Source organism: Streptomyces sp. NPDC048442 (assembly GCF_040651475.1).
In the GTDB taxonomy this organism is placed as follows: Bacteria; Actinomycetota; Actinomycetes; order Streptomycetales; family Streptomycetaceae; genus Streptomyces.
In genome coordinates, this window is sequence record NZ_JBEZKB010000010.1 from 1 (window position 1) to 113,208 (window position 113,208).

The following is a 113,208-nucleotide window of genomic DNA, read 5'->3' on the forward strand; positions in this document are numbered from 1 at the left end:
CCGCGCGACGCGTCGCGCGGGCCCCCACCTGTCCAGGGCGGACCTACTCCCCGACCGGCTCGACAAAGATCTCGTCGGCGCGAGCGGCGGTCCAGGCCCGGTCCAGCCAGCGGTCGAGCAGGGCAAGGTCGGAGCAGGCGGCAATACGCTCACGCGCTTCCAGCGAAAGCTCCAGGCCGCGGCGCTCCAGAATCGTGCACACCGTCCGCGCACGCTCCAGAGCCTGCCCTTCCTCGCGACCTTCCTCGCGGGTCCGACGAGCGGCCTCGGAGCGGAAGAAGATATTCAGGGTGTCCATCAGTTTCCTCCAAGTCTGCTGGGCCGAGGCGTCCGCCAAGCCCGCCTCGACGTACTCGGCGTAGATCACCGCTTCGTTCGGGTCCAGCTCGTCCAGGGCGTCAGCCAGCGATCTCAGTATGACAGCGACATCCGGGTCGTTACCATGCGTGATCGCCGAGAACACGGCGAGTGGGACATTGCTCCGCACCTGTTGCGGCTCAATGATCACCGGAACGTTGTCGGGGCCCAGCACCAGCGGCCTCACCAGCAGGGACGGCAGTCCCGGTAGTCCGAACTCGATTGGCTTCGCCGCCCAGCGGGCCGTGGCCCGGTCGTGGCAGAGGACCAGCAGAATCGGCTGGCAGTTGCAGTCGCTGTACTTGTCCAACAAGTACGCCAGGTAGTAGGCCCAGCTGCGCCGCTTTCGCTGGGCCGGACGGCCCTGCGACTCCAGAATGACGAAGTAGCTCGCCCTTTTCGTATCGATCCGCAGGATCGTGTCCGCCCGGCGTTCGATCGCCTCGATCTCGGTCAGGTCCACGCTGACCGGCGCGATCTTCTCGTATGCGGGGAAGGGGACGCCCAGTAGTTCCTGGAGGGCGTCGATCAGAAGGCCTGTGTCCCGTTGGAACACCTTGTGCAGGGATTCGTGGTGCGCTGAGACCATGGCGGGAAACTAACGAAGGTGCGGCATGTGCTGTGGGCACATGCCGCACCTTCGTCCGAACGGGTGACGGTGTTACGCGGCGACCTGGGCCGCCACCCGCGCCGGGGCCAGGGCGATCTCCAGCACCTGGCGGACGTCCGTCACCGGGTGGACCTCCAGCTTTTCGAGGATCTCGGCCGGGACGTCGTCCAGATCGGGCTCGTTCCGCTTGGGGATGATCACGGTGGTGGTACCGGCCCGGTGGGCGGCGAGGAGCTTCTGCTTCAGGCCGCCGATGGGCAGGACGCGTCCGGTGAGGGACACCTCGCCGGTCATGGCCACGTCCGTGCGGACCAGTCGGCCGGAGAGGAGGGAAGCGAGGGCGGTGGTGAGGGTGATGCCCGCGCTCGGACCGTCCTTGGGGACCGCACCCGCCGGGAAGTGGATGTGAATGCCCCGTTCCTTCAAGTCCCTTACGGGCAGCTCCAGTTCGGCTCCGTGGGAGCGGAGGAAGGAGAGTGCGATCTGTGCGGACTCCTTCATGACGTCGCCGAGCTGGCCGGTGAGGGTCAGCCCCGCACCGCCGGTCTCCGCATCGGCCAACGACGCCTCGACGAAGAGGACGTCGCCGCCCGCTCCGGTCACGGCGAGGCCGGTGGCGACGCCGGGTACCGCGGTGCGCCGCTCGGCCGGGTCCTGGGCGGACTCGGGCACGTGGTGCGGGCGCCCGATGAGGTCGCGCAGATCGCCGTCCTGAATGGCGAACGGCAGCTCCCGCTCGCCCAGTTCGTGCTGGGCGGCCACCTTGCGCAGCAGCCGGGAGACCGCGCGCTCCAGGTTCCGTACGCCTGCTTCCCGGGTGTACTCGCCCGCCAGCTTGCGCAGCGCCGACTCGTCGAGGCTGACCTCGCCGGGCTCCAGGCCCGCGCGGTCGAGCTGGCGCGGCAGGAGGTGGTCGCGGGCGATGACGACCTTCTCGTCCTCGGTGTAGCCGTCGAGACGGACCAGCTCCATGCGGTCGAGGAGGGCCTCGGGGATGGATTCCAGGACGTTGGCCGTGGCGAGGAAGACCACGTCGGAGAGGTCGAGCTCGACCTCCAGGTAGTGGTCTCGGAAGGTGTGGTTCTGGGCCGGGTCCAGCACCTCCAGGAGGGCGGCGGCCGGGTCGCCCCGGAAGTCGGAGCCCACCTTGTCGATCTCGTCGAGGAGGACGACGGGGTTCATCGAACCGGCCTCCTTGATGGCCCGCACGATACGGCCCGGGAGGGCGCCGACGTACGTACGCCGGTGGCCGCGGATCTCCGCCTCGTCCCGTACACCGCCGAGCGCGACCCGTACGAACTTCCGGCCCATCGCGTGCGCCACGGACTCCCCGAGGGAGGTCTTGCCGACGCCGGGCGGGCCGACGAGGGCGAGCACCGCGCCGCCGCGACGACCGCCGACCACACCGAGCCCCCGGTCGGCACGGCGCTTGCGCACCGCCAGGTACTCGGTGATGCGCTCCTTGACGTCGTCCAGGCCCGCGTGCTCGGCGTCCAGGATCTCGCGGGCGCCCTTGATGTCGTACTGGTCCTCGGTGTGCTCGTTCCAGGGCAGCTCAAGGACCGTGTCCAGCCAGGTCCTGATCCAGGACCCCTCGGGGGACTGGTCGCTGGACCGCTCCAGCTTCTCGACCTCCTTGAGGGCGGCCTCCCGTACCTTTTCGGGCAGGTCGGCGGCCTCGACGCGGGCCCGGTAGTCGTCGGACTCCTCGCCCTCCGCCTCGCCATTGAGGTCCCTCAACTCCTTGCGTACGGCGTCGAGTTGCTTGCGCAGCAGGAACTCGCGCTGCTGCTTGTCGACGCCCTCCTGGACGTCCTTGGCAATGGTCTCGGCGACGTCCTGCTCGGCGAGGTGCTCGCTCAGCGCGGCCAGCGCGAGGCGCAGCCGGGCGACCGGGTCGGTGGTCTCCAGGAGCTCGATCTTCTGGGCGGTGGTGAGGAAGGGCGAGTAGCCGGAGTTGTCGGCGAGCGCGGAAACGCCCTCGATCTGCTGGACGCGGTCCACGACCTGCCAGGCGCCGCGCTTCTTCAGCCAGGTGGTGGCGAGGGCCTTGTACTCCTTGACCAGCTCGGCGACGGCACCCGGCAGCTCCGCATGGGACTCGGACACGGTGGGGTCGGCCTCGTCGATCCGCACACCCTCGACCCAGAGCGCGGCACCGGGGCCGGTCGTGCCGGCGCCGATCCTGACGCGGTCGCGGGCCCGGATGAGGGCGCCGGGGTCGCCGTCGGACAGTCGCCCGACCTGCTCGACGGTGCCGAGCACGCCGATCCCGGCGTACGTCCCGTCGATGCGCGGAACAAGAAGCACCTGCGGCTTGCTGGTGTCGGTAGGACTGGCGCTGCGCACAGCAGCCTGCGCCGCCTCGACCGCCGCACGCACCTCGGTGTCGGACAGGTCGAGCGGCACCACCATCCCGGGCAGCACGACCTCGTCGTCGAGCGGCAGCACGGGCAGGGTGAGCGGTGTGGACGTCGATGCCATGATCTCCCCTTGGGCATTGAAGTTGAGCTATGCAGACTCAATGCATATGAGCGCCTCAGTGTTCCCCGATCGGTGCTCATTGGTGTTCGCTCTGAGCGATCAGCCGTCGACCTGCGCCGCCGCCCCGGAAACCCGCTCGGCAGCGCCCCGGAAACCCGCTCGGCAGCGCGCCGGAAACCCACTCGGCAGCGCGCCGGAAATCCGCTCGGCAGCGCCCCGCGGCGCAAGGCACAGTGCACCCATGGACGAACGAGGGCTGGACCGCGACGGAGCGATCGCACGCGAGGGCGCGCTGGACCGGGTACCGGCGGCATTCGCCCCGGTCGTGGACGCCGCACGCGCCCGCATCGGCGAGACGTTCGGCGGCGCGCGGCTGCACAGTGCCTACCTGTACGGCAGCATCCCGCGCGGCACAGCCGTCCCCGGAGTCTCCGACCTCGACCTCCAGCTCGCCCTCCTCGACGAGCCCACCGAGGCCGACCGGGCCGACGCCAGGGCGATCGAGGCCGCTCTCGACCGCGCGTTCCCCCAGATCGACGGCGTCGGCATCCTGCTGGCCGGTTCGCGCGCCCTGCTGAGCGAGCTCGAACGCCACGACGGCGGCTTCTTCGTCGCCTGCCTGTGCACCCCGCTGCTCGGCCCCGACCTCGCCGAACATCTCCCCCGCTACCGCCCCACGTCCCTGCTCGCCCGCGAGACCAACGGCGACCTCCACCTTGTGCTCCCGCGCTGGCGCGCACGAGCCGCCGAAGCCGTCACCGGCGCCGACCGCAAGGCCCTCAGCCGTATCGTCGCCCGCCGTCTCGTCCGTACGGGATTCACTCTGGTCATGCCCCGCTGGGGCGGCTGGACCAGCGACCTCGACGAGTCCGCCGAACTCTTCGGCCGCTACTACCCCGAGCGCGTGGAGCAGATGCGTATCGCCGCCGCCGTCGGCCGCACCCCCTCGGCCGATCCGGCGGCGCTCGGCGGGCTCATCGACGACCTGGGCCCGTGGCTCGCCGCCGAGTACACAGCCGTGCACGGCGAGAAGACGCCCCGCCCCTTAACGGCACCCACCTCTCCCACCCACCTCTCCCCTTCCCGTGGAATTCGAGGCGCCCAGATGATGTAATAGTCCCTATCGCACAATGACCATTACGAACTGCTGCAGGGGGAACCTCATGTCCTTCGCCACCACCACCGACGCCGTACGCGCCTGGGCCGAGGGGTGGGCCGTTTCGCGCGGGGCCGCCGACCCGGTGCCGCAGCCGTGGGGCGTCACGATCGACATCGGCCTGCCGAAGGCCGTGACCCGGCACGTCCTGTTCGACGAGTACGCCTGCGACGAGACGACGGTCCGCAAGCTGCTGCACAAGGACGCGGCGCCCGGCACCTGGATCAAGTTCGTGGAGCCGCCGCAGGCGGTGGCTCCGTGGCTGGCCGAGGGCTGGGAGTACGACACCCCCGGCCATCTGATGTCGCTGGAGCTCACCGCGGCCATGGCCGCCCCCGACGTGCCGACCGGCTACACCCGGCGCAGCTGGACCCGGGCCGGGCTCACCCGCGTACTGGTGCTGGCCGCCGACGGCTCCCTCGGCGTACGCGGCCAGGTCGCGGTCACCGGGCGTACGGCGGTCGTCGACCAGGTGGAGACCAACCCGGTGCACCAGCGCAAGGGCCTCGGCACACTGATGATGCGCACCCTCCAGGCATACGCGGCGCAGCAGGGCGCCGAGGACTGCGTGCTCGGCGCGACGGACGACGGCCACGCGCTGTACTCGACCCTGGGCTGGCACCGGCACTCGCCGCTGACGGGAGTGTTCCGGGCATAACGGCACGGCTTGCGCCCGAGTGGAACGCGATGGTGCGGTCCGTACGTCAGAGCGGCAACAGGCAGCAGACGACACGGCACACGACGGGAGCACCATGCGATCCGCACGAGCTGGATCAGGTACGGGAGCGAAGGCGGCGGCAGCGACGGCGGCAGCCCTGTGCGGGCTGCTGCTGGCGGGCTGCGCCAACGGGACGGTCACCGACCCCGGGTCCGGGAAGTCCCCCGGCCCCCGGACGTCCTGGTCACCCGAGAGCAGCGCGAGCCCGTCGGACGGTACCGGTACGCCGCCGAGCACCGCCCCGCCCACCGGGCCCCCGCCGTCCTCACCCGCGGCGCCCGCCACCTCCGTACCCGGGAAGTCGAAGCGGCTCGTCGCCGCCACCGTCAGCGGCGGCATCGACGGCCGGCACCGCAGCGTGCTGGTGAACGCCGACGGGTCGTACACCGCCCTGGACCGGAAGAAGCCCCCGAAGACCGGGCAGATGAAGCCGGACCGGCTGGCCGAGCTCCGCACCGCCCTCGCCGAGTCGGACTTCGCGAAGCTGCCCCGGACGTCGCTCTCCAGCCCGCCGATCGCGGACGGGATCACCACCGCCGTGATCTACCAGGGGCGCGAGGTCGTCACGGACGGGATGAAGAAGATCCCCGGGCTGGACCGGATCATCGCAGCACTCCCCGGCCTCAACCAGCCCTAGCGCCGCCGAGAGCGATCTGAGTCTGAGGGGTCAGAGGTACGAGGGCGCCGCCCGCTGCGCCTTCCAGCGTCGTACCAACGGCCAGGCCGCCAGCCCCAGACACAGGGCCAGCGGGTGGCCGAGCGCGGTCAGCGGGTCGGTGTACGCGATCAGGTCCTGCAGCAGTACGAGCGAAACGGTGCCCACCAGCCCCCACCGCAGCCACTTCAGCCGCAGCACCCCGGCCAGCGCGCCCACGCACGCCATCAGCCCGAAGCTGATGCCGAAGTCGAGCCGGTGGAGGGAGGTTTCGGGCAGGTGCCCGGTCCAGACGGCGATGCCGACGGGGATCTCGGTGGCCAGCGAGGCGACGACGTGCCCGACGACGAAGACCCCTGCGGTACGGAGCCCACCGATGCGGCGCTCCAGCGCGGTGAGGACCACCAGGAACCCGAGGGCGTACGGAGAGGCCAGCCCGCCGGCCACCCACAGCGCGCTGCCGACCAGGGCGACCACCGGGGTGCTCGTGAGGTGGGCGACATCGGTACTGGAGCCGCGCAGCATCGCGGAGACGGTGGCCGGGTCGCCGAGCTGCGCGTAGAGCGAGGTCGCGATCAGGACCAGGGCGTAGCAGAAGGTGAAGGGGGTGCCGGTGGGGGTGGGAAGCAGATGCCAGAGGTGCCAGCGACGGTCGGGCGCGGCGGGGCCTTCGATGACGGCAGGCGCACCGCGGTCACTGACGCCGGGTGCACCTCCGTCGGTGACGACAGGCGCACCGCGGTCACTGAAGCCGGGTGCGTCTCCGTCGGTGACGGCAGACACGTCTCCGCCGCCGACGGCAGGTACGCCGGTCAGCACTCCCGCCCCGCCGGTCACACCCTCGGACCCACCGGTCACGCCCTCGGCCGCCCCAAGGCACTTCTTCTGCTTCATTGCTGCACGGTGCACTGCGTGAGGCCTCTTTCCCCCGGGCACCGCGCCTGGGGCGGGCGGCCGGAATCGTCAAGCCACGCCCGTGTCCCTCGGCCGCGTCTATCGCGTTCACTTGCTGCTTCTGAAGCAGACAACGCTCACCCTCCGCCGAATTCTCCCACCACGTCTATGACTCACGTCACATCGAACGCGACTGAGCAACCTTCGCCTCGACAAACGCGTCACTCGACCGCTCCGTGAACCGTCGGAGCGACGCCGAGCGATAGAGAGACGTGAGACTGATTCGCTCCTCCGACGACGATGCCGCGCTCCTTCGGGCCGTGGCCCGCTGCGACGCTGCCGCGCTCGCCGCGTGGGCCGCCGCGGGCCTCCAGGATCGACCACACCGCCCGCGCCCCGGTCGTCTTCCTTGGCGCTCTGCGCGCTGACCGCCTACGGGAGCGCCGCCCATCTCGCCGCGCCCCGGGCCCCCGGTGGATTCGCCGCCGTGGCGGCGTGGCCGGTGCAGCCGGGGCGTGGGTGGCGGCCGGGCTGGCGTTCGCCGTCGGGGGCGGACTGTAGGTGTGGCGCGGGGCGCGGCCGGAGCCCCGATGAGCAAGCGCGGGGCTGCTCCACTCACAGCTTCCCGAAGGAGACCCCTCGCCAGGTCCAGCCCGCTTTGAGGACCGTGTCCCGCAGGGGGTCCTTCATGTCCGAGGTGTTGAAGCGGAATTCTTCGGTCATGCCCCAGCTCCCGTCGTCCTTGCGACCGACCGTCCAGCTGCGGGAGACCGTGTTCACCTGGCCGCGGCCGACTTCGACCAGGGTGGGCCTGCCGTTGACCCAGGTGACTTCCCGCTGCTGGTCGACGGCGCGGACCTCGTGGGTGTCGCGGGCCAGGCGCATCCGGATCTGGAGGGTGCGGGTGAGTTGTCTGTTGCCGAAGAGCGTGGCCCAGGCAGGTTCGGTGATCCGCCACTCCGCCAGCAGGTCGCAGCCCTCCGCGCCGCCGTACCGGACGGCGAACGGGACTTCCTGGCCGTTGAGGGCGAGCAGTGCGGCTCTGACCTCCTCGGCGGAGGCCCGTACGGTTTCCGGGGCGGGGCGCCGGGTGCCGTTCAGTCTGTCGAGGAAACCCATCACTCGGTCCCGGGGGCGGGGCCGGTTCCGGCGGCTGTGTCCGGGCGTACCGTGCGCAGGAATTCCTGGAAGTCGCCCAGTACGGCGCCGAATTGGTTCTGGGTGACCGTCAGTGCCAGCCGTACCACCGCACGCTGCTTCGGGTCCCGTACGTCCAGCATCGACAAGTACACCTGGAACTGGACGAGTTCACGGGGTGCGCCGCCCGAGACGGCGGAGAAGGTGAGCTTCTGGGTCAGGCCGGGGGCCTCCGGCGAGCCGACCTCGTGGCGGTCGCTCGCGACCACCGACTCCGCGACCTCGCGCATGCGCTCCAGCGAACCGTCGGCGATCTCCTCCAGCGTCGCCTCGTCCGGCCGGTACGCGCCGTCGATGGTGATGTTGGCGGTGAACCCGTCGTCCGGCTGCGGGTGCAGTGCGACGAAGGCGACGTCCGGAGCGCCCGCGTCGTCCGGGGGGACCGCCCGCCAGCCCTCCGGCAGGCGGAATTCGATCGGCACCGGCAGTGTCGTGGGCATTTCGGGCTCCTTTCGTGGGCCGTGGGAATGCTGCGGCGGTAACAACAAGGTGCGGCGGTAACAGCAAGGTGCAGCAGTAATCGCAAGGTGCAGCAGGCGCACCCGGCGCACCGTATGCGGCAGGTGCATCAGAACCAGCTTGTCACGGTGTCCTTCACCGACCCCGCCGCGTCCCCTGCCGCGTCTCCGACCGCTCCGGCCGCGTCGCCCACCGCTCCGGCCGCGTCGCCCACCACGTCGGCGGCGTCACTCGCCGCGTCCGAGACCTTCTTGGGGTCGACGGTGAATTCGAGGCCGACGGAACCGCCGAGCCCCAGCGCGGCACCCACCTTGGTGCCGACGTGGTATTTGCCGTCCTCTCCCTTGCCGAGGGTCACCTCGGCCTCGGCCCCCACCCCGTACCGCCCCTCGGCCGTGCCGCCTGCGCCGATGCCGGCGACCTCGCCGCCTCCGGCGACGCTGACCTTTCCTCCGGCGAAGGCTTTCGCACCGGCGTTGAGCCCCGAGGGGCCGACCCCGGCGCTGACGCCGGCCTCGGCTCCGGCGAATCCCTCGACGCGCCCGTAGCCGCCGACGTGCCCGTACTCGACCCGCCCCTCGGCGAGACCCCGCAACCCCACGGACGTTTCGGCCTTGCCGACGAGGCCGTTGTCGGTGAAGCCGAAGTTGGCGGTGGCCCTGGCTCCCCCGTAGGCGTCGGCGACCCCGGAGAGCTTCCACAGCCCATTGGTCGACGATCCCTGCGCGTTCACGTGGAAGAGGTCGGCGTACGCCTTGACCGCGGCCTCCTTGCCGTACTTGGTGCCGGTGACGGTGACCCCCGCATCGGGCCCGGTCGCCTTCGCCGAGCCCTCGGGCACCCACCCGTCGAGTTCCGTACGGTCGGCCTTCTCCGGCGCCCCGGCCTTCTGGAGGTCGCCCACGTCGCGCGCGTTGAACCCGCCGAAGCCGCTGCCGTCCGGGGACACGTCCGTCGTCGCCCGCGCCAGGGCCCGCTTCACGCCCTGGTCCATGTCGTCCACGGCCTTCACCGCCGCGGCGATGTCGTCGGTCCACTCCTGGGCGTGCGCCCTTGACTGGGCGAGGAGCCGGCTGTGGTCGGGGTCGTGCTGGAAGGCGTAGAGCTCCTGCGGGGTGAGCTTGTCGTAGCCGACGTACGTGGCCCTGCCCTGGCCGTCGACCTTGTAGTCCTTCTTCTCGGCGTCGGCGACCAGGTCCTTCGCCGCCTTCTGCAGCCGGGTCAGTTCGGTGTGCGCCTGCTTCAACAGGGCGGCGACCGAGTGGGCTTCCTTCTTGGCCGCCGCGAATTCGAAGACGGTGTTCCTGGCGGAGATCCGGTGGGTGTCGAAGGCGACACCCTGCCAGTTGCCGTTGTCCAGGGCGCCCTGGACGTTCGTCTCGTAGTTGCGCTTCAGCTCGCCGAAGCGGTCGCCCATCTTCCGCCAGCCCTCGGCGGCGTCCGATATCGGCGACAGGTCGGCGGTCATCACGTCGTGATGGGTCAGCGGCACGGTCGGGTCCCCCGGGTCACATCTTGTGGAAGGAGCTGGGCGGTATCGGCGCAGGCACGTGCACCGAGTTCAGCTGCGACGTGACGCCGCTCTCCATGCCCTGGTAGATGCCCCTGGTGGCCTGCAGCGCCTGCCGCTCCCGGCCGAGCACGCCCATCAGCCGGTTCACCGACCCCTGCCAGGCGGTCAGCGCGTCCGAAAGCCCCGAGCCGGTACCCCAGGCGGAGAGCCCTTCGAGCCCGGTGTCCTGCTTCATGAGGTACGGGGAGGGCGCCGGCGGCCCCAGCAGGGGCGGCCGGACCTGCCCGCCGCCCACCGCCATGCGGCCTGCCGACTGGGCATCGGGCAGCAGATGCTCGTCCATGTACGTGGCAGCCCGCTTCTTGTCGGCATCGGTACTGGCCAACGTGGGCCCACCACCGCTCGGCCCGCCCAGGCCCGGCAGACCACCCGGCCCTCCCGGACCCGGCCCACCGGCGCCCGGCCCCCCTGCGCCCGGTCCCCCGGCACCCGGCCCGCCGTCGTCCGCGCGCGCCAGCCGCATCGCTGGTTCTTCAGCCCCGTCGGACCCCATGGGCCTCTCCCCGTGCTTGTGCTTCCCCGTTGCGGCGCGACCGACTCGGCGCCCGAATACTGGGCCGCACCATACCGGCCGACCCCTGCGCCGACACAGGGGTGCCGCATGAACGGAAGGTGCCGGAGGGGCCTGAGAGGTTGCCGAGCCGGGGGCCTCGGCGGCCCCCGGCGCACCACCCGAGACAACATTCACAGGTCCCTCACGTTTGCGCGTACAACCCTGTCCCCGGTGAACAACGGGTCACCGAGCCACCACAGTGCGACACCACGCCTACGCAACGTCTACTTCCTTGTGCACAGGGCTAGTTACGACAGCGGGACTTTCGAAGAGTCATTGCGGAATGTCGTATTCAGCAAGGTTCGGGCGATGAGGAAGGAGTTGCCCGACGCGTCGCTTTCGGGGCCCTCCGGCGCCGTCGCACCGCGTAGCCGCGACCTGGTCAGTGCCCTTACGCTGCTCACCTGACCGCGGGATCTTACGAACGCACTCCAGGGGCGGGGCGATGGAGCAGACACACACCAGCCACAACGGCCTCGCGGCCACTCCCGGCGCACAGCGCCGGGTACTGGTCGTCGAGGACGATTCCACGATCGTGGACAACATCGCGGCCCGGCTTCGGGCCGAGGGCTTCCAGGTGCAGACGGCCGGTGACGGCCCTGCGGCCGTGGACACGGCCGAGGCCTGGCAGCCGGACCTGATGGTCCTCGACATCATGCTGCCGGGGTTCGACGGGCTCGAAGTCTGCCGCCGGGTCCAGGCCCAGCGACCGGTGCCGGTGCTCATGCTCACCGCACGCGACGACGAAACGGACATGCTCGTCGGTCTTGGCGTCGGCGCCGACGACTACATGACGAAACCGTTCTCCATGCGTGAGCTGGCGGCACGGGTGCACGTACTGCTGCGCCGGGTGGAGCGGGCGACGATCGCCGCCGCCACTCCGCGCAGCGGCATCCTGCGTCTCGGCGAGCTGGAGATCGACCACGCTCAGCGGCGGGTGCGGGTGCACGGCGAGGACGTACACCTCACGCCCACCGAGTTCGACCTGCTGGTCTGCCTGGCGAACACGCCGCGTGCGGTCCTCTCCCGGGAGCAGCTGCTCGCCGAGGTGTGGGACTGGGCGGACGCGTCGGGCACCCGGACCGTCGACAGCCACATCAAGGCGCTGCGGCGAAAGATCGGCGCGGAGCGCATCCGTACCGTGCACGGCGTGGGTTACGCGCTGGAGACGCCGGCGCCGTGAGCACCGCGGCCGGGACGATGAACACGAAGGGGACGAAGAGGAGACAGCGCCGGGCGGCCCGGCAGTGGGTGCCGGGGCAGCGACAGAGGTCGCGGCGCCCTGCGGTCAAGTGCCCCGACTGCGGTCAGCGCGTCCGTCGTCCGCTGCTCGAACGGCTCCGCTCCGGCAGGCTCCTGAAGCAGGGCTTCCGGGATCACGGCTTCCTGCTCGGCGTCCGGTCCCTGGCGTTCCGGCCCCTCACCCTGCGTCCCTTCACGATCAGGGCGAAGCTGATCTCGCTCGTCGTCGTGTCGGTGGCCCTCACCACGGGCCTGGTCATGGTGGCGCTCGCCACCAAGACCGAGCTGCGCTTCATCACCGTCTTCTCGATCATCGCGTCGATGCTGATCACCCAGTTCGTGGCGCACAACCTCACCAAACCGCTCGACGAGATGCGGGACGTCGCCGCCGCGATGGCGCAGGGCGACTACACGCAGCGGGTCGGCGGCGAGGGCAGGCGCGACGAGCTCGGCGGCCTGGCCACCACGCTCAACCGCATGGCGACCGAGCTGGGCGCCGTCGACCAGAACCGCAAGGAACTGGTCGCGAACGTCTCGCACGAGCTGCGCACCCCCATCGCTGCACTGCGTGCCGTACTGGAGAACGTCGTCGACGGCGTCGTGGCCGCCGATCCCGAGACCATGCGGACCGCCCTCAAGCAGACCGAGCGCCTCGGCGGGCTGGTGGAGACCCTGCTGGACCTGGCCCGGCTGGACAACGGCGTCGTACCGCTGAAGGCACACCGCTTCGAGGTGTGGCCGTATCTGTCGGGCGTGCTCAAGGAAGCCAATCTGGCCGCCGCACAGCGCGGCCTGGTCTCCGGGTCCGGGCACCACACCCGCAAGGACGTACATCTGCACCTGGACGTGTCGCCGCCCGAGCTGACCGCGCACGCGGACCAGGAGCGGCTGCACCAGGTCGTCGCCAACCTCATCGACAACGCCGTCAAGCACAGCCCCCCGCACGGGCGGGTCACCGTGCGCGCCCGGCCGGGGGAGCTGCCCGACAGCCTGGACCTGGAGGTCCTGGACGAGGGGCCCGGCATACCGAAGTCGGAGTGGCACCGCGTTTTCGAGCGGTTCAACCAGGGGAAGGCTCCCGCCAAGCCCGGTTCGGGCAGCGACGGCGGTACGGGCCTCGGCCTGGCGATCGCACGCTGGGCGGTGGAACTGCACGGCGGCCGGATCGGTGTGGCCGAATCCGAACGGGGCTGCCGTATCCAGGTCACCCTTCCGGGGACCGCTCGCACGCGTGATTGACGTAGGGTTCGAACCAGAAACGGACGTATCGCGTCCGTCCTGCCAGGATGCGGAACCAAGGGCCGCATCCCCGGTCGGATGCACCCGGCTCGCACCCGGTTGACGTGTGGTCCACAGCGGAACCACGCTTGTTTCCCGCCATTTCGTGCGCCGAAACACGCTTTCCGATGTGACTTACGCGACGGATGACCCGCCCGGTCTGCAACTCCCGGCCGGGGAGGCGTAGCCTTTATTTCCGCTGTCCACCACCTTGCGAAGCGGAAGAGGGCGGTTAACGCCGTGTCGTCTCAGTCCCCCAGTAGCTCAAGTCTCTCGTCGACCGACCAGGACGGGCAGGGGAAGAACCCTGCCGCGGCCTTCGGTCCCAATGAGTGGCTCGTCGACGAGATCTACCAGCAGTACCTCCAGGACCCCAGTTCCGTCGACCGAGCGTGGTGGGACTTCTTCGCCGACTACAAGCCGGGAGCCACTGCCTCCGGCGGTACGAGCGAGAAGTCGGCACCCGCCGCCGCGCAGGCGGCATCCGCGGCCGCCCCGGTCCAGGGCGCACCGGCGGCGTCCGCTGCGACCCAGGCCACAGCTGCCACGCAGGCCCCCGGCGCGGGCACCCCGGCCAGTGCCGCACAGCCCGCGGCCGCACCCGCCGCCCAGGCTGCGTCCGCTCCGGCTGCCGCCCGGGCCGGCGCGTCGGCTCAGGCCGCCGCTCCGGCGCAGGCCGCTCCAGCCGCCAAGCCCGCCGCCCAGGCATCCGCTCCCGCAAAGCCCGCCGCCCAGGCTCCCGCTCCCGCTCAGAAGGCCGCACCTGTGAAGCCCGCTCCTGCCGACGGGGCCACCGCCCCGGCCGGCCCCGAGTTCGTCACCCTCCGCGGCCCGGCTGCCGCCGTCGCCAAGAACATGAACGCCTCCGTCGAGGTGCCCACGGCCACGTCCGTGCGCGCCGTGCCGGTGAAGCTGCTCTTCGACAACCGCATCGTCATCAACAACCACCTGAAGCGGGCCCGGGGCGGGAAGATCTCCTTCACCCACCTCATCGGCTTCGCGATGGTGCAGGCCATCAAGGCCATGCCGTCGATGAACTACTCCTTCACCGTGAAGGACGGCAAGCCGACCCTGGTGAAGCCGGAGCACATCAACTTCGGTCTCGCGATCGACCTGGTGAAGCCGAACGGCGACCGCCAGCTCGTCGTCGCCGGCATCAAGAAGGCCGAGACGCTCGACTTCTTCGAGTTCTGGCAGGCCTACGAGGACATCGTCCGCCGGGCCCGCGACAACAAGCTGACGATGGACGACTTCACCGGTGTGACGGTCTCCCTCACCAACCCCGGCGGCCTCGGCACCGTCCACTCCGTGCCCCGCCTGATGCCCGGACAGTCGGTCATCATGGGCGTCGGCTCGATGGACTACCCGGCCGAGTTCCAGGGCACCTCGCAGGACACCCTGAACAAGCTGGGCATCTCGAAGGTCATGACCCTGACCTCGACGTACGACCACCGGGTCATCCAGGGCGCCGCCTCCGGCGAGTTCCTGCGCGTCGTCGCCAACCTGCTCCTCGGCGAGACCGGTTTCTACGACGAGATCTTCAAGGCGCTGCGGATCCCCTACGAGCCGGTCCGCTGGCTCAAGGACATCGACACCTCGCACGACAACGACGTGACGAAGGCCGCGCGCGTCTTCGAGCTGATCCACTCCTACCGGGTGCGCGGCCACGTCATGGCCGACACGGACCCGCTGGAGTACAAGCAGCGCAAGCACCCCGACCTCGACATCAACGAGCACGGGCTGACGCTGTGGGACCTGGAGCGCGAGTTCGCCGTAGGCGGCTTCGCCGCCAAGTCGATGATGAAGCTCCGCGACATCCTCGGTGTGCTGCGCGACTCGTACTGCCGCACCACCGGCATCGAGTTCATGCACATCCAGGACCCGAAGCAGCGCAAGTGGATCCAGGACCGCGTCGAGCGCCAGCACTCCAAGCCGGAGCGCGAGGAGCAGCTGCGCATCCTGCGCCGCCTGAACGCGGCGGAAGCCTTCGAGACCTTCCTCCAGACCAAGTACGTCGGCCAGAAGCGCTTCTCGCTCGAAGGCGGCGAGTCGGTCATCCCCCTCCTCGACGCCGTCATCGACAGCGCCGCGGAATCCCGCCTCGACGAGGTCGTCATCGGCATGGCCCACCGCGGCCGCCTCAACGTCCTGGCGAACATCGTCGGCAAGTCGTACGCGCAGATCTTCCGCGAGTTCGAGGGCAACCTCGACCCGACGTCGATGCACGGCTCGGGCGACGTGAAGTACCACCTGGGCGCCCAGGGCACCTTCACCGGTCTGGACGGTGAGCAGATCAAGGTCTCGCTCGCCGCGAACCCGTCCCACCTGGAGACGGTCGACCCGATCATCGAGGGCATCGCCCGCGCCAAGCAGGACGTCATCAACAAGGGCGGTACGGACTTCACGGTCCTGCCCCTCGCGCTGCACGGCGACGCGGCCTTCGCGGGCCAGGGTGTCGTGGCCGAGACCCTGAACATGTCGCAGCTGCGCGGCTACCGCACCGGCGGCACGATCCACGTCGTGATCAACAACCAGGTCGGCTTCACGGCATCCCCCGAATCGGCCCGCTCCTCCATGTACGCCACGGACGTGGCCCGCATGATCGAGGCGCCGATCTTCCACGTGAACGGCGACGACCCCGAGGCCGTCGTGCGCGTCGCGCGCCTGGCCTTCGAGTTCCGCCAGACGTTCAACAAGGACGTCGTCATCGACCTGATCTGCTACCGCCGCCGCGGGCACAACGAGACGGACAACCCGTCCTTCACCAACCCGCAGATGTACACCCTGATCGACAAGAAGCGCTCGGTGCGCAAGCTCTACACCGAGTCCCTCATCGGTCGCGGCGACATCACCCTCGAAGAGGCGGAGCAGGCGCTCCAGGACTTCCAGGGCCAGCTGGAGAAGGTCTTCGCGGAGGTCCGCGAGGCCACCCAGGCCCCGGCCGCCGCGCCGGTCCCGCAGCCGGAGGCCACCTTCCCGGTCGCCGTCGAAACCGCGATTTCCCAGGAAGTCGTCAAGCGGATCGCCTCCTCCCAGGTCAACATCCCCGACAACGTCACCGTGCACCCGCGGCTCATGCCGCAGATGCAGCGCCGGATGGCGATGATCGAGGACGGCACGATCGACTGGGGCATGGGCGAGACCCTCGCCATCGGCTCCCTCCTCATGGAGGGCACCCCGGTCCGCCTCTCCGGCCAGGACTCCCGCCGCGGCACGTTCGGCCAGCGCCACGCGGTCCTCGTCGACCAGCACACCGGCGAGGACTACACCCCGCTGAACTACCTCTCCGACGACCAAGCCCGCTACAACGTCTACGACTCCCTGCTCTCCGAGTACGCGGTCATGGGCTTCGAGTACGGCTACTCGCTGGCCCGCCCCGAGGCGCTCGTCCTCTGGGAGGCCCAGTTCGGTGACTTCGTCAACGGCGCCCAGTCCGTCGTCGACGAGTACATCTCGGCCGCCGAGCAGAAGTGGGGCCAGCACTCGGGCGTCACGCTGCTCCTCCCGCACGGCTACGAGGGCCAGGGCCCGGACCACTCGTCCGCCCGCATCGAGCGCTTCCTCCAGCTGTGCGCCCAGGACAACATGACCGTCGCCATGCCGACGCTCCCGTCCAACTACTTCCACCTCCTCCGGTGGCAGTCGCACAATCCGCACCACAAGCCGCTCATCGTCTTCACCCCGAAGTCGATGCTGCGTCTGAAGGCGGCGGCGTCGAAGGCCGAGGAGTTCACCACGGGCGGCTTCCGCCCCGTCATCGGCGACGACTCGGTGGAGGCGAGCGCGGTCCGCAAGGTCGTCTTCTGCTCCGGCAAGGTCTACTACGACCTGGACGCCGAGCGGCAGAAGCGCGGCACCACGGACACCGCGATCATCCGCCTTGAGCGCCTGTACCCCCTCCCGGGCGCGGAGCTCCAGGCCGAGATCGCCAAGTACCCGAACGCCGAGAAGTACCTCTGGACCCAGGAGGAGCCGGCGAACCAAGGTGCCTGGCCGTTCATCGCCCTCAACCTGATCGACCACCTGGACCTGGCCGTCGGCGCGGACATCCCGCACGGCGAGCGCCTGCGCCGCATCTCGCGCCCGCACAGCTCGTCCCCGGCAGTGGGCTCGGCCAAGCGCCACCAGGCGGAGCAGCAGGCACTGTGCAACGAGGTCTTCGACGCGTGAGCGTCTGAGACGGCGGTACGTGACTGAGGGCCCGGCCCCGCGAGAGGTTTCGCGGGGCCGGGCCCTTTGCGCTGCTCAGACGGGCTGCGGCTCGAAGTCCCAGTAAGGGCGGCGGTCTTCGCCCATGTACTGCACCTGGCTGTGCTCCTCCGCGAAGTTGGCGGTGAGTCGGGTGAGGGAGTCCTGCCGGAGGTGGGCGGCCTCCTCCGTGTGGCCGAGGGTGTGCAGGTCCTGGGCGAGGCCGGCTGCCAGGTTGAGGGTGAGGACGTGGGAGGCGCCGACGGCGGCGTGGGCGCGGGGCAGGGCGGTGCGGCCTAGTTCGGCGGCGCCCTCGGGGTCGCCCGCCGCCGCGCGGGCCGAGGCGGTGTTCATGGCGCAGCCGATCGCCCAGACGTGGCCGGTGCCGAGGGCGGCTTCCATGGTGGCGCGGGCGGCTTCGGCGCGGGTGAGCGCGGCGGCGTATTCGCCCTGGTCGCGCTGGATGAGGGCGCAGTTGTCCTGAACTCCCGCCGTGTAGGGGTGGGTGGGGCCGAGTTGGGCCTCGTAGCGATGGGCGGTGTCCTCGGCGATCTCGCGGGCGCCCGGCAGGTCGTCGGCGTCGCGCAGCAGCATCGCGTAGTCGGCGCTGACGAGGAGTGCTTCGGGGTGGTCGGGGCCGCGGCGGCGGATGATGTTCGTGCGAACCTTGCGCATCAGGGCGCACGCGTAGTTGAGGTTTCCCTCGCGGCGCATGCACAGGGCCAGGTTGTGTTCGGCGATCAGGGTTTCGCTGTGGTTCTTGTCGAGGACCTGGGCGTGCAGGCGGCAGTTCTGTTCCTGGATGTCGAGGGCCTCGCGGTAGCGGCCGAGCAGGCGCAGCATCCATGCGGTGTGCAGGCCCGCGTGGAGGGTGAGGCGGGCCTTGCCGCCGAAGAGCCGGATGGACTCCTCCAGGATCTCGCTGTGCAGGTCGTACGCCTCCTGGTACTGGCCCTGGAGGCCGATGGAGATCGCCAGGTTGGAGCGGATGGAGAGGATGCGGGGGATCTGGAACTCGCCGAGGAGGTGGGTGGCGTCGGCGGCCGCCTCGTCGAAGAGCGTGCGGGCCTCGTCGTACGAGCCCAGTGCCATCAGGGTGCCGCCGAGGCCGTTCTTGGCGCGGACGAGCTCGATGGGGCGGACCTCGGCGCAGGTGGACACCAGGGCGAGGGTGGCGCGGCCGATCTCCTCGGCCTGCCGGTAGGAGCCGAGACGGCGTTCCATGTTGGCGTGCTGGTGGCGGGCGACCAGGACGTCCGGGTCGGTGGGCCCTGAGAGTTTCGTCCAGGTGTCGGCGGCGGACGCGCTGAGCCTGCGGCCCTCCACGTACTCGCCTCGTACCCGTAGGTACTCGACGCAGTTGAGGACGACGGCGCGCACGTCGCGGTCGGTGGAGCCGAGGGCGCCCGCGAGTTCGAGGTGCGGGACGAGTTCGGCGTACCGGGGCCAGGTGCCGCTGTCGCCCGGGTCGCGGGGGTCGCCCGCGACGAGGACCCGGCAGGCGATGGCGGAGGCGCGGGCGAAGTCGGCGGCGGAGAGGTGGCCGCGGACGAAGCGGTGGAAGAGGCGGTGCATGCGCAGGGTGCCGACGGTGACGATGTCCATGCGCGGGCCCGGCTCGTACTCGACGCGCATCGACGTCGCCTCGGAGAGGCTGCGCAGCGCCGAGTTCCAGGTGCTGGGCTCGCTGACCAGGGCGGCCAGGTGGGCGGGGAGGTCGCCGCCGCGGGCGGTGCGCAGCAGGCGGGCGGGGACGACGTCGGGCGAGAAGAAGGCGAGCAGCACGAGGAGTTCGTAGACCTGCGGGTGCTGCTCCATCAGGCCGTTGACGGTGCGGCCCCAGGCGGCCTTGAAGCCGGCCGGGTAGTGGTCCGCCTGCCCGACCTCCGCCTCGTGCGGGTTGCCGTGCCGGATGTCCCGTACGTACTCGGGGACGGAGGCCGCCGGGTGTGTGTCGACCCAGGCGGCGGTCTGGGCGATGAGGAGCGGCAAGTCCTGGACGGCGGCGGCCAGTTGGTCGGCGTGGGCGGGGGTGAGGCGGTTGGCGCGCAGCTGGGCGAAGGCGACGGACTCCTCCCGGTCGAAGGGCGGCAGCTCGACCAGCTCGGCGCCGTACGCCGCCCAGTCGGTGCGCGGGGTGGTGATGAGGAGGTGCCCCGACCCGCACGGGAGGATCGACTCGACGGCCTCGGGGGCCTCCGCGCCGTCGAGGACGACGAGCCAGCGGCCGCGCCGGCCGAGCTCCTCGCAGGCGGCGTCGATGTGGTCGCTGAGCTGGTCGCGCTCGATGGGCGCGACCCCCAACTTCTCCGCCAGCGCGGCGTATTCGGAGCGGGCGCGCAGCCGGACGGAGGCGCCGACCCACCACACGATGTCGTACTCGCCCGCATGCCGGTGCACGTACTCGGTGGCGACCTGCGTCTTGCCGACCCCCGGCGGGCCGTGCAGGGCGATCCGGGCGCCGGGGCCGATCTCGGCGAAGGTGTCGTGCAGCTTTTCGAGGATTCTCTCGCGGCCGGTGAAGCGGTGGTTGTGCCGGGGCGCGTTGTCGATCTCGCGCATGTCGTCGGGGAAGCGGGGGCCGCGCCCCAGGTCGACGGGGGCGGCGACGCCCGGCCGCACCCCGGCGGTCGCGAGCAGCCTGCGCCGGGCCTCCGCCGGGCCGAGGCCGCGCAGCCGGGTCGGGCTCAGCGGGTCGGCGGCCGCGGGGAGGGTGGCGGCGGTGACGGTGACGGCGGTGATGCGCTCCCCGTACCGGGGGACGATCTCGCGCAGGACCTCGCCCCAGGCATCCTGGCGGTCCTGCGGGAGCCGCAGGAACCAATCGTCGACGACGATCAGGACGCGGCCCCGGGTGGGGGCGTCGAGGAGTTCGGTGAGCGCGGACGCGTCGGCGGGGCGGTGCAGCGGGTCCCAGCGGACCAGCTTGGGGCGGGCGTCGGAGCGGCTGAGCTGGTACCACATCCAGTCCGCCCACGACTGGGACTGGCCCGCGTAGACGACGGCCACATACTGCTTCGGCGTCGGCTTCGGGGCGGGCTGGGGTTGCGGCTTCGGCGCGGGCTGGGGTTGCGGCTTCGGCGCGATGGACATGGGGTGGCTCTCCTCGTCCGTCAACTCATTTGTGGCACACGCCCGTTGAGGAAACGCTACACGGAGGTAGCTGCTCCGCCACCCGCTGGGCGACATGCCGGATGAAGCGCTCCAGGTCGGCGCAGTAGACGCTGGGGTGCCGGAATGCGCTGCCGCCGGGTGCGGGGTGGTCGCTGCTGTCGGCGGGCGCGTTGCTCTCGGGTGCGTAATAGCGGTGGGCGTAGTTGCCACCGCCGCAGACCCGGACGACGGGGCAGCTCCGGCAGGTGCCGGAGAGCGCCCGCACGCCGAGGTGGCGGGCGGCGATCCCCGGGTGCCGCAGCGCCTCGTCGAAGGTGTTCCGTACGACGTCGAGGCCGGTGGCCGGGGCCCCCGCGTACGTCGACTTGAGCGAGTCGACCTGCTCGATGCTGCCGTCGGTGTCCACAACGACGGCAGCGAGCGGCGAAAGACCGACGGACTCGGCGACGCTGTCCCCGCCGAGCAGCAGCGCCACCACCTCGGTGAAGAGCCGGATCCGGGGCCGCCGCCCGTCCGCCGCCACCCACCACAGGTCGAAGGCACGGACCAGCCAGTCGCCGTACGGGGTGGGCGCGGGCCGGTACCGCCCCGGGGCCAGCTGCCCCCAATTCCGGTGCGGCAGCAGGAAGTCCAAGGCGGGCGGGCGCAGCGCACACAGACTCTCGTACACCTCGCGCGGGTCGCTCGCCACGTCGATGGTGCAGAGCAGTCCGGCGTACGAGGCCGGGTGACGGTCCGCGAGGAGCCGGGCGGCCCTCGAAGCGGCGGACCAGGAGGGGCGTCCGGCGTGGTCGGTGCGGCGGGAGTTGAGCGCGGCGGTGCCCCCGTCGAGGCTGAGTCCGACGCGGATGCGGGCGGCGGCGAGGGCGTCGAGAACGGAGGGGGTGAGGAGGGTGCCGTTGCTCTGGACGGTGGCGGTGACGGCGGTGTACGCGGGGACTGCGGCACGCACCGCGTCCGTGTAACCGATCACCGCTTCCGGTCCCTTCAACAGGGGCTCGCCGCCGTGGAGTTCGATACGCAGCCGGGGCAGGCGGTGGGTGGCGGCGTGCTCGGCGATACGGCGGGCGGCGGCACGCACGGTCTCGGGGGCGACGACTGCGGGACGGTCGCGCCAGGTGCGGTCGGGGCTCTCGTAGATGTAGCAGTACGTGCAGGCAAGGTTGCACCGGCTGTGCACCTTGAGCACGAACTGCCGGAAGGGGACGGAGAGTTCGGTGGGCCCGGAGGCCCGGCCGGGGCCGGACAGCACCGCGGGGCCGGAGAGGTGGCCCTCCGCATACACCTTTTCAGCCATGCGCGGCGCCTTGGGGGGACGAGGGGCGGCCGCGGGACGCGGGGGCTTCGGGGGCTTCGGGGGCTTCGGGGGCTTCGAGGGCTTCGAGGGCTTCGAGGGAGGGTGCGCCCTCGGGGGGCGTCTCGCCTTGGTGGGAGGGTGCGCCTTCGTAAGGTGCCAGGCCTTGGTGGGAGGGTGCGCCCACGTGAAGTGCCACGCCCTCGCAGGACGCCTCGCCATCGTGAAGTGCCACGCCCTCGCAGGACGCCTCGCCCTCACGGGTCGCCTCGCCTTCGCGGGTCGCCTCGCCCTCGTAAGAGGGCGCCCCCTCGCGGGAAGGTGCGCCCGCGTGGGGCGCCTCGCCTTCGTTGGAAGGTGCGCCCGCGTGGAACGCAGCGACCTCGCGGAACGCCTCGCCTTCGCGGAACGCGACGCCCTCGTAAGCGGGTGCGCCCTCGCGGAACGCCGGCCCCTCGCGGGAAGGTGCACGCTCGCTGGGCGCCTCACCTTCGTAGGACCCCTCCCCCTCGCGAGAAGGTGCACCCTCGCTGGGCGCCTCACCTTCGTAGGACGCCTCCCCCTCGCCGGGAACCACGCACCCACAGGGCGAGGGCACCACCCCCTCGCGGGCCACGCACTCGTAGCGCGGCGCATCTTCGCAGTACGGCGCATCCTCGTAGCGCGGCGCATCCTCGCAGTACGGCGCGTCCTCGTAGTACGCGACGGTTCGCTCGCCGTGTGCCTCCCGGGCGCACAGTTCGTCGAGTACGGCTGCGAGAGCGGGGTGCAGGACGGGGGCTCCGGGGGCCGGCCGGACGAGGACCGGCAGCGGCCCCGCCCCGCAGGCGGGCGTCTCTCCGGGCTGCAGGAGGGGCATTCTACCGGGCGGACCGGCGGGATACCGGCCGAACAGGCCTTCGGGCAGGCCCTCCGTCATCCCACCGGGCACCTGGCCGGACAAGCCTGGGGGCAGACCTTCGACCAGCCCGTCCGGCATCTCACCAGGCACCTGGCCGGACACGCCGACGAGCGCCCCGCCGAACACCCGGCCGGGCAGGCCGTCGGGGACCCGAGCGAACAGGCCACCTAACAGACCCTCGGACAGGCCACCGGACAGGCCACCGGACAGGCCGTCCGGTATCCCGTCGGCCCCGCCGCCTCTCGTCGGAGGCTCCTTCCGTCGCCCCGTCACCCCTGACCGCCCTGCGGGTCCAGCCGTCGTACGGCTGCCTGTGCCTCTGTCGCCCCGGGGGATTCCTGTTGCCCCAGCTCCGCGTACAGCTGTAGCGCCTTCTGGTACTCGGTGAGTGCGCGGGCGGGGCCCGCTATGCGTTCCAGGACCCTGGCGCGGTGGCGCGTGGCGTCGGCCTCGACCTCGGGGCGGCCTGCCTCGCCTGCGTTCTCGGCGGCTCGTCGGTAGTAGTCGGCGGCGTCGTTCCAGCGGGCTGCGGACCGGCTGCGCCTGGCCTGTTCCTCGGCCACCTTTGCCCTCAACTGCCAGCTTCCGGCCGCGATTTCGGTCCCCTCGCTACCGCGGGCCGCCGCCCCCAGCATCCAGTCGGCCTCGTGGAGGTCGGACTGCCCCTCGCGGGCCAGGTAACGGGTGAGGAGCGCGTGTCCGAGGGCCATCCGGCGGCCGGGCATCTCGGGGTCGTCCTCGGAGGTGTTGTCGACGGCCGCGCGCATCATCCGTACCGCGTCGTCCCACTCCTCGGCCTGAATGAGCGCGTCGCCGAGCGACTCCAGTGCGTACGGGGAGAACCCGCCGTCCCGGTCGAGACCGGCGAGCGAGGACCACCAGGCGTCGATCTCCTCGACGAGGTAGTCGCGGTTGCCGGTACGGGCGTAGGCGTCGGCGAGCGCCCACGCGAGCTGCTGGAGGGCGAGGGTCCGCAGGGCGCGGTCGTCGCCGGTGAGGGAGAGGGCGCGGCGGAGGACGGGGAGGCGTTCGGCCTCGGCGTCGGCGTCTGCGTCGGGCGTGCCCTCGGCATACAGGCGAAGGGCGAAGTCGAGACCCAGGCAGGCGTGGACGAGGCGGCGGTCCGTCCCGTCCGGACCGACCGGGGGTGCCGGGGCCGGGTCCGGGCCGCCGGAATCCAGCACGTGGCCGCCGGCCACCGACGAACCGGACACCACGGAGTCCTCGCCGTATCCGGCCCCTTCGGCCCCTTCGGCCCCTCCGGTGCGGTACGGCAGAATTTCCTGGCCGGGCGCCTCGCTTCCGGAGGCTGGATCCTCGTGGGAAAACCCCGATCCCTCACCGGAGGAGGAGGAAGCGGAGGACGCGGCCGGTGCCCCTCCCCGCGCCCGGTCCAGCCCGGCGATCAGCTCCCGGTACGCCTCGACCGCCCGGCCTGCCAGCTGCCGCCCGGTCTCCCGGTGGCCGGGGCCCGGCTCCCAGCGGACCTCGCCCCGGCCCAGCAGGTGCCGGGCGCTGCCGAGAAGGAGGCCCGCACTGTGCTCCAGCCGGCCCGTCGCGTCCCCGTACTCCCAGTTCACCGCGGTCTCCACCGCGTCGTCGAGCATCCGTGCCGTCCACTGCCCCGGACCGCCGTACTCCTCCTCCAGCAGGCCGGCGAAGGCGGGGTCCGCACCCCAGGCGGCCATCTCGGCCAGGGCGTCGAGCATCTCCACGTACGTGCCCCTGTCGGTGAACCTCCTGTTCGCCTCGGCCTCCCGCAGGCAGCGCACGGCCTGCCGGTACAGGCCGACGAGGACCCGCTGCACGGGGTGCGTACCCCGTTCCTGCTCCCGTACGAAGTCGGGCAGGGCCGCCGCGTCCAGCCCGGCCGCCTCCACCTCGGCGGCGACGGCGAGCAGGGCTGCGTGCCACCGCACCAGCAGTTCGGTGCTCAGGGAGCCCGTTTCCGTCCTGGCGAACGCCTCCAGCGCCCCCCGCAGGTCCTCCACGGTCCGCCGGGCCTCCCAGCGCAGGTGCAGCGCGGCGCCGATCTCGGCCCAGAGGCCGCCCGGTTCCGGGGATCCGGCGACGGCGCCCCGCAGGAGGGCGATGGCCTCGTCGAGGTCCCGGGAGGTGTGCCGGGCGGTGTAGCGGTCCAGCAACACCCGGGCGCGGACGGCCAGTTCACCGGCGCCCTCACCCGTGGCGGTCACTTCGGCGGGTGCGACGGGCACCGTCTGGCCGAACCGGCGCAGCACGTCAGCCGACACGCGGGCGAAGGCGCGCAGTCCGTCTTCCTCGACGGCGCCGGGGCGGCCCGGCGGGGCCTCGCGGGCCTCACCCGCCAGGTAGGCCGCCGCGAGGGCGGGGAAGTTGCGGGCGGTGCGGCCGTAGCGGGACTCCAGATAGGCGGAGCAGTGCTTGAGGACCAGGTGGGCGTCGCTGACCGCGATCTGTTCCAGCAGTTCCGCGCGCACGCCGCCGATGAACTCGTATCCGATCAGGTCCTCCACGTCGCCGCCGCGCCGCAGCAGCCCGCCCAGCATGACCTCGGCGAGGACCTCGGGGCCGCTGTCGGGGAGCATGGCGCGCTGGACGAGCTGCATGACCGGCAGTACGAGGGGGGCGGCGGCCAGGTAGACGGCGAGGCGGGCGGCGGCCGGGGACGCGGCCCGGCGGAAGGCGCGCACCCGGTCGGCAGGGGACGCCTCGCGGTCGGTGCGGCGCGGGGCGACGGACGCGGGGTGGTGGGCGCGCACCCATCCCGCGACAGCGTACAGGCTCTGCCCGGTCGCCCCGGAGACGAGCCGTACCCAGGCGCGCAGCGGCCCTGGTCGGGGCGCCAGGACGGGTACGGGAAGGGCGTCGGGGCCGGGCGCCGCACCCACCGCCGGGTGGAACGCGAGCCGCCCCGCCGGACCTTCGCCCCGTACCAACTCGCCCTGTATAGCGGGTAAATGCGTGCGCCGCCACATGCGCTGCGGCAGCGGCTGGACGACGGCGACCGGCGCGGTGGACGCCCAGCCGTGCAGCAGCTGCTGCATCTTGCCCGACCGCCACAGGGGCCCGGCGCAGTCGCTCAGGACGAAGGTGAGGCGGTGGCCGGTGGGGTCGCGGAGTTCCTCGGCGCGGTGCAGCGGGGCGCCGGGGGCGGCGGACAGGGCGACGGCCGCGTCACCGTCCGCGTTCTCCCGTACGTAGTGCACCCGGACCTCCCGGAACGCGCCGGAGCGTTCGCAGATCTGCCGCAGCTCCTGGAGGGTCTCCTCCCACACCACCATCGAGGTGGACACGTCCATCACGAACTGCACGCGGGCGGCCCGCCGCCTGCTGCCGCGCAGTACGGGCACGACGATGCCGGTGTCGGCGGCCCGGTCGGCGGTGGCCTGCTCGTCGAGGGCGTCCGGTCCCGCGGCGGAGCGGGCGGGGGCGCGGTAGCTGCGCAGCGGACGTAACGCCCTTTGCAGGGCGAGGGGTTGGGGCAGTGCGGCGGCGACCGGAACCCGCACCCGGCCACTCGCGGCCTCCTCGGCGGCCGCCGGGTCCTCGCCGTCGGCCCCGCGTCCGGGTGCCGGCCCGGGGCCCGACACGGCCAGCTCGGCGGTGAGGGCGGCGGGCAGCCGGATGCCTCGCGGCGGGGTGACCTCGGCCAAGAGCCGCGCACCGTCCGAGAGCGCCCGGGATCCGGGGCGGTCCTGCCCCGTACGCGACGGGCCGCCCCGCTCCGCCGCCCGTTCGGGATGCACGGCGGGCGCCCAGCGGGCCAGCCACAGCGCGTCGGCGAGTTCGTCGGGGTGCGGGTCGATGCCGAGCTCGTGCAGACCGGCGATGAGCGACGTCAACTGGGCGGTGCTGGCACCGGAGTTGATGCGGTCGCCGTCGGCGAGGACATGGCGTCGGCCAGCCATGGCGTCAGCGCTGCCCGTGCTCGGCGGCGGGCCGCAGCAACAGCCTGCCGAGGCCCTGCTGCTGGGCGTTGCGGGTGAGGTAGATGGCGTTCAACAGCTGGTCGGTGGGGCGCAGTTCGCCCCCGTTGTCCTCGGTGAAGAGGTCGACGAGATCCTGGTGGGTCTCGTCGGCGCGCTCCCCGAAGTGGGCCTGGACCATCGCGGCGAGGCGTTCGCCGCGCGCCGGGTCGAGGTGGACGTGGATGCAGCGGCGGAGCAGCGGGGCGGGGAACTCCCGCTCGCCGTTGCTGGTCATGACGATCACCGGGAAGGCGTGGCAGCGCACCTGCCCGCCGGTCACCGGCACCCGGCGCCCGTCGTCGCTGAGGACGTCGACCGTGCGCTGGCCCGGCCGGTCGGCGATCCGTTCCAGCTCGGGGATGTCGAACTCGCCCTCCTCCACGACGTTCAGCAGGTCGTTGGGCAGGTCGATGTCGCTCTTGTCGAGCTCGTCGATGAGCAGCACGCGGGGGCGGACGGTGGGCAGCAGAGCGGTGCCGAGCGGGCCGAGGCGTACGTAGCGCCCGATGTCGGTGCTGGTGTCGCTTCGGGTACGGTCGCGACCGGTGTCACCGCCGGTGCGGTCGAGGCCGCTGTCGCCGCCGGTACGGTCGCGACCGGTGTCACCACCGGTGCGGTCGAGGCCGGTGTCGCCACTGGCACCGCCGTCGACCGGCCGCAGCTCCTGCCGCGCCTCGCTCCGCAGCTCCTGCGCCACCTCCTGCCGCGCCTCGCGCCTCGCCTCCAGCCGCGCCTCCTGCCGCGCCTCCTGCCTGCCGTACAGCTGCGCGTCCTGGAGGCGGCCGATCGCGTCGTAGCTGTAGAGCCCGCCCTTCAGTTCCGTACGGCTGACGACCGGCCACTGCAGCACGCGACCCAGCCCCAGCTCGTACGCGATCTCGTGGGCGAGGGTGCTCTTGCCGGTGCCGGGGTCGCCGGTGACCAGCAGTGGCCGCCTCAAGTAGAGGGCGGCGTTGATGAGTTGGAGCGAGGTGGGGTCCTGTGCGGAGAGTGCCGTACGGTCGCCGAGCCGTCGGGTCGACGCGGCGTCCAGCGGCGGTGCTTCGGCGGCGGCACCGGTGAGCGGCGTCCCGTCGAAGCGGCGCCAGCGCGGCGGTTCCGGGAGGCTGTCGATGCGGTCGGGGGCGGGGTCCCCCTTGCCCTGGTAGATCAGCCACTCGTGGACACTCATGGCATGCTCCTCGTCGTCGGTCGGTCGTGGCGTGCCGTGGCCTGACCGACGGGGGCAGTCGGTGCCCGCAACGGGCCCCTGAAAATGTACCCAACTCCCCCGCACGGACAGACAGGTTCCGGCCATCGTGGCCGGGCGAACAGAGTGGCGCGGGATGCCCCGGGAGCGCGCGTGACAGCAGGCGCGACGGCATTCGCGAAAGCGTTCGTGAGGTCATTCATGGCGGGGAGATTCGTGACAGGGAGATTCTCGACGGGGAGATTCATCACGACGGGATTCATCACGACGGGATTCGTCACGGGGAGTCGTACACCTCCAGGTCGCCCGGCGCCGGCCGCCGCGGGTCGTCGTACAGGAGCGCGAAGCCTCCGGCGGGGTGCGGCTGGTCGGCCGCACTGATGGCCGCCCTGATCCGCCGCAGCCGGTCCGGGAGTTCGTCGGCACTGTCGGCGCCGGCGAGCTCGGCGACGGTGAAGGCGTGCAGTACGTCGCAGGACTCCCGGCAGTGCGCTCCGGCATGCCCTTCGATGTGCCACAGCGCGATGCCGTGGCCTGCGGCGAGGGCTTCACCCAGCGCCCGCGCGCCGATCTTGTCGCGGGCGCCCCGGCACAGCACCGGCACTTCCCCGGCGGCGAACGAGGCGAGCTGTCCCTTGGTGAGGATGCCGCCGCGCGGCGGGACGCGCCGGGCGACGAGCCGCGGCGCGGCGTGGGTGGCGTCCCAGCGGGCGGTCCAGGCGTCGTCCGGCACCCCGAGCCGTTCCAGCTGACGGACGACGACCGGGCGGCGCACTCCCAGGAGTTCCTTGAGCTCGCGCTCGTGGAAGTTGGCTTGTTGGTTGACCTGCCAGTGGTGCACCGGGCGGTCGAAGTCCCCCAGATCCAGGGCGATTTCGAGCGGTGCGGGCCGCTCCTTCACGTCGACCTGGGTGAACAGGTCGGCGAGCGGCGCGCCGACCCGGTGAATGAGGTCGGCCGCGGGTACGGCGTGCCCGGCGTCCACCGGGAAGCCGTCGGCGTCGCCCATCCGCAGCGTCCAGTCGTAGCTGGACCCGTCACCCTCCAGCCGCAGCAGTTCCAGGATGACCACAGGCTTGGGGTCTCCGGGCCCCGGGTAGCGGCGCGGCCCGCCGTCGTCGGCCTGCGGCGACAGGGCGGCGGACAGCGGCTCGGACTCCCGCACCCCCACACCACCCCCCACACCGCCCCCTACCCCTACCCCTGCCCCTGCCCCACCCCTCCGCTGCTCTATCCAGTCGACGAGTTCGCTGCTGCCGAGCCCCTGGGAGGCGGCGAGGCGCTGTACGTCGTCGAGGTAGCGCAGAAAGTACTCGGCGCGCTGCGGGGTGGACCCGTCGTACAGCTCGCCGTGCCCGTCGCGCCAGGCGACCGGCGTCGCCACCGGGTCGCCGACCCGGCGCCTGGGGAAGGCGATCCGGGCGAGGGTGATGACGGCATACGGGGCGGGCGGCGGGGGCAGCGCGGCGAGCAGGCCGAGCGCCGTGCGCCGGTCCTCGGGCGTCCACGTACAGCTGCCGTACCCGCCGCCGGCGCCGGGCAGTGCGGACTGCCGGCCGATCCAGTCGTCACCTTCTGTCGACCAGCGGCGCTCGTGCCACTTGTCGTGTTCGCGGACGATCTCCTGGTAGAGCTCGCCGAACTGGCGCAGCGCCGTGATCGCGACGGACTGTCCGCCGGACTGGTCGCCGGGGCGGCGCGACTTGGTGACGCCGACGACGGCGCCGGCGGCCGGGTCGAGGACCGGGCCGCCGGAGAGACCGGGCAGGATGCGGACCTCGCTCTCGTCGAAGCGGCGCCCGTACGGCGAACCCTCGTGCACCCGCACCCGGGTCCCTCCCACCCAGGGCCGCCCTGCGCCTTCCCCCTCCTCGCCCTCGGGCACGTACCCGTGGACCGTGCGCCGGCTGCCGACAGGCTGCTCGGCCCAGTCGGCGAGCCATACGCACTCGTGGCGGACACCGGGTGTTTCGAGGCGGACCACGGCGAGGTCGAGGCCCGGCGGGATGGATCCGCCGTCGGAGAGGTCCCAGAGCGAGGCGGCCATCCGGGCGCGGACCGGCCGCCCGTCGTGGAAGCCGTCGCCGCGCACCAGGAAGACGGTGTCGCGCTTGTCCCGCAGGGGGCCGCGCAGCACGTGCGCACAGGTGACGATGAGCCCGGGGGCGACAAAGAATCCGCTGCCCCACATGCGCGGGGGCCCCGGACCGTCCGGGATGTCGGCGGTGAAGTGGACGGTGGCCGCCGCGGCGAGTTCGGCCAGCCACTGGCTCGACTCAGTCATCGCGGATGCCGCCGCTCATGATGTGACCCCCCGTGTTCGCCCCAACTGCCCAGCCGGTGCGGTGCTTTGCCGCAGTACTTCTACCCGCTCTGCTAAGACTGCGACGAGGCTACCGGCCCGCCCGGTTGCACGTCAGCCCCGGCAAGCGGGCAGACCGGGGCGGGGACGACGACGAATCCCTCTTGGCCCGCGGCCGGATCCCGGACAGAGCGGGACGTCCCGGGAGCGCGGCAGTCCGTTTTATTCTTGACCCATGTACTTCACTGACCGTGGCATCGAAGAGCTGGAGAAGCGACGCGGCGAGGAGGAGGTCACTTTCGAGTGGCTCGCCGAGCAGCTGCGCACGTTCGTGGACCTCAACCCGGACTTCGAGGTCCCGGTGGAACGACTGGCGACGTGGCTGGCCCGGCTGGACGACGAGGACGAGGACGAGGAGTAGCCCACGGCCGGGCGGCCGGGGCGGGCCTCCGCGGGCGGGGCCGGGCGGCGCGGATGACGTGGGCGGCGCAGGTGGGACGGGCGAGGTGGGTGACGTGGGCGTCGCGGATGACGTGGGCGTAGCGGGTGGGAACGGACCTCACGGGCAGGCCAGACCTCGCAGGTGACCTGGGCCTGGCAGGTGACCTGGGCCTCACAGGTCGCCTGAGCGCCTGGGCCTCGCAGGCAGTCCGCCGCTCGCGGGCGGACCGGGCGTCGCGGGTGGCCTGGGCCTGGCAGACGATCCGAACCTCGCAGGCCGTCCGGGCTACGCGAGCAGGCCAGGCCTCGCAGGCCGCCTGGGCCTCACAGGCCGCCTGAAGGCCTGGGCCTCGCAGGCAGTCCGCCGCTCGGACAGGCCGCACCCCACAGGCAGCCCGGCCTCACGGGCAGTCCACATCCACCGGCGGTCCACGCCTCACCAGCGGCCCAGGCCTCGCGGGCAGCCCTCACCACACAGGTGTTCCGGGCCGCACGGGCAGGCCGCACCCCAACAGACGGCCCGGACCTCATACGCGGCCCCCACCCCGCAGCCGTCCAGACCTCACGGGTGGCCCGCACCCAGGGGCCCGCACCCATCCGCACCCACCGACCGACCGGCACCCCACGCCCAGCCCACACCCGAGGGTCCACACCCACCACGCCGCCCCCCACCGACAGCCCACCCCTGCCCCCGCCCCCCCCGGAGGGGCCCCTCACCCCCGCGCGCGCATCCTGTCGTACGTCAGGCTCAGCGTGCCCTGGGTGGCCAGCAGGCCGCCCGCGACTGCCCATCCGGCCGAGGAGCGGCGCAGGCCCCACACCAACAGGGGTACGCCCAGGCCCAGTTGGACCGCTCCGACGAGCCGTGCCCTGGGGCCCCGTACCCAGGAACCGAACAGGCTGTGGTCCATCACGTCCAGTTCGGCGCGCAGTGCGTCGCGCCAGCCGGACCACTCCACGGCCTCCGCTCCCGCCCCCACCCGGACCACTTCGCGCAGCCGGTCGGCGCTCTCGCCGGGAGTGAGGCCCGGCGGCAGTTCGAGCCCCGCCCGGTGCAGCAGGGCGACCAGGCCGAGCAGCCGGGCCCTGGCGTCCGCGTCCCCGTCAGGACCGGCCAGTTCCTCCAGCCGCTCCATGTCGTGTACGGGGTCGAGCGCGAGCCGTGCCGCGAAGGTGCGCATCGCCTCGTCCTCGCCGACCGGGGTGCCGTCCGTCAGCCACTCGTAGCCGACGGTGCGCCGGAATCCGGCGGCGAGGGTGTAGCCGGCGTGGTCGGGGTCCCACCACAGGGCGAGCACCGGCCAGCTCGCGCCGACCGCGAGGGCGGTCGCCCAGCCCGCGAGGACCCGGTCGACCGGTTCGTACGCGCTCCCCTGCGCCAGCCAGGGCTTGCCCTCCGGGACGAGGACGCTCCAGCCGTCGCCCGCCGGAGCGAGCAGCATCCGCTCGCGCAGCAGGTGGGCCGCAGGGCGTACCTCGTCGACCGGGGCCCGGCAGAGCAGCAGGGCCCCGGTGGCGTGCGCGGGCTGCACGGGCTGCGCGGACGAAGACATCGGGTACGACATAACGCCCACGCTAGGTCAATTCACCCGCACCCACCTCCCGCACCTCTCCCCCGCACCCCCACTCCTTATCTTGACTTCACCCAACCGCGATATATCGTGTTGAAGAGAAGACGCGATATGTTGCGTCCCCGGGGAAGAGCGGCCGAAGACCGGCCGGAGTCCCGGCCGAAGACCGACTGAAGACTGGCTGGGGAAGGAATCACCATGACCGAGTGGTCCGTCACCGAACCGCAGAAACTCACCTTCGACGCGCCCGTGACCGCGCTGAGCGTGCGCATCGTCAACGGCACCGTCAATGTCGTCGGCACGGACGGACTCTCCGACGGAGAACCGACCGCCCGCCTCGAAGTGACCGAGCTGGACGGCCCGCCGCTGGTCGTCACGCACAAGGACGGCACACTCACCGTCACGTACGAGGACCTGCCCTGGCACGGCTTCCTCAAGATGTTCGACCGGCGGAGCTGGAACCGCTCGGCGGCCGTCACCCTCACCGTCCCCGCCGGGGCGAAGGTCGACGTGGGCGTGGTCGGTGCGAACGCGGTGGTCACCGGCATCCGGGAGCGCACCGAGGTGCGCGGGGTCACCGGCGAGACCACCCTGGTCGGTCTGTCCGGGCGGGTGAAGGCGGAGACGGTCTCCGGCAACGTCGCGGCCCACACCCTCACCGGCGACCTGCAGTTCAAGTCGGTGACGGGCGACCTGACGGTCATCGACGGCGCGGGTTCCTCCGTCCGGGCGGACTCGGTCAACGGGGCGCTGGTCATCGACGTCGACACCGTCCGCAACGGCCCCACGGACATCGACCTGACGACGGTGAGCGGCGAGATCGCGATCCGCCTCCCGCACCCCGCCGACGCGAAGGTGGAGGCGAACACCACCAGCGGGTCGATCTCCAACGCGTTCGAGGACCTGCGGGTTTCCGGCCAGTGGGCGCAGAAGAAGATCACCGGCACGCTGGGCACGGGCGCGGGCAAGCTGCGCGCGACGACGGTCTCGGGCGCGATCGCCCTGCTGCGCCGCCCGCCGCGCGACGACGCGCCACTCGACGACGCACCGCCGCTCGACGACGCACCCGGCGACACACCCAGCGACGCCCCTACCGGCACTCCCTCCGACGCCCCTTCCGGTACCCCCGGTGGCACTCCTTCCGGAAAGGTCCTCTGACATGCCTCCCGTCTTCGCCCACGGCCGACTCCGCCTCTACCTCCTCAAGCTGCTGGACGAGGCCCCGCGCCACGGCTACGAAGTGATCCGTCTCCTCGAAGAACGCTTCCACGGCCTGTACGCCCCGTCCGCCGGCACCGTCTACCCGCGCCTGGCCAAGCTGGAGGCCGAGGGCCTCGTCACGCACGCCACCGAGGGCGGCCGCAAGGTGTACTCGATCACCGAGGCCGGCCGCGAGGAACTTGCGGGCCGGGGCGGCGAGTTGGCCGACCTGGAGATGGAGATCCGCGAGTCGGTCTCCGAGCTGGCCGCCGAGATCCGCGACGACGTACGGGGCGCGGCGGGCGACCTGCGCCGCGAGATGCGCGCCCAGGCCGCGGACTCCAAGGAGGCTCCCGCCGGCTCCGGCGCGAAGGGCGACCGAGGTGCCCCCTGGGGGGACCACGAGGCCTGGCGCACCGCGAAGGAGGAGATGCGCAAGGCCCGCCAGGAGTGGAAGGAGCAGGCCCGCCGCGCGAAGGACGAGAGCCGCCGGGCCCGCGAGGACGCCCAGGAGGCCCGCCGTCAGGCGAAGGAGACCGCCGAGCGGGCCCGCGAGCAGATGCAGCAGGCGGCCCGCCGAGTGGAGGAGCAGGTCCGCGAGCACGTGGCACGCGGCGACTGGCCCTCCGCCGTACGGGACGGACTCGCCGAGATCGAGAAGGAGTTCAGCCGCAACTGGGGCAAGGACTTCGGCCGCTTCGGCCGCCCGCACGAGGCCCCCGACATCAAGGTGGAGCGGGCGGACAAGGCACCTTCCAAGGACGCCTGGGAGGACGCGGTACGGGACGACCCGGCCCGCGGCCCCGCCCACGAGGACGCCCGCCCCGACCCGGCCCCGCAGGCAGCGGACGCGCCCCCGAAGGAGTCCCTCCCGGACTGGGCGTTCGAGGACGCGAAGCCCGGCTCCGACCCGGCCCGCGACCTGGACCGCCTCCTGGACCGCTTCCGCGACGGCATCCGCGACGCGGCCCGCGACCACGGAGTCTCGGCGACCCAACTGACGGACGCCCGAGCCAGGCTGGCCACGGCGGCGGCCCACATCGACGGCCTGCTGCGGAGGCCGAAGAAGTAGCACGACCCCGGGGCCCGTCCAGGTGCGAGAACCGACCTGGGCGGGCCCCCCCGTCTTCCTCGACGCACTGCCGCTTTCGACGAGGATCACCCGTGCCGCGAACAGCCACCACCGTCAGGCCTCACGCACCCGGCCCGGCCGCCTCGAAGCGCTGTTACGCGGAACTGCTCGTCCCGGCCCGGCCACCTCGAAGCGCTGATACGCGGAACTGCTCGTCCCGGCCCGCCCAGCCCACCCCTCTCCCCTACACGCACTGCCAGAGAAACCGCCCTTCCTTCCCGTCCGGTGCCAGGAACGCGTACCCGACCCCGGTGTCCCCGAAGTTCACCTCGAAGGGCATCGCGGTCGAGTCGAGCTGGACCACCAGCTCCCAGTCCTCCCCCGGCACTTCCTCGCCCTGCAGCCAGAGCGGCTCCACCCCGGGGCCGCCCAGGAACTGCCAGCACTCCTCCTCCGGGTCGGGTTCGCCCGTCACCGGCAGGTGGTCGGCCCCGGCGGCCGGCCCCTCCGCCAGGTCCCGCACCCCGGACACGAAGTCCGGCAACCGGCCGCCCGGCTGGACGATCAGCGCGTTCTCCCCGCCCTCCGGCTCGAAGGTGTCGTCCGCGTCGTCCCCCGTCATGAACAGGTAGGCGAACCCACCGTCCCGTACCGCGAACTGCCCGATGAACTCCATCGGTTCACCGGATTCCTTCGACAGGGGCCACTGTGCCCCCTCCAGCCACGCCGGCTGCCCACCCACCTTGGTGACCGGCCCGGTCACGGGGCCCTCGGCGGGCACGAACTCAACGGGCGCGGGCACGGGCACGGGCACGGAAACCTCCAAGGCGGACAGCGGACGAACGTTGCCGAAAACCCTAGCCCCCGGGTCTGACAACGCCCGCCCACCAGCTCCTACTTCACGTGCCCGAACATCGCCTGCTCCACGGCCCCGTACCCCGCCCCGTACTCCCCGAGCACCTCGGACACCACACCGGGGCCGGTGACCAGCGCCAGCAGCAGGTGTTCCTCGCCGATGTGCTTGTCGCCGCGGCCCAGTGCCACCCGCAGCGACCGTTCGAGGACCTTCTTCGCGCCGGGCGTGAACGGCCGGTGGCTCTTGAGCAGCCGGCGCCTGCCCCTGCCGCCCCCGTCCAGAGCGCCCTCTCCGTGCGCCTCCTCCACCTTCGCGACGATGGCGTCGATGTCGATTCCCATCCCGGCGAGGGCGTCCGCCTCCGCCTTCGAGACCCCGCCCCGCCGCCGCGCCTCGGCCAGCGACTCGGCGATCGCCGTGCGGCGCGCGTCGAGCCCGAGTGCGGAGAAGGCGACCGAGGCCCGCCCGTCCGCCACCTCAAGGAGTGACAGCAGCAGATGCTCCTCGGTGACGTCGTCCGACTTCTGCCGCTCCGCCTGGGCGACCGCCCCGGTCACCACGCTCCGCGCGCTCTCCGTGAACCGTTCGAACATCATCGACCCCCATGCTTCTTGTGCACGGCCTGCTTGCTGACGCCGAGCTCGGCGGCGATCTCCTGCCACGACCAGCCCTGTGTGCGGGCGCCCCGCACCTGTACGGCCTCCAGCTGCTCCAGCAGGCGCCGCAGGGCGGCCACCGCGCGCAGTCCGACCCGTGGATCCTGGTCTCCCGCTCTGGCGGCGAGATCGGTTGCTTCGGTCATGCCGTCAATTTACGTTGACGGGTGGCCTTCGTCAACCTCGATTGACGTCGTGCGGGTGCGGTGCGGTGCGGCGGGGCCGGTGGTCGTCGTGCGGGTGCGTCGTGGCTGATCGCGCCCACGCGGCGGAGCCGCATATCAATACAGCCCCGCGCCCCTAAATGCCTGCCCCTTACCCCCGAGCCTCCTTAAGCCGCCAGCCCTCTTGGGCAGCGGGGCCGCCCACCGACCGCACGCTCCCGCCCTACCGCTTCCGCACCACCACCGACACCTCCACCCCCGGCACCGCACGCACCCGCACCGTCGCCGCCTTCCCCGGCGCCACCTCGCGTGTCCCGCTCCATGCCCAGCCGCCCACGCTGACCCGCCATCCCTTCGCGCTCGGTGGCAGGGAGATCTCGGTCGTGGCACCGCCACGCCAACTTGCCTCGTAGGCAAGGGAGTACACGCCCTTCGATGGCGAGTACGAGTCCGTGTGCACCCGCCCCGCGACCCCCGCCGCATACGGCGCCGCCGTCTGTTCCTTGTTCGTCCGCAGTCGGCCCCCCGCGTCCACCGCGCAGTACCCGCCCCCGTAGCACCACACATAGCCCGCCCACCCGGAGCCGTAGCGCGCCATCGACGCCAGTGCGTCCCGGTAGAAACTCCCCATGTTCGGGAGGTCGTTGTTGAGCGGGCCCCACTCGCCGACCACGACCGGTACCCCGTACCGCTTCGGATACTGGGTGACAGCCGCCTCGTACGCCTCGATCCAGCCGGCCTTCGGGTCGTAGTCCGCGCCCGCCTCCATCCCCGCGTTGTAGAAGTGCGGCGCGTAGACGACCTTGCGCTTCGGGTCCTTGATCCGGCCCAGTCCCGTCGGGACGCCCTCGCCCACGATCGGGGTCGGCTCGACGAACAGCCAGTTGTCCCGGTCCACCGAACGGACCGCCGCCGCAAGGCGGTTGTGCATCGGGGTGATCTGATCGCGCTCGATCCGCCGGGCCGCCGTCGGCAGGTCCTCGCCCTCCTTCAGCTCGCCCATCGGCTCGTTGAGGAAGTCGTAGCCGAAGACCGCCGGGTGGTCCTCGAACCGGTCGGCGAGCAGCCGCCACACGGCAGCCTGGGCGCGCTGGAGGTCCTGGTCCTCGTACAGGTGGGTGAAGGCGCGCTGCACGGCGGGCTGGAAGTACTCGGAGAACCAGTCGTCCGGATTCGGTGTGAACGGCAGGCCGTCCGTCCGCGTCGCCCACTCCGGGATGCCGCGGTGCCCGAAGGCGGGGCCGAAGACGTCCTGGTGGCCGTCGAGCAGCACCTTCACCCCGTACTTCTGCGCCCAGTCCAGAATTCGGTCGATCTTGCGCAGGTACTTCTCGCTGTACTGCCCGCGCTTCGCCTCCAGGTCGTCCCAGAAGACCAGCAGGCGGGCGAAGTTGAAGCCCTGCGCGCTCATGTCGCGGAAGTGTTTCTCGGTGATGGCGGAGAGGGCGTTCTCACCGCGGTGGGTCTTGTCCTCGACGTTCCAGCCGCGCAGGGTGAGGACGCGGCCCTGGTCGTCGGTCAGCTTGGGGATGACGGGGGCGGGGGCGGGTGCCGCGTACGCGACGGGGGCGGCCAGGCCCCCGCCCGTAAGCAGCACACCACAGGCCAAGCCGGCAACCACTCTTCGGTACGTACCGCGCACGGGCACTCCTCGGGCAGTCCAGTCCAGTCAGACGGTGCCGGAGATCAAAACAGCGCCCCCCGCGACTCTCAAGACCCGGTGAGCACAATCTTTCCGAAGAGGTCCCCGCCGGCCATCCGCTCGAAGCCCTCCCGGGCCCTCTCCAGCGGCAGCACCTGGTCGATCACCGGCCGCACCCCGGTCGCCGCGCAGAAGTTGAGCAGGTCCTCCAGCTCGTCCTTGGAGCCCATCGTCGAGCCGACGACCTTCAGCTCCAGGAAGAAGATCCGGTTCAGCTCGGCGGCAGGCGGGTTGGGCCCGCTGGTCGCGCCGGAGATGACGAGCGTCCCGCCGGGTCGCAGCGACTTCACCGAGTGCGACCAGGTGGCGGCGCCCACCGTCTCGATGACGGCATCCACCCGCTGGGGCAGCCGCGCGCCCGGCTCGAAGGCGTCCACGGCGCCCAGTTCGACGGCCCGCTTCCGCTTGGCCTCGTCCCGGCTGGTCGCGTACATCCGCAGCCCGGCGGCCTTCCCGAGCACGATCGCCGCGGTGGCGACCCCGCCGCCCGCACCCTGCACGAGCACCGCGTCCCCTGGCCGTACGCCCGCATTGGTGAACAGCATCCGGTACGCGGTCAGCCACGCGGTCGGCAGACAGGCCGCCTCCTCGAAGCTGAGCTCCTTGGGCTTCGGCAGTACGTTCCACACGGGTACGGTGACCCGCTCGGCGAAGGTCCCCTGGTACTTCTCGGTGAGGATCGACCGCTTCTCGTACGGTCCGACGCCGTGCCCACTCTCGCCGATGACGGAGTGCAGCACGACCTCGTTGCCGTCCGCGTCGACGCCCGCCGCGTCGCAGCCGAGGATCATCGGCAGCGCCTCGTCGCTGATCCCCACCCCGCGCAGCGACCACAGGTCGTGGTGGTTGAGGGAGGCTGCCTTGACGGTCACGGTGGTCCACCCGGGCCGTACTTCGGGCTCGGGGCGCTCCCCCAGCTCAAGGCCGTTGAGCGGCTGGTCACGGTCGATGCGGGCTGCGTATGCGGCGAACATGGCCCGACCATAGGCCGCCCCGGCCACGTGACGGAACCGCTGCGGGGTGTGACCCGCGCCGCGTCGCCGCACCCCAGAAGCCGAGTCCCCGCCCCTCACAAGCAGAGTCGCCGCACCCCACGAGCAGATACGGGCCGCGCCCGTGCCCCCCGCACTGGGGACACGGGCGCGGCCCGTACTCGTAAAACAGCGACAGTCAGCGACTACCGCCGCGCCACGCCCTCGGCACGAGCCGCAGCGGCGACCGCCGCCGTGACCGCCGGGGCGACCCGCTCGTCGAACGGGGACGGGATGACGTAGTCGGCGGCGAGCGCGTCGCCCACCACGTCCGCCAGCGCGTTCGCCGCGGCGATCTTCATGCCTTCGGTGATGCGCGAGGCGCGCACCTGGAGCGCTCCGGCGAAGATGCCGGGGAACGCGAGGACGTTGTTGATCTGGTTCGGGTAGTCCGAGCGGCCCGTCGCGACGACCGCCGCGTACTTGTGGGCGATGTCGGGGTGGACCTCGGGGTTCGGGTTCGCCATGGCGAAGACGAACGCGCCGGGAGCCATGGACGCCACCGCGGGCTCCGGGACCGTACCGCCGGAAACGCCGATGAAGACGTCGGCGCCGGCCAGAGCGGATTCGAGCGAGCCGCTCAGGCCCGCCTTGTTCGTCAGTTCCGCCAGCTCGCGCTTGACCGGCGTCAGGTCGTCGCGGTCGCGGCTGACGATGCCCTTGCGGTCGGCGACGGCCACGTCGCCGAGACCGGCCTCCAGCAGGAACTTGGCGATGGCGACGCCCGCCGCGCCCGCACCCGAGATGACCGCGCGCAGATCGGCCAGCGAGCGGCCGGTCAGGCGGGCCGCGTTGCGCAGGGCCGCCAGGGTCACCACGGCGGTGCCGTGCTGGTCGTCGTGGAACACCGGGATGTCCAGGGCTTCCTGGAGCCGACGCTCGATCTCGAAGCAGCGCGGGGCCGAGATGTCTTCGAGGTTGACCCCGCCGAAGGACGGGGCGAGACGGACGACCGTCTCGATGATCTCTTCGGTGTTCGTGGTCGCGAGCGCGATCGGAACCGCGTCGACGCCGCCGAACTGCTTGAAGAGGATTGCCTTGCCCTCCATCACGGGGAGGGAGGCTTCCGGACCGATGTCACCGAGGCCGAGGACCGCCGTGCCGTCGGTGACGACCGCGACGACGTTCGACTTCCAGGTGTAGTCGTTGACCAGGTCCGGCTGCTCGGCGATGGCGCTGCACACCTTGGCGACACCGGGCGTGTACGCCAGGGACAGGTCGTCCTTGTCGCGGATCGGCACGGTGGCCTGCACGGCCATCTTGCCGCCCCGGTGGAGCGCGAAGGCCGGGTCGAAGGGCTCATCCAGCCCCGCGCCCGTACCGGTTTCGGGATTGACGATCTCCGCTGCCATGTCTGTTGACCCCTTAAGTCTTCATCAGTTGAGGGTGGCCACTCCTGGTTGAGGAGGGGTGGGCGGGTCCGCGCACGTGCCCCGCCCGGACGGTTGGCCCGTCCCGGCAGGGGGAGGTACGTGCGCGCGGGCGCGCCGCACACGCGCCCTGGGCCCCGGATGAGGGGTGTAAGGATCCTTCTTACCGGACCGAGTGCACCGGCGACGAGTCCGTATCCGAGCGGTGGCTGATTGTGAGCAGAGCGCCGGTGGAGTTGGGACGACTCATGATGCGATGTCGGACAAGTTCCGGAGAAGTCCAGTACTTGTCCCGTTGTGCGGTCTATTCTGCGTCCGCATCGCGAGACTTGCCGGAGTTTTTCCGGTAGTGCGGCAACAACCCCGCAGAAGGTCCGGCCTTGATGTACCGGCCCGTTGGGGTTCGGGGATCACCCGTTATCTGATTTTGACATGACGAGCCCCCTTAATGACCGGGTCCGAATGGCAAGATGCCGACATCACACCTGGTCGTGTCCGGTCGTACCACCCAGAGCCGCGTGCTCGGCCACCGCGACCAGCCCGGAGAACCGGGCCCCCGGATCACCGGGAAACGGACGTACACCCTCATCTGCCGGAGGACCCCCATGACCGCTCTCACCCCCCGCCGCTCGGCCGCACGTTCCCGAATAGCCGCGGTCGGCGCGCTCGCGGTAGCCGGAGCACTGGTTCTCACCGGCTGCGGCGACCAGACCGGTGCCGGCGACGGCGACAAGAGCGGCGGCGACAAGGCCGGCAACGGCAACGCGCTGTTCGCCAAGCTCCCCGAGGCGATCCAGAAGAAGGGCACGCTGGAGATCGGCACCAACGCCGAGTACGCCCCGATGGAGTCCAAGGAGGGCGGCGAGATCGTCGGTGTGGACCCCGACCTCGCCGCTGAGATCGGCAAGAAGCTGGGCGTCAAGGTGAAGCTCACCGACGCCAAGTTCGACACCCTGGTCACCGGCGTGAACGCGGGCCGCTACGACGCCGCGATGTCCTCCATCACGGACACCAAGGCCCGCCAGGAGGGCCTGGACGACAAGGGCAAGAAGCTCGGCACGGGCGTCGACTTCGTGGACTACTTCGTCGCGGGCACAGCCATTTACGTCAAGAAGGGCAACGCCGCGGGCATCAAGTCCTTCGACGACCTGTGCGGCAAGCCGGTCGGCGTGCAGATGGGCACCACGTACGAGACGGCCCTGAAGGCGCTGTCGAAGAAGTGCACCGACGGTGGCAAGAAGGCCGTCGACATCAAGTCCTTCGAGAACGACACCGAGGCGCAGACCCGCGTACGGGCCGGCGGTGTGGTGGCCGGCGTCAACGACTACCCGGTGGCGGTCGACCTGGCCCGCAAGGCGGACGGCGGCAAGACCTTCGAGGTCGTCGGCGAGCAGTTCGAGGCGGGCCCGTTCGGCATCGCCGTGGACAAGAAGAACAGCAAGCTGCGCGACGCCCTCAAGGAGGCCGTCGACGCGATCATCAAGGACGGCACCTACAAGAAGGTGCTGGAGAAGTGGGGCGCCCAGACCGGCGCGATCGAGGCCGCGGCCATCAACAGCGGCAAGTAGTCCCGACTCGACACCGGCCGGCGCGCACGCCGTTTCGCGCGTTCGCGCACGAGGCGCATGCCGTGCGCGCACCGGCCGTGCCGTACCTCTGAGCACCACTGAAGGGCAGTCGTCATGACTGAGAAGTTCAGCAAGGAGCCCGCCGACGCCACCCCCGGCGACTCCTCGGCCCAGGCCCAGGACCCGGCCCCATCGGCGGCCCCATCGGCGGCCCCATCCACGGCCCCGTCGACGGTCACCCCGTCGTCCGGGCCGGCCGAGGCCATCAAGGCCATCCCCGTACGCCACTACGGGCGCTGGGTCAGCGGCGTGATCGTGATCGCGCTGCTGCTCCTGGTCGGGTACTCGTTCTCGCAGGGCGACATCCAGTGGGGCGCGGTCGGTGACAAGCTCTTCGACGACACCGTCGTCGCGGGCGCCGGGCGCACCCTGCTGATCAGCGTGCTGGCCATGGTGATGGGCGTGGTGCTCGGCATCGTGCTGGCCGTGATGCGGCTCTCCAAGAACCCGGTGACCAGCGGGGTCGCCTGGCTCTACATCTGGTTCTTCCGCGGCACGCCGGTCTACCTCCAGCTGCTGCTGTGGTTCAACCTGGCGCTGATCTTCCCGGTCCTCAATCTCGGTCCTCTCTACAAGGACGAGATGACCGACGTGATGACCCCGTTCCTGTGCGCGCTGCTCGGTCTCGGGCTCAACGAGGCCGCGTACATGGCGGAGATCTGCCGGGCCGGCCTGCTGGCCGTCGACGAGGGCCAGACCGAGGCCTCGCAGGCGCTCGGCATGAGCCAGGCCAAGACGCTGCGCCGCATCGTGATCCCGCAGGCGATGCGGGTGATCGTGCCGCCGACCGGCAACGAGTTCATCAACATGCTGAAGACCTCGGCGCTGGTGTACGCGGTGACGTACAACGAGCTGCTGCGCTCGACGTCGGCAATCGGCTCCTCGTCGTACGCCGTCATGGAGATGTTCTTCGTCGCGGCCATCTGGTACCTGGTGATGACGAGCGTGTTCAGCGTCTTCCAGTTCTACCTGGAGCGACGGTACGCGCGCGGCTCGCTGCGCTCGCTGCCGGCCACCCCGTGGCAGAAGATCAAGACGAACATGCTCGGCCTGGGCCGTGAGAGGGGCACCGCATGACCGCCATGGTGAAGGCCGAGGGCGTACGCAAGTCCTTCGGCCACGTAGAAGTCCTCAAGGGAATCAACCTGGAGGTCGCCACCGGTGAGGTGTTCTGCCTGGTCGGCCCGTCCGGCTCCGGCAAGTCGACCTTCCTGCGGTGCATCAACCACCTGGAGAAGGTCAACGCGGGCCGTCTCTCGGTCGACGGCCAGCTGGTCGGCTACCGGCAGAAGGGCGACAAGCTGTACGAGCTGAAGGACAGCGAAGTCGCCCGCCAGCGCCGGGACATCGGCATGGTCTTCCAGCGCTTCAACCTGTTCCCGCACATGACGGCGCTGGAGAACGTCATGGAGGCGCCCATCCAGGTCAAGGGCGACACCAAGGCGGTCGCCCGCGAGCGTGCTCAGAAGCTGCTCGACCGGGTCGGCCTCGCCGACAAGGCCGGCAACTACCCGGCCCAGCTCTCCGGCGGCCAGCAGCAACGCGTCGCCATCGCACGGGCGTTGGCGATGGAACCGAAGCTGATGCTCTTCGACGAGCCGACGTCCGCGCTCGACCCGGAGCTGGTGGGCGACGTGCTGGACGTGATGCGCTCGCTCGCCGACGACGGCATGACGATGATCGTCGTCACGCACGAGATGGGATTCGCCCGCGAGGTCGGCGACTCGCTGGTCTTCATGGACGGGGGCGTGGTCGTCGAGTCCGGCCACCCGCGCGACGTCCTGACGAATCCGCAGCACGACCGGACGAAGTCGTTCCTCTCGAAGGTGCTGTAGCCGTCTCCTGATGGACGAGAACTTCTGAAGTACGAGAAGGGGCGGCACGGGACCGATCCCGTGCCGCCCCTTCTCGCCTGCCCGCTACTTGACCGCCAGCACCAGCGAGTCCGAGGGCGACGCCCACACCGCCCGCGCCTCGCCGAACCCGGCCGCCCGCAGCGTCGCCGCGTGCCACTCCAAGGACGGCGTCTCCCCGTCCGCATGCTCCCCGAAGATCGCGAAGCGCTCGGCGGTCGGAGCCGCCAACTCCGGTGCGGCAGCGGCCAGTTCCCACCACTGGGCCCAGTCCCGCACCTCTCCGCCCCTCGTACGCTCCATCAAGGCGTGCCGCGACGCCCGCTCGGCGGCGTTGATCCGGGGAGTCGTCGAGTCCTTCATCCGGTCCGCGTTCATGAACACCCCGCCCTCGCGCACCAGTTCACCGATCTCCCCGTACAGCGTGCCGAGCGGTCCCAGCTTCAGCCAGTGCAGCGCGGTGGCGGTGAGCACCGCGTCGTAGCTCTCGTACGGAAGTTTGCCCCGCCACCCTGGATCGGCGAGGTCCGCACTCACGAACTCCACCCGCCCGTCCCCCTCGAAGGACCCGCGGGCGATCGCGAGCAGCGCCGGATCGAGATCGACGCCGGTACTCGTCGCGCCCGGGAACCGCTGCAGCAGCCTGCCCGTGATACTTCCCGTACCGCATGCGAGGTCGAGCACCCGCGGTTCGGGCCCGACGACCGCCTCCACCATGTCGAGCATGACCCGGAAGCGCTCCTCGCGGTCGGGCATGTACCACTCCTGCTGGCGGTCCCAGCTCCGCTGCCACGCCGCCCAGTCCACCCCCGACCGCCCCTCGGCCCCACCCACCGACCGACCGACCGTCTCGCCCTTCGACTCGCCCTTCAACTCGCCGCTCAACCCGCCCTTCGACTGATGCACCGATTCACCCACCACGGGAAACCACCCATTCCGTAATACTCTCGACCGAGAACCGCCCATTACGTCAGACGCTCGCACCGAGACTAGACCGCCCCCCGTAAGGACCACAAGTGGAACTGGCCTATTACGCCGACTACGCCGTGCGCCTGGTGAACAGCGAGGAACCGGCCCGCAACAAGGACTCGCTCACCTCGGTGGAAGCGGTCCGCGACCTGTTCGGCAACAGTCAGCAGGCGGCCCGCCGGGCCACCGACGCCGACGTCACCCGCTTCCGCTCGGTTCGCGCCCGCCTTCGCGCGATCTTCGAAGCGGCCGACACCGGCGACGAGACCCTCGCCGTCGACCTCCTCAACTCACTCCTCCTCGAATTCCCGGTGAGCCCGCAGATCTCCGGCCACGAGACGCGCAAGAGCGACGGCCGTCCGGACTGGCACATGCACCTCGCCGAGCACCCGTCGAACGTGACCGCGGGGTACGCGGCGACCGCCTCCATGGGGCTGGCCTTCCACGTCACCGAGCACGGCCCGGAACGCCTCGGCCTGTGCCAGGCCGCACCCTGCCGCAACGCCTACCTCGACACCTCCACCAACCGCTCCCGCCGCTACTGCTCCGACCGGTGCGCCACCCGCGCCAACGTCGCCGCCTACCGCGCCCGCAAGCGCCTGGAGGCCGAACGGTCGGCCAGCACCGGCCGCACCGCCGACAGCAGCCAGGAGGCGACCGCGCCGACGGACCGCTGACGCCCGGCCAGTATCGGCCGGTACCTGGCCCGTACCCGCCCGAGCACCAGGGCGGGCGGTACGGCCCCGAAGGTCCGGGAGTCGGACATCTCCTCGTCCCGGTTGTCCCCGAGCACCCACCAGCCCCCTTCCCTCCGCTCCACGATCCGCTTCACGACCAGCAAGTCCTGCTGCAACGGGTGCCGCAGCACCGCCACGTCACCCACACGGACCTCGGCGCCCCAGTGCACCAGCACCTGATCGCGGTGGAGCAGCGTCGGCACCATGGAGAGCCCGCCGACCTCGGCAACCCCGAACGGCAACACGGCCCGCTGCACCCCACGCTCCCGCTCCTGCTCCCGCTCCCGCACCCTTCCCCGCTCCCGCTCTTCCCGCTCCCGCCCGTACTCCGTCATCTGCGGCACCTCCCGGTTCCGATCCTTCACCGCCCCCGGTCCCATACTCACCCCGGACTTTTGACGTAAGCCCCCGGGGGCACTCGCGAAAAGGCGCTCTCCACGGAGTAATCTCCACCCTTGAGAAGACGATCACGAGGAAGGATGCGATTTACATGCTCTCCCGCCTGTTCGCCCCCAAGGTGAAGGTCAGCGCTCACTGCGACCTCCCGTGCGGCGTGTACGACCCCGCCCAGGCCCGCATCGAGGCCGAGTCGGTCAAGGCCGTCCAGGAAAAGATGCAGGCCAACGACGACGCGCACTTCCAGGCGCGCGCCGTCGTCATCAAGGAGCAGCGTGCGGAGCTCGCCAAGCACCACGTCTCGGTGCTCTGGAGCGACTACTTCAAGCCCCCGCACTTCGAGAAGTACCCGCAGCTGCACCAGCTGGTCAACGACACCCTGAAGGCCCTCTCGACCGCCAAGGCGTCGACGGACCCGAAGACCGGCGAGAAGGCTCTTGAGCTCATCGCCGAGATCGACCGCATCTTCTGGGAGACGAAGAAGGCCTGACCTTCTTCGCCGCGCCCCGGCCGCCGGGCCCGGCCGCACCCCACTGACCGCATCCGGTCCGCAGGCCGCCCCTTCGTGGGCGTTCGTGGCGGACCGGGTGCGGTCATGTGCGGTCTGGCGCGTCCCGTCGACCGAGCTCATGACGCGGACGAATTGCCGTCACAGTGACCTGCTGAAGTCCTCACCGGAGCAAGGGAGTTGGGCGAAGCGAGGCGGGGAAGCCCAGCGAGGTGTCGGAGGTGTCGACTGTCCCCCTGGTACCCAAGGCAGGGCACGGACTAGTTCGCGACGGCTTCCCACGTGGCCGGGTCTTCGAAGCCGAGGGCCCAGAGGCCGGTGGCGGGGACCCCGTGTTTCCGCACGACTTCCAGGTGTGCGGTGGTGCCACGGGCATCCTGGTACCAGACCTCGTGGCGTTTACCGTCGGCGTCGGTGTAGGTGAAGTGGGGAGTTCCGGCGGCGGTGTCGAAAACGTACCGGGCCTTCTTCTCCCGGCGCAGGGCTTCGGCCTCGTGCCAGGTGACGTGCTTGGCACGGGCGCGGGAGCCGACCGTCCAGTCCCAGCCGTAGCCGGGCAGAGCGACCTCCAGCTTCTCCCGGGGAACCTTTGCGGTGGCGTGGGTGAGGATCTCCTCGTACCAGGCGGTGGAGGAGATCGGACCCGGGCGGCCGGTGGCGTTGTGCAGGTTGTACGCCATGATCCGCAGCCGGTCGGCGGCCTTGCCGAGGTGGGCGTAGTCGAAGGCGTGCCCGGAGCCCCGGGTGTAGGGCATCACGGTGATCACACAGAGCATCCGCTGGTTGTGCAGGCGGCTGCACAGCTCGTCGGCCAGTCTGTTGTAGCCGGTGCGGACGCGTTCGCGGAGGGTCTCGTCAGCGGTGTCGGCCATTTTCTCGTAGTCGAGGTCGAGGCCGTCGTAGGAGCCGCTCTCCGCGATCTTCATGAGGGCGTCGACGTGCGCTTTGCGGCGGGCGGGGTCGTCGAGGAGCGCGGCCATGGCCTTGGCGTCGAGGGTCTCGGTGACGGTGGGCACGACACGGATCTTCTTGGCGTGGAGCCCGTCGACGATCCTCCGGTCACCGGCACCGGGGTGGGCCTTGATGGACGCGTCGGAGGTCGCCTGGTACCAGAACGGGCTGACCGTGTGGAGCTGGTCGGCGTGGGCGAGCGCGTCCGGGTAGGCGGTTTCGGCATTCCAGTACGGCAGCCAGGCGGACACCGTACGGGGCGCGGACGGGCCGACTGCACGGCCGGTGTGCGGTGGACCGCCGAGGGCGGGTGTGCCGGCGGACAGCACGAGCGCGCAGGCCAGCACACCGACGGCGCGAAGCCTGGAAAGGAGTGTTCTCATGCTTCGGCTCTGCCCGCCCTGGCTCGCCGGCCAGGGCCGACAACTCGAACGAGGACGTCCTGCCATCCGGACGGCCCAGTCATTCGACGGCTCGGTCTTTCGGCGACTTGGTCTTTCGACTGCCAGCCTTTCGGCGGCTCGGCCTTTCGATGGCCCTGTCGCGCGCTGCGGCGGCCAGGCGTCCCGGCGGCGCGTCCGGCGATGTGCTCGTACCCCGTTCGGACCGATGCTGCGGGGCATCCGGCACAGAGCATCCGACGCAGCATCAGTCCGCAAGGTCCGCAAGGTCCGCAACGTCCACTGCCAGGATCATGACTGCCGAGCTCGCGCACTCGCCGCCGCGATTCACCCCCCGGCCCGGTCGGCGTGCCCTCCCGCCCGGGACGCCGTGACCGGGCCAGGCTGTCGAAATGAACGCTGGTCCGGAGCTCTTCTCACGCCGTTCACTGCTGGGTGCGGCCCTTGCCGCCCTGCCGCTGACCGCCTCCGGGGCGCAGGCAGTGGCACAGGCCGGAGCAGGTGGCCCGGCGCTGCCGGTGCCCGAACGCGAGGTGCGCGCGGGCCCCATGTTGATGGCTCTGACCTTTGACGACGGCCCCAGCCCCCTCTACACCCCGCGCGTGCTGGCCGTCCTGGCCCGCTACCGGGTCCCCGCGACGTTCTTCCTGCTCGGTCTCAACGCCGCCAAGTATCCCGACGTGGTGCGCCGCATCGCGGACGCCGGCCACACGCTCGGCAACCACACCTGGAACCACCCCTCGCTGTCCGGCCTGCCCCCGGCCGCGACCCACGACCAGATCACCCGCACCCAGCAGACCGTCACCGCCGTATGCGGACGTACCCCGGCCCTCTTCCGAGCCCCTGGCGGGCACTTCGCACCCGCCGCGCTCGCTGCCTGCGCCGACCTTGAACTGCGGCCCGTTTCCTGGTCGTTGTCGTCGGTGGACTCCGGCACCCGCACCGCTCAGCGCATCGGCCGGGCCGTCCTGGAGCAGGCCCGCACCGGAGCGATCGTCCTGCATCATGACGGAGTCCTGAGCGGTTCCGACGTCCCCGAGCACGAGGGAGCCGCTGACCGTTCCCCCACGGTGCAGGCCCTGGCCCACTACCTGCCCCGGCTCCTTTACGCCGGATACCGGTTCACCACCCCCGGCGCCCACCGGGCGCCGTAACCGCATCAACCCGTCCAGGGGCGGCGCACGCCCGGGGCCGGGCGGAAGAAGTCGAGGAGTGTGGTGTAGCCGTAGCCCTGTGCCGTGATCGCGTCGAGGAGACGAGGCAGGGCGGTGACATCGACCTTGGACGGGTCGGAGGCGCTGGTGGTGCCGATGTGCATCAGCACGATCGCACCGGGCTCCAGAGCCTTGGTGACCCGGTCGACGACCGTGGCCGTGTTCGCGCCACCGCTGGTGCCCCTCCATCCCGCGCTGTCCACGGTCCAGCCCACCGACACGTAACCAGCGGCATTGACCTCGCCGATGCTCTCCTTGTTGCAGATGCCGTACGGAAAACGGAACAGCGCATCGGCCGGCCTTCCAGCAGCCTCCGCGAGCGCCTCGGCGGCCGCCTCCACTTCGGCGGAACGCTGTGCGGAGGTAAGCGTGTTGAACTTGGGATGGGTCATGGAATGGTTGCCCAGCGGATACCGGGCGGCGATCACCCGGGCGAGATCCGGGTTGCGCCGGGCGAAGAGACCCGTCATGAAGAACGAGGCCGGTACGCCCCGCGCCTCCAGCGTCTCCAGCACTTGCCTGTCGCCGCCCGCAGTGCCCCCGCAGTCGAACGTCAACGCCACCTTCCGGCCCGCCCCCGGCAACCGCTTGAAGTCCTCACCGGCCAAGGGGCCCGTCACCGGCGGCCTCGGCTCCCGCCCCCACCGGCCGGTCGCGGCCCATGCAGGTCCGCCACCCGCGAGGAGACCGAGTGCCCCGGCTCCTGCCATTGCCGACAGCCGCATCAGCTTCCGCCGCCCCAGCTCACCCGAATCCGAATCCGCATCCGAATCCGCATCCGCATCCGCATCCGCATCCGCATCCGCATCCGCATCCGCATCCGCATCCGCATCCGCATCATGTGACCGTCGCACGCCTCGCCCGCACCCCTGCTGCCCGGACCCCGATCGGGCCCACTCCTCTACGAACCTAGACAGCCGAGCGTGGTGTCGTACCGTGCCAGAGCCTCAACCACCCCAATGGCATACAGCTACCGGAACTGCCACCCACGCCCCTGCCGGGGGCGTGACACACCGGCAGAGTCCTGTCGGAGCCGCCGTGAGGAATCGGGTCAACTCTCATTACCCACAAGCTTGTTGGTTCGGCGGGCGCCACCCGGGTATCGGGCAGTCACCTCGGTGTGCGGTGGGAGTACGGGATCCCGTAGCCCCACCCCGCACTCCCCCTCCCCTTCCCTCCCCCTCCCCTTCCCTCCCCACGCCGACGGCCGGGGCTCTGCCGTGTCTGGAGGCACCATGGCCAAGCCGCTCTCCGCCAACACCTTCCTGTCCGTACTCCGCGCCGAGGGCGTACGAGTCGTCGAGGTCGGCAACTGGCGTACGCACAACCGGAATCACAAGGGCGCCTGGGGCCCGGTGCACGGGGTGATGATCCACCACACGGTCACCAGGGGCACCGCCGCCACGGTCCGTATCTGCCGCGACGGATACGCCGGACTCCCCGGCCCGCTCTGCCACGGAGTGATCGCCAAGAACGGCACCGTGCACCTGGTCGGGTACGGACGTGCCAACCACGCGGGCCTCGGCGACGACGACGTACTGCGAGCGGTCATCGCGGAACGCACCCTGCCCGCCGACAACGAGGCCAACACCGACGGCAACGCCCGCTTCTACGGGTTCGAGTGCGAGAACCTCGGCGACGGATCCGACCCGTGGCCGGCGGCGCAGGTCAATGCGATCGTGCGTGCCTCGGCCGCCCTGGTGCGCGCGCACGGCTGGGGCAAGGACGGCAACACCTCGGTGATCGGCCACTCCGAGTGGCAGCCCGGGAAGGTCGACCCGCGCGGCCCCGGCATCGGCATGGCCGATGTGCGGCGCCGGGTGGCCGAACGGCTGAGGCACCCGGCGAACTGGAGTACCGGCGGCGCGGACACGTACCGCGTGCGGCCCGGAGACACCCTCAGCGAAATCGCGGCGGCGCACGGGACGACCGTGGCCAAGCTGGCCCGCCTGAACGGGATCGAGAACCCCGACCACATCAGAGTCGGTCAGACCATCAAGTTGCGGTGAGGCACCTGCGGCTGAGCAAGATTGTTCTTGCTCAGCCGTCCAAGCGTCCCTGGCCGACCCGCGTTGCCCCACGTCAGCGCGATGGACTGCGCCGTCCAGCCCCGGGATCATCGACCGGCAACGCGGGTGTGGGAGTGCGTGTGCGTGTGCGTGCGGGTGCCAGTACGGGTACGGGTACGGACGAGTGTCCGCAGCATTGTCGCGCCCGCCGCCACCGCACAGAGGTGCAGCACCACCGCGACCGTGAGGTTCTCCGGTGGCGTGACATCGGGCGGTTCCGCCAGCGCCACGTACAGCATGAGGGGCAGCTTCCAGGCGCTCCATGCGAACAGTGAGCCCGATCCGACCCACCCGAACACCAGCGGGACCCAGCGCGGCAACCGGGCGGGGCGCGCCCGGGTGAGCGTCCAGACGGCGGCGGATCCGGCGAGTGCCCAGAAGCCATAGCCGGCGGCCAGTACGTACCCATCGGTGTTCCGCACGGCCGGGTGGGCGATTCCCAGGGTGCCTCCGGCCGCCCAGTAGAGCCAGACCAGACCGACCGCGGCACCGACGACGGCCGCCCACGGCGGCACCGTACGCGGACCGTCGCCGACTCGCCCGGCGAACGCATCCGGCCAGCGGCGGCGCAGATACGCGGGAACGGCGAGAGCCAGTCCCAGGCCCATCCCCACGAAGCTGAACTCGACCAGTACGCCCTCCCAGGCCGGCATGGCCGGATCGTCACCGCCGCCCTGCGAGGCCTGCGACGCCTGCGAGTCGCCGCCCACCGCCAGGAGCGCGCCGACCAGAACGACCGGCAGCACCGAGACGAGGAATCCCGACCCCACCCAGGAGCAGAACGCGACCAGCGCCCCCGGTATCCGCATCCCCCACGGCCGCACCAGCGCGAGCGCCAGCGCGATCCCGATCGCCGCCATCCCGACCGTGACGGTGTTGAGCACCACCCACTCCGCCAGGCCGAACCCCTTGCCGATCGGCAGCACCCCCACGAGGGAGCCGATCACCCACGAGACCTTGATGAGCAGGTACGGCGACAGCGCCAGAGCCGCCCCGTACGCCGCGCTCCGCCCGGTGCGGTCCCAACGTTCCAGCTTCTGTTTCCGATCCCGTTCCCGATCCCGATCCCGATCCCGTTTCCGATCCCGTTTCCGATCCCGATCCCGTTTCCGATCCACCCGGACTCCCCTTCCAGCAGCAGGAATCCCAGCCTCCGGCCTTACCGGCCCGGCCACGTCCCCCGCCGGAGGTATCTGCCTCCCCCGGGCGGGGGAGGCGGCCTGGGAGTCCTGCGCCGTCGCCGCCAGGACCATCGCCCGGAGCAGGGCCACGCGGTGGCGCTCCTGCCCGATCTGCTGTGGGGCGGGAGCGCCCCGAGCGTTCCGCTGCTGCGGCTACCGGCTACCGGCTGCCGGCTGCCGGACCGGCGGTCGCGCCCTGCGGCTCTTCGCGGCCGTACGGCACAGCAGCGGGGACCACCCGGCGGTCCGGGCGTGCCGCTCGGCGCTGCTGCGCGCCATGGAAGGCGCCCGCCGCCTGCTCTGAACCGACCTGCACGAGCAGGGCTGTTCACCCTCAGGCCGCAGCCCGCTCCGCGAGCGGGCGGCGCCGCAGGGCGACCTCGGTCAGCGTCCGAGGGGGGAATGACGTGGCGGGGTTGTACAGGTTCTTCCCCGGCGGCACGATCTCGTCGATCCGGTCGAGGGTCGCATCGTCGAGGGTGAGCGCGGCGCCCTTGAGGAGGTCCTCCAGCTGCTGCATCGTCCGCGGCCCGATGATCGCCGAAGTGACGGCGGGGTGGGCCACGGTGAAGGCGACGGCGAGCTGCGGGAGGGTGCAGCCGATGCTCGCCGCGAGCTCGACGAGCTGCTCGACGGCGTCGAGTTTGGCGGCGTTCTCGGCGAGCGCGGGATCGAAGAACGCCGGCCGGAGCGCGGCACGGCCGGTGCCCAGGTCGATCGGCCGGTCCTTGCGGACCTTGCCGGTGAGGAACCCGAAGGCGAGCGGGCTCCAGACCAGTACGCCCATCCCGTGGCGCGCGCTGACGGGCAGGACCGAGGCCTCGACCCCGCGGGCCAGGATCGAGTACGGCGGCTGGGCGGTGCGGAAGCGGCCGAGGCCGCGCCGCTCGGAGACGTGGTGTGCCTCGACGATCTCCTCGGCCTGGTAGTTGGAGCAGCCGAAGGCGCGGATCTTCCCCTGCCGCACGAGGTCGCCGAGTACCGAGAGCGTCTCCTCGATGTCGGTGGTGTGGTCGGGGAGGTGGATCTGGTAGAGGTCGATCCAGTCGGTGTCGAGCCGCCGGAGGCTGTCCTCGACCGCCTTCAGGATCCAACGCCGTGAATTGCCACCGCGGTTGGGGCCCTCACCCATCGGGAAGTGCACCTTGGTGGCGAGTACGACATCGTCCCGGCGCCCCCGCAGCGCCTTGCCCACGATCTCCTCGGACTCGCCCTGTCCGTACATGTCGGCGGTGTCGACGAAGTTGATCCCCTGGTCGAGGGCCGCGTGGATGATGCGGGCACAGTCCTCGTGGTCGGAGTTGCAGCCGGCCTGGAACATCATGGTCCCGAGGCAGTGGGTACTGACCTCGATCCCGGTTCCGCCGAGGGTGCGATAGCGCATGAGGGTGCTCCCTAACTGAGTCGCGGAGCGGCAGTGGAGCCGGTCGCACGAGGCACCCTAGGAGCTAGACCCGGCTCTAGATCAACCCCCTTTCCCGCAGCCCCCGTTACCCTGACCAGCATGGCTGAGATCACCCCAAGTCTGAGCATCGGACAGGTCGCCGAACGCACCGGCTTGAGCGTTCACGCGCTGCGCTTCTACGAGCGCGAGGGCCTGTTCATCGATCCCGTACGACGCGACGCGGGCGGGCGCCGGGTCTACCGCGAGGACGACGTCGACTGGCTGACCGTCTGTATCATCCTGCGCGCCTCGGGCATGCCCCTGCCCGTACTCCGCCGGTACACCGACCTGGTCAGGGCGGGCGCCGGAAACGCGGAGGAACGGCTCACGCTCATGCGCGAGCACCAGGCGCTCGTCGCGACCCAGATCGACAGGCTCACGGAGTCCCTGGATCTGATCAAGTTCAAGGTCGGGGTGTACGAGGACCTCGTCGACGAGGGCGACACCGCCGCCCACCAATGCCACGCCCCGTCGCCTGCGGCCGACGAGGAGCGCGCGCCGGTCCTCCGCCACGAAGCAACGGTCGACTAGGGCGAGTCCTGCCCACTGGGCCGAGTCCTGCCCGCCGGGTCGAGTCCTGCCCGCTAGGCCGAATTCTGCCCGCGCAGCACTGTGCAGCGTTCAGCCAGAAGGTCGACACACTCCCGGATCTCCGGAACCGGCACACCGGCACGCTCCCGCATGGCCACGATCGCCTGAATGTTTCGCCCATCGGCGACCAGGTCGTCCACCTCGGCACGCACCGGCGCCGAGAGCCTGTCCCACAGAGAGTCCGTCATACCCACAAGTGAAACCCCCCGCAACGTGAAACCCCCGCGCTCCACGAGACCGGCTTGGAAGGCTTCCGGCGCGACCCGTAGGTTGGGGCGGCCGAGTGCCGTCGAATGCAGGTACGGGTCGCGTACGAATACGAGTGGGGATCATGGTGGGGTCTGCGGTGCGGGAAAAAGGGCCGGAGTCCGGGCAAATACCCGGGCGCGGGACCGGGGCCGGGGCTGGTATCGGGGCCGGGACCGGAGCCGAGGCTTTGTACCGCCGGGGCGATCGCGCTCTCGCCGCACTGCGGCAGCGAATCCCCGGGCCGCGAGTGCTGGCCTGGTCGCTCACCGGGCTCTTCTTCGTGCTCTATTCCACGGTGGCGATTCTTCGCAACGACCGCATGCTCAATGGCGGATTCGACCTCGGAATATTCGAGCAGGCGATAAAAGCCTATGCGCACGGACAGGCCCCTGTCGTCGAGTTGAAGGGGCCGGGGTTCAATCTCCTCGGGGATCATTTCCATCCGATTCTGGTGCTCGTGGCGCCGTTCTACCGGCTCTTCCCGGGTTCCGACACCCTCCTCGTCGTACAGTCCGCACTGCTCGCGCTGGCCTGCTACCCGCTGACCCGGTGGGCGCACCGCGCGGTCGGGCCGGTTGCCGCGCTGGTGGTGGGGTGCGGGGTCGGGGCGTCGTGGGGGATCGTCTCGGCGGCGGCGAAGGACTTCCACGAGATCGCCTTCGCGGTGCCGTTGCTGGCGTTCAGCTCGGTCGCGCTGGGGCAGCGCAGGTGGTGGGCGGGGGCGCTGTGGGCCGCGCCGCTCCTCCTGGTGAAGGAGGACCTCGGGCTGACGCTCTCCGCCGTCGGCGCGTACATCGCCTGGCAGGCACTACGGGACCGGCGGAGCGCGGAAAGTCCGGCGAAGGACAAGGCCAATTCACGCCTCTGGCTCGGCATTTCCGTCATTCTCCTCGGCGCTGCCGGCACCGCCCTGGAAATTCTCGTACTTCTCCCCGCGATGAATCCCAGCGGCGGATTCGCCTATTGGGGCCAGATACCGGGCGACACGGCATCTTCATCCGGCTCCGGAAATGTACTCTCCCTCGCGCTCGGTGTTTTCTGGCCGCCGATGAAGTATCTGCTGCTGCTCATGCTGGCGGCGCCGGTCGCCTTCTTCGGCGTACGTTCTCCGCTGCTGCTGCTCTGCGTACCGACCCTCGGCTGGCGGTTCGTGGCGGGCAACGAGCACTACTGGCAGCCGGGCTTCCACTACAGCGCGATCCTGATGCCGGTGCTGTTCGCCGGTTTCGTGGACGTACTGAGCCGGCGGAAGGACCTGCTGCCGGGGGTAAGGCGCCGGCGCGCGCTCGCCTTCTCCGCAGCCTTCACCGCGGTCACGGCCGCCGTCTACCCCCTCCACGACCTCGTCCTCCCGTCCGCCTGGCGCACCCCGGAGCACGTCACCGCCGCCCGCCAGGTCCTCGACCGGATCCCGGACGGCGCCACCGTCGCGTCCTCCAACCGCCTTGCCCCGATGCTCACTTCGCGTACGACCGTCAGCCTGGTCTGCTACGGGACCGGGCCCGACCCGACGGCCCCCACCGGGCTCCCCGCGAACCCGCCGCAGTGGGTGGTCGCGGACCGCACCGACCCCACCGTCAAGGTCCCCTGCCCCGTCGCCCAGACCGAACGCATGCTCCACCTCTACCGCGAGCACGGCTACGTACAGGTGACGGAGCAGGACAGCATCACCCTCCTGCGCCGCCCCTAGGCTCTCTGTCCGAGGATTTCTCCTGCGCGGTACGCATGACCGGCCCGCCCGCGGGCACGTGAGCGTACGAGGGCCCCGCCACGTCCCCCCGTCGTGGCGGGGCCCCTTTGCGTCCGCCCGGCACTCCGTCCCGCCCCGTACTCCGGTCCGCGCCCTACGCGCCCACCAGCGGACTCCCCGCCCTCTCCAGCCACTCCCGGTACCCCGCCGCCCGGAGTGCCGCGTCGCGGTACGCGCCTTCCAGGTCTGCGTACAGGAGCGGGAGTTCGGGCAGTCCGGGGCGGGCGGCCAGGAGCAGGCGGACGCCCAGGGGGTCGTTGCGGAGGGGGCGGATGGCCATGTCGTCGCGGGGGCCCGAGGTGGGCTGGCAGGGGGCCACCGCCTCGCCTATGACGATCAGGGACGAGGCAGTGAGGTAGTCGCCGTGCAGGAGCGGCGGGTCGAGGCCGGCGGCGGACAGGACGCGGCGCAGGCCGTCGCGTTCGCCGTCGACGCTGGGGTCGACCATCCAGCGGTCGGCGGCCAGGTCGGCGAGGTCCACGACCGGGGCCGAGGCCGCCGGGTGGTCCAGTGAGAGGGAGACGAACTGGGGCTCCCGGTCCAGGAGTACGCGGATGTCGAGGCCCGCGGGGATGCGCAGCGGGCAGCCCTCGACCTCGTGCACGAAGGCCACGTCGAGGGCGCCGCAGGCCACCATGCGCAGGAGCGCGTTGGCCGACACGTCGACGTGGAGGGTGGTGCCGGTGTCGGGCAGGCGCAGGCGCAGTCTGCGCAGCCAGCCCGCGACGACCCGGCTGGCCGTGGAGCCGATGTGCAGGGACGGTCCTTCACCCGCCGTACGGGCGGCCTCGGCGCGGGTCTGCGTGATGAGTTCGGTCATGCCGTCGACCAGCGGGCGGGCCCTGTCGAGGAGGGACTGGCCGAGCGGGGTGGGGCGGCAGCCGGTCCGGCGGCGGGAGAAGAGTTCGGCGCCCACGGAGTTCTCGATGCGGCGCAGCTGGGTGGTCAGGGACGGCTGGCTCATGCCCAGCGTACGGGCGGCCTTGTGCAGGCTGCCCGCGTCGGCGATCGCGCACAGTGCACGAAGATGTCGCACCTCCAGCTCCATGGGGCTGAGAGTAGAGCTGTGCCACGGCGGGCACCAGATGTTCTTCTGCTGGTCATGGGGTCAAGTGGCTGGAATTAAGCATGAGTTGATGTGAGTTGACAGGAGTTGAGAGGGGGATTCCGGTCGCTGTGAAGGCCTGGAGTGGGGGATGTCATCGCGCTATCGGTGAATGACATCATCCGCAGCACCCTCCCGCTCCCCCACACTCTCCCCAGTCCCACCCACGCCCGGACCCACCGGGCTCACGGACAAGCAGGGAGAACCCCCCACCATGAGACACCCCCGCGCCCTCCTCGCCACCGCTCTCGGCCTCGGCCTCGCCGCCGTCGGTGCCGCGCCCGTCGCGAACGCCAGCACCACCGCCCCGGCGCCCACGGGTTCGTACGCCGCGTACGAGCAGTCCAAGGAGAACGCCGCCGCCACCAAGGCGTTCCAGCAGGCCGTCGTGAAGTCGGTCCGTGAGCAGCGGGCCGCCAACCCCTTCCTCCTGGTCGTCACGGTGCGCTACAGCGCCTCCAGCGCCCCGACCTTCCGCTCGCAGATAGCCAGCTCCACCCAGATCTGGAACAGCTCCGTCAGCAACGTGAAGCTCCAGGAGTCCACCTCCGGCGCCAACTTCACGTACCGCGAGGGCAATGACTCGCGTGGCTCCTACGCCAGCACGGACGGTCACGGGCGCGGCTACATCTTCCTGGACTACCGGCAGAACCAGCAGTACAACTCCACCCGCGTCACCGCCCACGAGACCGGTCACGTCCTCGGCCTCCCGGACCACTACTCCGGCCCGTGCAGCGAGCTGATGTCGGGCGGCGGCCCCGGCACGTCCTGCCAGAACGCCCGGCCGAACTCGGCCGAGCGCTCCCGTGTCAACCAGCTGTGGGCGAACGGGCTGGCCCGCTGACCCCTCGGACGCGCTGAACCGCCGGCTTGCGCGCCTGTACGTCCCGGCCCTCCCCGGCCAGGGCGTGCAGGCGCGCGGCACGTTCACGCAGCGTCCCGGCGTCAGCCCGCGAAAGCCTGCGGCGGCTTGAAATCCCCCTGTACGTGCGAGAGTTCGGCCCGCGGCGCCGGGAACGCGCCCCGGTGTCCGGTGCCCCGGCCCGCGTCCGGCCGGCGTTCGAAGTCGGGGCAGCGGTGCGTCTCCTGGACGGTTCCGGAGCTGCTGCCCCACAGGTCGAGGAGGCCACCCCGGTCCTCGACCGCGCGGTACGCCTCCTTGGCGCCCCGGAAGCAGGTCAGGGCGCCGAAGAAGCCCGTACCGGAACCCGTGGCGGAGCCCGTACTGGAGCTCGCACGCGAGCCCGCGCCCGAGCCGCCGGGGAAGTAGTCGGAGAAGGCGCACGAGAGGCACGACTTGAGGTAGCTGCCCGAGGGGAGCTGGCGCTGGATCTCGGCGAGGGCGCCCGCGAAGTCACTCTCCGCGCGCCCGGACTGGAACAGCGCGCCGTCGAAGTGCAGGGCGAGCCCGAGGTGCAGCCGGTCGAGGCCTGGGCCGTCGGACACCGGGCGGCCGAGGGTCAACAGGCAGCGCAGGACGGCACGGTGGACCGTGCCGTCGTCGTACACCGGCATCGGTATGTCCCACTCCAGGACGCAGCCGCACAGCGCGCCCTGCGGGGTGAGCGCGAACAGGCCCTCGTCCGGGGGCTCTTCCGGCGGCGGACGCAGTGCGTCGAAGCTCTCGCCGGTGAACTCGGTGTCTCTGATGCGGGCGTGCAGTCGCCGCCCGTCCGTGCTGATGGTGAGGGCTTGCGTACCGGCGCGATCGCGGTACCAGCCAACCCATGACTCTCCTGTCATGGGCGGGACTTTAGTGCTTCGGTACGGTCAACCGATCATGCGTCGGTACGGCCGCCGCCCGGGGCTCCGGGTGGCGGCCGTACTGCCCCGGGGTCACCGGGCCCTGCGCAGGGTCAGCTCTGCGGGTCGCGCCACATCGGGTACATCAGCGGTCCGCCGTCCGGCAGTTGGAGCGGCTTGCCGAGGTCGGTGAAACCGAGGCGCAGATACAGCTCCCGGCTGCGCCCGCTGCTCGCCTCCAGGTACGCGGCCGTGTCCTCGCGGTCGCAGCGCTCCAGCACGGGTGCCATCAGGGCCGTGCCCAGGCCCTCGCCCTGCCGGTCCGGGGCCACCGCGATCATCCACAGGTAGGCGTGCGCCCGGTGGTGCGGGTGGACGGCCGAGGTCAGTGTGCCGACCAGTTCGATGCGTTCGTTGTCCGGGTCGATGGCCGCGCGCACCTGCGCGGGCCCGTCGCTGGGCTCCGGCTCCCCCGCCGGGGTGTCCATCCAGAGCGCGGCGGCCGAACCGTCCTCCGCCATGTCCACCCGCCCGTGTTCGAGGACAACATCGAGGAAGGACCCCATGAGCAGCGGATGCACCCGCCGCCGGTGCTCGGCCCCGGGCAGAATCCAGCTGCTCACCGGGTCACCGTGGAAGGCCTCGTCCATCAGCCGCAGCACCACGTCCCGGTCCGCCGCGGTCGCCTGCCGTATTTGTACGCCCATGTCCGTCTCCGTATCCCCGTATCCCTGCCGCACCAACTGTCGTACCTGATCTTAGATTTGGCGGTACGGAGCGGGGCCCGCCAGCGGTAAGCCGGCGGGCCCCGTAGGCACGTGCGAGTGCGTATACCCGGGTGTGTATGCCTGAGTGCGTATGCCCGAGTGCGTACGTCCGACGGTCAGCGCGTGCGGCGCGTCACGAACTCCGCGAGGGCGAGGAGTTCGTCCGCCGCGCCGAGGTCCGGCACCGCCCGCGACAGGTGGTCCACCGCTCTGGCCATGCGGTCGGCGGCCTGGCTCTGCGCCCAGTCCCGGCCGCCGGCCCGCTCCACGGCGTCGGCGGCCCGCCGTACAGCGGCGCCGTCCATGGCGGGACTCCGGTAGAGCTCCGCCAGTTCGGCCGCGGCCGAGGAGCCGGAGGCCATCGCCGCCACGACGGGCAGCGACTTCTTGTGGGCGACCAGGTCGGCACCGGCGGGCTTGCCGGTGTGCGCCGGGTCGCCCCAGATGCCGATCAGGTCGTCGATGAGCTGGAAGGCGAGGCCGGCCTCGCGGCCGAAGGAGTCCATCGCCTCGACCTCCTCGTCCCCGGCCCCCGCGTACAGCGCGCCGAGCGCGCACGCGCACCCCAGCAGCGCCCCGGTCTTGGCCTCGGCCATCGTCAGGCACTCGTCGATGGTGACGTCCTGCGGCGCCCGGTTCTCGAACGCGCAGTCCGCCTGCTGGCCCGCGCACAGCTCGATGATGCAGGCGGACAGCCGGGCGGACGCCTTCGCCGACGCCGGGTGCGGGTCCTCGGCGAGCACCCGCAGCGCCAGTGCGCACATCGCGTCGCCCACGATGATCGCGTCGGGGATGCCGAACACCGTCCAGGCCGTGGGCCGGTTCCTGCGGGTCGGGTCCTCGTCGATCACATCGTCGTGCAGCAGGGTGAAGTTGTGCGCCAACTCCACTGCCGCAGCGGCCCGTTCGGCATGCGCCGGGTCGCCACCGAGGGCCCGTGCGGCGGCGAGTACGAGGGCGGGGCGCAGCGCTTTGCCCGAGGCCCCCGCAGAGGGCGTGCCGTCCGCCTGCTCCCACCCGAAGTGGTAGCGCGCGACCCGGCGAATCTGCCCCGGCAGCGACTCGACCGTCTCACGGAGCCGGGGACCGACGGCGGCCCTGGTGCGGGCGAGGAAGTCGACCGCGCCCTCCATGCCGTCCGCCGCCTGGGTCGTAGCCATGGTCAATGCCAACTCCTCCCGTAGCGGGGGGTGTTGAGTACCGGTCTCCACCGCACGGCAACACCCCCACTCACCCCCTGCCCCCTCGGGCCGCCCCCTCCTGCACCCGTCTCCCCCGGGGCTACCTCCAGCGGCCGATCTCGACGCCCTCCAGCACGCCCAGCGCGTCCGGCACCAGCACCGCCGCCGAGTAGTACGCCGTCACCAGGTACGAGATGAGGGCCTGCTCGTCGATGCCCATGAAGCGGACCGACAGGCTCGGCTCGATCTCGTCCGGGATGCCGGCCTGCTGGAGGCCGATGACGCCCTGCTCGGCCTCACCCGTACGCATGCAGATGATGGACGTCGTACGGGCGTCACTGATCGGGATCTTGTTGCACGGGAAGATCGGCACGCCGCGCCAGGCCGGGATCTGGTTCCCGGCGACATCCACCGAATCCGGCACCAGGCCCCGCTTGTTGAACTCGCGGCCCATCGCGGAGATCGCCCGCGGGTGCGCCAGGAAGAACTTGTTGCCGCGCCGCCGCGACAGCAGTTCGTCCAGGTCGTCGGGGCTGGGGACGCCGTCGTGCGGCTGGATGCGCTGCCCGTAGTCGCAGTTGGCGAGGAGGCCGAACTCCTTGTTGTTGACCAGCTCGTCCTCCTGGCGCTCGCGCAGCGCCTCGACGGTGAGCCTGAGCTGCTGCTCGGTCTGGTTCATCGGCTGGTTGTAGAGGTCCGCGACCCGGCTGTGGACCTTCAACACGGTCTGGGCGACGGACAGTTCGTACTCGCGCGGCGCCGCGTCGTAGTCCACGAACGTGTGCGGTACGAGGGCTTCGCCGACGTGTCCCGCGGAGAGGTCGATGGGCGCCTCGCCGTACTTGTTGGTGCGCTGGCGCGGCAGGTCGCGGGCCGCCGCGAGGTGGTCGCGCAGCGAATCCGCCCGGTCGGCGAGCGTGAGCACGTCGTTCCTGGTCAGTGCCAGTACGGTGCACGCGGTCGCGGCCTTCGCCGTGTAACCCCAGGTGGCGTCGGACTCCACGAGCGCCTGGTCGCCGAAGTACGAACCGTCCGCGAGGGTGCCGAGCACCTGCTCCTCGTCGTACGGCCCCGCACCGACCTTCTCGACCCGGCCGTGCGCCAGCAGGTAGACGGTGTCGGCGCTGTCCCCCTGCGCCGCGATGACGTCACCCGCGGCGAACTCCCGCTGCTCGCAGCGCTGCGCGAGCTCCGCGAGTACGTCCTGGTCCCCGAACGTCCGCAGCGCGGGCAGCTCGCCCAGCTCGGCGGGGATGACGGACACCTGGCCGCCGGTCTGCACGAAGGTGACGCGGCCGTCACCGACGGAGTAGCTCAGCCTTCGGTTGACCCGGTACGTACCGCCCTGGACCTGCACCCATGGCAGCATCCGCAGCAGCCAGCGGGAGGTGATCTCCTGCATCTGCGGCGCGGACTTGGTCGTGGTCGCCAAGTTCCGCGCGGCTGCCGTACCAAGACTCTGCTGCGGCGGTGCCTGCTGATCGCGGACCTCGGAACCTGCCTGGACCGACATCTGACTCCCTCTTCGATGTATCTGCTGACCTGCGGCAGAAGCCTTTCAGCACGGGGAGTCGCGGCGCCATTACACAAAAGAGTGTGACTAGATCACCGGAGAAGAGGGAATCCCGCGCGACGGACTTGACTCCGGGCGGTCCCCAACGGGCTCCGGACGGCCCCGAACCGACCTCGGTTTAAGTTGCATTTGAGATGCAAGTTACTTAGCGTGAGGTCATGCGGCTGACGAGATTCACCGACCTGGCGCTCCGCGTACTGATGCGCCTGGCCGTCGAGAAGGGTGACCTGCCCACCACCCGCGAGGTGGCGACGGCCATGGAGATCCCGTACACGCACACCGCGAAGGTGGTCTCCCGGCTCCAGCACCTCGGCCTGATCGAGGCGCGCAGGGGACGCGGCGGCGGGCTCGCCCTCACCGGGGCCGGCCGGACGGCTTCGGTCGGCGGACTGGTCCGCACGCTCGAAGGGCCCGGCGACGTGGTCGAGTGCGAGGGCGACACACCGTGTCCACTGCGGTCCGCGTGCACGCTGCGCGGGGCACTGCGCAGCGCCCAGGAGGCGTTCTTCGCGGCGCTCGACCCGCTGACGGTGGACGAGCTGGTGGCGGCGCCGACGGGGCCGCTGCTGTTGGGGCTCTCGGCTACGCGGCGCGAGGACTGACCGCAGCGCGCCCCCGGAACGCCCCCGGAACACCGGTTAATTCAAGCCACCCTGGACCGCGCGTCCGTACACCCAAAAATACGACTCTCAGATACCAATTAACCTTCAGAGGAGCCCGGAATGCTTTCCGAGACCGCCACCGCGACCGTCCGTGCCACCCTTCCCGCCGTCGGCGCCGCCGTGGAGGACATCACCGCGCTCTTCTACGAGAAGCTGTTCGCCGCCCACCCCGAGCTGCTGCGCGACCTGTTCAACCGGGGCAACCAGGCGGCGGGCACCCAGCGCCAGGCCCTCGCGGGCTCGATAGCGGGCTTCGCGACGTACCTGGTGGAGCGGCCCGACGAGCGCCCGGACGCGATGCTGAGCCGCATCGCCCACAAGCACGCGTCGCTGGGCGTGACCTCCGGCCAGTACAAGGTGGTCCACCAGCACCTCTTTGAGGCGATCGCGGAGGTCCTCGGCGACGTGGTGACACCGGAGGTCGCCGCCGCCTGGGACGAGGTGTACTGGCTGATGGCGGGCGCCCTGATCGCGATCGAGAACCGGCTGTACGCGGAGCACGGCGTCCTCAAGGGCGACACCTGGCGCGACTGGGAGGTCGCGGGGCGGACCGAGGAGACGGCCGACGTCGCCACCTTCCGGCTCCGCCCGGCGGACGGCGGCTCCGTCCCCGTCCACAAGCCGGGACAGTACGTCTCCGTACAGGTCGAACTCCCGGACGGCGCCCGCCAGATCAGGCAGTACAGCATCTCGTGCGCGCCCGGCTCCCCGCTCCGTACGATCGCGGTCAAGCGGATCGGCGACGGCGAGGTGTCCCAGCACCTGCACGCGCACGTGCGCGAGGGCAGCCGGCTGCGCGTCTCCGCCTCGTACGGCGATCTGGTCCTGGAGGACGACGACGCGCCCCTCCTGCTCGCCTCGGCGGGGATCGGCTGCACCCCGATCGTGTCGATGCTGGAGCACCTGGCGGCGGCCGGGCACACCGCCCCGGTGACGGTCGTGCACGCGGACCGCTCCCCCGCGACGCATCCCCTGCGCACGGACCACGGGCTCCTCGTGGAGAAGCTCGCGACGGCCTCGGGCCACTTCTTCTACGAGCAGCCGGGGCCGGGCCACCCGGCCTGCCGCACCGGCCTGGTGGACCTGTCCGGGGTGGACGTACTGGCGGGCACGCGCGCGTACCTGTGCGGTCCGCTGCCCTTCATGCGGGCGGTACGGGAGCAGCTCCTGGCCAAGGGCGTACCGGCGGCGGACATCCACTACGAGGTGTTCGGCCCGGACCTGTGGATGGCCGCGTAGGTCCTCGGAGGGCGGTGTCCGGACGGCGCCCGGAGGGCAGTGTCCGGATCGGCTCGCACGCTGTACGAGCGGGGGCTTGCGGAGGCATGCGTTCCGGCGGCAAGCGGTAGAAGTAATTCCGGACGTGCGGCCCCAGTCTGTGCCTTCCGGCCCCGCATGCCGCTCAGCGAGGAGACCACCATGGCCAACCCCCTCTCCGCCGACACTTTCCTGTCCGCCCTGCGCGCCGAGGGGGTGACCGTCGTCGAGGTCGGCGACTGGCGCCACCACAACCGGCACGGCCACGGCCCCTGGGGTCCGGTGCACGGCGTGATGATCCACCACACCGTCACCAGGGGCACCGAGGACACCGTCCGGATGTGCCGCGACGGCCACGCGGACCTGCCGGGCCCGCTGTGCCACGGCGTGATCGCCAAGGACGGCAAGGTCCATCTCGTCGGGTACGGCAGGGCCAACCACGCCGGGCTCGGCGACGGCGACGTACTGCGCGCCGTCATGGCCGAGAAGCGCCTGCCGCCGGACAACGAGGCCAACACCGACGGCAACCGGCACTTCTACGGCTTCGAGTGCGAGAACCTCGGCGACGGCGAGGACCCCTGGCCGGACGCCCAGCTCCAGGCGATCGCACGCGTCTCGGCCGCGATCTGCCGCGCCCACGGGTGGGGCGCACGCTCGGTCCTGGGCCACCGGGAGTGGCAACCGGGCAAGGTCGACCCCCTCGGCTTCACGATGGACTGGATGCGGGACAGGGTGCACGACCGGCTGAAGTGAGACGGGGCGGCAGGGGGCGCGGTGCGGCGGGGCGGGACGGGAGAATGAGCGGGTGTCCTCCGCTCTCCCGGGCCTGCGCCCGCAGCTGCCCTCGCCCCTGACCCCCGTCGAGGACGACCGCTTCGACCGGCACGGCGTGCGGCTCCTGCTCAAGCGGGACGATCTGATCCACCCGGACCTCCCCGGCAACAAGTGGCGCAAACTGGAGCCCAATCTGCGCGCCGCGGCCGGCCGGCCCCTCCTCACCTTCGGCGGTGCCTACTCCAACCACCTGCGCGCCACCGCCGCCGCGGGCCGCCTCCTCGGCTTCCCGACCGTCGGCGTCGTGCGCGGCGACGAGCTGGCCGGGCGGCCGCTCAACCCGTCGCTCGCCCAGTGCGCCGCCGACGGCATGCACCTGTGCTTCGTTTCCCGTACGGACTACCGCCGCCGCGCCGACCCCGGCTTCCTCGCCGAGCTCCTGCCCGGCACGCCCTTCCCCGAGGCGTACGTCGTCCCCGAGGGCGGCAGCAACGCAACTGCCGCCCGGGGCTGCACCGCGCTCGGCCAAGAGCTCCACGGGGCGGCGGACACCGTCGCCGTGGCCTGCGGAACGGGCGGCACGCTCGCGGGGCTGGCGGCAGGTCTCGCACCGGGACAACGGGCGATCGGCGTGCCGGTCGTCGGGGGCGGGTTCCTGGACGCGGAGGTCCGCGCGCTCCAGAACTCCGCGTTCGGCGGGGCGGTCGGCGACTGGACCCTCGCGGACGGCTTCCACTTCGGCGGCTACGCCCGCACCCCGCCCGCCCTCGTCGACTTCGCGTCGGACTTCGAGGGGCGGCACGGGGTGGGGGTGGAGCGGCTCTACGTGGCCAAGATGCTTTACGCGCTGGTGGCGCTGGTGGGGGACGGGGCATTCTCCCGGGGCACGCGGCTGGTGGCGGTCGTTACGGGGCGCCCGTAGCGCGCGGGCGGCAGGCGCGTGCGGCGGGGCCGGTGGGTCGTCGTGCGGGTGCGTCGTGGCTGGTCGCGCAGTTCCCCGCGCCCCTAACTGCCTGCCCCTTAGCCCGCTAGCCTCCTTGGGCAGCGGGGGCGGGACGGGTGGGCAAGGGGGCGGCCCCCACGCGGACCGCGCGTCCTTACACGCCGGACGGGCCGGACGGCCCCTGGTCCGCCTCCCTCCACGCCGCCGCCTCCTCCAGATCCAGTCTCCGCAGCAGCGTCCGCATCAGCTCGTCGTCGATCCGCCGCCGGTCCCTCAGTTCCACGAACACCGCCCGTTCCGCGTCGATGACCTCCCTCGACAGTCGCCGGTACGTCGCGTCCGCCGACTCCCCCGTCTCCTCGTTGACCGTCCCCAGCCGCTCCCACACCGCGTTGCGCCTCCGTTCCAGGACCGTCCGCAGGCGGTCCGCCAGGGGGCCCGGCAGGGCGTTGTTCTCGTCGGCGAGCAGCTCGTCCAGGCGGGCCTGGGCCGCCTGCGACGCTTCGCTCTGGGCCTGTGCCTCGGCGAGCGTCTCCGCGTACACATCCCGTTTCGGCAGTTTGAGGAGCCTGATCAGGGGGGCCAGGGTCAGTCCCTGCACGCCCAGCGTCGCGATCACGGTCGTGAAGGTGAGGAAGAGGATCAGATTGCGGCCGGGGAAGGGTTCGCCCTCCGCCGTGAGCGGGATGGAGAAGGCGATGGCCAGCGAGACCACACCCCGCATCCCCGCCCAGCCGACGATCGTCGGCCCCTTCCAGTCGACGTCCGGCTCCCGCGTGCGGATGCGTTCAGACAGCCAGATCGGCAGGTACGTCGCCGGGAAGACCCACACGAACCGCACCACCACCACGAGTACGAACACCACGAGCGCGTACCAGAGGACCGTCCACCCCTCGTACGGCCCCAGCCCCCTCAGCACCACCGGCAGCTGCAGCCCGATCAGTGCGAACACCGCCGATTCGAGGATGAAGGACACCATCTTCCAGACGGCCTCCTCCTGCAGCCGGGTCGCGAAGTCGACCTTCCAGGAGCGGTGCCCCAGGTGCAGGGCGACCACCACCACGGCGAGCACCCCGGACGCGTGCACGTACTCGGCCGTCGCATACGCGACGAAGGGAATCAGCAGGGAGAGGGTGTTCTGGAGGATCGGTTCGGTGAGCCGGGTGCGCAGCCAGTGCAGCGGAACCATCAGGAGGAGGCCCACGCCGACCCCTCCGACCGCCGCCATCAGGAACTCCCGCACCCCCGCGCTCCAGCTGGCGCCCTCCCCCACCGCCGCCGCCAGCGCCACCTTGAAAGCGGTGATCGCCGTGGCGTCATTGACCAGTGACTCGCCCTGCAGGATCGCGGTGATCCGGGGCGGCAGCCCGAGCTTCCTGGCGATCGCGGTCGCCGCCACCGCGTCCGGCGGCGCGATCACCGCGCCGAGCACCAGCGCCGAGGTCAGCGGCAGCCCTGGCACGAGCAGACTCACCAGCCACCCCACCATCACGGTCGCGAACAGCACATAGCCCACCGACAGGAAGGCCACGGGCCGGATGTTGGCCCGCAGATCCAGGTACGAGCTCTCCAGCGCCGCCGTGTGCAGCAGGGGCGGCAGCAGCAGCGGCAGCACGATGTGCGGGTCGAGCGCGAAGTCCGGGACGCCCGGCACGAACGCCACCGCGATCCCCACCGCGACGAGCAGCAGCGGCGCCGGAACCGGCGTGCGCCGGGCCGTCCCCGCGACGGCGGCACTTCCCGCGATCATCGCCAGCAGCGGCAGCGCGTCCATCGGTTCCGTCCGTCCCGGGTCGGCAGCACAGGGTGCACACGGTGTACATCATGAACAATGGCCCTCATGAACGACTGCACGCACGTCGAGGAGCTGCCGCACCCGCAGCCCGAGCCGCAGAGCGACACCTGCCTGGAGTGCCTGGCCACCGGCACCCACCCCGTCCAGCTGCGGATCTGCCTGAGCTGCGGGCACATCGGCTGCTGCGACTCGTCCCCGGGCCGGCACGCCACCGGGCACTTCGGCGACACCGGCCATCCGGTGATGCGCAGCTTCGAACCGGGCGAGAGCTGGCGCTGGTGCTTCGTCGACGGCTCGATCGTCTGAGCTCGACGGCTCGATCGTCTGAGCTCCACGGCCTGATCGTCCGAGCTCCACGGCTCGATCGTCGGAATTCGACGGTTCGATCGTCCGGCACCGGGGTACGTCAACCCCTCACCGGTGCCGCCCAATTGGGCTCCGCACACCCCTAGCCACTGTCCGTACTCATGGGCCTACCATGAGTGACGTCTCGATGGGTGGGGGGCCCGGCGACACGGGACAGCGGATCGCGATAGCGTCACCGGCGATAGACGTAAGAGACGTACCGCTTGTGCCACCTTGGAGGTGAGGGTGTCCCCTATCGCAGGCGAGCCCGGGAACCAGGACTTCGTGGAGGTCCGGCTGCCCGCTGCGGGTGCCTACCTGTCGGTGCTGCGTACGGCCACGGCCGGCCTCGCAGCGCGTTTGGACTTCACCCTCGACGAGATCGAGGACTTGCGCATCGCGGTCGACGAGGCCTGCGCGATCCTGCTCCAGCAGGCCGTGCCTGGCTCCGTCCTCAGCTGTGTGTTCCGGCTGGTGGACGACTCACTGGAAGTGACAGTGACGGCGCCCACCACCGACGGCCGCGCCCCCGAGCGCGACACCTTCGCGTGGACGGTGCTCTCCGCACTCGCCGGCAAGGTCGACGCGACCGTCGCCGACGACCGTACGGTCAGCATCAGCCTGTACAAACAGCGCGGCGCGGGACCCGGTCCGGCATGAACGGGGACGGGCCGGTGCGGGACGACGAGCGCAGTCAGCAGGCGCTGAACGGGATTCCTGAGCAGCAGGCCCGCCCGCACCCGGTGGAAGAGGCCCCGGTGGAAAAAGCTCAGTCAGCAGAGCGGGCGGCGGACCAGATGAGCGACGAGACGGAAGTTCACAAGGAGCGCGAGGAGCACGGGCTCCCGCACAACCCCCGGGACCGCAGTGGTGCGCGGGCCCTGTTCATCCAGCTGGGCGAGCTGCCCGACGGCTCGCCGGAGAAGGCCGAGCTGCGCAACCGGCTGGTCCGGATGCACCTGCCACTGGTCGAGCACCTGGCGCGGCGCTTCCGCAACCGCGGCGAGCCGCTGGACGACCTCACGCAGGTCGCCACGATCGGTCTGATCAAGTCGGTGGACCGGTTCGACCCGGACCGCGGCGTGGAGTTCTCGACGTACGCGACGCCCACCGTGGTCGGCGAGATCAAGCGCCACTTCCGCGACAAGGGCTGGGCGGTACGGGTTCCGCGCCGCCTCCAGGAGCTGCGGCTCTCGCTGACCTCGGCGACCGCGGAACTCTCCCAGCAGCACGGCCGCTCGCCGACCGTGAAGGAGCTGGCCGAGCGCCTGGCGATCTCCGAGGAGGAGGTCCTGGAGGGCCTGGAGTCCGCCAACGCGTACTCCACGCTGTCCCTGGACGTCCCCGACACGGACGACGAGTCCCCGGCAGTCGCGGACACCCTGGGCTCGGAGGACGTGGCGCTGGAGGGCGTCGAGTACCGGGAGTCGCTCAAGCCGCTCCTGGAGGACCTGGCTCCGCGCGAGAAACAGATCCTCCTGCTGCGCTTCTTCGGGAACATGACCCAGTCGCAGATCGCCCAGGAGGTCGGCATCTCCCAGATGCACGTCTCCCGGCTGCTGGCCCGCACCCTGGCCCAGCTCCGCGAGAAGCTGCTGGTCGAGGAGTAGGGCACCAGGTCTCTGCCCGTACGGTACGGAGCGGGGCTTCTGCGGCGCTCTCAGGCGCCTCGGGGGCCCCGCTTGATGCCGAGCGCGTCGACGACCGCCGGGTTCAGCAGCAGCGCCAGCGAGACGACGGCCACCACGGCGAGCGCGATGCCGGCCGGGATCGACCAGGCGCCGTCCGTCGTCATCAGGGTGTACGCGACCGGCAGCGCCATCAGCTGCGTAATCATCGCGGGACCCCGGCTCCAGCTCCGCCGCAGCCGCAGCCCGTTCGCCGCGAGCAGCGGCAGTACGGCGAGCGCGATCAGTGTGAGCCCGCCCATCTCGGCCTGCTCCGGCCGGTCGGGGCTCCCGAAGAGCCCCATCACGAGCATGTACAGACCGACCGCGACGAGCGCGAGACCCTCCAGCGCGGCGAGCGCCGCGGCGGCACCGAGCCGGGCGGGGCGGGGTGTGGCGGGATGCGGCACGACCGGCGATTCGGGCAGCGGCTCGTCCTGCACTTCGGGCTGCACTTCGGGCTTCCGCACGGGCTTTTTACTCACCCTTGCAGGGTAACCAGCCCGCGCCACCCCGTGGGCAGCCGGTCCGCCGCCCCATGGGCAGCCGGTCCGCCGCCCCGCTCTCCGGGCCGCTGACCCGCGCGAACCCCGCCCTCGCTCCGGCCCTCTCGCCCCCCTCCCGGTAATCTGCACCGCATGCGCGCACTTCTTGTGGTCAATCCAGCTGCCACCACCACCAGTGCCCGCACCCGGGACGTCCTGATCCACGCCCTGGCCAGCGAGATGAAGCTGGAGACGGTCACCACGGAGTACCGCGGCCACGCCCGCGACCTGGGCCGGCGGGCCGCCGACAGCGCGGACGTCATCGACCTGGTCGTCGCCCTCGGCGGCGACGGCACCGTCAACGAGGTCGTGAACGGCCTGCTGCACGACGGACCCGACCTCGATCGCCTTCCCGGTTTCGCGGTCGTCCCCGGCGGTTCCACCAATGTCTTCGCCCGCGCACTCGGCCTTCCCAATGACGCAGTCGAAGCGACCGGCGCCCTTTTGGACGCGCTGCGTACCGGAAGCGAACGCACAGTGAGCCTCGGGCTCACAAAGGGCGTACCGGGAACGGAGGACGAGGCCGTACCGGAACGCTGGTTCACTTTCTGTGCGGGGCTCGGATTCGACGCGGGAGTCATCGGCCGGGTCGAACAGCAGCGGGAACGCGGAAAGCGTTCGACGCACGCGCTCTATCTGCGCCAGGTGATCCGTCAATTCCTGGAGGAGCCGCATCGTAGACACGGTGTGATTTCTCTGGAGAGGCCCGGTGAGGACCCGGTGACGGACCTCGTTCTGTCGATAGTCTGCAACACCTCCCCCTGGACCTACCTGGGGAATCGTCCGCTGTACGCCTCCCCGGAGGCGTCCTTCGACACCGCTCTGGACGTGCTCGGTCTGAGCCGTCTTTCCACCCCCGCGGTGACCCGATACGCGACCCAGCTCCTCACGTCCACACCGGAGCGCGGCCCGCACGGTAAGCACGCCATCACCCTGCATGACCTGACGGACTTCACCTTGCATTCGAAGGCCCCACTGCCCCTTCAAATGGACGGTGACCACCTGGGACTGCGTACGAGCGTCGCGTTCACAGGCGTTCGCCGTGCACTGCGTGTGATTGTGTGAGTGGAAGAGCCGAAAGTCCTTTATCTCGAACGTACGGGCTGCCATCCACCCCATAGAAGTACGGCTGTGACCTAGCCGACACCGAGGAATCAAAAAAAACTTCTCGGAAGGGGTTGTATCCGCTGCCGAGGTTTGCGAGTCTCTTCATGGCGATCGGGACGGCCCGCAACACCGGCCTCCCTGAGAACCAGAATCCCTCCTCACACACAGGACCACAACCAGTGCTCACTGGAAGTCGGCCCTTCCCTCGTGAGGGGATTCGTGAAAGCGTTCACATTCACAAGCAATGTGTTTGACATCTAGGTCATCCAGATCATCAAGGAGAGGTAGCAGCCATGGACTGGCGTCACAACGCCGTTTGTCGTGAGGAAGACCCGGAGCTGTTCTTCCCCATCGGCAACACCGGTCCTGCGCTGCTGCAGATCGAGGAAGCCAAGGCCGTCTGCCGCCGCTGCCCCGTCATGGAGCAGTGCCTGCAGTGGGCGCTCGAGTCCGGCCAGGACTCGGGTGTCTGGGGTGGACTCAGCGAGGACGAGCGCCGCGCAATGAAGCGCCGCGCCGCCCGCAACCGGGCGCGCAACGCGACCGCCTGACCCACCCTGCTTCGAGCCTGAGCTCGGCGGCGCATACAGCGCGTATGCAGTCACCGCCCCCGAATCGCAGCGCGCAGTACCCCCAATGCGCAGTAACGCGTGAGCAGTTGAGCCCCGTACCGGTATCCCGGTACGGGGCTCTTCGCTGTCCGCCACCGCGGTGCGGCGACTACTTCTGCGGCCGCACCGGGATGTCGAGGACCACCCGGGTGCCGCGCTCGGGGCCGGGGACCATGTCGAAGGTTCCGCCCAACTCGCCCTCCACCAGCGTCCGTACGATCTGCAGGCCCAGGTTGCCGGCCCGCTGCGGGTCGAAGCCCTCGGGCAGGCCGCGCCCGTCGTCCAGCACCGTGATCAGCAGCCGCGCCTCGGCCGTCGTACCGCCGCGCAGTGCGGAGACCTCGACGGTGCCCTGCTCGCCCTGGGTGAAGCCGTGTTCCAGGGCGTTCTGCAGAATCTCCGTCAGCACCATGGAGAGCGGGGTGGCGACCTCCGCGTCCAGGATGCCGAACCGTCCGGTCCTGCGGCAGACGACCTTTCCCGGGGAGATCTCGGCGACCATCGCCAGCACCCGGTCGGCGATCTCGTCGAACTCGACGCGCTCGTCCAGGTTCTGGGACAGCGTCTCGTGAACGATCGCGATCGAACCCACGCGCCGTACCGCCTCGTTGAGCGCGTCCCGCCCCTGGGCCGAGTCCATCCTGCGGGACTGCAGTCTCAAGAGGGCGGCTACCGTCTGGAGGTTGTTCTTCACCCGGTGGTGGATTTCCCGGATGGTGGCGTCCTTCGTGATCAACTCCCGCTCGCGGCGCCGCAGTTCCGTCACGTCGCGGCACAGGACGAGGGAGCCGATGCGGGGGCCCTTGGGCTTGAGCGGGATGGCGCGGAGCTGGATCACTCCCCCGCTGCCCTCGACCTCCGTCTCGCGCGGGGCGTAGCCGCTGGCCAGCTTGACCAGGGCCTCGTCGACCGGGCCGCGGGACGGGGCGAGTTCGGCGGTGGCCTGTCCGAGGTGGTGGCCGACCAGGTCGGAGGCGAGGCCGAGACGGTGGTACGCGGAGAGGGCGTTGGGGCTCGCGTACTGCACGATGCCCTCCGCGTCGAGCCGGATCAGTCCGTCGCCGACGCGCGGTGAGGCATCCATGTCGACCTGCTGGCCGGGGAAGGGAAACGATCCCGCGGCGATCATCTGGGCGAGGTCGGATGCGCTCTGGAGGTAGGTCAGCTCCAGGCGGCTCGGGGTGCGGACGGTAAGGAGGTTCGTGTTGCGGCCGATCACGCCGAGCACGCGGCCCTCGCGCCGTACCGGAATCGACTCGACCCGGACCGGTACCTCCTCGCGCCACTCGGGGTCGCCCTCGCGCACGATGCGGCCCTCGTCGAGAGCGGCGTCCAGGAGGGGACGCCGGCCGCGCGGGACGAGGTGGCCCACCATGTCGTCGTGGTACGAGGTGGGGCCGGTGTTCGGCCGCATCTGTGCCACGGAGACGTAACGGGTGCCGTCGAGCGTGGGAACCCACAGCACCAGGTCGGCGAAGGACAGGTCGGAGAGCAGCTGCCACTCCGAGACCAGCAGGTGGAGCCACTCTAGGTCGGACTCGCTGAGGGCGGTGTGCTGGCGTACGAGATCGTTCATGGAGGGCACGTGCACGAACATACCCGTAACCTCAGGGACAACCGGCGGCGCACATCCATAGACAGGACTTAGTGGTCTAGTCCACAATGGCCGGGCAAAGCTTCATCCTCCCCGCACAGGAGGGTGAAATCGGGGGACGAAGCGCTCTCTGCCCTGACTGCGCTCGTCCCTCCACACGGCCGAAGGCACCGCACACCGTCGGCCGATGCAACTCCGGGCTGCGGTGCCGGGTGGGCCGAGGGTCCCGCCGGGCGCCGTGGCCCGCGGGTCATTCCGGGCCCGGTCACCCGCCCTTCTCCCCCACTCTTCTCACCCCCCTCCTCACCCGCCCTTCTCACCCGCTCTTCTACGGCCAGGACCGCATCGCCAGGGCCGCCACCGATTCCAGTTCCTCCTTGCCCACTCCGTCGCGGGCCTGTTGCGACATGCCCTGGAGTACGGCGCCGGAGAAGCGGGCGAGGGCTCCCGGGTCCGTCCCGGGCGGGAGTTCGCCGGTCGCGACGTCCGCGCGGATACGGGACTCGAAGGCGGCGAGACTGGCGTTACGGCGCTCCCGGAGGGACTCCTCGACCTCCGCCGTCGCGCAGTTGGTCGCGGCGGAGATCATCATGCAGCCGCGCGGGTGCGCCGGGTCGGTGTACTCGGTGGCCGCCTCGTGGAGGAGCCGGGCGATGGCGGCGCGGGCGGTGGGTTCCTCCTCCAGTGCGCGGGCGGCGAAGGCGCCGTGGGTCTGTGCATACGCGCTCACGACCTCCGCGAAAAGGGCCTTCTTGTCGCCGAAGGCGGCGTACAGGCTGGGGGCGCCGATGCCCATCGCGCGGGTGAGGTCGGCGACCGAGGTCGGCTCGTAGCCGTGCTCCCAGAACGCCATCGTGGCCTTCTCCAGGGCCGCTTCACGGTCGAAGGAGCGGGGCCGGCCGCGCTGTTTCGTCGCCATGCCCCACATTCTATAGCGGTCGTTAGCTATGTGCTACGGTCCTTTCTGTAGCGACCACTAGAGAAAGAGGGGGGCGTGGCCATGAGCACGCTCAAGAGGCTTGAGGGCAGGACGGCGCTGGTCACCGGCGGCAGCCGGGGGATCGGCCGGGGCATCGCGGAACGGCTCGGCAGGGACGGGGCGCGGGTCGCCGTGCACTACGGCACCAACGAGACCGCCGCGAAGGAGGTCGTCGGCGTCATCGAGGCGGCGGGCGGATCCGCCTTCGCGATCGGGCAGGAACTGGGCAAGCAGGGGGACGCGGCGGCGCTGTGGGCGGAGTTCGACCGGCATGCGGACGGGCTGGACATCCTGGTCAACAACGCGGGCATCGGGACGTCGGAGTCCTTCGCGTCGATCGGGGAGGCCGCGTTCGACGAGCTCTTCGCCGTGAACGTCAAGGCACCCTTCTTCCTTGCCCAGTTGGGGGCGGGGCGGCTGCGTGACGGCGGCCGCATCATCAACATCTCGTCCGGGCTTTCCCATGCGGCCGTCATGCCGGAGCTGATCGCCTACGCGATGACGAAGGGCGCGCTGGACGTCTTCACCCGGGACCTGTCGAAGACGCTGGGGCCGCGCGGGATCACCGTGAACGCCGTCGCGCCGGGAATCGTCGACACGGACGTCAACGCGGGGTGGCTGCGCGGCGAGGAGAACTCGGAGGGGTGGGCGGCTGCGGCGGCCCACTCGACACTGGGCCGGGTCGGACACACGTCCGACATCGCGGACGTCGTCGCCTTCCTCGCGTCGGCGGACGGCCGCTGGATAACGGGCCACTGGCTGGACGCGACGGGCGGCTCGTTGCCGTAGGCGGGGGCGAGGCGGGGATCGGGGAGCGGGGATCGGGGATCGGGGAGCGGCGATCGGGGAGTGCGGGCCGCCTCCCGGGGCGGGTGGTCGTCGTGCGGGCACGTCGTGGCTGATCGCGCAGTTCCCCGCGCCCCTAACTGCCTGCCCCTTACCCCCCTAGCCCTCTTGGGCAGCGGGGCCGCCCCTCCACCCCTCCACCCCCTAGCCTCCTTGGGCAGCGGGGCCGCCCCCCGGGGGCGGGACGGGTGGGCAAGGGGGCGGCCCCCACGCGGAGCACGCCCCTCCACCACCGCACCCGCTCCGCCACCGCACCCCCGTGCGGCCCGGTGGGCCGCTTCGCGGAGGCGGCCCCTCCCCACCCCTCCACCTAAACCGCTCGCCGCGGGGCGGAAAGGGCAGCACGGCTCGCGCCGGTGGGGGCGGGTGTTCCGGGCTGCGCCCGGTGCACGGCTGCGCCGCGCGTCCTCAAACGCCGGACGGGCTGAAGATGCCGGGCCAGGCTGAAGGTATCCGCCGGGTCTACCGTGTCTCCGTCACCTTCGCCAACGCCCTCGGCGCATCCGGATCCTGCCCCCGCGCCAGCGTGATCTCGTACGCGAGGAGTTGTAGCGGCAGGATGTCCAGGATCGGCTGGAGCTCCTCCGGGACGCCCTCCGTGGGGAGTGCGAAGCCCGAAGAGGCCGCTTCCACCTGCGACTTGGGGCCGACCACGAAGAGGTCCGCACCCCGGCCGCGCAGCCGGTCCAGCACCGGCTGGAGAGCTTCGCCGCCGCAGCCGGACGTGACGACGGCGATCACCGGGGAGATGTTGTCGACCATGGCCAGCGGGCCGTGCAGCAGGTCGGCGCCGGAGTACGCGAGGGCGGGGATGTAGCTCGTCTCCATGAGCTTCAGGGCGGCTTCCTTGGCCGTCGGGTAGCCGTAGCCGCGCGAGGTGATGACCATGCGTTCGGCGAAGCGGTAGCGGGCGGCGAGGTGCCGGACCTCCTCCCGGCGGGCGAGGATTTTGGCCGCCAGGTCCGGGACCGTACGGGCCGCCGCCGTGCCGTCGGCCGATTGCAGGCCCTGGACCAGCAGGTAGAGGGCCAGGAGCGACGCCGTGTACGTCTTCGTCGCCGGGAGCGCCTTCTCCGGCCCTGCCAGGACGTCGATGTGGTGCTCGGAGACGGCGGCCAGCGGGGAGTCCGGGTTGTTGGTGACGGCGAGGGTGATGGCCCCCGCCTCCCGGGCCGCGCGGGTGGAGGCGACGAGGTCCGGGGAGCCGCCGGACTGGCTGACGGTGATGACCAGGACGTCACGGAGGACCGGCCGGGCGTCGTACGCCGTGGTCGTGGACATCGAGGTCAGGCCGCAGGGCAGGCCCAGCTGAATTTCGAGGAGGTACTTGGCGTAGAGGGCCGCGTGGTCGGAGGTGCCGCGCGCGGTGAGGAGGACGAAGCGGGGGCTCTTCGCGGCGATCGCCTGCGCCGTCTCGAAGATGCGCGGCGCCGCCTCGTCGAGGATCCGGCGCAGTACGGCGGGCTGCTCGGCCATCTCGGCGGTCATGAGCCGCCCGGGTCGTTCGGCAGAGGCGGCGGAGTGGGCAAAGGCGGCGGATTCGGCAGAGGCTGCAGAGGGTGCCGAGGCGGGGGAATCGGCCGAGGCGGCGGAGGGCGTACCGGGGTTCTCGGCAGAGGACATGAGGGGGCCTCCCGGACATGCTCAAGATGACGGACGCTGCGTCTCAGTCGACCATGGGAGTTCGTGCACCCGCCAGTGGGAGGTTGCCCAGAGGGCGGGTGGGCCTGGCCCTCCTCTGCTAGATTGGTCTATACCACAGATCGTTCAGCCCCACCCCAGAGCACGGTCTCCCTCCTCCACAGACAGGCAGGCATCAGCGTGGAAGTTGTCATCGTTCCGGACGCCAAGGCGGGCGGCGAGCTCATCGCGCAGAGCATCGCGAACCTGCTGGGTCACAAGCCCGACGCCCTGCTCGGTGTGGCCACAGGATCGTCCCCGCTGCCCATCTACCAGGCCCTGACGGCCAAGGTGAAGGGCGGCGAGGTGGACGCCTCGCGCGCCCGCATCTGCCAGCTCGACGAGTACGTGGGGCTGCCCGCCGGGCACCCCGAGTCGTACCGGGCGACCGTGCTGCGCGAGGTCGTGGAGCCGCTGGGGCTGACCGAGGCGTCGTTCTTCGGGCCCGACGGGTCCGCCGAGGACGTACAGGCGGCCTGTGCGGCGTACGACCGTGCGCTCGCCGAGGCCGGCGGCGTCGATCTGCAGATCCTGGGCATCGGCACCGACGGGCACATCGGCTTCAACGAGCCGTGTTCCTCGCTCGCTTCGCGCACCCGCATCAAGACGCTCACCCAGCAGACGATCGACGACAACGCGCGCTTCTTCGAGGGCGACACCGCCCAGGTCCCGCGCCATGTCATCACCCAGGGCATCGGCACCATCCTGGACGCCCGCCACCTGGTGCTGCTCGCCACCGGTGAGGGCAAGGCCGAGGCCGTCGCGCAGACCGTCGAGGGCCCGCTCTCCGCGCTCGTACCGGCGTCCGCGCTCCAGCTGCACCCGCACGCCACCATGGTCGTCGACGAGGCCGCCGCGTCGAAGCTGAAGCTGGCGGACTACTTCCGTCACACGTACGCGAACAAGCCGGTGTGGCAGGGGCTTTAAGCCCTCGCGTGACCTCGCATCACCTCGCGTCACTTCGCATCACCTCGCGCGAAAGGCCGGACACCCACTGCGGGGTGCCCGGCCTTTCGGGTACGTACGCGACGATCGTCAGCGTCCGGCGATCGCCTCCGCCGCCACCTGTCCGCAGACCCGTGCCGCGCCGTGCGTCGCCACATGCAGCGCGCCGCGCGGGGTCGACTGGGGGACGCCCATCTCGACCACGACGGTGTCGGGGCGGGCGGCGAGCAGCTCGTCGAGGGCCGCGGCCATCCACGGGTGGCGGTGCTCGTCGCGTACGACAGCGACGATCCGGCGCTCGCGGGCGGCGGCCAGGATCGCTGCGGCCGTGGCCGTCCCGGCGTCGTACGTGCCCGTCTCTGTACCCGGGAGGAGCCGGGTCAGGTCGGCGGCGACGCCCCAGGGGGTCTCGTCGCCGACGGCGATGTTCGCGACGGGGGTGAGGGCGGCCACGTACGGCGCGGAGGTGACGTGTGTGGCACCGGGGGCACGCGTGATGCGCAGTGCCCGGCGGGCGGCGGCGGTGCCCACTTCCCGGCCGGTCTCGTTGCCGGGCGCGGTCCCCTCCTGCACTTCCGCGCCCGGCCCCGAAGTCCGGGCCTGCTGGGTCCAGGTGGCGAGGGCGCGAACCCTTGCCGCCGCGTCGGCCAGCCGCTCCTCCGGCAGTTCGCCGGAGCGGACCGCCAGGACCAACGCGTCGCGCAGCCGCAGGACGGTCTCCTCGTCGGCGAGGCCGCCGCCGACGCAGATCGCGTCGGCGCCCGCGGCGATCGCCAGGACGGAGCCGCGCTCGATCCCGTACGTCGCGGAGATGGCCTGCATCTCCATGCCGTCCGTGATGATCAGCCCCTGGTAGCCCAGTTCCTCCCGGAGCAGACCGGTGAGGATCTGCGGGCTGAGAGTCGCGGGACGGGTGGGGTCGAGCGCAGGGAGAAGAATATGCGCACTCATGACCGATTTGGAACCCGCGGCGATCGCGGCCCGGAAAGGCACCAGCTCACGGGCGTGCAGTGTGTCCAGGTCCACATCGATGCGGGGCATGTCGTGGTGCGAGTCGACGTTCGTGTCGCCGTGGCCCGGGAAGTGCTTGGTGCAGGCGGCGACGCCGGAGGCCTGGAGGCCCTCGACGTACGCGGCCGTGTGGCGGGCCACCAGCAGCGGGTCGGCGCCGAAGGAGCGGACGCCGATGACCGGGTTGCCGGGGTCGGAGTTGACGTCCGCCGACGGGGCCCAGTTGAGGTTGACGCCGCACTCGGCGAGCCGGCGGCCCAGCTCGCGGGCGACGTCGCGGGTGAGCGCGGTGTCGTCGACGGAGCCGAGCGCGAGGTTGCCGGGGAAGGAGGAGCCGCCGCGGACTTCGAGGCGGGTGACGTCGCCGCCCTCCTCGTCGATGGCGACCAGGACGTCGTCGCGCTCGGCACGCAACTGGGCGGTGAGGGCGGCGAGCTGGCCCGGCGAGGCGATGTTGCGGCCGAACAGGCCGACCGAGGACAGGCCTTCACCGACGCTGCGCAGCAGCCAGTCGGGGGCGGCGGTGCCGAGGAAGCCGGGCTGGAGGACGGCGAGTGCGTCACGGGTCATTGTGTCGGTGGGACTGATGAGCGTCGTCATGGCTGCTTATCCCTTCACCGCGCCGTCGGTCAGACCACTGACCGCCTTGCGCTGGAGGAAGACGAAGAGGATCAGGATCGGGATCGCGAAGAGCGACGAGGCGGCCATCGTCGCACCCCAGTCGTCGCCGAACTGGGTCTGGAACTGGGTCAGCCACAGCGGCAGGGTCTGGAACTCGGCCTGCTTGTTGAGGACCAGCACCATGGGGACTTCGTTCCACGCGGTGATGAATCCGAAGAGCGAGGTCGACATCAGACCGGGGGCCAGCAGCGGCAGGATCACCTTGACGAAGGCCTGTCGGCGGGTGCAGCCGTCGACCATCGCGGACTCCTCCAGCTCCTTGGGCACGGCGGCGACGAAGCCGCGCAGCGTCAGGAGGGTGAAGGGCAGCACCATGACCATGTAGAAGGCGGTCAGCGGGATCAGGCTGTTGAGCATGTCGGCGTCGCGCACGATGAAGTAGATCGCGATGACCATGACTTCCCAGGGCGCCATCTGCGCCACCATGAAGCCGATGATGAAGCCGCGCCGCCCCTTGAACCGCATCCGGGCCAGGGCGAAGGAGCCGGCCAGGGCGAGGATCAGGGAGAAGACGACCGCGAGGATCGTGACGGTGAGCGAGTTGCGCACCATGACGCCGAAGTTCTCGGCGTCGATCGCGGTCTTGAAGTGCTCGAAGGTGATGTCCGTCGGGAACCAGACGGGGGTGTCGGAGACGATGTCCGGAGTCTTCTTGAACGCCGTCGCGAACATCCAGTAGACCGGGAAGACAAGGCCGATGACGAGCAGGACTGCCGTCGCGTTGGGCCAGATGCGGCCGAGCGGAGAGCGCTTCATCGCTCGTCCTCCTCTTGCTTGAGAACGATCCGCAGGTAGTACGCGGTGAGCAGCAGCAGGATCAGGATGGTCAGGACGGAGATCGCCGAGCCCATGCCGAAGTGCTGGTTGCCCATGCCCTCGATGTAGGCGTAGACGGGCAGGATCTCGGTGAGCCGGTCGGGACCGCCCGCGTTGATCGCGTAGACCTGCACGAAGGCCTTGAAGACCCAGATGATCTCCAGGAACGTCGTGGCGAAGAGGAAGGGCTTCAGGAACGGCATGGTGACCTGGGTGAAGCTCTTCCAGGGGCCTGCGCCGTCCAGCGAGGCGGCCTCGTACAGCTCCTTGGGGATGGTCGTGCTCGCGGCGTACAGGTTGAGCGCCACGAAGGGGATCGACTGCCAGACGATCAGGACCATGATCACGAAGAAGGTGGAGAGCTGGCCGCCGGTCCAGTTGTACTCGGCCATCGAGTGGAAGCCGATGGCGTCCAGCACCCAGTTGACGACGCCGAAGCGCTGGGCGAACAGCCACTGGTAGACCGTGGTCGCGGCGACGACGGGCATCGCCCAGGCGAGCACCAGGCCGATCATCAGGAAGATCCGCATGCGCTTGCCGAGACGTACCAGCAACAGGCCCACCAGGGTGCCGATCACCATGATCAGTACGACGTTGGCGGCCGTGAAGGCGATCGAGCGCCCGGTGACGTTCCAGAAGTCCTCGCTGCCGAGGATCTCACCGTAGTTGTCGGTGCCGTTCCACTCGGTGAGGTGCTGGATCAGCTGCCTCATGTTGAGGTTCTGGAACGAGATGAGGACGTTCTTGACCAGGGGCCAGCCCAGGAAGATGAGGACGGCTGCCACTGGGGGCAACAGCAGCAGATAGGGAGTCAGGGAGCGGTCTCTGCGCCGCTTCCCGGGCTCGGCCGGTGCTGCGCCGGCCCCCTTCAGGATCTCCGTCGGACCGGAGGGCGGCCGTTCGGTCTGCACGGTCATGCTCGCCATCTCTTCCTAGGCACTGCTGGACACAGCCGTGGCTTCTGCCGGGCCACGGCCGACTGCCGGGTTCCGGCCCGCTGCGCGGCGTGCGCGGCGGGGGCCGGAACCCGGCAGGAGGGAGGGGCTACTGCTTCTGCGCGAGGCGCTTGTTGAGCTCGCCCTCGACCTGCTTGGCAGCCTCGGCCGGGGTCTTGCCGTTCAGGACCGCCGTCAGGTAGGTCTTGATCGGGTTCGGGTTGTTCTCGACCGCGGCCCACTCCGGGATCAGCGGCGTGGTGCCACCGACCTTGGAGGAGGGTGCGGCGGCCTCGGCGACCGGGTTGCCGACCAGCTGGGAGTTGAGCGACGCCTTGTTCGGGATGACGCCGGACTCCTTGGCGAGCGCGCCCTCGAACTTGTCGGAGAGGGCGAGCTTCAGGAACTCCTTGGCGAGCTCCTGCTTCTTGCTGCCCTCGGCGACGGCGAAGTTGGAGCCACCGAGGAAGACGCCCTCGGGCTTGTCGGCGGTCTCACCCGGGATGGTGAAGTAGCCGATGTCCTTCTCGATGGCCGGGTTGGCCTTGACCGCCGTGGCGGCTTCCCAGCCCATGGCGACCATGGCGCCGGTCTTGCCCTTGGCGAAGACGTCGGCCTGCTGCGGGGTGGCCTCGTCCTTGTCCTTGGGGGCCTTGGAGTAGGCCTGGTACTTCTTGTAGAGCTCGGCGGCCTCGGCGATCTTCGGGTCCTCCAGGTTGGAGACCCACTTGTCGCCGGCCTTCTTGATCAGCTCCGCACCCTTGCCGATGGTGAGGCCGTCGAAGAAGTACCAGTTCTGGCCGGGCATGTAGAGGGGCTCGGCCTTGCCCTTGGCCTTGATCTTGTCGAGCGCCTTGAAGAAGTCGTCACGGGTCTTGGGGACCTCGGTGACACCGGCCTCCTTGAAGACCGCCTTGTTGTAGACCACGACGCGGTTGGCGAACCACCACGGGGCGGCGTACTGCTTGCCGTCGACGACCGCGGCCTTGTTGAAGTTCTCGGCCCAGTCGGCGCCGATCTCCTTCTTCAGGTCGCCCAGGTCGGCGAGGCCGCCGGTCTTGGCGTACGCGGCGGTCTGGGTGTTGCCGATCTCGAAGACGTCGGGAGGGTTCTCCTCGGAGAGGGCGGTCGTCAGCTTCTGCTGGATGCCCTCCCACTTCTGGACCTCGAACTTGAGCTTCGCGCCGGTCTTCTTCTCGAAGGCGGCGGTGAGGTCCTTGGTCCAGTTCGGCGGGGTCGAACCGTCCATGGCCCAGACGGTGAGCGTCTCGCCCTTGAACCCGTCGGCGCCGGCCTTCTTGCCGCTGTCCTTGGTGTCCGAACCGCCGCACGCCGCGACGCTGACCAACATGCCGGCGACGCCAATCGCCGCGATGAGCTTGCGCTTCATTACGCCACTCTCCTGCTCAGGGATGCCTGCAACCCCCGGCCCACCGCGAGGACAACGCAACGAAGTACGGCCTGTGGGACTGGGACCTGGTCTTTAATGGTTTAGACCAGTACCCGGAGCTTGGCCTAGACCTTTTGGGGTGTCAAGGGTGAGTAAGACGGCTCGATGCGTCCGTTATCGGACCGACACCTGGGCGGGTGCGGGGGTCCTCAAGAGCCCCTCGGGCCACCGCATCCACGGGCGACGCGGTGTATAAGAAGGAATCGCGCGGAGCCGAGGCCCCGCGCGGCGGACCGTGCCACCATCCATGTGAGCCGCGACAGACGGAGGAGCCGGTGACGGCAGCAGCGCAGGAACCGGGAAGGCCGACCATGACCACCGAGGGTGCCAGCACGGACAACGGCACGAGCAGCAGCACGGGCTCCAGCAGCGGCACCGGTACGAGCACGGGCAACGGCACGGGCAACGGCACGGGCTCCCACTCCGGCAGCGGCGCCGCCACCAGCAACCACACCCGCACCGGCGCGCACCTCACCAGCGCCGACAGCGGGCAGGCCGCCGCCCCCACCCGTACCGCCCGCGTGCCGAAGTACTACCGCCTCAAGCGGCACCTGCTCGACATGACCGAGACCCTCCCGCCCGGCACCCCGGTCCCCCCGGAGCGCACCCTCGCCGCCGAGTTCGACACCTCCCGCACCACCGTCCGCCAGGCCCTCCAGGAGCTGGTGGTCGAGGGACGGCTGGAGCGCATCCAGGGCAAGGGCACCTTCGTCGCCAAGCCGAAGGTCTCGCAGTCCCTCCAACTCACCTCGTACACCGAGGACATGAGGGCCCAGGGCCTCGAACCCACCTCGCAGCTCCTGGACATCGGGTACGTCACCGCCGACGACACCCTCGCCGGGCTCCTCGACATCACCACCGGCGGCCGCGTCCTGCGCATCGAGCGGCTGCGGCTGGCCAGCGGCGAGCCGATGGCGATCGAGACGACCCACCTGTCCGCCAAGCGGTTTCCTGCCCTGCGCCGCTCGCTGGTGAAGTACACCTCGCTCTACACGGCGCTGGCCGAGGTCTACGACGTACGCCTGTCGGAGGCGGAGGAGACCATCGAGACCTCGCTCGCCACCCCGCGCGAGGCCGGCCTCCTCGGCACGGACGTCGGCCTGCCGATGCTGATGCTCTCCCGCCACTCCCTGGACAAGGACGGCGAGCCGGTGGAGTGGGTACGGTCGGTCTACCGCGGCGACCGGTACAAATTCGTGGCCCGCCTCCAGCGTCCCAACGACTGAGAGCCCCTCAGCAGTTGACTCGGGTACCTCGCTGACCTGCAGTGGTCGCCCCGTGTCCGTACCGATATGCGGACAGGGGGTTACGCAGCGCGGTTACAGCCCCTAGATTTCGCGCACGTTACGAGGATGATCGCGCGAGGGGACGGACCGTCATGGCAGAGCCAAGACCGACAGCCGAGACCGAGCAGACCGGGGCCTCCCCCGGTCCGGCCCGCAGGCTGTCGCCCAGGTCCGTGGTGATCTGGAGCCTGGTGGCGCTCGTCGGCGCGGCCGGCTGGGCGGTGCTCGCCCTCTCCCGCGGGGAGGAGGTCTCCGCGGCGTGGATGCTGGCCGCGGCCCTGGGCTCGTACGCCATCGCGTACCGCTTCTACTCGAAGTTCCTCGCGAACCGGGTCCTCAAGGTCGACAAGACCCGGGCCACCCCCGCCGAACGCCTCAACGACGGCGTGGACTTCCACCCCACCGACCGGCGGGTCCTCTTCGGCCACCACTTCGCGGCCGTCGCGGGCGCGGGTCCGCTGGTCGGTCCCGTACTGGCCGCCCAGATGGGATATCTGCCGGGCACGATCTGGATCGTGGCGGGCGTGATCTTCGCGGGCGCCGTCCAGGACATGGTCACGCTGTTCTTCTCCACCCGCCGGGACGGCCGTTCGCTCGGCCAGATCGCGCGGGACGAGATCGGCGCGGTGGGCGGCGCGGCCGCACTGATCGCCGTGTTCGCGATCATGATCATCCTGCTCGCGGTGCTCGCCCTGATCATCGTGAACGCGCTCGCCGAGTCCCCCTGGGGCGTCTTCTCCATCGGCATGACCATCCCGATCGCCCTCTTCATGGGCATCTACCTGCGCATCCTGCGGCCGGGCCGGGTCACCGAGGTGTCGCTGATCGGCGTCGCACTGCTGCTGCTCGCGATCGTCTCGGGCGGCTGGGTCGCCGAGTCCTCGTGGGCGCAGACGTTCACGCTGGAGCCGGGCACGCTGGTCATCTGGATGGTGATCTACGGATTCCTGGCCTCGGTCCTCCCGGTGTGGCTGCTGCTCGCCCCGCGCGACTACCTGTCCACCTTCATGAAGGTCGGCACGATCGGTCTGCTCGCGGTCGGCGTGCTGATCGCGCTGCCGACGCTCAAGATGGACGGCATCACCAAGTTCGCGACCAGCGGCACCGGGCCGGTCTTCGCGGGCTCGCTCTTCCCGTTCGTCTTCATCACCATTGCCTGCGGTGCGCTCTCCGGCTTCCACGCGCTGATCTCCTCGGGCACCACCCCGAAGATGATCCAGAAGGAGACGCAGATCCGGACGATCGGCTACGGCTCCATGCTGGTCGAGTCGTTCGTCGCGATCATGGCGCTGATCGCCGCCTGCATCATCGACCCCGGTCTCTACTTCGCGGTCAACGCGCCCGCGGGCGTGGTCGGCGACACCGTCCAGGCGGCCTCCACGGCCGTCGGCAACCTCGGATTCACCATCTCCCCCGAGCAGTTGGCGCAGGCCGCCAAGGACGTCGAGGAGGCCAGCCTGCTGCACCGGACGGGCGGTGCGCCGACCTTCGCACTCGGCCTCTCGGAGATCTTCTCGGCTGCCTTCGGCGGCGCCGCGATGAAGGCCTTCTGGTACCACTTCGCCATCATGTTCGAGGCGTTGTTCATCCTGACGACGCTCGACGCGGGCACCCGCGTGGGCCGGTTCATGCTCCAGGACATGCTGGGCAACATCTACAAGCCGTTCAAGAACGTCAGCTGGCGGCCCGGCGTCTGGATCGCCAGCGCCATCGTCGTCCTCGCCTGGGGCTACTTCCTGTGGGTCGGCGTGCACGACCCGCTCGGCGGCATCAACCAGCTCTTCCCGCTGTTCGGCATCGCCAACCAGCTCCTTGCCGCCGTCGCACTCGCCGTCTGCACCACCCTGCTGATCAAGTCGGGCCGCCTCAAGTACGCCTGGGTGACGGCCGTTCCGCTCCTCTGGGACGTGGCGGTGACGCTCACCGCGAGCTGGCAGAAGATCTTCTCCGCCGACCCGAAGGTGGGCTTCTTCGCCCAGCGCGACGTCTACCAGGGCGCGCTGGACGACGGTCTTGAGAAGTTCAAACTCGCCAAGACCCGCGACCAGATGGAGACCATCGTCACCAACTCCACGGTCGACGGCGTCCTTTCGATCCTCTTCGCCGTGCTGATCGTGGTCGTCCTCTTCGAGGCCTGCCGCGCCTGCCTCAAGGCGATCCGCCACCCGGCGGCCGTCACGACCAGCGAGACCCCCTACGTGGAGTCGAAGATCGTCGCCCCCGCCTCGCTCTTCGCCACCAAGGAGGAGAAGGCGGAGCTGGTCGCGGCGGGCGTCGGCCCGGAGGGCAGACCGGCCGGCGGCTCGACCGGTGGCTCGACCGGTGGCCCGGCCGGTGGCTCGGCCGGTGGCTCGGCCGGTGGCTCGGCCAAGGAGGAGAGCAAAGCATGAGCACCGCGGCACTCCGGCACCAAATGTCCCGACTGCGTTGGTACGTACGGGAGTTCACCGGTGAGGCGGCGTACGACCGGTATGTCGTGCATACCAGGTCGCACGATCCTGACGCCGCCGTGATGACCCGCCGCGCCTTCGAGCGCGCCCGGACCGACGCCCGCGAGGGCAACCCGCGCGAAGGCTTCCGCTGCTGCTGAGCAGCGCCCGCCCGGCACTGCCGTACGGCCCGGCGTCCCGCCCCTCGATATGGGGTGGGGCGCCGGGCCGTCCGCGTTGCACACTGCGCCCATGGACCTCTCGATCAGGGCCGCCGAGCCCCACGAATACGCCGAAGCCGGCGAGATCACCGCCCGCGCCTACCTGGACGACGGCCTCCTGGAGGGCGGCGAGGAGAACCCGTACGCGTCCGTACTGCGCGACGCCGCACCCCGGGCCGCCCAGGGCGAGCTGCTGGTCGCCGTCGACACCGACGGCACTCTCCTCGGGACGGTCACCTACGCTCCCCAGGGCAGCCCCCTCCAGGACATCGCCGTGCCCGGCGAGGCCGAATTCCGCATGCTCGCGGTCGCGCACCGGGCCCGTGGCCGCGGGGCGGGCGAAAGCCTCGTACGCGCCTGTACGGCCCGCGCGAAGGCCGAGGAGGGGGTCGTACGCGTGGTGATGTCGACCCAGCCGACGATGCGCGGCGCACACCGGATCTACGAGCGGCTGGGCTTCGTACGAACCCCGGAACGGGACTGGGAACCGATGCCCGGACTATCCCTGTTGACGTACAAACTGGAGCTCTAGCGCCCTTCTGCGCCACTTCCACTGGAGAAGTGTTACGGCGCGCGACACTAGATGTGGTGGGTTCTTCAACGAGGACCCACCACATGTATGCTCGTGCTCGCTGTCGTCGCAGGGGAATCCGGTGAGAATCCGGAACTGTCCCGCAACGGTGTGTCATGTGCGCTTTTGCGTACCGCCAAGTCCGAGGACCTGCCGACAGCGCATCCGGCTCGACCGAACCGGATACCGATACGTCCGGGCCTCGCGATTGGGCCGGTGGACGCCAGGCGACGCGTGCCCTTTTCCCGGGTGCCGTGTGCCCGCGCGCCCCCTCCTCCGCAGGCCCCGCGCCGAGCGAGGGAGAGCCCCCACGTGACCATCGCGCCAGTCGATCCGGCCACCCAGGCAGTACAGGGCAACGAAGGAAACCAGGACGCGCCCGGGACCGCGCTCCTGCGCACCCTGACCGACCTGACCGCCGACCTTCCCGACACCGACCCCGGCCGGGTCGCCGCCGCCGCCCTGCGTGGGCGCAACGCCCGTTCGGACGCCGCCGAGCTGCGGGAGCTCGCCACCGAGGGCGCCGCGGGTCTCATCTCCGAGGACCCGGCGTACTCGCGCCTCGCGGCCCGCCTGCTCGCCCGTACGATCCGGGACGAGGCGGCCACCCAGGGCGTCAACTGCTTCTCCGAGTCCGTCGCCGTCGGTCACCGCGAAGGGCTCATCGCGGACCGTACGGCCGACTTCGTCACCAAGCACGCGGCGGCGCTGGACGCGCTGATCGACCTGGCAGGCGACGACCGCTTCGAGTACTTCGGCCTGCGCACGGTCTACAGCCGCTACCTCCTGCGCCACCCCCTCACCCGCCAGGTCGTCGAGACCCCGCAGCACTTCATGCTGCGGGTGGCCTCCGGCCTCGCCGAGAACGACTCCGACCGGGCTCTCGCCGAAGTCGCCTCCCTCTACCGGCTGATGAGCCGCCTGGACTACCTGCCGTCCTCGCCGACGCTCTTCAACTCCGGCACCCGCCACCCCCAGATGTCGTCCTGCTACCTCCTCGACTCCCCGATGGACGAGCTGGACTCGATCTACGACCGCTACCACCAGGTCGCACGCCTCTCCAAGCACGCGGGCGGCATCGGCCTCTCGTACTCGCGCATCCGCGCCCGCGGCTCCCTGATCCGCGGCACCAACGGGCACTCCAACGGCATCGTGCCGTTCCTGAAGACCCTGGACGCCTCGGTCGCGGCCGTGAACCAGGGCGGCAGGCGCAAGGGTGCCGCCGCCGTCTACCTGGAGACCTGGCACGCGGACATCGAGGAGTTCCTGGAGCTCCGCGACAACACCGGTGAGGACGCCCGCCGTACGCACAACCTGAACCTCGCCCACTGGATCCCGGACGAGTTCATGCGCCGCGTGGACCAGGACGGCCAGTGGTCCCTGTTCTCCCCCGCCGACGTCCCCGAGCTGGTGGACCTGTGGGGCGACGAGTTCGACGCCGCGTACCGCAAGGCCGAGGCCGAGGGTCTCGCCAAGAAGTCCATGTCGGCGCGTGAGCTGTACGGCCGCATGATGCGCACCCTCGCGCAGACCGGCAACGGCTGGATGACCTTCAAGGACGCCTCCAACCGCACCGCCAACCAGACGGCGGAACCCGGCCACACGGTCCACTCCTCCAACCTCTGCACCGAGATCCTCGAAGTCACCAACGACGGCGAGACCGCCGTCTGCAACCTCGGCTCCATCAACATGGGCGCCTTCGTCCTGGACAGCGGCGAGATCGACTGGGACCGGCTGGACAAGACCGTCCACACGGCCGTCACCTTCCTCGACCGCGTCGTGGACATCAACTTCTACCCGACCGAGCAGGCCGGGAACTCCAACTCCCGCTGGCGCCCCGTCGGCCTGGGCGCCATGGGCCTCCAGGACGTCTTCTTCAAGCTGAAGCTGCCGTTCGACTCCCCCGAGGCGGCCGCGCTCTCCACCCGTATCGCCGAGCGGATCATGCTCGCGGCGTACGAGGCGTCCTGCGACCTCGCCGAGCGCTCGGGCCCCCTCCCCGCCTGGGAGAAGACCCGCACCGCCCGCGGCGTGCTGCACCCCGACCACTACGGCGTCGAGGTCACCTGGCCCGAGCGCTGGGACGCGCTGCGCGCCCGCATCGCCAAGACCGGCATGCGCAACTCGCTCCTCCTCGCCATCGCCCCGACGGCCACCATCGCGTCCATCGCCGGTGTGTACGAGTGCATCGAGCCGCAGGTCTCCAACCTCTTCAAGCGCGAGACCCTCTCCGGCGAGTTCCTCCAGGTCAACTCCTACCTGGTCCGCGACCTCAAGAAGCTGGGCGTCTGGGACGCGCAGACCCGCGAGGCGCTCCGCGAGGCGTCGGGCTCGGTCCAGGGCTTCAACTGGATCCCGGCCGAGGTTCGCGACCTGTACCGCACCGCGTGGGAGATCCCGCAGCGCGCCCTGATCGACATGGCAGCGGCCCGCACCCCGTACCTCGACCAGTCCCAGTCCCTCAACCTCTTCCTGGAAACGCCCACCATCGGCAAGCTCAGCTCGATGTACGCGTACGCCTGGAAGAAGGGCCTGAAGACGACGTACTACCTGCGCTCGCGCCCCGCCACCCGGATCGCCCGCGCCGCCGGCTCCCAGGCGGCCGCGGTCGCCGCGCCGGCCCCCACCCTCCCCGCCCAGCAGGTGACGGACGCCGAAGCGCTCGCCTGCTCCCTGGAAAACCCCGAGTCCTGCGAGGCCTGCCAGTAATGTCCACTTCTTCCGAAAAGAACCTGCTCGACCCGGGCTTCGAACTGACGCTGCGCCCGATGCGCTACCCGGACTTCTACGAGCGCTACCGGGACGCGATCAAGAACACCTGGACCGTCGAGGAGGTCGACCTCCACTCGGACGTCGCCGACCTGGCGAAGCTGACCCCGGGCGAGCAGCACATGATCGGCCGCCTGGTCGCGTTCTTCGCGACCGGCGACTCGATCGTCTCCAACAACCTCGTGCTCACGCTCTACAAGCACATCAACTCCCCCGAAGCGCGCCTGTACCTCTCGCGCCAGCTCTTCGAGGAAGCCGTACACGTCCAGTTCTACCTGACCCTCCTGGACACCTACCTGCCCGACCCGGACGACCGCGCGGCGGCCTTCGACGCGGTCGAGGAGATCCCCTCGATCCGCGAGAAGGCGCAGTTCTGCTTCAAGTGGATCAACGAGGTCGAGAAGCTCGACCGCCTGGAGTCAAAGGCCGACCGCCGCCGCTTCCTGCTCAACCTGATCTGCTTCGCGGCGTGCATCGAGGGGCTCTTCTTCTACGGTGCTTTCGCGTACGTGTACTGGTTCCGGTCGCGGGGTCTGCTGCACGGTCTGGCGACTGGGACGAACTGGGTGTTCCGGGACGAAACCATGCACATGAACTTCGCGTTCGAGGTCGTGGACACCGTCCGCAAGGAGGAGCCCGAGCTCTTCGACGACGAGCTCCAGCAGCAGGTCACCGACATGCTGAAGGAGGCCGTCGAGGCGGAGCTCCAGTTCGGCCGTGACCTGTGCGGCGAGGGCCTGCCGGGCATGAACACCGAGTCCATGCGCGAGTACCTGGAGTGCGTCGCCGACCAGCGCCTGGAGCGCCTCGGCTTCCCGAAGATCTACGGCTCCTCCAACCCGTTCTCCTTCATGGAGCTCCAGGGCGTCCAGGAGTTGACGAACTTCTTCGAGCGCCGCCCGTCGGCGTACCAGGTGGCCGTGGAGGGCACCGTCGGGTTCGACGACGAGTTCTAGAGTTCGACGACGAGTTCTCGAACCTGACTCTGTGCGGGCTGTCCTGGCATGTGCCGGGGCAGCCCGCTGCTCTTCCGTGAGGCTCAGCGCGCCGGGAACCCCGCGTTCACGAACTCGACGACGCGTGCGATCTGCTGCTTGCGGGTCGCCGTGGCGGAGGGGTTGTGGGCGTAGACCATCCGGCGCTCGGCGTGGCGGGTGGCGAACATGCCGCTCGCCCAGCCGGGGCCCGATCCCGTCTTGCCCCAGACGGTGGTGCCGGCCGCGTCGAAGCGCATCAGGCCGCCCGCGCTGAAGCAGGCCGTCGCCGAGAGGCAGGTGTTCTCCTGGGCGTTCGGCACGGCGGGGACCTCGTACAGGTGTCGCTGCTGGGCCGGCGGCAGCAGGCGGCCGCGGAGCAGTGCGGTCATGAAGCGGTCCAGGTCGGCTGCTGTCGAGACCAGGCCGCCCTCCGCCCAGTACCAGGCGGCGCTCGGGTCCGTCGACATCCGGGTGTGGCGCAGTCCGAGCGGGCGCAGGATGTGGCGTTGCAGTGCGTCCCCGTAGCTCCGGCCGGTGGTCCGCTCCACGAGCAGTCCGGCGACGAAGCTGTTCAGACCGTTGTACTGCTGGGCCGTACCGGGGGCGGGGGTGCGGCCCGGGTGGGCGGCCTCGTCCGCCGCGAACGAGGCGCGCACCACGCTCTGCGGGTCGGCCGGGCCTCCCGCGGCGTGGGGCAGATCGCTGGTGTGGTCCATGAGCTGCCGTACGGTCACTTCGGCGTACGCGGTGGGGATCAGGGCGGGCAGGTAGGTGCGTACCGGCGCGTCGATGGCGATGCGGTGCTCGGCGGCGAGCCGGAGCACCAGGGCGTTGGTGAATATCTTGGTCACGCTGCCGACCGGGAGCTGTGCGCCTGGGGTCACAGGACCGGCTGACCCGGCCCAGGCCCCGGGATGCCCCGCCGTTCCCATGCGTACCAGGGCGCCGTCCGAGACGTCATCGGGCAGCCGGGCGAGCAGGGCGCGCAGCGCGGCGGAGTCGGGTGCAGTGGAGTCGGGTGCAGTGGAGTCGGGTGCGGATGTTCGGTCGCCCTGAGCCACCACGAGAGTGGTGGGCGCGGTGGGCACAGCGGGCGCGGCCAGGGCGCTCGGAGTGCTTACGCAGCAGGCGAGGGCCGCCAGGGCGATGCCGGCGGTGGCGATGCGGGGGACGGTGCGGGTGCGGGGGCGGGGGCGGGTGTTCATCGGTGGCTCCTGGAGAAGGCCGGGGCGTGAGCGGTTCGTGACACCAACTCTCTTCTGCTGCAAGGGCCTTACCCATCGGTGATCACCCTGGCCGGACCCCGACGCCACTCCGGTTCCGCTCAGGGTCGCCGACCTACTGCACCCGCAGGGTGCCAACCCCCTTCACCGCACCCCTAGGGGCGCGGCCGGCCCGCACCGGAGCTGCGTCCTTCGCGACTTCTCTGACCGGCAACCCCCTCTCCGCACGGGCGAGTTGACGGTCAATGCGGCGGTCGTGCAGGTGGCCGATGAGGGACGGAAGGGCGAGGAGGAAGAAGACGAAGGCGACGACGAGGAGGTTCAGGAAGGTGCTGGTCTCTGTGTTCATGCCTCTACTTTCGTCCGGTGGAAGCAGATTGATGAGTGGCAGGACTGTCACCATTCATCGAATTACTGCCACACTGGCTCCATGCTGAAAAACGTGGCCGTCGCGCTCGTCGACGGAGTGAACCCCTTCGAACTCGGCGTGCTCTGCGAGGTGTTCGGCATCGACCGCAGTGACCAGGGCCTGCCCGTCTACGACTTCGCCGTCTGCGGGGTCGAACAGCGCGAACTCACCTCCCGCTCCGGCGCGTTCACCATCAACGTCCCGCACGGCCTGGAGCGGCTCGAAGAGGCCGACCTGATCGCGATCCCCGCCGACCAGCACTGTGAGGCCCGCACCTACCCGGAACCGCTGCTCGCCGCACTGCGGCGGGGCGTCGACCGGGGAGCCCGGGTGCTCAGCGTCTGCTCGGGCGCGTTCGTACTGGGCGCGGCCGGACTGCTCGACGGCCGCCGCTGCACCACCCACTGGCGGCATGTCGACGAGCTGGCCCGCCGCTTCCCGAAGGCGCGGCTCGAACCCGATGTGCTGTACGTCGACGAGGGCCCGGTCATCACCTCCGCGGGGACCGCCGCGGGCATCGACGCCTGCCTGCACCTGGTCCGCCAGGAGGACGGCCCGGAGGTCGCGAACACCATCGCCCGCCGCATGGTGGTGCCGCCGCACCGGGACGGCGGCCAGGCGCAGTACATCGAGCGCCCGCTCACCCGCACCCGCTGCGACACGGTCGGCGAGGTGCTGGCCTGGATGGAGCGGCACCTCGAACTCGACCTGACCGTGGAGCAGTTGGCCGAGCGCGCCCACATGTCGCCGCGTACCTTCGCCCGCCGCTTCCAGCAGGAGACCGGCACCACCCCCTACCGCTGGGTGCTGCGTCAACGGGTGCTGCTGGCCCAGCAGTTGCTGGAGGCGACGGACGAGACGATCGACACGGTCGCGGACCGGTCCGGTTTCGGTACGGCGGCAGGGCTGCGTCACCACTTCCTGCGCACGCTCGGCACCACCCCGCACGCGTACCGCCGGACTTTCCGCGGACCGGCCCGCGCGGCGTAACTCCGGGGCGGAGGTCAGCTGTTGGGCACGGTCTCGTACCGCGCCGTGCCCTCTTCCATCTGCTTCAGGGCGTCCTTGCGCTCCCGCTTGGACAGCCGGTCGATGTAGAGGCGGCCGTACAGGTGGTCCGTCTCGTGCTGGAGGCAGCGGGCGAAGTAGCCGGTGCCCTCGATGGCGATCGGGTTGCCCTCGGCGTCCTGGCCGCGGACGACCGCGTAGTCAGGGCGGGCCAGCTCGGCGTACGCGGTGGGGACGGACAGGCAGCCCTCGTTGGAGTCGTCGAGGACGCGGCGTTCGGCGGGGAGCTCGTCGAGGACCGGGTTGCAGATGAGGCCGGTGTGGCGGACGCCGTCGTCGTCCGGGCAGTCGTAGATGAAGACCTTGAGGTCGACGCCGATCTGGTTGGCGGCCAGGCCCACGCCCTCGGCCGCCTTCTGGCTGGCGAACATGTCGTCGATGAGCTTGGCGAGCTCACCGTCGAACGCGGTGACGTCCTTGCACTCGCGGTGCAGGACCGGGTTGCCGACGACCGTGATCGGGCGGGCGGTGCCGCGCTCGCGGTACGCCAGCTCGCGCGCCTCGCAGTCCTCCGTGTCCACGACGAACTCGCTCTTAACCTGCTCGTCGACCTGCTGCTGCTGCGCCATGTCCGCCGTACGCCTTCCTCAAAACCCCAGTGATGTGCCCGTACAGCGTACGTGCCGCGGTCAGCAGACCTCTTCGAGATCCCGCCATTCCCGGCTGTCCGGGCTGTCCGCGACCCAGCCGTCGAGCAGGCCGCGCACCAGTCCGGGCGGTGCGGCGAGACCGCACTCGCGCTCGGGGACCCACAGCTCGCCGTTGGTCCGGTGGCCGAGGGGGCCTGGATGTCCGGGCTCGCTGTGGTCGTGCGGGTCGAGGTGCTGCTCGCCGTCGCCCTCGTCGGAGGGCATCCGCGACTCCGAGCAGGTCCGGCACAGCAGCCGTACGGACGAGGACCAGTCCTCGGCGGCGAACCCGGCGTCGGCGGCCAGCCGCTCCAGGGCGTCCCGGTCGGCCTCCGTGGCGGCCTCAAGGAGGACCACCCAGGTCGGAACCGGCGAGGGCGCCCACAGCTCGATCTCGTCGAATACGGGGAAGGAGGGGCCGGCGGCCGTCACCCGCTCCCCGTGCGGCACGCCGTCGTGCAGGACGACCTCGCCCCAGCGCCGCCCGGAGGACGGCAGCGGGATCGAAAGGACCTCCATGCGGGCGGGGTCCAGCCTGCGCCCCCACACCACCTCGGCCTCGCCCTCGGGCGACAGCCGGACCGCGGCGCTCCCCAGCTCCATCCCGACCGGCTCACCGCTCTCCGTCGGGCCGCCGGGCACCTTCAGCCCGTACGCCTGCCAGGCCCGGCGCGCGAGCGGCCAGTCCTGCAGCGCGGTGGCGGCGATCCCGACGTTCCACCAGTCGGGGGCGCCGGTCTCGCGGTCGAGCAGGGCGACGGCCCGCAGTCCAGCGGCCCGCGCCTGGTCCCAGTCGTGCCGGAACTTGTGCAGCAGCGCCAGATTGAACCAGGACTCCGAAAGCCAGGGTTCGAGGTCCGCCGCACGCGTCAGCAGCGCTCCCGCGTCCTCGTACCGACCGTCGCCGATCAGCGTGAACGCGCGGTCGGTGGCCTGCCGCCACGAGGCGGAGGGCCGATGCCGTACCTTCCCGAAGATCCTCACGATTCCCGCCTGCCGGTTGGCTCTCTTCCCCCGGCTTCCGCACTCTCCAGGGGCTCTCTTCGCATCCAACCATGCCCGGTCGGAGGCCCGCTCATTACCCACTGGTTACCCAGGTGGGGGCAGGGCGACTCCGCGCGCGGGACTCCCCCGTCGAAGCACGCGGGCCAGGGATTCCACCACCTCGCTCTGGTAGTCGTGCCCGGTGCCCGTCCGCAGTTGTTCCAGTGCGCTCAGCGGACCGCCCAGCCCCCCTCCGCATTCCCCCGAGAGGTCGTCGTACGCGTTGACGGTGCGAACGATACGGGCGGTGAGCGGCTGCTCACGGTACGGGTCGGCCTGCCGCTCCACGACGACGGCGACCTCGTCGAGGACCCCGGTCTGGCGGACGACCGCCCCGCCGAGCAGCGCGATGCGGCGCTGCTCGGCGGCGGGCAGCGAGGCGGTCGCACCGGCCGGAACGGGGTCGATCAGCGACAGCTGCCCGATGTCGTGCATCAGGGCCGCGTACTCAAGGAGCGTCAACTCCGCTCCGGACAGCCCGAGTTCACGCCCCACGGCCACCGCGAGTACGGCCACCCTGCGGGCGTGCCCGGCTCTGGTGTACCCGGCGACCTCGGTGGCCCTGGCCAGGGAGGCGATGGTCTGCCGGTAGGTGTCCCTGACCTCCCCGTACCGCCGGAACGACAGCTGGGTCAGCAGCAGCGGCACACAGAACACCGGCAGCGCCCACAGCCCCGCCACGGCGACGGCCAGCGCCATCACCACACCCGTCGCGCAGACCGCGGAGCCGATCCCCCGCAGCGCCCGCAGTTCGTCCCGGAGCAGCGGACCGTACGGATACCCGGTACGGGAGGCGGCGAGCGCGGCGGCGAGCACCGCCTCGCACAGCCCGGTGAGCGCCAGCAGCACCACCAGGAACAACGCGAACCAGGTCCCCTGCCCCACCCATGCCTCCACCACCCCCGAGTGCTGGAGCGGCTGGAAACACACGGCCGCGAACCCCACGGTCAGCACCCGCCGGGCCATCCGGTCGAGCCCAGGTCCCGGCCCCTTCATGAAGAGGTGCGGGACGGCCCCCGCGGCCAGCGCCCCCGCGGTCACCACCACCACTTGCCACACCCCGTGCCCGGTGGGCTCCCCGCCGCACTGCCCGAGCAGGGCGTACGCCAGCGCCCCCGCGGTCCCCAGCGGCGCGGCCCCGTCCCCCCGGTGGGCCACCTCGCCCACCCAGATCAGCCCCCAGAACGCCACGGCGACCCCGGGCTGCGCCATCCCGTACCGCCCCACCCCCACCAGCGCGGCGACGGCGAGCAGCACGGCCGCCGCCCTGACGAGCAGGACGATGCCGGGCGGCCGCTGCCCCCTCATGCCGGCCACCCCCGCCTCATGACCGCCGCCCTCGCCGCCCCGCCCGGGACGGCACGGCTCCCCGCTGCCCCACCAGGGACGACGTACCGGCACCCCCGGCAGGCGGCACAGGAGGCGGTCCGGCAGACGGCACAGGAGGCGGTCCGGCAGACGGCACAGGAGGCGGTCCGGCAGACGGCACAGGAGGCGATGCCTCAGGCGCTGCGGCGTCCACTCCCGGCCGGCCCGTCGGCGCGCTCTCCCCCTCGTCCGCCGTCACCGCGGGATTCCACCCTTCCTTCCCCAGCGCCGCGACCAGCGCCCCCACCATCCGTACGTCGAACTGCGCCCCCGCACACCTCTCCAGCTCGGCCACCGCCTCCGCCACCGGCCGGGCCCGCCGGTACGACCGGGTCGAGGTCATCGCGTCGAACGCGTCCGCCACCGCCACCACCCGCGCGAACTCCGGGATCCGCTCCCCGGCCAGCCCGTACGGGTAGCCGCTCCCGTCCATCCGCTCGTGGTGGTGCAGGATCGCCGCCCGCGCCTCCCCCAGGAAGCCGATCCCCCGCACCATCTCGTGCCCGTACTCCGGATGGAGTTCGATGACCCGCCGCTCTTCGGGCGTCAGCGGCCCGTCCTTCCGCAGCAGCCGCGTCGGCACCCCGAGCTTCCCCACGTCGTGCAGGATCCCGGCGAACCGGAGCACTTCCCGGCGCTCCTCGTCCATCCCCAGCTCGGCGGCCATCATGGCCGAGGCCCGCCCCACCCGTTCGCTGTGGCCCCTGGTGTAGCGGTCCTTCAGGTCGACCGCCTGGACCAGCGCCCGGACGGTCGCCCGGTGCGCGTCGTGCTCGCGCTGGTACTGGGCGAAGGCCCAGCACGACAGATACATCGGCAGCAGTACGAAGAGGGCGGCGACCGGCCCGTACGGGCTGCGCCACAGGACGGCCATCATCAGCCCGGCGAGCCCGTGCACACAGTGCGGCGCCAGCGACCGTACGAAGAGGCCCCGCCACGCGGTCCGCACCGGCACCCGCTCGGCGGTCACGAGGATGGAGCCGTCGAGCACGGTCAGCACGACGCAGAAGCCGGCCATCGCCGCACCGGCGGGCAGCAGCGCATACGGAAAGTCCGGCACCGAGCCGTGCGGCGGTCCGGTGACCGGCCGTCCGCCCAGCACCGTGCAGAGGTACGAGGCGACCCAGACGGCGATCGCGAGCTCCGCCGCCCGCCACACCCGCCGCACCCCGCGCGGCCTCCGCTCCACCCGCCCGAGCAGTGCACCGGGCACGGCGACGAGGGCGGCGGCGGAGGGCGGCAGCAGGAAGACGGCGGCGAGCGGAACGGGGAAGAAGGCCCCGGGGCCGGCCGAGACCCGGTGCCGGAAGAGGGGGCAGCGGGGCAGCAGCTCGCAGGCCGTGTACAGGACGGCGAGCAGGGCGACGGCGTCCCAGGGGGTGCGGTCGAGGCCGGCGGCGAGGACACAGAGTCCCGCGAGGAGCACGGCGCACAGGACGCAGGCCCGCGCTCCCGCCGGTAAGGCTCGCACCGCTCCCCCGCAACCCTCGGCTCCGCCGCCAAATCGTGCGTCAGGCTAGCCATTCGGGGGCCGGGGAATGCACGAAGGCCGCCGGTTCCCCCCATCGGGTGACGACGGGACGGGAACCGGCGGCCTGGCGCGGTGCGTTGCCTCAGTACTGCTGCTTCACCACTGCTGCTTCAGTACTGCTGCTTCACCCGAGTACTGCTACTTCTTCTTCTCGACCGCGGCCGACAACACGTCAGACGTCACGTCGGGCAGCGGGGGGACGAGGTCCGGAGCGGTCACGTCCTGCTCGGGGACGGCCTGCCCCGACCGGATCAGATCGATCCGCCCCAGCACCTTCGACCGCAGGTCGACCGGGACGTCGTCCGACCCGCAGCAGCGCTTGACGAGCTTCTTCACGGCCTGCTCCAGGCCGTACTTCTCCAGGCACGGCGAGCACTCCTCGAAGTGCTCCTCGAACTTGGTGCACTCGCCGTCCGGCATCTCTTTGTCGAGGAACTCATAGAGATGGTCGAGCACCTCAGAGCAGTCCGTCTCGTGCGGATCTCCGCAGCTCATGAGCCCGAGCCTTTCACGTCGTTCGACTCCCCGGACGCCGATCCGGCACCCGCAGGCACCAGGCCGCGGTCCCGGGCGTAGTCCTCAAGCATGCCGCGCAGCTGGCGGCGGCCCCGGTGCAGCCGGGACATGACCGTACCGATGGGTGTCCCCATGATGTCCGCGATTTCCTTGTAGGCAAACCCCTCGACATCGGCGAGATACACCGCGATTCGGAACTCCTCCGGGATCGCCTGGAGTGCCGACTTCACGTCGGAGTCGGGCAGGTGGTCCAGCGCCTGCGACTCGGCGGAGCGCAGCCCCGTCGACATGTGCGACTCGGCACGCGCCAGCTGCCAGTCCTCGATCTCCTCGGAAGCGCTGCGCAGCGGCTCGCGCTGCTTCTTCCGGTAGGAGTTGATGAACGTATTGGTGAGAATCCGGTAGAGCCAGGCCTTGAGGTTGGTCCCCTCGCGGAACTGGTGGAAGGACCCGTACGCCTTCGCATACGTCTCCTGGACCAGGTCCTCCGCATCGGCCGGGTTGCGCGTCATGCGCAGCGCGGCCGAGTACATCTGGTCGAGGAAGCCCAGCGCGTCCCGCTCGAAGCGCGCATTGCGCTCGGCGGTGGTCTCCTCCGCGTGGCCGTCGTCGGTCCCTGCGTCGGTCCCAGTGACCGGACCCACCTCCTTCAGCGCCGTGGCGGGCCCGAATGCGGACCCACTCGACTCGGAGGATAGACGACTACCCTGCTTCCCCGCCGCCCGAGCGGACGTGGTCGCCGCCGCAGACAGCACCGTCCACTCCAGGTCAGAGGCTTGCGGGCGGCGCGGGCAGATGGTGGAACCCATGCGGCGAACTCCCTCTCGTTTCTACGTCGGACGAAGGCGTCAACAGTGGTTCGCCACCCGGCATTCCCGAGCGCGTCACCGCAGCCGCAGAATCCACTCCCGCACCCCGTCGACGATGACCTCCAGCGCCTGCTCCTGACCGAGCTCCGCCCGCTTGGGCACGGCGAACCCGTGGTCCCCGTGGGGCACTTCCACCGTCTCGAAGTCCCCTTCGGGGAACTCTGCCGGCCGTCCGAAGGGATCGTTGCCGCCCTGTACGACGAGCGTGGGCACGCCCGCGCCCAGCAGCTCGTCCGCCCGTGACTTCTCGGGCTTGCCGGGCGGGTGCAGCGGAAAGCTCAGCGCGAGTACGGCGCGGGCGCCCAGCTCCTGCGCCGTCCGGCACGCCACCCGCGCCCCGGCGCTGCGCCCGCCCGCCACCACCGGCACCCCGGCCTTCTCCAGCACCGGCCACACGCCGCGCCACCCGACGTCCAGGGTCTTCGGCGCCGGTGCGACCTTTTTCCCGGCGACCCGCCAGGGCTGCTCGACGAGCGCGACAGCGACGCCCTCGGCGGGCAGGGCGGCGGCGATCGCCTGCAGGTCCCGGGCCTCGATTCCGCCACCGGCCCCGTGCCCGAGGGCCAGCACGGCCCACGGCTTGCGCTTGCCGCCCTCGTACCAATGCACGCGCGCCTCACCGGCATCGGTCTCCACGCTCACCACTCGGCTCATGGGGCCATCCTGCCGGGTCGGGCACGTGCGGGTGTGTTGTGGCTGGCCCGCGCGGGGAACTTCAGCCCGTCCGGCGTTTGAGGACGCGCGGCGCAGCCGTGCACGGGGCTCAGCCGTGCACGCAGCGCAGCCGTGCACCGGGCGCAGCCCTGGACATCAGCCCACCCCACACGTACGACGCTCAGAACAGCGTCCCCACCTCCGGCCCCGCCAACTCCCCCACCAGCTCGGGGCCGTTGTTGCGGACATTGCTGACCGCCGTCCCCACCGGATACGCCCGCACCAGCCCCGCCCCCGGTGCCACCAGCAGCCCTCGTACCTCCTCCGGCTCCGTGAGCGACGGGTCGAGCCACGCCGCCCACTTGTCCCGCGTCAGCATCAACGGCATCCGGGGATGGATCTCCGCCAGCGACGAAGGCCCGCCCTCCCCCGCCGGTCCGCCGGCCAGCGAAGTGGTCTCCGCCTCCGTCGTCACGACGGAACACGTCGCCCACCAGGCCATCGGATGCTCGTCCGGCAGCGTCCGGTCCCGCCAGAACTCGTAGATCCCGGCCATCGCCATGACCGCCCCGTCCGCCGGCGTCACGAAGTACGGCTGCTTGCGCACCCGCTTCCGCTTCCCCTGCTCCTCAAGCTCGCGCTCGTCGGCCGAGGTCACCCACTCGTAATAGCCGTCCGCCGGCACAATGCACCGCCGCGCCGCGAACGCCTTCCGGAAGGACGGCTTCTCGTGCACCGTCTCGGCCCGCGCGTTGATCATCCGCGCCGCGCCCTCGGGCGACTTCGCCCAGGACGGCACCAGGCCCCACTTCAGCATCCGCAGCTGACGAACCGGACGCGGGTCGTCTGCGTCCTTCACACGACGTTCCAGAACCACCGGCACGGACTTCGTCGGTGCCACGTTCCAGTCCGGTACGAAAGTCTCGGCCGGGTCCCACTTCTCCACCTCGAAGAGTCCGGCGAGGTCTTCGGCCCCCCGGCTCACCGCATAGCGTCCACACATACTTGTCACACTGCCACGCCCGTACAGCCCTCAAGGAGCCGCCCGAAAAATGGACACCTTCAATACGGCCGGCGCCCACCTCTCAGCCCACATCTCCACCCTCGCCGCCTCCGACATCGGCTCCCTCTGGGACCGCCTCACCGGCACCCAGCCCGACCCCGCGAAGTGGATCCTGTACGCGACGGCCGCTCTCGCCCTCGTCGCGGTCGTCCCGCACCCCCTGTGGCGGCTGTCGCGCAACGCCATCACCATCGCCCACGAGGGCGGCCACGGTCTGATCGCCCTGCTCACCGGCCGCACCCTCACCGGCATCCGGCTGCACTCCGACACCAGTGGCCTCACCCTCAGCCGCGGCAAGCCGACCGGCATCGGCATGATCCTGACCGCCGCCGCGGGCTACACCGCCCCGCCCCTGCTCGGCCTCGGCGGCGCCTGGCTGCTCGCCGCCGACCACATCACCCTCTTCCTCTGGCTGGCGACGGCGCTGCTCCTCGCGATGCTGGTGATGATCCGTAACGCGTACGGGGTACTGACGGTCGTCCTCACGGGCGCCGCCTTCGTCCTGGTGTCCTGGCTGACGGGACCGGACGTGCAGGCCGCGTTCGCCTACACCGCCGTGTGGTTCCTGCTGCTCGGCGGCGTACGTCCGGCCTTCGAGCTGCAGTCGAAGCGGCGGCACGGCGGAGCACCCGATTCCGACGCCGACCAGCTGGCCCGGCTCACGCACGTACCGCCGCTGATGTGGCTGGCGATGTTCCACGTCGTATCGCTGTGCGCACTGCTGGGCGGCGGGCGCTGGCTGCTGGGGCTGTGACCAGTGGCGGACGCACGCGGACGGGCGCAGACGAAAGCGACGGGCGGCCACGGGAGCGAGGAAGCCGGTAAGTGGCAAGCCACTAAAGTGGAGGCCATGACCGAAAGCGCCGTGCACCCTGCCCTCTGGCCCGCCCCCTACGCGACCGGGGCCGTCGACGCGACGGTCACCGTGCCCGGCTCCAAGTCGGTCACCAATCGTGCGCTCGTCCTGGCCGCGCTCGCCGCGGAGCCCGGCTGGCTGCGCCGCCCGCTGCGCTCGCGCGACACCCTCCTGATGGCCGAGGCACTGCGCTCCATGGGCGTCGGCATCGAGGAAGGGGTGGGCCCCGACGGCTCAGGCGAGGCCTGGCGGATCATTCCGTCCGGGCTGCACGGCCCGGCCACCGTCGACGTCGGCAACGCGGGCACGGTCATGCGCTTCCTGCCGCCCGTGGCAGCCCTCGCGGACGGCCCGATCCGCTTCGACGGCGACCCGCGTTCGTACGAGCGCCCCCTCGGCGCGGTCATCACGGCCCTGCGCTCCCTCGGCGCCCGCATCGACGACGACGACCGGGGCGCCCTGCCCCTCACGGTCTTCGGCGGCGGCGCCCTGGCCGGCGGCGTGGTCGAGATCGACGCCTCCTCGTCCTCGCAGTTCGTGAGCGCCCTTCTCCTCTCCGCCCCCCGCTTCAACCAGGGCGTGGAAGTACGTCACACGGGCCCCACGCTCCCCTCCCTCCCCCACATCCGGATGACCGTCGACATGCTGCGCGCGATCGGCGCCCAGGTCGACACCCCCGAGTCCGGGGGCGAGGCGAACGTCTGGCGGGTCACCCCCGGCGCCCTCCTCGGCCGCGACCTGACCGTCGAGCCCGACCTCTCCAACGCGCAGCCCTTCCTCGCCGCCGCCCTGATCACCGGCGGCCGGGTCACGGTCCCCGACTGGCCCGAGCACACCACCCAGCCCGGCGACGCGCTGCGGGAGATCTTCACCGCGATGGGCGGTACGTACGAACTGACCGAGCAGGGCCTGACCTTCAGGGGCACGGGCACGATCCACGGCATCGACTGGGACCTGAGCGAGGTCGGGGAGCTGACCCCGGGCATCGCCGCCGTCGCCGCTCTCGCGGACTCCCCGTCCACCCTCCGGGGCGTCGCCCACCTGCGCCTGCACGAGACGGACCGCCTGGCCGCGCTCACCAAGGAGATCAACGGTCTCGGCGGCGACGTCACCGAGACCGCCGACGGTCTGCACATCCGGCCGCGCACCCTGCACGGCGGCACCTTCCACACGTACGACGACCACCGCATGGCGACCGCGGGATCGATCCTGGGCCTGGCCGTCAAGGACGTACGCATCGAGAACGTGGGGACGACCGCCAAGACCCTGCCCGACTTCCCCGCCATGTGGTCCGACATGCTCGCGGGCAACTGACGGGCCGGGCGAGAAGACGATGCGCCGCTACGGCAAGAACCCCGACGAGGACGACATCCGCGTCCGCCCCAACCGCAAGGGCAACCGCCCCCGCACCCACATCAGGCCCAAGCACGAGGACGCCCAGGAGGGCATGGTCCTCACCGTGGACCGGGGCCGCCTGACCTGCCTCGTCGAGGACCGTACGGTCATGGCGATGAAGGCCCGCGAGCTGGGCCGCAAGGCGGCGGTCGTGGGCGACAAGGTCATGATCGTCGGGGATCTGTCGGGCACCAAGGACACCCTGGCCCGCATCGTCCGCATCGAGCCGCGCGCCTCCGTGCTGCGCCGCACGGCCGACGACGACGACCCCTTCGAGCGGGTCGTCGTCGCCAACGCCGACCAGCTCGCCATCGTCACCGCCCTCGCCGATCCCGAGCCGCGCCCCCGCATGATCGACCGCTGTCTGGTGGCAGCGTACGACGGCGGTCTGACACCGCTCCTGGTCCTCACCAAGTCCGACCTGGCCTCCGCCGACGAGCTCCTGGAGATGTACGTCCCGCTGGGCGTGCCGTACATCGTCACGAGCCGCGAGGAGCTGGAGAACGGCGCGGCGAGCGACGTCGTCCGCGAGCACCTGGACGGGAAGATCACCGCCTTCGTCGGGCACTCGGGCGTCGGCAAGACCACCCTGGTCAACACCCTCGTCCCCAAGGAGCGCCGCCGCACCACCGGGCATGTCAACGCGGTCACCGGACGCGGCCGGCACACCACCACTTCGGCCCTCGCGCTCCCCCTGGCGGGCGAGTCCGGCTGGGTGATCGACACCCCGGGTGTACGGTCCTTCGGCCTGCACCACGTGGACCCCTCGCGCGTCATCCTCGCCTTCCCCGACCTGGTGCCGGGGACGGAGGAGTGCCCGCGCGGCTGTACGCACGACGAGAACGCGCCGGAGTGCGCGCTGGAGAAGTGGGTGGCCGACGGGCACGCGGACCCGGCCCGGCTGTACTCGCTGCGCCGACTGCTCGCCACCCGGGAACGGCGCGAGGGCGACTGAACCCAAGCGTTTGCCCCGGCGTCCCTCTGGTAAAGGCATAATCGCACCGAGCGGGACGAGCCGAGACGAGCAGTCACCTACACGGGAGACAGGGGAGGCACTCAATGGCCTGGCTGCTGGTGGTGGTCGCCGGAATTCTCGAAACCGGCTTCGCCGTCTGCCTCAAGCTCTCCCACGGCTTCACGAGACTGTGGCCGACGGTCGCCTTCGCCGCGTTCGCGCTGGGCAGCTTCGGCCTTCTCACCCTGTCCCTGAAGAAGCTGGACGTGGGCCCGGCGTACGCGGTCTGGACCGGCATCGGCGCGGCCGGCACCGCGATCTACGGAATGATCTTCCTGGACGACGTGGTCTCCACCCTCAAACTCGTCTCCATCTCCTTCGTCATCATCGGCGTCATCGGCCTCCAGCTCTCGGGCTCCTCGCACTGAGCCCTCGCAGGCCCTCCGGTCCTCGCACTGAGTGCCCGTAAGCCCTCCGGCCCCTCCCGCTGAGTGCCCGTAAGCCCTCGGGCGCCTCGCACTGACTGCCCGCAAGCCCTCGGGCTCCCGTACCGATCGCCCGCAGGGCTCACGCACGCCCCTCGGCGACCACGCCCCGTACGAACTCCCCCACCCCGCCCTCCGCGCCCGGTGCGACCGCCCAGGACACCGCCAGTCGCACCACCACCTCGCACGGCCACCGCTCGCCCACCGCCGCCGCCACCCGGTCCCGTACGACGGCGACGACCTCCCCCGCGCCCGGCGCGCCCCCGTCGGCCCTTCGCTGGGCCGCCCCCGCGGCCGTTGCCGGGATCCCTCTGGCCGCCCGCCCCGACGGCAGCCGCTCCGGCCAGCAGCCGCTCACCAGCGCCCGTACCAGCGGATTTTCCCGTGCGGCCCGTACGATCCACTCGGCGACCCCGGCCAGCCGGTCCGTGTCGGCACCCGTGCGGTCGGCGAGCACCCGGTCCACGCCGGCCAGGAAGCCGTCCGCCTCCCGCCGCACCAGCGCCCGCGCCAGCCCGTCCTTGCTGCCGAACTCGTTGTAGAGGGTCTGCCGGGACACCCCGGCCACCGCGGCCACGTCGACCATCCGCACCGCCGACCAGGGCCGCGCCGCGAGCGCTGCGTAGGCGGCGTCCAACAGGGCTTCTCGGGCAGTGGGCACAGCATCGCCTCCCGCCTGTCAGCGTTGACGGCCCGTCACCGACTGTCAAGGGGGCCTGCCCGGTGCCGCGCCCGAGGTCCCGTATGGTCACCTGCTGATCAGCCTCGATACTGTGGCCGCATGCCCGACTATCACGATGACCTGCGCCTCGCCCACGTCCTCGCCGACGCCGCCGACGCCCAGACCATGGACCGGTTCAAGGCCCTGGACCTCAAGGTCGAGACGAAGCCGGACATGACCCCGGTGACCGAGGCCGACAAGGCGGCCGAGGAGCTGATCCGCAACCATCTCAAGCGCGGCCGCCCGCGTGATGCGGTACTCGGCGAGGAGTACGGCCTGGAGGGCTCGGGCCCGCGCCGCTGGGTGATCGACCCCATCGACGGTACGAAGAACTACGTACGCGGCGTCCCGGTCTGGGCCACGCTGATCTCCCTCATGGAGGCGGGCGAGGGCGGCTACCACCCGGTCGTCGGCGTCGTCTCCGCACCCGCGCTGGGCCGCCGCTGGTGGGCGGCGAAGGGCGGCGGCGCGTACACCGGCCGCAGTCTGACCTCCGCGACGCGCCTGCACGTCTCGAAGGTCCCCAAGGTCGCCGACTCGTCCTTCGCGTACTCCTCGCTCTCCGGCTGGGAGGAGCAGGGCCGCCTCGACGGCTTCCTCGACCTCTCCCGCGCCTGCTGGCGGACCCGCGGGTACGGCGACTTCTGGCCGTACATGATGGTCGCCGAGGGCTCCGTCGACATCTGTGCCGAGCCCGAGCTCTCCCTCTGGGACATGGCCGCGAACGCGATCATCGTCGAGGAGGCCGGCGGCAGCTTCACCAGCCTGGACGGCGTCCGCGGCGTAGAGGGCGGCAACGCTGCGGCCTCCAACGGCCTGCTCCACGACGAGCTTCTCGGGTACCTCAACCAGCGCTACTGAGTGCCCTGCTGGGTGTCCTGCGGGGTGCTCTGCTGGGTGCTCTGAGGGGCGTGTGACGAGATTTTGCACGCCCCTCAACTCACCTCTACCACCCTCTTGTTGACGCCGCACGAGCCTGCGACTCTAAAAGCTCCCTCACTTGTGAACTTGTGAATTCGTTCTCGTACGGATTCACACCCAGGAGGTGGCTGTACTCCATGCTCGTACGCGATGCCATGAGCACGATGGTCCTCACCATCGGCCCCGCCCACACCCTCCGCCAGGCCGCCCGGCTGATGTCCGCCCGTCATGTCGGGGCGGCCATCGTCCTCGACACCGACACCAGCGGACTCGGCATCCTGACCGAGCGCGATCTGCTCAACTCGATCGGTGCGGGCCAGAATCCCGATCTGGAGGCCGCCGGTTCCCACACCACCACCGACGTCGTGTTCGCCTCCCCCTCCTGGACCCTGGAAGAGGCGGCCGGCGCCATGTCGCACGGCGGCTTCCGCCATCTGATCGTGCTGGACGACGACCAGGGCGAGCCGATCGGCGTCGTCTCGGTCCGCGACATCATCCGCTGCTGGGCCCCGAGCCGCCACCATCCGGCGGCACTGGCGGGCTGAGGGCTCCGTACGGTACGGAAAAGCCGGTGGGCCGGGCCCCACCAAGGGAACCCGGCCCACCGGCCCGTACCTGCCTCTGCTGCCCTACTTACCGCGCAGCGCCTGCACCGCGGTCTCAAGGCGCTTGCCGAAGTCGCCGTCCGCCTGCCGGAAGTTGTTCACGGCGCGCTCGGCGATGTCGTCGCGCGACACCTTCGAGATGAAGCCCGCGAGGTTGTCGATCAGGCGGCCCTTCTCGTCCTCGGACATCATCCGGTAGAGGTTGCCCGCCTGCACGAAGTCGTTGTCCTCGGCGTGCGAGGGCGCCTCGTGGTTGCCGGTCGCGCCGGTCACCCCGGTCGGCTGCCAGAGCGGCTTGTCCGTCTGGAACGGGCCGCCGAAGCTGTTCGGCTCGTAGTTCTTGGCGCCCGCGTGGCGGCCGTCGTAGAGGAAGCCGTCGCGGGAGTTGGTGCGCGCCTCGGTGGCGTGCGGGCGGTTCACCGGCAGGTGGTCGGCGTTGATGCCGACGCGGTAGCGGTGGGCGTCGCCGTACGCGAAGAGACGGCCCTGGAGCATCTTGTCCGGGGACGGGCCGATGCCCGGCACGAAGTGCGCGGGGCTGAAGATCGACTGCTCGACCTCGGCGAAGATGTTCTGCGGGTTGCGGTTGAGCTCCAGCTTGCCGATCTCGATCGGCGGGTAGTCCTCGTGCGGCCACACCTTCGTGAGGTCGAACGGGTTGAAGCGGTACGTGGCTGCCTCGGCCGCCGGCATGATCTGCACCTGCACCGTCCAGGACGGGAAGTCACCGCGCTCGATGGACTCCCGCAGGTCGCGCTGGTGGCTGTCAGGGTCCATGCCGGAGAGCTGGTTGGCGTCCTCGGTGGTGAGGTTCTTGATGCCCTGATCGGTCTTGAAGTGGTACTTCACCCAGAAGGCCTCGCCCTGGGCGTTGTTCCACTGGTAGGTGTGCGAGCCGTAGCCGTTCATGTGGCGCAGGGTCGCCGGGATGCCGCGGTCGCCGAAGAGCCACGTCACCTGGTGGGTCGACTCCGGGCTCAGGCCCCAGAAGTCCCACACGTTGTCGGCCTCCTGGGAGCCCGTGTACGGGTCGCGCTTCTGCGTGTGGATGAAGTCCGGGAACTTGATCGCGTCCTTGATGAAGAACACCGGCGTGTTGTTGCCGACGAGGTCGTAGTTCCCCTCCTCCGTGTAGAACTTCAGCGCGAAGCCGCGCGGGTCACGGACGGCGTCGGCGGAGCCCAGGTTGCCGGCGACGGTGGAGAAGCGCAGAAACGTCTCGGTCTGCTTGCCGACTTCCGACAGGAACTTGGCGCGCGTCCACTGCGAGACGTCGCGGGTCAGCGTGAAGGTGCCGTACGCACCGGCGCCGCGGGCGTGCACGACACGCTCCGGGATGCGCTCGCGGTTGAAGTGCGCGAGCTTCTCGAGCAGCGCCTGGTCCTGGACGAGAACCGGCCCGCCCACACCCGCCGTCTCGCTGTTCTGGTTGTCGGCGACCGGTGCGCCGGCCTCGGTGGTGAGCGGTCCCTGCGACGTCACGTGCGCCTCCTGCGTCATTCCTGACAAGTCCTGTCCCTTGGCTTATCGCCGTAGCCGATCCTACAATGGACATTGTCTAAGTCAAGTAAACATCCAAAGTCACATCCGTTCGGGACTAAGGTCCCTCCCCTGTTAGGCTGGGCGACATGAGTGACCTTCTTGAACGACTGCGTGGGCGCGGCTGGCGCATGACCGCACAGCGCCGTGTCGTGGCCGAGGTCCTCGACGGGGACCACGTCCACCTGACCGCCGACGAGGTGCACGCACGTGCCGTCGACCGGCTCCCGGAAATCTCGCGCGCCACGGTGTACAACACGCTGGGCGAGATGGTCTCCCTCGGCGAGGTCATCGAGGTCTCCACGGACCGCCGCGCCAAGCGCTACGACCCGAACGCGCACCGCCCGCACCAGCACCTGGTCTGCGCGAAGTGCGGCGCCATCCGCGACGTCCACCCGGCCGGCAACCCCCTCTCCGACCTCCCGGACACCGAACGCTTCGGCTTCACGATCTCCGACGTGGAAGTCACGTACCGCGGAATCTGCCCGAACTGCGCGTAACGCCTTCAGCCCGTCCGGCGTGCGGGTGCGGACCACGTCCGTGCACGCACGCAAAACACCGGTGGCCCGGAACTCTCTCGAGTTCCGGGCCACCGGTGTTCACTACTTCAGTAGCGGGGACAGGATTTGAACCTGCGACCTCTGGGTTATGAGCCCAGCGAGCTACCGAGCTGCTCCACCCCGCGTCGGTAAACCTGACTCTACGCCCCGCCCCCCACCAGCGCAAATCCCTTACGGAGGCCCGGCACGGGGCCGGGTTCGGCGGCCGGGTACGAGGGCCGCACCCAGCCCCCGTACCCCCTAAGCCGTCAACTCCTGATGCAGCGCATCGCGCAGCCGAGCCGCCCGCTCCGCCACCTCCGCCGGCCCCAGCTCCACCGCCCGCACGCACCACCGCTCGCCTTCGCCCAGCTCCCCGCGCCGGGCCGCCAGCAGCGCCAGCCGCAGCGCCGCCCGCCCGTGCCCGGCGTGCGCGGCCCTGGTCCACCACAGCTGGGCCTCCGGCTCGCGCCCCTCGCGCGCCAGCAACAGCCCCAGGTTGAAGGCGCCGCCCAGGCTTCCCGCCTCGGCCGCCTCCCGGTACCACCGCGCCGCGCCCTCGACGTCGCCCCGCCCGGCCGCGAGCATCCCGACCCGTACCTGCGCACGGCGGTGCCCCTGCTCGGCGGCCCGCTCGTACCACTCCTCGCACTCGGACTTCTCGTCCACCGGCTCGCCCAGCACGGGCGGGCCCGCGGGCGGCTGCTGTGCGTCGAGCAGCATCCCCAGCCGGAACGCACCCTCCGGACTGCCCCCGCCCGCGGCCCTCCGCAGATGCGACTCCGCGTCGCGCTCGTCGCCGTCCCGCAGCAGCGCGATGCCGACCTGCAGCGCGGCTTCCGTGTGCCCGGCGGCGGCGGCCCGCTCGTACCACTCCAGCGCGCCCTGCTCGTCGCCCCTGCCCGCGTACAGGATCCCCAGGTTGAAGGCGGCGTCGACACTGCCCACCTCGGCCGCCTTGGAGAACCACGGCTCGGCCCCGGACGGGTCGCCGCCCTGCAGCAACAGGATCGCCAGCGCGTTCGCCGCCTCGCGGTGCCCCGCGTAGGCCGCCCGCCGGTACCACTGCTCGGCCTGCGCGGTACGCCCCTGGGCAGCGCACAGCAGCCCCAGGTTGTACGCCCCGTTGATGTCGCCGGCGTCCAGGGCGGCCCGGTACCAGCGCTCGGCGGTCTGCTGCTCGCCCCGGGCGGCGTGCTGCGCGCCCAGCGCGTTGGCGGCGTTCCCGTCGCCCTCCTGGGCGGCGCGCAGCCACCACACGGCGGCGCTCTCCTCGTCGCCCGCGTCGCGCAGCAGGAAGCCCAGCGCGCACGCGGCGCGCGGCTCGCCGTCCTTGGCGGAGGTCAGGTACCAGCGCCCGGCCTCCTTGAGCTCGCCGCGGGCCTCCAGGATGACGCCCAGGTGCAGGGCGGCCCGGCGGTGGCCGCGCGCGGCGGCCTGCCGGTACCACTGCTCGGCCTCCACCTCGGGCGGCTTCTCGCCGGGCGCGACGGAGGAGGAACGCAGCATGCGCGGGTCGGTGTCCCAGGTGATGCCCCGCCGGCTGGCGACGTCCGCGGCGGGGCCGCCGCCGGTCGGTGTGCCCGCACGGCGGTCGAGGAGACGGGCGAGGCGGTACGAGGCTTCGCGGTGGCCCTGCTCGGCGGCGGCGCGCAGCCAGCGCTCGGCGCCGACGTCGCCACGGTGTTCGAGGAGGTCGGCGAGGGCGTAGGCGCCCAGCGCGTGCCCGTGCTCGGCGGACTGGCGCAGCCAGTACTCGGCGGCCGGCTCGTCGCCGCGCTCGCGGTAGTGCCTTCCCAGGGCGTGGGCGGCGGCCGCGGAGCCCGCGACGGCGGCGATGCGCCACCAGCCGGCGGCCTCCTCCGCGTACCCGCGCTGGAGCAGCAGGACGCCGAGGTTGTTGGCGGCGGCCCGGTCGCCCTCGGCGGTGGCGGCACGCAGGTGGGGCTCTGCACCGTCGAGGTCGCCGCGGCGCAGCAGCAGGGACCCGAGGACACTCATGGACGCGGCGTCGCCGTTCGCGGCGGCCTGCCGGTGACGCACCTCGTCCTCCGCCGTGGCGGTGTCGGTGCCGTCCTGCGCCGTCTCGTCCCGAGTCATCTCGTCCCGAGCCGTCTTGTCCCGCGTTGTCTCAACCCGCCCTGTCTCCAACAGAGTTGCCCTGTCCCCCATAGTTTTCATCGTCGCACCACCCGCAACCCGGGTACACCTGGTATACCGCAGTCATTGAGGTCACTACAGCGTTTTGTCGACATGCCCACAGGGCGACAAGTCAAACACATTCGGTACGGGGACATACGACGAGGGCCCGGATCCTCAATGGATCCGGGCCCTCGTCTTTTCAGTAGCGGGGACAGGATTTGAACCTGCGACCTCTGGGTTATGAGCCCAGCGAGCTACCGAGCTGCTCCACCCCGCGTCGTTGTTGTGCAACCGTACCACGACGCGGGGAGGGGCCTGCCAGCGCTTATTCGTTCTTCGCGGGCTCCTTCGGATCCTGCTTGGCCGGCGGTGCCTTCTGGGCGTCGGCCGCCTGCTGGAGCGCCGTCTGAAGCTTCTCCTGGGCCTTGCCGTAGGCCGCCCAGTCCTGCTTCGCCAGCGCCTTCTGGCCCTCCTCGTACGCCGCCTGGGCGTCCGCGACGGCCTTCTGGAGCGCCGCCGACCCGGTGGCCGGCGGCTTGGTGGTGCCGTCGCCCTTGTCCGGCGGCGGCTCCGCGCCCTTCTCGCCGAAGACCGCGTTGAGCGCCTCGGCGAGCGAGTTCTTGAAGACGGTCTCCTTGCCGTACGAGACGCCGACCTTCTTCAGCAGCGGGTACTGGGCGTTGTTGCCCTGTGCGTACACCGGCTCGACGTACAGGAATCCGTCATTGAGCGGGATCGTCAGCAGGTTGCCGTACTCGATGTCCGAGTTGGCGCCCTTGGTGTTGCGGACGAACTCCGTCACTTCGGGGTTGGTGCTCAGCCGGTTCTGCACCTGCTGCGGCCCCAGTACGTCACCCGTCACCCTCAGCAGTCTTATCGTGCCGTAGCTCTTGCTCGCGGCATCGGCGTCGACCGCCATGAACCCCCCGAGGTTGGGGCGTCCGTTGGGCGTGAAGGTGGTCGTCAGCGAGAACTTCTGGTTCGTGTCACCGGGCATCTTCAGGCTCAGGTAGTACGGCGGCACGGCGCCCTTGGCGTCGGTCGTCGGGTCGTCCGGGACCTGCCAGGCGTCGGAACCGCTGTAGAACTGCGCCGGGTCCTCGACGTGGTACCGGGTGAGCAGCTCGCGCTGGACCTTGAACATGTCCTGCGGGTAGCGCAGGTGCGCCTTGAGCTGCGGGTCGATCTCGGACTTGTCCTTGACCGTGCCCGGGAACGCCTTCTTCCAGGTCTGCAGGACCGGGTCCTTCTCGTCCCACTCGTAGAGCTGGACCGAGCCGTCGTACGCGTCGA

99 protein-coding genes, 2 tRNA genes and 1 riboswitch (1 of these 102 only partly in view) are annotated in these 113,208 nt (G+C 70.9%); of the genes, 44 read left to right on the forward strand and 57 right to left on the reverse strand.

What is annotated here, in order from left to right; genetic code table 11:
• Positions 1–43 precede the first annotated feature (43 nt).
• The gene (locus tag AB0D18_RS17065; protein ID WP_362418279.1) at positions 44–946 is read right to left on the reverse strand and encodes a hypothetical protein; all 903 of its coding nucleotides are present in this window, start codon (positions 944–946) and stop codon (positions 44–46) included.
• Between the two features lie 72 nt (positions 947–1,018).
• Entirely contained in the window at positions 1,019–3,451 is a 2,433-nt protein-coding gene (gene lon, locus AB0D18_RS17070; protein ID WP_362418281.1) for an endopeptidase La, read from the reverse strand.
• Positions 3,452–3,692: 241 nt separating this feature from the next.
• Between lon and AB0D18_RS17075 the strand changes: the two genes are divergently transcribed.
• From AB0D18_RS17075 to AB0D18_RS17085, 3 genes are all read left to right on the forward strand, one after another.
• Positions 3,693–4,565 carry a nucleotidyltransferase gene (locus AB0D18_RS17075; RefSeq protein ID WP_362418284.1) on the forward strand — a complete coding sequence of 291 codons (873 nt, stop codon included), beginning with the start codon at positions 3,693–3,695 and terminating at the stop codon, positions 4,563–4,565.
• 49 nt (positions 4,566–4,614) lie between these two features.
• Positions 4,615–5,265, forward strand: coding sequence for a GNAT family N-acetyltransferase (locus AB0D18_RS17080; protein ID WP_362418287.1), 651 nt, complete (start codon positions 4,615–4,617; stop codon positions 5,263–5,265).
• Positions 5,266–5,359: 94 nt separating this feature from the next.
• On the forward strand, positions 5,360–5,962 hold the full coding sequence (locus tag AB0D18_RS17085) for a hypothetical protein (protein WP_362418290.1): 603 nt from the start codon (positions 5,360–5,362) through the stop codon (positions 5,960–5,962).
• 30 nt (positions 5,963–5,992) lie between these two features.
• Here AB0D18_RS17085 and AB0D18_RS17090 read toward each other — a convergent pair whose 3' ends face one another.
• From AB0D18_RS17090 to AB0D18_RS17110, 5 genes are all read right to left on the reverse strand, one after another.
• Complete coding sequence (locus tag AB0D18_RS17090; RefSeq protein ID WP_362418293.1) at positions 5,993–6,874, reverse strand: rhomboid-like protein; 882 nt, start codon at positions 6,872–6,874, stop codon at positions 5,993–5,995.
• Positions 6,875–7,489: 615 nt separating this feature from the next.
• The gene (locus AB0D18_RS17095) at positions 7,490–7,993 is read right to left on the reverse strand and encodes a hypothetical protein (RefSeq protein WP_362418296.1); all 504 of its coding nucleotides are present in this window, start codon (positions 7,991–7,993) and stop codon (positions 7,490–7,492) included.
• The gene (locus AB0D18_RS17100; RefSeq protein ID WP_362418299.1) at positions 7,993–8,511 is read right to left on the reverse strand and encodes a hypothetical protein; all 519 of its coding nucleotides are present in this window, start codon (positions 8,509–8,511) and stop codon (positions 7,993–7,995) included. The genes AB0D18_RS17095 and AB0D18_RS17100 overlap by 1 nt, the downstream gene beginning before the upstream one ends.
• Before the next feature lie 128 nt (positions 8,512–8,639).
• Positions 8,640–10,022: a hypothetical protein gene (locus AB0D18_RS17105; protein WP_362418302.1), complete on the reverse strand. Its 1,383-nt coding sequence runs from the start codon at positions 10,020–10,022 to the stop codon at positions 8,640–8,642.
• Between the two features lie 16 nt (positions 10,023–10,038).
• Positions 10,039–10,428 carry a hypothetical protein gene (locus AB0D18_RS17110; RefSeq protein ID WP_362418305.1) on the reverse strand — a complete coding sequence of 130 codons (390 nt, stop codon included), beginning with the start codon at positions 10,426–10,428 and terminating at the stop codon, positions 10,039–10,041.
• Between the two features lie 673 nt (positions 10,429–11,101).
• On the opposite strand from AB0D18_RS17110, the gene AB0D18_RS17115 reads away from it, so the two are divergent.
• The 3 genes from AB0D18_RS17115 (at position 11,102) to AB0D18_RS17125 (ending at position 17,346) form a co-directional block, all read left to right on the forward strand.
• Entirely contained in the window at positions 11,102–11,839 is a 738-nt protein-coding gene (locus AB0D18_RS17115) for a response regulator transcription factor (protein ID WP_362418308.1), read from the forward strand.
• Positions 11,840–12,081: 242 nt separating this feature from the next.
• Positions 12,082–13,137, forward strand: coding sequence for a HAMP domain-containing sensor histidine kinase (locus AB0D18_RS17120; RefSeq protein WP_362418888.1), 1,056 nt, complete (start codon positions 12,082–12,084; stop codon positions 13,135–13,137).
• 279 nt (positions 13,138–13,416) lie between these two features.
• Entirely contained in the window at positions 13,417–17,346 is a 3,930-nt protein-coding gene (locus tag AB0D18_RS17125; RefSeq protein WP_362418311.1) for a multifunctional oxoglutarate decarboxylase/oxoglutarate dehydrogenase thiamine pyrophosphate-binding subunit/dihydrolipoyllysine-residue succinyltransferase subunit, read from the forward strand.
• A 75-nt stretch (positions 17,347–17,421) separates the two neighbouring features.
• Here the strand turns inward: AB0D18_RS17125 and fxsT are convergent, their stop codons facing one another.
• The 6 genes from fxsT to AB0D18_RS17155 form a co-directional block, all read right to left on the reverse strand.
• Complete coding sequence (fxsT, locus tag AB0D18_RS17130; protein WP_362418314.1) at positions 17,422–20,457, reverse strand: FxSxx-COOH system tetratricopeptide repeat protein; 3,036 nt, start codon at positions 20,455–20,457, stop codon at positions 17,422–17,424.
• Positions 20,458–20,482: 25 nt separating this feature from the next.
• Positions 20,483–21,775: an FxsB family cyclophane-forming radical SAM/SPASM peptide maturase gene (locus AB0D18_RS17135; protein WP_362418317.1), complete on the reverse strand. Its 1,293-nt coding sequence runs from the start codon at positions 21,773–21,775 to the stop codon at positions 20,483–20,485.
• Entirely contained in the window at positions 21,768–22,946 is a 1,179-nt protein-coding gene (locus tag AB0D18_RS17140; RefSeq protein WP_362418321.1) for a hypothetical protein, read from the reverse strand. Before AB0D18_RS17140 ends, AB0D18_RS17135 begins: the two co-directional genes overlap by 8 nt.
• Entirely contained in the window at positions 22,943–26,563 is a 3,621-nt protein-coding gene (locus AB0D18_RS17145; RefSeq protein WP_362418324.1) for an SAV_2336 N-terminal domain-related protein, read from the reverse strand. Before AB0D18_RS17145 ends, AB0D18_RS17140 begins: the two co-directional genes overlap by 4 nt.
• Positions 26,564–26,567: 4 nt before the next feature.
• Positions 26,568–27,794: a MoxR family ATPase gene (locus tag AB0D18_RS17150; protein WP_362418326.1), complete on the reverse strand. Its 1,227-nt coding sequence runs from the start codon at positions 27,792–27,794 to the stop codon at positions 26,568–26,570.
• A gap of 295 nt (positions 27,795–28,089) precedes the next feature.
• Positions 28,090–30,096, reverse strand: a complete 2,007-nt coding sequence (locus AB0D18_RS17155; RefSeq protein WP_362418328.1) for a trypsin-like peptidase domain-containing protein — start codon at positions 30,094–30,096, stop codon at positions 28,090–28,092.
• A gap of 253 nt (positions 30,097–30,349) precedes the next feature.
• Here AB0D18_RS17155 and AB0D18_RS17160 point away from each other — a divergent pair, with 253 nt between their 5' ends.
• Entirely contained in the window at positions 30,350–30,535 is a 186-nt protein-coding gene (locus AB0D18_RS17160) for a DUF6104 family protein (protein ID WP_030190019.1), read from the forward strand.
• Positions 30,536–31,268: 733 nt separating this feature from the next.
• Here the strand turns inward: AB0D18_RS17160 and AB0D18_RS17165 are convergent.
• Positions 31,269–32,120 (reverse strand): hypothetical protein, encoded by an 852-nt coding sequence (locus tag AB0D18_RS17165; protein WP_362418331.1) that lies wholly within the window; start codon positions 32,118–32,120, stop codon positions 31,269–31,271.
• A gap of 204 nt (positions 32,121–32,324) precedes the next feature.
• Between AB0D18_RS17165 and AB0D18_RS17170 the strand changes: the two genes are divergently transcribed.
• Together AB0D18_RS17170 and AB0D18_RS17175 are read left to right on the forward strand one after the other, a co-directional pair.
• The gene (locus AB0D18_RS17170; protein ID WP_362418334.1) at positions 32,325–33,284 is read left to right on the forward strand and encodes a DUF4097 family beta strand repeat-containing protein; all 960 of its coding nucleotides are present in this window, start codon (positions 32,325–32,327) and stop codon (positions 33,282–33,284) included.
• A 1-nt stretch (position 33,285) separates the two neighbouring features.
• A complete protein-coding gene (locus AB0D18_RS17175) occupies positions 33,286–34,398 on the forward strand; it encodes a helix-turn-helix transcriptional regulator (protein ID WP_362418337.1) in 1,113 nt (370 codons plus the stop codon).
• A gap of 244 nt (positions 34,399–34,642) precedes the next feature.
• Here AB0D18_RS17175 and AB0D18_RS17180 read toward each other — a convergent pair whose 3' ends face one another.
• From AB0D18_RS17180 to AB0D18_RS17205, 6 genes are all read right to left on the reverse strand, one after another.
• Positions 34,643–35,212, reverse strand: coding sequence for a hypothetical protein (locus AB0D18_RS17180; protein ID WP_362418340.1), 570 nt, complete (start codon positions 35,210–35,212; stop codon positions 34,643–34,645).
• Positions 35,213–35,292: 80 nt separating this feature from the next.
• On the reverse strand, positions 35,293–35,847 hold the full coding sequence (locus AB0D18_RS17185) for a Clp protease N-terminal domain-containing protein (protein WP_362418891.1): 555 nt from the start codon (positions 35,845–35,847) through the stop codon (positions 35,293–35,295).
• Positions 35,847–36,056, reverse strand: coding sequence for a helix-turn-helix domain-containing protein (locus AB0D18_RS17190; protein ID WP_362418343.1), 210 nt, complete (start codon positions 36,054–36,056; stop codon positions 35,847–35,849). The genes AB0D18_RS17185 and AB0D18_RS17190 overlap by 1 nt, the downstream gene beginning before the upstream one ends.
• 241 nt (positions 36,057–36,297) lie before the next feature.
• On the reverse strand, positions 36,298–37,650 hold the full coding sequence (locus AB0D18_RS17195; protein ID WP_362418894.1) for a cellulase family glycosylhydrolase: 1,353 nt from the start codon (positions 37,648–37,650) through the stop codon (positions 36,298–36,300).
• Positions 37,651–37,784: 134 nt separating this feature from the next.
• Positions 37,785–38,750 carry a zinc-binding dehydrogenase gene (locus tag AB0D18_RS17200; RefSeq protein WP_362418346.1) on the reverse strand — a complete coding sequence of 322 codons (966 nt, stop codon included), beginning with the start codon at positions 38,748–38,750 and terminating at the stop codon, positions 37,785–37,787.
• Between the two features lie 203 nt (positions 38,751–38,953).
• Positions 38,954–40,159 (reverse strand): NADP-dependent malic enzyme, encoded by a 1,206-nt coding sequence (locus AB0D18_RS17205; RefSeq protein WP_362418349.1) that lies wholly within the window; start codon positions 40,157–40,159, stop codon positions 38,954–38,956.
• Between the two features lie 623 nt (positions 40,160–40,782).
• Here AB0D18_RS17205 and AB0D18_RS17210 point away from each other — a divergent pair.
• From AB0D18_RS17210 to AB0D18_RS17220, 3 genes are all read left to right on the forward strand, one after another.
• The gene (locus AB0D18_RS17210) at positions 40,783–41,745 is read left to right on the forward strand and encodes an ABC transporter substrate-binding protein (RefSeq protein ID WP_362418352.1); all 963 of its coding nucleotides are present in this window, start codon (positions 40,783–40,785) and stop codon (positions 41,743–41,745) included.
• Positions 41,746–41,859: 114 nt separating this feature from the next.
• Positions 41,860–42,882, forward strand: a complete 1,023-nt coding sequence (locus AB0D18_RS17215) for an amino acid ABC transporter permease (RefSeq protein WP_362418355.1) — start codon at positions 41,860–41,862, stop codon at positions 42,880–42,882.
• A complete protein-coding gene (locus tag AB0D18_RS17220; RefSeq protein ID WP_362418358.1) occupies positions 42,879–43,640 on the forward strand; it encodes an amino acid ABC transporter ATP-binding protein in 762 nt (253 codons plus the stop codon). Before AB0D18_RS17215 ends, AB0D18_RS17220 begins: the two co-directional genes overlap by 4 nt.
• An 84-nt stretch (positions 43,641–43,724) precedes the next feature.
• Here AB0D18_RS17220 and AB0D18_RS17225 read toward each other — a convergent pair whose 3' ends face one another.
• A complete protein-coding gene (locus tag AB0D18_RS17225; RefSeq protein WP_362418896.1) occupies positions 43,725–44,414 on the reverse strand; it encodes a class I SAM-dependent methyltransferase in 690 nt (229 codons plus the stop codon).
• A 260-nt stretch (positions 44,415–44,674) separates the two neighbouring features.
• Between AB0D18_RS17225 and AB0D18_RS17230 the strand changes: the two genes are divergently transcribed.
• Positions 44,675–45,304 carry a CGNR zinc finger domain-containing protein gene (locus tag AB0D18_RS17230; protein ID WP_362418361.1) on the forward strand — a complete coding sequence of 210 codons (630 nt, stop codon included), beginning with the start codon at positions 44,675–44,677 and terminating at the stop codon, positions 45,302–45,304.
• On the opposite strand, the gene sodX is transcribed toward AB0D18_RS17230, so the two are convergent.
• Complete coding sequence (gene sodX, locus AB0D18_RS17235; protein ID WP_362418899.1) at positions 45,208–45,654, reverse strand: nickel-type superoxide dismutase maturation protease; 447 nt, start codon at positions 45,652–45,654, stop codon at positions 45,208–45,210. The two genes, AB0D18_RS17230 and sodX, sit on opposite strands and share 97 nt — an antisense overlap.
• 200 nt (positions 45,655–45,854) lie before the next feature.
• Here sodX and sodN point away from each other — a divergent pair, with 200 nt between their 5' ends.
• Complete coding sequence (sodN, locus tag AB0D18_RS17240; RefSeq protein WP_362418364.1) at positions 45,855–46,250, forward strand: superoxide dismutase, Ni; 396 nt, start codon at positions 45,855–45,857, stop codon at positions 46,248–46,250.
• A gap of 278 nt (positions 46,251–46,528) precedes the next feature.
• On the opposite strand, the gene AB0D18_RS17245 is transcribed toward sodN, so the two are convergent.
• Positions 46,529–47,602, reverse strand: coding sequence for a glycosyl hydrolase family 18 protein (locus tag AB0D18_RS17245; RefSeq protein WP_362418367.1), 1,074 nt, complete (start codon positions 47,600–47,602; stop codon positions 46,529–46,531).
• Positions 47,603–48,012: 410 nt separating this feature from the next.
• On the opposite strand from AB0D18_RS17245, the gene AB0D18_RS17250 reads away from it, so the two are divergent.
• Positions 48,013–48,774, forward strand: a complete 762-nt coding sequence (locus AB0D18_RS17250; RefSeq protein WP_362418370.1) for a polysaccharide deacetylase family protein — start codon at positions 48,013–48,015, stop codon at positions 48,772–48,774.
• Positions 48,775–48,779: 5 nt separating this feature from the next.
• Here AB0D18_RS17250 and AB0D18_RS17255 read toward each other — a convergent pair whose 3' ends face one another.
• The gene (locus AB0D18_RS17255; protein ID WP_362418373.1) at positions 48,780–49,454 is read right to left on the reverse strand and encodes a polysaccharide deacetylase family protein; all 675 of its coding nucleotides are present in this window, start codon (positions 49,452–49,454) and stop codon (positions 48,780–48,782) included.
• Between the two features lie 615 nt (positions 49,455–50,069).
• Here AB0D18_RS17255 and AB0D18_RS17260 point away from each other — a divergent pair.
• Positions 50,070–50,843, forward strand: a complete 774-nt coding sequence (locus tag AB0D18_RS17260) for an N-acetylmuramoyl-L-alanine amidase (RefSeq protein WP_362418376.1) — start codon at positions 50,070–50,072, stop codon at positions 50,841–50,843.
• Between the two features lie 107 nt (positions 50,844–50,950).
• Here the strand turns inward: AB0D18_RS17260 and AB0D18_RS17265 are convergent, their stop codons facing one another.
• Positions 50,951–51,937 (reverse strand): hypothetical protein, encoded by a 987-nt coding sequence (locus tag AB0D18_RS17265; protein WP_362418902.1) that lies wholly within the window; start codon positions 51,935–51,937, stop codon positions 50,951–50,953.
• 481 nt (positions 51,938–52,418) lie between these two features.
• Complete coding sequence (locus tag AB0D18_RS17270; protein WP_362418379.1) at positions 52,419–53,468, reverse strand: aldo/keto reductase; 1,050 nt, start codon at positions 53,466–53,468, stop codon at positions 52,419–52,421.
• 120 nt (positions 53,469–53,588) lie between these two features.
• Here AB0D18_RS17270 and AB0D18_RS17275 point away from each other — a divergent pair, with 120 nt between their 5' ends.
• Complete coding sequence (locus tag AB0D18_RS17275; protein WP_362418382.1) at positions 53,589–54,059, forward strand: MerR family transcriptional regulator; 471 nt, start codon at positions 53,589–53,591, stop codon at positions 54,057–54,059.
• A gap of 53 nt (positions 54,060–54,112) precedes the next feature.
• Here AB0D18_RS17275 and AB0D18_RS17280 read toward each other — a convergent pair whose 3' ends face one another.
• Positions 54,113–54,307 carry a hypothetical protein gene (locus AB0D18_RS17280; RefSeq protein WP_362418385.1) on the reverse strand — a complete coding sequence of 65 codons (195 nt, stop codon included), beginning with the start codon at positions 54,305–54,307 and terminating at the stop codon, positions 54,113–54,115.
• Between the two features lie 356 nt (positions 54,308–54,663).
• Between AB0D18_RS17280 and AB0D18_RS17285 the strand changes: the two genes are divergently transcribed.
• Complete coding sequence (locus AB0D18_RS17285; protein ID WP_362418388.1) at positions 54,664–56,058, forward strand: DUF2079 domain-containing protein; 1,395 nt, start codon at positions 54,664–54,666, stop codon at positions 56,056–56,058.
• A 154-nt stretch (positions 56,059–56,212) separates the two neighbouring features.
• Here the strand turns inward: AB0D18_RS17285 and AB0D18_RS17290 are convergent, their stop codons facing one another.
• Positions 56,213–57,166: a LysR family transcriptional regulator gene (locus tag AB0D18_RS17290; protein WP_362418391.1), complete on the reverse strand. Its 954-nt coding sequence runs from the start codon at positions 57,164–57,166 to the stop codon at positions 56,213–56,215.
• Positions 57,167–57,437: 271 nt separating this feature from the next.
• On the opposite strand from AB0D18_RS17290, the gene snpA reads away from it, so the two are divergent.
• Positions 57,438–58,067 (forward strand): snapalysin, encoded by a 630-nt coding sequence (gene snpA, locus AB0D18_RS17295; RefSeq protein ID WP_362418394.1) that lies wholly within the window; start codon positions 57,438–57,440, stop codon positions 58,065–58,067.
• A 101-nt stretch (positions 58,068–58,168) separates the two neighbouring features.
• Here snpA and AB0D18_RS17300 read toward each other — a convergent pair whose 3' ends face one another.
• The 4 genes from AB0D18_RS17300 to AB0D18_RS17315 form a co-directional block, all read right to left on the reverse strand.
• A complete protein-coding gene (locus tag AB0D18_RS17300) occupies positions 58,169–58,966 on the reverse strand; it encodes a DUF6304 family protein (RefSeq protein WP_362418397.1) in 798 nt (265 codons plus the stop codon).
• A gap of 113 nt (positions 58,967–59,079) precedes the next feature.
• Entirely contained in the window at positions 59,080–59,673 is a 594-nt protein-coding gene (locus tag AB0D18_RS17305; RefSeq protein WP_362418400.1) for a GNAT family N-acetyltransferase, read from the reverse strand.
• A gap of 176 nt (positions 59,674–59,849) precedes the next feature.
• Positions 59,850–60,893: a family 2 encapsulin nanocompartment cargo protein polyprenyl transferase gene (locus AB0D18_RS17310; RefSeq protein ID WP_362418403.1), complete on the reverse strand. Its 1,044-nt coding sequence runs from the start codon at positions 60,891–60,893 to the stop codon at positions 59,850–59,852.
• Between the two features lie 121 nt (positions 60,894–61,014).
• Entirely contained in the window at positions 61,015–62,427 is a 1,413-nt protein-coding gene (locus AB0D18_RS17315) for a family 2B encapsulin nanocompartment shell protein (RefSeq protein WP_362418406.1), read from the reverse strand.
• A gap of 218 nt (positions 62,428–62,645) precedes the next feature.
• Between AB0D18_RS17315 and AB0D18_RS17320 the strand changes: the two genes are divergently transcribed.
• The 4 genes from AB0D18_RS17320 (at position 62,646) to AB0D18_RS17335 (ending at position 66,102) form a co-directional block, all read left to right on the forward strand.
• Complete coding sequence (locus AB0D18_RS17320) at positions 62,646–63,089, forward strand: Rrf2 family transcriptional regulator (protein ID WP_362418409.1); 444 nt, start codon at positions 62,646–62,648, stop codon at positions 63,087–63,089.
• A gap of 120 nt (positions 63,090–63,209) precedes the next feature.
• On the forward strand, positions 63,210–64,388 hold the full coding sequence (locus tag AB0D18_RS17325) for a globin domain-containing protein (RefSeq protein ID WP_362418412.1): 1,179 nt from the start codon (positions 63,210–63,212) through the stop codon (positions 64,386–64,388).
• A gap of 180 nt (positions 64,389–64,568) precedes the next feature.
• A complete protein-coding gene (locus tag AB0D18_RS17330) occupies positions 64,569–65,159 on the forward strand; it encodes an N-acetylmuramoyl-L-alanine amidase (protein ID WP_362418415.1) in 591 nt (196 codons plus the stop codon).
• A 52-nt stretch (positions 65,160–65,211) separates the two neighbouring features.
• Positions 65,212–66,102, forward strand: coding sequence for a pyridoxal-phosphate dependent enzyme (locus AB0D18_RS17335; protein ID WP_362418418.1), 891 nt, complete (start codon positions 65,212–65,214; stop codon positions 66,100–66,102).
• A gap of 175 nt (positions 66,103–66,277) precedes the next feature.
• Here AB0D18_RS17335 and AB0D18_RS17340 read toward each other — a convergent pair whose 3' ends face one another.
• Complete coding sequence (locus AB0D18_RS17340) at positions 66,278–67,897, reverse strand: Na+/H+ antiporter (RefSeq protein ID WP_362418421.1); 1,620 nt, start codon at positions 67,895–67,897, stop codon at positions 66,278–66,280.
• 66 nt (positions 67,898–67,963) lie between these two features.
• On the opposite strand from AB0D18_RS17340, the gene AB0D18_RS17345 reads away from it, so the two are divergent.
• From AB0D18_RS17345 to AB0D18_RS17355, 3 genes are all read left to right on the forward strand, one after another.
• The gene (locus AB0D18_RS17345; RefSeq protein ID WP_362418424.1) at positions 67,964–68,224 is read left to right on the forward strand and encodes a UBP-type zinc finger domain-containing protein; all 261 of its coding nucleotides are present in this window, start codon (positions 67,964–67,966) and stop codon (positions 68,222–68,224) included.
• A 285-nt stretch (positions 68,225–68,509) separates the two neighbouring features.
• Positions 68,510–68,923 carry an anti-sigma regulatory factor gene (locus tag AB0D18_RS17350; RefSeq protein ID WP_185032869.1) on the forward strand — a complete coding sequence of 138 codons (414 nt, stop codon included), beginning with the start codon at positions 68,510–68,512 and terminating at the stop codon, positions 68,921–68,923.
• Positions 68,920–69,873, forward strand: a complete 954-nt coding sequence (locus AB0D18_RS17355; RefSeq protein WP_362418428.1) for an RNA polymerase sigma factor SigF — start codon at positions 68,920–68,922, stop codon at positions 69,871–69,873. Before AB0D18_RS17350 ends, AB0D18_RS17355 begins: the two co-directional genes overlap by 4 nt.
• Before the next feature lie 50 nt (positions 69,874–69,923).
• Here AB0D18_RS17355 and AB0D18_RS17360 read toward each other — a convergent pair whose 3' ends face one another.
• A complete protein-coding gene (locus AB0D18_RS17360; RefSeq protein ID WP_362418905.1) occupies positions 69,924–70,373 on the reverse strand; it encodes a hypothetical protein in 450 nt (149 codons plus the stop codon).
• 195 nt (positions 70,374–70,568) lie between these two features.
• Between AB0D18_RS17360 and AB0D18_RS17365 the strand changes: the two genes are divergently transcribed.
• Positions 70,569–71,540 carry a diacylglycerol kinase family protein gene (locus AB0D18_RS17365; protein ID WP_362418431.1) on the forward strand — a complete coding sequence of 324 codons (972 nt, stop codon included), beginning with the start codon at positions 70,569–70,571 and terminating at the stop codon, positions 71,538–71,540.
• Positions 71,541–71,875: 335 nt separating this feature from the next.
• Complete coding sequence (locus tag AB0D18_RS17370; protein WP_004937597.1) at positions 71,876–72,133, forward strand: WhiB family transcriptional regulator; 258 nt, start codon at positions 71,876–71,878, stop codon at positions 72,131–72,133.
• Positions 72,134–72,302: 169 nt separating this feature from the next.
• On the opposite strand, the gene AB0D18_RS17375 is transcribed toward AB0D18_RS17370, so the two are convergent.
• Both AB0D18_RS17375 and AB0D18_RS17380 read right to left on the reverse strand, forming a co-directional pair.
• Positions 72,303–73,769: a histidine kinase N-terminal domain-containing protein gene (locus AB0D18_RS17375; protein ID WP_362418908.1), complete on the reverse strand. Its 1,467-nt coding sequence runs from the start codon at positions 73,767–73,769 to the stop codon at positions 72,303–72,305.
• Between the two features lie 346 nt (positions 73,770–74,115).
• Entirely contained in the window at positions 74,116–74,706 is a 591-nt protein-coding gene (locus AB0D18_RS17380) for a TetR/AcrR family transcriptional regulator (protein ID WP_362418434.1), read from the reverse strand.
• Positions 74,707–74,787: 81 nt separating this feature from the next.
• Between AB0D18_RS17380 and AB0D18_RS17385 the strand changes: the two genes are divergently transcribed.
• The gene (locus AB0D18_RS17385) at positions 74,788–75,555 is read left to right on the forward strand and encodes an SDR family oxidoreductase (protein ID WP_362418436.1); all 768 of its coding nucleotides are present in this window, start codon (positions 74,788–74,790) and stop codon (positions 75,553–75,555) included.
• 519 nt (positions 75,556–76,074) lie between these two features.
• Here AB0D18_RS17385 and AB0D18_RS17390 read toward each other — a convergent pair.
• Positions 76,075–77,100 (reverse strand): SIS domain-containing protein, encoded by a 1,026-nt coding sequence (locus tag AB0D18_RS17390; protein ID WP_362418911.1) that lies wholly within the window; start codon positions 77,098–77,100, stop codon positions 76,075–76,077.
• Positions 77,101–77,433: 333 nt separating this feature from the next.
• Between AB0D18_RS17390 and nagB the strand changes: the two genes are divergently transcribed.
• Positions 77,434–78,219 carry a glucosamine-6-phosphate deaminase gene (gene nagB, locus AB0D18_RS17395; RefSeq protein WP_362418439.1) on the forward strand — a complete coding sequence of 262 codons (786 nt, stop codon included), beginning with the start codon at positions 77,434–77,436 and terminating at the stop codon, positions 78,217–78,219.
• A 108-nt stretch (positions 78,220–78,327) separates the two neighbouring features.
• Here the strand turns inward: nagB and AB0D18_RS17400 are convergent, their stop codons facing one another.
• From AB0D18_RS17400 to AB0D18_RS17415, 4 genes are all read right to left on the reverse strand, one after another.
• Positions 78,328–79,848, reverse strand: a complete 1,521-nt coding sequence (locus AB0D18_RS17400; RefSeq protein ID WP_362418442.1) for a glycoside hydrolase family 3 protein — start codon at positions 79,846–79,848, stop codon at positions 78,328–78,330.
• A gap of 6 nt (positions 79,849–79,854) precedes the next feature.
• On the reverse strand, positions 79,855–80,685 hold the full coding sequence (locus tag AB0D18_RS17405) for a carbohydrate ABC transporter permease (protein WP_362418445.1): 831 nt from the start codon (positions 80,683–80,685) through the stop codon (positions 79,855–79,857).
• A complete protein-coding gene (locus AB0D18_RS17410; RefSeq protein WP_362418448.1) occupies positions 80,682–81,662 on the reverse strand; it encodes a sugar ABC transporter permease in 981 nt (326 codons plus the stop codon). The genes AB0D18_RS17405 and AB0D18_RS17410 overlap by 4 nt, the downstream gene beginning before the upstream one ends.
• A 127-nt stretch (positions 81,663–81,789) precedes the next feature.
• Complete coding sequence (locus AB0D18_RS17415; protein WP_362418451.1) at positions 81,790–83,070, reverse strand: extracellular solute-binding protein; 1,281 nt, start codon at positions 83,068–83,070, stop codon at positions 81,790–81,792.
• Positions 83,071–83,441: 371 nt separating this feature from the next.
• Between AB0D18_RS17415 and AB0D18_RS17420 the strand changes: the two genes are divergently transcribed.
• The 6 genes from AB0D18_RS17420 to AB0D18_RS17445 all read left to right on the forward strand — a co-directional run bounded on the left by AB0D18_RS17420 (position 83,442) and on the right by AB0D18_RS17445 (position 91,362).
• On the forward strand, positions 83,442–84,356 hold the full coding sequence (locus AB0D18_RS17420; protein ID WP_362418454.1) for a GntR family transcriptional regulator: 915 nt from the start codon (positions 83,442–83,444) through the stop codon (positions 84,354–84,356).
• A 152-nt stretch (positions 84,357–84,508) separates the two neighbouring features.
• Entirely contained in the window at positions 84,509–86,806 is a 2,298-nt protein-coding gene (locus AB0D18_RS17425) for a carbon starvation CstA family protein (protein ID WP_362418457.1), read from the forward strand.
• Positions 86,803–87,006 carry a YbdD/YjiX family protein gene (locus AB0D18_RS17430; protein WP_362418460.1) on the forward strand — a complete coding sequence of 68 codons (204 nt, stop codon included), beginning with the start codon at positions 86,803–86,805 and terminating at the stop codon, positions 87,004–87,006. The genes AB0D18_RS17425 and AB0D18_RS17430 overlap by 4 nt, the downstream gene beginning before the upstream one ends.
• Before the next feature lie 91 nt (positions 87,007–87,097).
• Entirely contained in the window at positions 87,098–87,598 is a 501-nt protein-coding gene (locus AB0D18_RS17435; RefSeq protein ID WP_362418463.1) for a GNAT family N-acetyltransferase, read from the forward strand.
• 70 nt (positions 87,599–87,668) lie between these two features.
• Positions 87,669–87,810, forward strand: a riboswitch (cobalamin riboswitch).
• Positions 87,811–87,949: 139 nt separating this feature from the next.
• A complete protein-coding gene (locus AB0D18_RS17440) occupies positions 87,950–90,346 on the forward strand; it encodes a ribonucleoside-diphosphate reductase subunit alpha (protein ID WP_362418466.1) in 2,397 nt (798 codons plus the stop codon).
• Positions 90,346–91,362 carry a ribonucleotide-diphosphate reductase subunit beta gene (locus tag AB0D18_RS17445; RefSeq protein WP_362418469.1) on the forward strand — a complete coding sequence of 339 codons (1,017 nt, stop codon included), beginning with the start codon at positions 90,346–90,348 and terminating at the stop codon, positions 91,360–91,362. The genes AB0D18_RS17440 and AB0D18_RS17445 overlap by 1 nt, the downstream gene beginning before the upstream one ends.
• Before the next feature lie 83 nt (positions 91,363–91,445).
• On the opposite strand, the gene AB0D18_RS17450 is transcribed toward AB0D18_RS17445, so the two are convergent.
• Positions 91,446–92,588 (reverse strand): serine hydrolase domain-containing protein, encoded by a 1,143-nt coding sequence (locus tag AB0D18_RS17450; protein ID WP_362418472.1) that lies wholly within the window; start codon positions 92,586–92,588, stop codon positions 91,446–91,448.
• Positions 92,589–92,721: 133 nt separating this feature from the next.
• Positions 92,722–92,955 (reverse strand): hypothetical protein, encoded by a 234-nt coding sequence (locus AB0D18_RS17455; protein WP_362418475.1) that lies wholly within the window; start codon positions 92,953–92,955, stop codon positions 92,722–92,724.
• An 81-nt stretch (positions 92,956–93,036) separates the two neighbouring features.
• Here AB0D18_RS17455 and AB0D18_RS17460 point away from each other — a divergent pair, with 81 nt between their 5' ends.
• Positions 93,037–94,005: a helix-turn-helix domain-containing protein gene (locus AB0D18_RS17460; RefSeq protein ID WP_362418478.1), complete on the forward strand. Its 969-nt coding sequence runs from the start codon at positions 93,037–93,039 to the stop codon at positions 94,003–94,005.
• A gap of 14 nt (positions 94,006–94,019) precedes the next feature.
• Here the strand turns inward: AB0D18_RS17460 and def are convergent, their stop codons facing one another.
• From def to AB0D18_RS17500, 8 genes are all read right to left on the reverse strand, one after another.
• Positions 94,020–94,652, reverse strand: coding sequence for a peptide deformylase (def, locus tag AB0D18_RS17465; protein WP_362418481.1), 633 nt, complete (start codon positions 94,650–94,652; stop codon positions 94,020–94,022).
• A gap of 60 nt (positions 94,653–94,712) precedes the next feature.
• Positions 94,713–95,696, reverse strand: a complete 984-nt coding sequence (locus AB0D18_RS17470; protein ID WP_362418484.1) for a hypothetical protein — start codon at positions 95,694–95,696, stop codon at positions 94,713–94,715.
• Between the two features lie 105 nt (positions 95,697–95,801).
• Entirely contained in the window at positions 95,802–97,064 is a 1,263-nt protein-coding gene (locus AB0D18_RS17475) for an HD domain-containing protein (protein ID WP_362418487.1), read from the reverse strand.
• Between the two features lie 16 nt (positions 97,065–97,080).
• Positions 97,081–98,595, reverse strand: a complete 1,515-nt coding sequence (locus tag AB0D18_RS17480; RefSeq protein ID WP_362418490.1) for an HD-GYP domain-containing protein — start codon at positions 98,593–98,595, stop codon at positions 97,081–97,083.
• Positions 98,596–98,793: 198 nt separating this feature from the next.
• Positions 98,794–99,150, reverse strand: coding sequence for a mycothiol system anti-sigma-R factor (gene rsrA / locus AB0D18_RS17485; protein ID WP_362418493.1), 357 nt, complete (start codon positions 99,148–99,150; stop codon positions 98,794–98,796).
• Positions 99,147–99,815 (reverse strand): sigma-70 family RNA polymerase sigma factor, encoded by a 669-nt coding sequence (locus AB0D18_RS17490; protein ID WP_362418496.1) that lies wholly within the window; start codon positions 99,813–99,815, stop codon positions 99,147–99,149. Before AB0D18_RS17490 ends, rsrA begins: the two co-directional genes overlap by 4 nt.
• A 240-nt stretch (positions 99,816–100,055) precedes the next feature.
• Positions 100,056–100,694: an alpha/beta family hydrolase gene (locus AB0D18_RS17495; protein WP_362418499.1), complete on the reverse strand. Its 639-nt coding sequence runs from the start codon at positions 100,692–100,694 to the stop codon at positions 100,056–100,058.
• 181 nt (positions 100,695–100,875) lie between these two features.
• The gene (locus AB0D18_RS17500; RefSeq protein ID WP_362418502.1) at positions 100,876–101,697 is read right to left on the reverse strand and encodes an SOS response-associated peptidase; all 822 of its coding nucleotides are present in this window, start codon (positions 101,695–101,697) and stop codon (positions 100,876–100,878) included.
• 49 nt (positions 101,698–101,746) lie between these two features.
• Between AB0D18_RS17500 and AB0D18_RS17505 the strand changes: the two genes are divergently transcribed.
• The 4 genes from AB0D18_RS17505 to AB0D18_RS17520 all read left to right on the forward strand — a co-directional run bounded on the left by AB0D18_RS17505 (position 101,747) and on the right by AB0D18_RS17520 (position 105,391).
• Complete coding sequence (locus AB0D18_RS17505) at positions 101,747–102,511, forward strand: M50 family metallopeptidase (protein WP_362418505.1); 765 nt, start codon at positions 101,747–101,749, stop codon at positions 102,509–102,511.
• 96 nt (positions 102,512–102,607) lie between these two features.
• A complete protein-coding gene (gene aroA, locus AB0D18_RS17510) occupies positions 102,608–103,927 on the forward strand; it encodes a 3-phosphoshikimate 1-carboxyvinyltransferase (protein ID WP_362418508.1) in 1,320 nt (439 codons plus the stop codon).
• A 19-nt stretch (positions 103,928–103,946) separates the two neighbouring features.
• Positions 103,947–104,963 carry a ribosome small subunit-dependent GTPase A gene (gene rsgA / locus AB0D18_RS17515; RefSeq protein WP_362418511.1) on the forward strand — a complete coding sequence of 339 codons (1,017 nt, stop codon included), beginning with the start codon at positions 103,947–103,949 and terminating at the stop codon, positions 104,961–104,963.
• A 104-nt stretch (positions 104,964–105,067) separates the two neighbouring features.
• A complete protein-coding gene (locus tag AB0D18_RS17520) occupies positions 105,068–105,391 on the forward strand; it encodes a multidrug efflux SMR transporter (RefSeq protein ID WP_362418514.1) in 324 nt (107 codons plus the stop codon).
• Between the two features lie 139 nt (positions 105,392–105,530).
• On the opposite strand, the gene AB0D18_RS17525 is transcribed toward AB0D18_RS17520, so the two are convergent.
• The gene (locus AB0D18_RS17525; RefSeq protein ID WP_362418517.1) at positions 105,531–106,109 is read right to left on the reverse strand and encodes a TetR/AcrR family transcriptional regulator; all 579 of its coding nucleotides are present in this window, start codon (positions 106,107–106,109) and stop codon (positions 105,531–105,533) included.
• Between the two features lie 120 nt (positions 106,110–106,229).
• On the opposite strand from AB0D18_RS17525, the gene hisN reads away from it, so the two are divergent.
• Together hisN and AB0D18_RS17535 are read left to right on the forward strand one after the other, a co-directional pair.
• The gene (gene hisN / locus AB0D18_RS17530; protein ID WP_362418520.1) at positions 106,230–107,030 is read left to right on the forward strand and encodes a histidinol-phosphatase; all 801 of its coding nucleotides are present in this window, start codon (positions 106,230–106,232) and stop codon (positions 107,028–107,030) included.
• A 197-nt stretch (positions 107,031–107,227) separates the two neighbouring features.
• Positions 107,228–107,635, forward strand: a complete 408-nt coding sequence (locus AB0D18_RS17535; protein WP_362418523.1) for a CBS domain-containing protein — start codon at positions 107,228–107,230, stop codon at positions 107,633–107,635.
• 84 nt (positions 107,636–107,719) lie between these two features.
• Here AB0D18_RS17535 and AB0D18_RS17540 read toward each other — a convergent pair whose 3' ends face one another.
• Positions 107,720–109,195 carry a catalase gene (locus AB0D18_RS17540; RefSeq protein WP_362418914.1) on the reverse strand — a complete coding sequence of 492 codons (1,476 nt, stop codon included), beginning with the start codon at positions 109,193–109,195 and terminating at the stop codon, positions 107,720–107,722.
• A gap of 128 nt (positions 109,196–109,323) precedes the next feature.
• On the opposite strand from AB0D18_RS17540, the gene AB0D18_RS17545 reads away from it, so the two are divergent.
• The gene (locus tag AB0D18_RS17545; RefSeq protein ID WP_362418526.1) at positions 109,324–109,734 is read left to right on the forward strand and encodes a Fur family transcriptional regulator; all 411 of its coding nucleotides are present in this window, start codon (positions 109,324–109,326) and stop codon (positions 109,732–109,734) included.
• A gap of 111 nt (positions 109,735–109,845) precedes the next feature.
• Here AB0D18_RS17545 and AB0D18_RS17550 read toward each other — a convergent pair.
• The 4 genes from AB0D18_RS17550 to AB0D18_RS17565 all read right to left on the reverse strand — a co-directional run.
• A tRNA-Met gene (locus AB0D18_RS17550) sits at positions 109,846–109,919 on the reverse strand.
• 115 nt (positions 109,920–110,034) lie between these two features.
• Complete coding sequence (locus AB0D18_RS17555) at positions 110,035–111,954, reverse strand: tetratricopeptide repeat protein (protein ID WP_362418529.1); 1,920 nt, start codon at positions 111,952–111,954, stop codon at positions 110,035–110,037.
• Positions 111,955–112,118: 164 nt separating this feature from the next.
• Positions 112,119–112,192, reverse strand: a tRNA-Met gene (locus tag AB0D18_RS17560).
• Between the two features lie 48 nt (positions 112,193–112,240).
• Positions 112,241–113,208 carry the 3' end of a UPF0182 family protein gene (locus AB0D18_RS17565; protein ID WP_362418916.1) on the reverse strand. The gene runs 1,921 nt beyond the window's last position, so only the last 968 of its 2,889 coding nucleotides appear in the window; the start codon falls outside the window, past its right edge; the stop codon is at positions 112,241–112,243.

Excerpts from the sequence above, each read along its gene's own strand:
- AB0D18_RS17065 (WP_362418279.1), bottom strand. The coding sequence starts at position 946 with ATGGTCTCAGCGCACCACGAATCCCTGCACAAGGTGTTCCAACGGGAC.
- lon (WP_362418281.1), bottom strand. The coding sequence starts at position 3,451 with ATGGCATCGACGTCCACACCGCTCACCCTGCCCGTGCTGCCGCTCGAC.
- AB0D18_RS17075 (WP_362418284.1), top strand. The coding sequence starts at position 3,693 with ATGGACGAACGAGGGCTGGACCGCGACGGAGCGATCGCACGCGAGGGC.
- AB0D18_RS17080 (WP_362418287.1), top strand. The coding sequence starts at position 4,615 with ATGTCCTTCGCCACCACCACCGACGCCGTACGCGCCTGGGCCGAGGGG.
- AB0D18_RS17085 (WP_362418290.1), top strand. The coding sequence starts at position 5,360 with ATGCGATCCGCACGAGCTGGATCAGGTACGGGAGCGAAGGCGGCGGCA.
- AB0D18_RS17090 (WP_362418293.1), bottom strand. The coding sequence starts at position 6,874 with ATGAAGCAGAAGAAGTGCCTTGGGGCGGCCGAGGGCGTGACCGGTGGG.
- AB0D18_RS17095 (WP_362418296.1), bottom strand. The coding sequence starts at position 7,993 with ATGGGTTTCCTCGACAGACTGAACGGCACCCGGCGCCCCGCCCCGGAA.
- AB0D18_RS17100 (WP_362418299.1), bottom strand. The coding sequence starts at position 8,511 with ATGCCCACGACACTGCCGGTGCCGATCGAATTCCGCCTGCCGGAGGGC.
- AB0D18_RS17115 (WP_362418308.1), top strand. The coding sequence starts at position 11,102 with ATGGAGCAGACACACACCAGCCACAACGGCCTCGCGGCCACTCCCGGC.
- fxsT (WP_362418314.1), bottom strand. The coding sequence starts at position 20,457 with ATGTCCATCGCGCCGAAGCCGCAACCCCAGCCCGCGCCGAAGCCGCAA.
- AB0D18_RS17135 (WP_362418317.1), bottom strand. The coding sequence starts at position 21,775 with ATGGCTGAAAAGGTGTATGCGGAGGGCCACCTCTCCGGCCCCGCGGTG.
- AB0D18_RS17145 (WP_362418324.1), bottom strand. The coding sequence starts at position 26,563 with ATGGCTGGCCGACGCCATGTCCTCGCCGACGGCGACCGCATCAACTCC.
- AB0D18_RS17150 (WP_362418326.1), bottom strand. The coding sequence starts at position 27,794 with ATGAGTGTCCACGAGTGGCTGATCTACCAGGGCAAGGGGGACCCCGCC.
- AB0D18_RS17155 (WP_362418328.1), bottom strand. The coding sequence starts at position 30,096 with ATGACTGAGTCGAGCCAGTGGCTGGCCGAACTCGCCGCGGCGGCCACC.
- AB0D18_RS17160 (WP_030190019.1), top strand. The coding sequence starts at position 30,350 with ATGTACTTCACTGACCGTGGCATCGAAGAGCTGGAGAAGCGACGCGGC.
- AB0D18_RS17165 (WP_362418331.1), bottom strand. The coding sequence starts at position 32,120 with ATGTCGTACCCGATGTCTTCGTCCGCGCAGCCCGTGCAGCCCGCGCAC.
- AB0D18_RS17170 (WP_362418334.1), top strand. The coding sequence starts at position 32,325 with ATGACCGAGTGGTCCGTCACCGAACCGCAGAAACTCACCTTCGACGCG.
- AB0D18_RS17175 (WP_362418337.1), top strand. The coding sequence starts at position 33,286 with ATGCCTCCCGTCTTCGCCCACGGCCGACTCCGCCTCTACCTCCTCAAG.
- AB0D18_RS17185 (WP_362418891.1), bottom strand. The coding sequence starts at position 35,847 with ATGTTCGAACGGTTCACGGAGAGCGCGCGGAGCGTGGTGACCGGGGCG.
- AB0D18_RS17190 (WP_362418343.1), bottom strand. The coding sequence starts at position 36,056 with ATGACCGAAGCAACCGATCTCGCCGCCAGAGCGGGAGACCAGGATCCA.
- AB0D18_RS17200 (WP_362418346.1), bottom strand. The coding sequence starts at position 38,750 with ATGTTCGCCGCATACGCAGCCCGCATCGACCGTGACCAGCCGCTCAAC.
- AB0D18_RS17205 (WP_362418349.1), bottom strand. The coding sequence starts at position 40,159 with ATGGCAGCGGAGATCGTCAATCCCGAAACCGGTACGGGCGCGGGGCTG.
- AB0D18_RS17210 (WP_362418352.1), top strand. The coding sequence starts at position 40,783 with ATGACCGCTCTCACCCCCCGCCGCTCGGCCGCACGTTCCCGAATAGCC.
- AB0D18_RS17215 (WP_362418355.1), top strand. The coding sequence starts at position 41,860 with ATGACTGAGAAGTTCAGCAAGGAGCCCGCCGACGCCACCCCCGGCGAC.
- AB0D18_RS17220 (WP_362418358.1), top strand. The coding sequence starts at position 42,879 with ATGACCGCCATGGTGAAGGCCGAGGGCGTACGCAAGTCCTTCGGCCAC.
- AB0D18_RS17225 (WP_362418896.1), bottom strand. The coding sequence starts at position 44,414 with ATGCCCGACCGCGAGGAGCGCTTCCGGGTCATGCTCGACATGGTGGAG.
- sodN (WP_362418364.1), top strand. The coding sequence starts at position 45,855 with ATGCTCTCCCGCCTGTTCGCCCCCAAGGTGAAGGTCAGCGCTCACTGC.
- AB0D18_RS17245 (WP_362418367.1), bottom strand. The coding sequence starts at position 47,602 with ATGAGAACACTCCTTTCCAGGCTTCGCGCCGTCGGTGTGCTGGCCTGC.
- AB0D18_RS17250 (WP_362418370.1), top strand. The coding sequence starts at position 48,013 with ATGAACGCTGGTCCGGAGCTCTTCTCACGCCGTTCACTGCTGGGTGCG.
- AB0D18_RS17260 (WP_362418376.1), top strand. The coding sequence starts at position 50,070 with ATGGCCAAGCCGCTCTCCGCCAACACCTTCCTGTCCGTACTCCGCGCC.
- AB0D18_RS17270 (WP_362418379.1), bottom strand. The coding sequence starts at position 53,468 with ATGCGCTATCGCACCCTCGGCGGAACCGGGATCGAGGTCAGTACCCAC.
- AB0D18_RS17275 (WP_362418382.1), top strand. The coding sequence starts at position 53,589 with ATGGCTGAGATCACCCCAAGTCTGAGCATCGGACAGGTCGCCGAACGC.
- AB0D18_RS17280 (WP_362418385.1), bottom strand. The coding sequence starts at position 54,307 with ATGACGGACTCTCTGTGGGACAGGCTCTCGGCGCCGGTGCGTGCCGAG.
- AB0D18_RS17290 (WP_362418391.1), bottom strand. The coding sequence starts at position 57,166 with ATGGAGCTGGAGGTGCGACATCTTCGTGCACTGTGCGCGATCGCCGAC.
- snpA (WP_362418394.1), top strand. The coding sequence starts at position 57,438 with ATGAGACACCCCCGCGCCCTCCTCGCCACCGCTCTCGGCCTCGGCCTC.
- AB0D18_RS17300 (WP_362418397.1), bottom strand. The coding sequence starts at position 58,966 with ATGACAGGAGAGTCATGGGTTGGCTGGTACCGCGATCGCGCCGGTACG.
- AB0D18_RS17305 (WP_362418400.1), bottom strand. The coding sequence starts at position 59,673 with ATGGGCGTACAAATACGGCAGGCGACCGCGGCGGACCGGGACGTGGTG.
- AB0D18_RS17310 (WP_362418403.1), bottom strand. The coding sequence starts at position 60,893 with ATGGCTACGACCCAGGCGGCGGACGGCATGGAGGGCGCGGTCGACTTC.
- AB0D18_RS17315 (WP_362418406.1), bottom strand. The coding sequence starts at position 62,427 with ATGTCGGTCCAGGCAGGTTCCGAGGTCCGCGATCAGCAGGCACCGCCG.
- AB0D18_RS17320 (WP_362418409.1), top strand. The coding sequence starts at position 62,646 with ATGCGGCTGACGAGATTCACCGACCTGGCGCTCCGCGTACTGATGCGC.
- AB0D18_RS17325 (WP_362418412.1), top strand. The coding sequence starts at position 63,210 with ATGCTTTCCGAGACCGCCACCGCGACCGTCCGTGCCACCCTTCCCGCC.
- AB0D18_RS17330 (WP_362418415.1), top strand. The coding sequence starts at position 64,569 with ATGGCCAACCCCCTCTCCGCCGACACTTTCCTGTCCGCCCTGCGCGCC.
- AB0D18_RS17340 (WP_362418421.1), bottom strand. The coding sequence starts at position 67,897 with ATGGACGCGCTGCCGCTGCTGGCGATGATCGCGGGAAGTGCCGCCGTC.
- AB0D18_RS17345 (WP_362418424.1), top strand. The coding sequence starts at position 67,964 with ATGAACGACTGCACGCACGTCGAGGAGCTGCCGCACCCGCAGCCCGAG.
- AB0D18_RS17355 (WP_362418428.1), top strand. The coding sequence starts at position 68,920 with ATGAACGGGGACGGGCCGGTGCGGGACGACGAGCGCAGTCAGCAGGCG.
- AB0D18_RS17365 (WP_362418431.1), top strand. The coding sequence starts at position 70,569 with ATGCGCGCACTTCTTGTGGTCAATCCAGCTGCCACCACCACCAGTGCC.
- AB0D18_RS17370 (WP_004937597.1), top strand. The coding sequence starts at position 71,876 with ATGGACTGGCGTCACAACGCCGTTTGTCGTGAGGAAGACCCGGAGCTG.
- AB0D18_RS17375 (WP_362418908.1), bottom strand. The coding sequence starts at position 73,769 with ATGAACGATCTCGTACGCCAGCACACCGCCCTCAGCGAGTCCGACCTA.
- AB0D18_RS17380 (WP_362418434.1), bottom strand. The coding sequence starts at position 74,706 with ATGGCGACGAAACAGCGCGGCCGGCCCCGCTCCTTCGACCGTGAAGCG.
- AB0D18_RS17385 (WP_362418436.1), top strand. The coding sequence starts at position 74,788 with ATGAGCACGCTCAAGAGGCTTGAGGGCAGGACGGCGCTGGTCACCGGC.
- AB0D18_RS17390 (WP_362418911.1), bottom strand. The coding sequence starts at position 77,100 with ATGACCGCCGAGATGGCCGAGCAGCCCGCCGTACTGCGCCGGATCCTC.
- AB0D18_RS17400 (WP_362418442.1), bottom strand. The coding sequence starts at position 79,848 with ATGACGACGCTCATCAGTCCCACCGACACAATGACCCGTGACGCACTC.
- AB0D18_RS17405 (WP_362418445.1), bottom strand. The coding sequence starts at position 80,685 with ATGAAGCGCTCTCCGCTCGGCCGCATCTGGCCCAACGCGACGGCAGTC.
- AB0D18_RS17410 (WP_362418448.1), bottom strand. The coding sequence starts at position 81,662 with ATGACCGTGCAGACCGAACGGCCGCCCTCCGGTCCGACGGAGATCCTG.
- AB0D18_RS17415 (WP_362418451.1), bottom strand. The coding sequence starts at position 83,070 with ATGAAGCGCAAGCTCATCGCGGCGATTGGCGTCGCCGGCATGTTGGTC.
- AB0D18_RS17420 (WP_362418454.1), top strand. The coding sequence starts at position 83,442 with ATGACCACCGAGGGTGCCAGCACGGACAACGGCACGAGCAGCAGCACG.
- AB0D18_RS17425 (WP_362418457.1), top strand. The coding sequence starts at position 84,509 with ATGGCAGAGCCAAGACCGACAGCCGAGACCGAGCAGACCGGGGCCTCC.
- AB0D18_RS17430 (WP_362418460.1), top strand. The coding sequence starts at position 86,803 with ATGAGCACCGCGGCACTCCGGCACCAAATGTCCCGACTGCGTTGGTAC.
- AB0D18_RS17435 (WP_362418463.1), top strand. The coding sequence starts at position 87,098 with ATGGACCTCTCGATCAGGGCCGCCGAGCCCCACGAATACGCCGAAGCC.
- AB0D18_RS17445 (WP_362418469.1), top strand. The coding sequence starts at position 90,346 with ATGTCCACTTCTTCCGAAAAGAACCTGCTCGACCCGGGCTTCGAACTG.
- AB0D18_RS17450 (WP_362418472.1), bottom strand. The coding sequence starts at position 92,588 with ATGAACACCCGCCCCCGCCCCCGCACCCGCACCGTCCCCCGCATCGCC.
- AB0D18_RS17455 (WP_362418475.1), bottom strand. The coding sequence starts at position 92,955 with ATGAACACAGAGACCAGCACCTTCCTGAACCTCCTCGTCGTCGCCTTC.
- AB0D18_RS17460 (WP_362418478.1), top strand. The coding sequence starts at position 93,037 with ATGCTGAAAAACGTGGCCGTCGCGCTCGTCGACGGAGTGAACCCCTTC.
- def (WP_362418481.1), bottom strand. The coding sequence starts at position 94,652 with ATGGCGCAGCAGCAGCAGGTCGACGAGCAGGTTAAGAGCGAGTTCGTC.
- AB0D18_RS17475 (WP_362418487.1), bottom strand. The coding sequence starts at position 97,064 with ATGAGGGGGCAGCGGCCGCCCGGCATCGTCCTGCTCGTCAGGGCGGCG.
- rsrA (WP_362418493.1), bottom strand. The coding sequence starts at position 99,150 with ATGAGCTGCGGAGATCCGCACGAGACGGACTGCTCTGAGGTGCTCGAC.
- AB0D18_RS17495 (WP_362418499.1), bottom strand. The coding sequence starts at position 100,694 with ATGAGCCGAGTGGTGAGCGTGGAGACCGATGCCGGTGAGGCGCGCGTG.
- AB0D18_RS17500 (WP_362418502.1), bottom strand. The coding sequence starts at position 101,697 with ATGTGTGGACGCTATGCGGTGAGCCGGGGGGCCGAAGACCTCGCCGGA.
- AB0D18_RS17505 (WP_362418505.1), top strand. The coding sequence starts at position 101,747 with ATGGACACCTTCAATACGGCCGGCGCCCACCTCTCAGCCCACATCTCC.
- aroA (WP_362418508.1), top strand. The coding sequence starts at position 102,608 with ATGACCGAAAGCGCCGTGCACCCTGCCCTCTGGCCCGCCCCCTACGCG.
- rsgA (WP_362418511.1), top strand. The coding sequence starts at position 103,947 with ATGCGCCGCTACGGCAAGAACCCCGACGAGGACGACATCCGCGTCCGC.
- AB0D18_RS17520 (WP_362418514.1), top strand. The coding sequence starts at position 105,068 with ATGGCCTGGCTGCTGGTGGTGGTCGCCGGAATTCTCGAAACCGGCTTC.
- hisN (WP_362418520.1), top strand. The coding sequence starts at position 106,230 with ATGCCCGACTATCACGATGACCTGCGCCTCGCCCACGTCCTCGCCGAC.
- AB0D18_RS17535 (WP_362418523.1), top strand. The coding sequence starts at position 107,228 with ATGCTCGTACGCGATGCCATGAGCACGATGGTCCTCACCATCGGCCCC.
- AB0D18_RS17540 (WP_362418914.1), bottom strand. The coding sequence starts at position 109,195 with ATGACGCAGGAGGCGCACGTGACGTCGCAGGGACCGCTCACCACCGAG.
- AB0D18_RS17545 (WP_362418526.1), top strand. The coding sequence starts at position 109,324 with ATGAGTGACCTTCTTGAACGACTGCGTGGGCGCGGCTGGCGCATGACC.
- AB0D18_RS17555 (WP_362418529.1), bottom strand. The coding sequence starts at position 111,954 with ATGAAAACTATGGGGGACAGGGCAACTCTGTTGGAGACAGGGCGGGTT.